This window comes from Clostridium sp. AM25-23AC, assembly GCF_003435125.1.
GTDB lineage: Bacteria > Bacillota > Clostridia > Lachnospirales > Lachnospiraceae > Pilosibacter > Pilosibacter fragilis.
On record NZ_QWGI01000009.1, the window covers coordinates 1 to 115,343 of the forward strand.

The window sequence follows — 115,343 nt, forward strand, 5'->3', positions numbered from 1 at the left end:
CTCATCACTGAAGTAACGAGAATGCGGTGCGTGTTTTTCAATTTCGTCTCGCATGACTTCCTTCATGATAAAGATGCACAAGGTTGACAACAGAATCTGTGATAAAGATCGCCAGGGCGATCGCGCCTGCCGTGTGAAGCGTCGAGATCAAGTAACGGGTTGAAAGTGTCTGGTCTCCCTGGATCAGGTAATATACTGTACGGTAGATTCCTGCTCCAGGCACAGACGGAAGGATTCCTGCGATGAGGAATACCGTCACCGGTGCTTTCATGATCCTGGCAAGAATATGACTCAGAAACGCTACCGCGAGGATCGAAAAGAATGCGGCCTGGAGTGTTGAATGAGTCAGATTATTGATTATTAAATATGCCCACCAGGCAAATCCGCCGGAAAAAGCCGCGTACGGAAGGAACTTTTTCGGAGTCTCCGTCAGAATGGAGAACATCGCGACCGCCCAGAACGCGCTGAATACCTGTATGATCATAAGAGTCCTCCTTCCATGCTGCGGGCTACAAGAAGTCCCGCACCAACTCCAAACGCAACTGCAAGTCCCACAACGATCGCTTCCAGAATTCTGGCGGATCCGGCTGCGTAGTCCCCGTTTAAGGTATCACGGATCGCCGTTGTAAACGTTACTCCCGGGACAAGCGGCATGACAGCGCTGACGATGATCGTATCTGAATTCAGTCCCGGATAAGAGTGGCAGATCGTCATGGCTGAAAACGCAAGCACAAACGCTCCAAACGCGTTAAAGCAGAAATCGTTGAATTTCAAGGTTTTTCCAATCCATACGGCTACTGCAAGACAGACACCAACTACCGCTGCCGCCAGAAAGTCTCCTAGGGAGCCGCCGAACATAGGCGCAAAGAACGCCGAAACACCAACATATCCCAGTCCCTGAGTCAGCCAGTCATACTGGACCGTCGTTGGTGCCTGGATCTCCTGCAGTTGTCTTAGCGCCTCCTCCACCGTGATCTTTCCCTCACAGAAATGGCGCGATACATCGTTTACCAGGCAGATCCGGTTGATGCTGGTGCATCTGGCCGCAACACGCTTGACGCGGGTCAGCGGTTCCTTATTTGGATCGCTCAGCGTGACAAAGATTCCCGTTCCATATACGATCGTTTCCGTCTGTTCGTACTCCGATCGTTTCAGCATATGATTCATGGTGTCTTCCACCCTGTAGATCTCCGCTCCGCTGACAAGCATGAGCTCACCCGCCAGCACCACAGCTTCCAGCAGTGTTTTTTCGTTCATTTATTACCCCTTTTTTAACCCCTTTTATTTTTATAACCGCTATATAACCCATTTGCTGCAAGATCCACTATTGTAAATCTTCTGCCAGGCATGGCAGCAGTTATAGTTTCAAGATTTTTTTGATCAGAACAGGCGGCTTCCGATCTGGAATACAAGAAATGCCGCCGACCAGGCAAGCACAAGCTGGAACATGACCATCCCCAGTGTCCATCTCCAGGACTGTGTTTCCCTCTTGATCGTTGCGATCGTCGCAATACACGGTGTATAGAGAAGGCAGAATACCATGAGCGCATAAGCGTTCACTGCTGTGAATCCTGTTCCCCCAAGGATTCCTAAGAGTTCCGCCATTCCAGCTGCCGAATTGATATTGCCGATCCCATAAAGAACAGACATACTCGAGACAACGACCTCCTTTGCGGAGATTCCGGAGATCAATGCTACCGCGATCTGCCAGCTTCCAAGACCAACCGGCTTTAGTACCGGCACAAGGATCTGTCCGAATTTTGCCGCAAAGCTGTCCGCCACATCAGAAATAAATCCCGCCGGTCCCACATTCATGACAAACCACAGGATGATCGATGCCAGGAAGATCGTTGTCCCCGCCTTTGTCAGGTAATCTTTAATTTTTTCCCAGACATAGATCGCCACAGTTCTGAGATTCGGAATCTTATATTCCGGAAGTTCGATCAGGAGAGCATTCTCTGTATTATTGTCTGTCATTCTATGTACGATAAGCGCGATGAGGATCGCCATGGCAACTCCCACCAGATAAAGGGAATATGCCACTAACATTGCCGATTTCGGGAAGAACATATCCGCCAGCAAAACATAGATCGTAAGTCTCGCTGAGCAGGACATAAACGGCGTGATAAGGATCGTCTTCAAGCGGTCTCTCTGATTCTCCAGCGCCCTGGTCGCCATGACCGCGGGAACTGTGCATCCAAATCCCAGCAGCATCGGCAGAAACGCACGGCCGGAAAGTCCGACCATCCCCATTGTCTCATTCATGACATAGGCGACTCTTGCCATGTATCCGCTGTCCTCCAGGAACGCAAGCGCAAGGAAAAGGATAAAGATGTTTGGAAGAAATGTCAGGATTCCACCAACTCCCGCCAACGCACCATCAACGACCAGGGAGATCACCCAGTCGGAAGCTCCCGCTGAATGAAGCCCGGACAAAACACCGAGCGACAGCAGTTCCAGTCCCTGTTCAAAGTATCCTTTCAGAAAATCCCCGACTGTGAATGTCAGGAAAAAGACTAATGCCATAATTCCAAAGAACGCTGGAATTCCCAGGATCGGATGAGTCAGGATCTTATCCACCTGATCTGTCATATGTGATTTTTCTTCTTTATTAAACAGACATTCCTTGATTACCGATTCCACGTAATCGTATTTTTCATTGATAATCTCTTTTTCGAAGCTTCTCGGCACGATCTGTTTCAGTTCGACCGGATGGTCCTTCAGGACTTCCTTGTCATATTCGAGCATCTTGATCGCATGCCAGCGCAGATTTGTGAGATCCGGATACTTCTCCCGCAGAAGGTCTTCTACCCGCTGGATCCGGTCCTCGATCTCCCTGTCATAGCGGACGATCACGCCCTGGGGACCTTCCTCATAATGATGTACCACAGCGTGCATCAGCACGTCAAGTCCTGTGCGCTTTCTCGCGGAGACTGGAACCACAGGGATCCCGCCAAGCATCTCAGGAAGTCTGTGAAGGTCAATCTCCATTCCACGCTCTTCGATGATATCCATCATATTGAGAGCCAGAATGACTGGTTTCTTTAATTCTAAAAGCTGCATCGTCAGATAAAGGTTCCTCTCCAGAGATGATGCATCTACAACGTTGACAATTACGTCCACGCCATCTTCCTCAATGCACCTTCTTGTGACGAGTTCCTCCATCGTATATGAAGTAAGGCTGTAGATTCCCGGCGTATCGATCACACGGATCTTCCGCCCTTTATAGCTCGTCTCTCCTTCCATCCGCTCGACTGTAACGCCGGGCCAGTTTGCGACCTTTAATTTTGCTCCCGTAAATGCATTGAACAGCGTAGTCTTTCCACAGTTCGGATTTCCTACAAAGCAGACAGTAATTGGTCTCTCCCCCGTGCTCATGATGCCGCCTCCTCTTTTACCTCAATTCCACCGGTAATTCTTCTTCCCAGTGCAAGGCGGGTTCCACGGACTTTGATGATCATGGTTCCGCTGTTTTTCTTATTCATCACAAGAAGAGGCGTATTCTCATTTACCCCCAGCGCCTCTAAACGCCGGTTAATTGCCTCATCCACATGGACTGACTTGACCAGATACGTCGCGCCAATATTTCCTTCATATAGTTTCATCCTGTGTCCATCCTTCACTATCATAATTGACAGAACCGACTCTGTCATCTGGAAATATTGTATTCTTGTTGAGAATAATTGTCAATAAGTGTATCCTGGCACATTCGTCCGCCTGGTACGGGCAGAAGTTACCAATTATCTTAATTTTTCTCCAGCTCCAGCAGCATCTGCTTCACTTCCTTCATCCGGTCACGCAGCTTTGCGGCCTCTTCGAAATTCAGTTCTGCTGCCGCCTGGCGCATCTTCTTTGTGAGTTCCTTTGCAAGCTTCTCCAGTTCCCTTGCGTCCATGGATTCCGGATCTTTCCTGAACTCTTCTTCGCCGGCACTGGCAGCCCTGGAGATTGCGATCAGATCACGGACCGCTTTCTTTATGGTCTGCGGAGTGATTCCGTGCTCCTCATTGTACTTCTGCTGGATCTCACGTCGGCGGTTCGTCTCGTCGATGGCGGCCCGCATGGAATCGGTAATGGAATCCGCATACATGATCACATGGCCTTCGGCGTTTCGCGCGGCACGTCCGATCGTCTGGATCAAGGATGTCTCCGAACGGAGGAATCCTTCCTTATCCGCATCCAGGATCGCCACAAGTGTGATCTCCGGGATATCGAGTCCCTCTCTGAGGAGGTTGATTCCCACAAGAACATCAAAGACATCCAGACGCATATCGCGGATGATCTCGGCGCGCTCCAATGTGTCGATATCCGAGTGCAGATATTTTACGCGGATCCCGGCTTCCCTGATATAATCCGTAAGGTCTTCCGCCATACGCTTTGTAAGCGTTGTGATCAGGACCTTGTTGTGTTTTTCTACTTCTTTATTGATCTCGCCCACAAGATCATCGATCTGTCCCTCCACTGGTCGCACGGAGATCTCCGGATCAAGAAGTCCTGTCGGACGGATGATCTGCTCCGCGCGGAGAAGTTCATGGTCCGCCTCGTAAGTGGACGGGGTTGCGGACACGAACATCATCTGATTGATATGGGTCTCAAACTCCTCAAAATTCAATGGGCGGTTATCCAGGGCAGACGGCAGGCGGAATCCATAATCCACCAGTGTCTTCTTTCTCGACCGGTCACCGAAATACATGCCGCGGACCTGCGGAAGCGTGATATGGGACTCGTCCACGATAATCAGGAAATCATCAGGGAAATAGTCGAGCAGCGTACACGGCGGCTGTCCCGGTGCAGATCCCACAAGATGACGGGAATAGTTCTCGATTCCCGAACAGAAGCCTGTCTCTCTCATCATCTCCACATCAAAATTTGTCCGTTCCGCGATTCTCTGTGCCTCCAGAAGCTTGTCCTCACTCTTAAAAAAGGTTACCTGTTCTTTCATTTCCGCAAGGATATTTTCCGTTGCCCGCATCATCTTTTCTTTCGGTACAACATAGTGGGACGCCGGGAAGATCGCCACATGTTCCAGCTGCGCTTTCACCTCTCCGGTCAGCGCCTCGATCTCCATGATCCTGTCCACCTCGTCCCCGAAGAACTCGATCCGGTACGCCTCGCTTCCAGAATAAGCCGGAAATACTTCCAGCACATCACCTCTTACCCGGAAGCTTCCGCGCTTGAAATCCATCTCATTTCTCGTATACTGGATATCGATCAGCTTATGGATCACCTCATCCCTGTCCTTCTCCATTCCCGGGCGCAGGGAGATCACCATGTTCTTATAATCGATCGGGCTTCCTAAGCCGTAAATACAGGACACGGAGGCCACGATAATCACATCATTCCGCTCCGACAGTGCCGCCGTCGCAGAGTGGCGCAGCTTATCGATCTCATCGTTGATCGCGGAATCCTTCTCAATATAGGTATCCGTAGACGGCACATACGCCTCCGGCTGATAGTAATCATAATAGGAGACAAAGTACTCCACCGCATTGTTCGGGAAAAACTCTTTCATCTCCGAATAAAGCTGCGCCGCCAGCGTCTTATTGTGAGCGATCACCAGCGTCGGCTTATTGAGCTGCTGGATCACATTCGCCATCGTAAACGTCTTACCGGATCCGGTCACGCCAAGCAGCGTCTCAAACTGATTCCCCTCTTTAAATCCCTTCACCAGCTGCTCGATCGCCTGCGGCTGATCTCCGGTGGGCTGGTATTCTGATACTAATTCAAAATGATCCATATGATTTCTCCTGACCTATCCATGATATTATTAGAAGCAGTGCAAAAATCCCGACGGCGAAGCCGATCTGGAATATCTCTCCGCCCCAGGCTATGAATGTACGGAATCGTTTCATTCTTAGTATATTACCTGTCCAGTATAGCATTCAAGCTAAAAAAAGTACAGAACAAACCGAATGTTTGTTCTGTACTGTATTTGCTGTCCGCATTCCTATCTCGCAAACCAATCCTTCATACACTGAAGCACCTGCACCAGCTCGTCCTCCTGGATCACATACGGCACCATTGCGTAGAGGTAGTTTAAGAACGGACGGCTGAACACACCTCTCTTGTAGGCATACTCCTGATATCCTTTTAATACGGCCGGATCGTAGACTTCGACGCAGACGCAGCCGCCCATGATCCGGACTTCACGGATCCTGGGGTCTGTGAAGCCCTTCATCTCACGGCGGGTCACAGCTTCGATCCTTTTGATCTTTTCCATGTAGTTCTGGGTCTCGAACAGTTCGATCGATGCCAGGGCCGCGCTGCACGCCAGCGCATTTCCCATGAATGTCGGTCCATGCATCAGGGCATGTTCCGGAACATCATCGTAGAAGCCCTCAAATACTTTCCGGTTTGCCACGGTGGCAGCATGACCGATATATCCGCCTGTCAGTGCCTTTCCGAGAACCAGAATATCCGGGAGGACCAGATCCGCCACGAAACGATTGCCGGTCCGGCCAAATCCAGTCGCCACCTCATCGAAGACCAGAAGAACACCGTACTGGTCACAAAGCTCTCTCGCCTTCTTTAAGAAGGAAACGTCATACATCCGCATGCCGCCCGCCCCCTGTAAAAGCGGTTCCACCAGCACACAGTTCAGTCTGTCATGATACTTTTCAAAGGCCTCTTCCAGGGCCGTGATCTCCGTCGGAATGTGGACCACATACGGGCTTGCCCCGTAAGCTTTCAGCACGAAATGGTAATCCTCATCGTCTCCCGCTTCCATCGTCTTAAAGGTGTCGCCGTGGTAGGCATGCTCCAGGGCCAGGATCATGGTCCGCTTCTCATCTCCCCGGTTCATATAATACTGCAGCGCCATTTTTAACGCCACTTCCACCGCCACACTGCCGGAATCGGAAAAGAAGCAGTAATCCAGATCCCCCGGCAGCCAGGACGCCAGTTTCTCTGACAGCTTTCTCGCCGGTTCGTGGGTCAGCCCGCCCAGCATGACATGGGAAAACTTCTCCACCTGGGAGATGATCGCCTGGTTGATCACCGGGTGCTTATATCCGTGGATCACGCTCCACCAGGATGAAACCGAATCGATCATCTTCTGATCTTTCGTATAGAGATATACCCCGTTCGCGTCCACGATCTCGTAGGGCGCCTTCATTGTTTTTAACTGTTCATATGGATACCAGATCATCGTTTTCTTCTCCTTCATCTTAACATGGACTCCCCGGTCCCTTTCCTGCCCCGCTGCTGCGGGTGGGATTCCCGGGAGTACGTCAGCACTTATCGCTTCCTATATAATCTCGGCATATTCACGGTCATTTTTCCGCAGTCTCATACAGCGCTTTCAAATCCTCCGCGTCCATGGAAAGCTCCGTGTCACCGTCCGCCACACAGGCAACCACAGGAACTCCTGTATAATACTCGCACATTTTCCGGTTGTCCTCATGGAGCACATCTCCCTGCTTATAGTGATTGAAAATGATCCCCTTCAACGGGATTCCCTGCTCTTTGAGGTAGTACGCGGTCAGCGCCACACCGTTGATCGTGCCGAGTCCCGCGTCCGCGATCATCAGACACCCAAGACCGCAGGCTTTGACTACCTCCGGCAGGCGGATATCCGTCTCATCAAAGCAGAGCGGACAGAGGATTCCACCGCTTCCCTCCATCGTCACGTACTCGTACTCCTCACAGACCTTCTGAAATCCCGCCAACACAGTCTCCATCTGGACCGGATTTCCCTCGATCCGTGATGCCAGGTGCGGGGAGACAGCTGTCTCGTAGACATATGGACACATTTCCTCAAGGGACTGGCGGATTCCGGACATGTTTTTTACCTGGAGCGCGTCCCCCGGGATCAGGCTGCCATCCGGCCGTCTCTCGTTGCCGCTCATGGCAGCCTTATAGTAAGCCGCGTCCGCACCGCTCTCTCTCAGTTTTTTCACGATCAATCCTGTCACATACGTTTTTCCGACATCCGTTCCCGTTCCTGTGATAAAAATATTTCTGCTCATTTCCTATCCCAGTCTCCCCTCTTTAATCATCGGGATCATCCGTTTCCCGATGACTGCCGCCAGAATGCACAGCGCTATATCTCCCGGAACCGCCAGTAAAAAGCAGTATAAAAATAATGGCCAGAGACCGATCGGCGTATTTATGACGAAATTGCTGATCGCATAATAGTAAACCATTCCAAATGCGTACACGATAAAGAGTCCGATGAAATTTGCCGCCAGCAGGCGTCTGTAACCAGGATGGCTCTTCTCATTCGCGATCCGTCCTGTCACGTAGGCTGCCACAGCGAATCCGATGATGTAACCAAAGCTCGGCTGAAAGATATAGCCCGGTCCGCCGCCCTGGGTGAAGATCGGAAGTCCCACAAGTCCCAGAACAATATAGACCACGACCGCCAGCGCCCCGTTCACAGGACCCAGCAGCAGCCCCGCCAGCATCGTAAATAAAAACTGAAGTGTAAACGGAACCACCGGAACAGGAACTTTGATAAATGCCCCTACCGCGATCAATGCCACAAACATTGCGCACAGCACAAGGTCTTTCGTTTTCATATGTTTCAAAATTATTTCCTCCTGAATTTTCTGGTTGCTCAAGAAATCTGAAGCATTTCCCTTTTCCTGTATATGCGCATCACTCTTCCGTTCTTTCCATACCTTCTGAAACAGCGGCTGCCGTCTTCAGAACCCGGGTGGTATTGCAAAGATGGACTTGTAGGAGCATAACATAGAATTTTCGCATTGTCAACCCATTGTGCTTGTATAGTTAACAATTGTTTGTACAAAAAAGACACCTCCAAAACCAAATGGTCTATTCGGTGTCTTTCCTCTGCATCATGATTACCTGCCCCACTCAAACGCGATCCGCGGCGTTCCGTCCGGGACATAGATAATTCCGCATCTCTCAAATCCCTGTTTTTCAAGCGCTCTCTGCATGACCTTGTTGTTTTCGTGGGTGTCGATCCGGATGTGGGATATCTTCGACTTGGCGAAGTCCATGATCCGGCCCAGGATGTTGTGGACCGTACCGTCGCTTGCGACGCGGTGGACGGCAGCGTACGGGGTGTCTGCCTTCCAGGCGCCCTTCTCGATCACAGCGTAGCATGGGTCAGCGCCGATGATGAAGGCGAAGGCGGCATGGATCACGCCGTTTTCTTCCAGAACATATAAATTTCCTGCCTCGATGTCCCCCGGGAGCAGATGCTCCGGGGCGTCCTCGCCGTCCCACTGGCTGAAGTTCCCATGGTCACGCATGAACTGGCGGGCAGCGGCGTAGATCCCGTGGATCCGTGGGAGATCGGCTGGGGATGCTTTTCTTACTGTAAAGTTATCTTCTGTCATAGATGTTCTCCTCTTTTACGGGTAAACTGATTGCTGTTCCCATTGTATCATAGTGTTTTTCACAAGACAATCTGTCTTTTCAGCTCCCCTGTTCCTCATACATCCGCACCAGATCCCCGATCAGCAGCACTCCCACCGGTCCCAGGATCAGCCCCGACAATCCAAACAACTTAAGTCCCACATACATGGATACCAGCGATCCCAGCGGCGAAAGCCCCACCTGCTTCCCCATCAGTCTCGCCTCTGAGATCTGACGCAGAAAGTAGCAGACCACATAGATGCCGAAGATCACCGCAGCCTTTTTCCACGCCTTCTGAAACAGCAGCGCGACTCCCCACGGAATCAGCACAGTCCCGGCCCCCAATACCGGCAGTGCGTCCAGGATCCCGATCCCGCAGCCAAACAAAAACGAATAGGGATTTCCGATCACTGCCAGTCCGAAGATACACACGGCACTTGTTAGGAACAGAATAAACGCCTGGGTCTTCAGCCACGCGCTCACCACGGATGCGATCCGCTCTCCCACTACGAGAAATTCCCGCCGGAATGCGGACCTGCTCCGCTTTTCCCTGATGTCATCCATCTCCTGCAGTGTCAGGAGTACTGCGACAAAATAGATAAAGAAAAGGACGATCCCGGCGACTGCCACGCGGAGCGCAGACACGGAGCGGTCCATGAGCACTGGCATCGTGGAGTTCTTAAACATCTGCCGGACCTCTTCCACTGCTCTCCCCGCAAGCTCCACCAGCGCGTCCGCCTTGAGCCCCATCTTCTGCTCCAGAAGGCGGCAGGTATCCGTAAGCCGCAGATCAAGGGCGGAAAGCCAGTCCGGAAATCTCCGGATAAAAAGCCCCGTCTGGCTCACCGCCATGCTGCCGCCCGCGTAGAGGAGTCCAAAAACAAGGCATGACATCACCAGAAGTTCGATCCCGCCGACAAGCGACACCGGCAGATGGTGCATCTCCCCACGAAACGGCACCGCAATGCGGTTCGAGAGGAACCTGACCGACGGACGCAGAAACAGAGCCGTCCCATACGCACATAAAAAGGGAACCACGAGGGGTAAAAGATAGCGGAACGCTCCGTATACCGCACCCGTGATTCCCAGAATCAGTAGAAATTTCTTCAGTTTTTTCTCAGGACTTACCATGGAATCACCCGTTTTCTGATTTGTACTTCCTTTGTACTGCTCATAGTATGGGCGGAAATTCCCGCGATATGCGCGCATCGGGACGATTCCATAATCTGTTTTTTTCCATGGTTCTTAGCAGGACATGATCATTTACAAGCCTCGACCTTTGAATCCAAAGATCTTCACCTCCACAGTTGCCAATGTCACAACCTGCAGCCGAAAACAGCCCAACCAGGATCAAACTTGAAACAACTGAAATGCCCCTCCGACCGGTTCTATCTCAAACGTCATTTCTTTCTTCGTCACCGGATGAAAAAAAGTCAGCGATGAAGCGCAGAGTGCGATCGACTCTCTTCCACTTCCCATATTTCCTGCTGTTCTGATACCCGGCATATTTCTATTTCCTGCTGCCTTCATGGTTCCCTGGTCTGCATTCTCTTTCTTATCAAGTTTGGCAGTCCCCACAGGCACTCCATATTTCATATCCCCATACAGCGGCGTCCCATGATGCGCCATCTGCACACGGATCTGGTGATGGCGTCCGGTCTTCAGCGAAATTCTCACCAGACTCAGTTCCGTTTCCGGCATTCCGGCTATTTTCCCGTCGATCGTCTTTAAGACTTCATAGGACAGCTCCGCCTTCTTCGCACCGGTTATCCCCTTATCCACAACCTGTGAATAATTCCCGTCCGGTGTTTTCACCATATAATCCACATAGTTATCCACCATATTCACAGGTCTTCCGTGGACAACTGCTGTGTAGATTTTTTTCATCTTATGGCTCTGAACCTGCTCACTTAAAGCCGCTGCCGCCCGTTTCGTTTTCGCGTACACCATCACGCCGGACACAGGCTTGTCCAGTCTGTGGATAACTCCCACATAAGGTTCCTTCCCCGGTGTGCATGATTTGTTGATAACCAGGTGTTTTTTCACCTCGCTGACCATATCCGGTGCGAACCGCTTCGCAGCCTGGGATTCCACGCCCGCAGGCTTTATGACCACCAGGATCTCGTCGTCCTCATATAATACTTTTAACATCAAAATATTTCCCCTTGCATATTTTTATCGTAAGTGGTATAGTATATTCAAACGCGATAAGTAGTTTCTAAAACTACGTGTCGCATTTTAAATATCCACTTTAACTTTGAAACCAGACCCTGCGTTCATTTGCTGCAATGATCTGAAATTTGTCCGCCACAACCTATTATCGCAGATCCATATCGGACTAATTCATTTCATACAGTCACGCACATTCTGATTTCCAATATTTTCCCTGTTCAACACAGGCTATCCCGCATGATTGGAGGAATGATTATGGAACTGAAAATAAAAGATCCCGGAAGCGCGCTGACTCACTTTATCGCCATGCTGACCGCAATGGTTGCCGCGACGCCGCTTTTAATCAAGGCCGCATCCGTCCCCGGAACCATGCACCTAAAGGCCCTGAGCGTCTTCATCGTCAGCATGATCCTGCTCTACGCCGCAAGCACGGTCTACCACACCTTCGACATTTCTGAGCATGTCAATAAGATCCTTCGGAAAATCGACCACATGATGATCTTCATCCTGATCGCCGGAACCTACACACCGGTGTGCCTGATCGTCCTCGGAAATAAGTCCGGCTACCGGATGCTGTCCCTTGTCTGGGGCATCGCCATCGTAGGCATCATCATCAATGCCCTCTGGATCAACTGCCCGAAGTGGTTCTCCTCCGTGATCTACATCGCGATGGGCTGGGTATGCATCATGGCGATCCGCCAGATCGTTGCCGCTCTCACACCTGCCGCTTTCACATGGCTTCTCGCCGGCGGCATCATCTATACCATCGGCGGTGTGATCTACGCGCTGAAACTGCCGATCTTCAACTCGAAGCATAAAAATTTCGGCTCCCACGAGATCTTCCATCTCTTCGTCATGGGCGGAAGCTTCTGCCATTACATGATGATGTACGGATATGTGGCTGCCGCGTAAAACCAACTTCATTTCCAGTATATCAGAAAAGCGGCCTGATCACAATTGATCCAGCCGCTTTCTCTCTTCTATCTCTTCCGTCTCTCCTCGTCCCTCTTCCGCTTCTCTTCAAGCAGTCTGTTGAACTCGGCCTCCGCGTCACCGCCTTCGGCAACGAGACGCTGTCTTCTCTTTTCGCGGCGAAGTGCTTCTGCTTCCGCCTCTTTCCTGTTGTTCTGGATCATGAACCAGATACCACCGCCGATCAGGGCTGCTGCCGCGAGGATTCCGATCACGATCAGGAGGATCTTCGCAGGGAATCCGGTCTTCACATCATTGCTGCCCGCCTGATTCGATGCGTTGTCCGCGTAACCTGCCGCCGTGGTCACATCTGCCTCGCCCATGGTCTCCGTCTCAGCCTCAGTGCTCTCGTCATCTGCTGACGGATCCGCGGCGTCTGTGCTCTCCTCGGACGTTTCTTCCGCTGCAGTGGTCTCGGCCCCTCCTGCTGCCTCAGCAGCCGCAAGTGCTTCCGCCCCCGCCTTCGTCATCAGGTACGCGGAGCCGATCTTTCTCTCATTGTAAATGTAGTTGAGCACTCCGACCGTTCCCTCCGGCGCTCCGTCCGGAACTGCGCCGAGACTTAATTCCGCGTCCGCGAATGTGGCGTCCTTCGGAAGTGTGATCTTCTTTCCTGTCTGGATCGCCAGGTCGGACGGCGCATAGCTTGTCCCGTTTACATCCACCTGGTCCTCTCCTGTGACATATCTCGTCTCATTCTCCGCGATATCCACATTCTGGAACCGGTTCAGGCCAAACTGCAGCAACGATTTTCCATCAATGAAATACTGTCTCGGACTTCCCTTTAAGATGACGGATACAACACGTCTTCCGTCCTTCTCACCGTATGTAACAAGCGTGTTTCCTGCTTTTAAGAGATATCCGGTCTTTCCTGCCACCGCCTCCGGGCAGTAATACTCGCTGGAAGTGTCCTCCGTGATCACGAGACGGTGCTCATTCCGCACACTGGCCCCGTCCGGGTTGTTCGTCGTCGGTCCCACCTTCCATGACTTCGCGGAACTGATCTCCAGAAGCTTCGGGTTACTGTAGGCCGCAGCCGCGATCTTCGTCATATCAAACGCTGTAACCACTTGGTCATCGTTGTTGAGGCCCGATGGGTTCGCGAAATGGCTCTCCGTGCATCCAAGCTCCGAGATCTTCGCGTTCATCATGTCAACAAAGTCCGGAATACTGCCTGCCACGTGTTCCGCCAGGGCGTTTGCCGCCTGGTTGACGGATGCAAGAAGCAGCGCGTAGAGGCAGTCCTCAACGGTCATAGTGTCTCCCGCCACGAGACTCAGCTTATTTCCGCTGTCCACCTCCACGGAGTTCATGGCCTTGTCCGAGTAAGTGACCGTGTCAGTGAGGTCCGCATGTTCCAGGACCACGAGGGCTGTGAGGATCTTTGTGATACTCGCCGGATAGTATTCCACATGGCTGTTCTGTCCGAAAAGCATCGTTCCGGTGTCCACGTCCATGACAGCTCCCGCCTCCGCCTCGATTCCCGTGTCGGATGGCCAGTCGGGTCTCGCGAAAGCCTGCATCGTTCCCAGCTGGGTAAACACGAGCACGCCGCAGAGCACCTTTGCCAGTTTCTTTTTAAAAGTATAAATCATAAATATTTTCTCCCTGTATTCCGTATCTGTTCGGTTTTCTCACAGATACTAGCAAAAATCCATTTCAAAAATCGATGCATTTCTGCCTTATATGTGATGTTTTCCTGCGGCCAGCGCAATAAACAATGCTCTGCCGCACGCTTACGGGGCTTTTCAGGAAATCGGCCTTTCAACCGGCCCATGGGCCACCAGTTCATCCTTCTGATTCCGGGAAAGCTGTTTTACCTTCGCTTCCCGGCTCATCGCCTCTTCCTTCGTCTCGAAAGTCTCATACCACACAAGCCGCACCGGCCGTCTGGACTTCGTGTACTTCGCCCCGCGCCCGGAATTGTGCGCCTTCACCCTTTTTTCCAGGTCATTCGTCCAGCCGCAGTAGAGTGTCCCGTCCGAACATTCCAGAAGATATGTATAGTTCATGTTTTCTCCATTTCACGGCGATACCGGCACCCGCCTGTATCCTGCCCCGACATTCCCTGCTCTCTGACACTTTACATGTTATGTAAACGGCAATGGGACCATGGAATCCATCACCGTTCTCCGAAAGCCTGAGCCCGCGGAATCTATATGAAAGCATCGGGATGCCTTAGATGTGATTTTCTGTGGTACTGTTATTTTATGCCGCAGTTTTCAGAACGTTACAGGAGCATTCTTCTGTTTCCGATTCTGGCATATTCCATAACATTCTGTCGCTCCTGACCAATGTCATTTTGCTGCGAGCAGAAAATCCCACTCATACCATTATATAAAATTTTCCCCGAATTGCAACCAGACATTCGGGGAAAATCACACATTGCCGCATTTTGCACTTGTTTTTTCAATAAAAAGCAGCACCGGACAACAGTCACACGCGGAACCAGCTCTATCCCTGCACCGTTTTCACTAAAATCAGCCTGTCGCCCGGCCGGATCGTGCTGTCTGACAGGTGGTTTAGCTCCATGATCCGTTCTACGCTTGTGTGGAACATCCTGGCGATCTTCCAGAGACTGTCCCCCGGCTTCACCACATATCCGATGATCCCCGGAATTTTTTTGAGCCGCTCCGTATCCAAAGGTTCCTCCGCCACGCTCAGGACCGTCTGCTCGCAGACAGGCTTTAACACCAGCACATCCGCCGTGATCTGAGCCTTCACCTCCACAGCGTCCCCGCCTGCCATGACAGCTGTAAGCCCGGAGATTCCCGGTTCAATCTCATATACCACATCCTGCGTCAGACCATCCGCGGCTGCCATCAGATGGAACGGCAGCACCTCCGACGCTGCCCCCACAGGTGCCTGGTCATCCGCCGTCAGGTATAAAAGCCGGATCTCCAGGACCCCGTCCATGTGGATTCCGTCCTCCTTGATCTGGACCTCATCGATCTTCACGTCCCCGTCGCTGTGGCATACCTGCAGGATCCGCTGCCTTCCGGTGAGCTGGACCTTCTCCTGGATCTTCGTCTTCACCTGGTTCCGCACTGCCAGCGTATCAAAGCACACCGTCCCTGTCTCCGGAACCGCCTCCCGGTCCAGGGCATAGAGGTCCCCGAGAAGCTCCACCTGCTCTTCCTCGTAGAGCCTGATGTCCAGTTCCATGACCGCGTCCACGGATATCTCCCGCATCTCGCCGTCGGAATCCGGCTGCAGTTCCATATCCCGGTGCACTAACTTCACCGTGATAAACGGGATCATGTCCTCCGCTGATTCTGTGAGCTCCACATTCCCGGAAAACGGCACAGTCTCCTCGAAACACTGCACCGGCATCTGCCCGCCGCCCGCAGAGTAGACTGCAAATACCAGAAGATCGCCGCTGATATGGATCTTCCCGTCGAGGGGCTTTGTCTCCACATCCTGAAGCCGCATATCCTGCCACAAAAGCGTCTCCGCGTCCGGGTCGTTTCCAGGGATCGTAAGGACTTCCCGCACCCGGAACGTGTCCCGCCGCCGAACGGCGATGGCAGCCACGGTCAGCGTCTTCTTCAATACCTCCACCTCACCGTCGAATTTCACGTCCGACGCCGTCTCCATGTCCCGGATCTCGTCCGCCTTGAGTTCCAGGGTCACTAACGCCTTGACATTCAGTTTTCTCGAGTTGATGAGACTCACATTCAGATCATCCAGCTCCCAGCCCGCCTGCACGTAGTCATTCTCCGCAAGCCCCGGCATATGTACGGTCTCCGTAAACGGGATGCTGCCGGCAAGAGCTGTGAGTTCTCCGCCGGGCCGCCGGTACAGGATCCGGAATTCCAGTTTTCCACTGATCTCCGCCTTCTCGCCGGGGTTCTTCACCGACTCGATTTTTACCTCCCCGTTCTCCATGATCAGTTCTTCCACATCATCCATAGAATCCGGCACATTGAAATCGTCATCCAGGGTCATCTGGGACGTGACGTTCCCCCTGCGACGGTTCATGTGGATATGTTTCTTCAAAAGTTCCATCATAAAAACGCCACCATACCTTTCCAAAGCCATGCTTTAGGAAATTGTATGATGGCAGTTATTATTTTATGCCCGTTGGTAACTATTCAGTACCTTCATAGTTACACGCAAAAATCCATTCCAGATCAGCTTCGCTGATGGGATTTTTGCCCTCCAGCCTATGTTTTCTTACGGTCAGCGCAGCAAGTGCGCAGACCTACTGAACAGTTGCGCCCGTTGTTACTTTCGGTCTGGCAGCCTGAGCTTCTTTTCGCTCAATGCAGCACCTCCGCAGGTCTGCTTAAAGGTCCTCCGGTTGTACTGCTGCTTAGATCTATTCTGCTACAGCTCCTCCTTCGCCTTTTCCAGCTCCTTCTCCAGCTCTTTCACCCGGCGCTCCAGCTCGTCGATGGTCTCCTGCATCTTGCAGATGTGTTCCGTGTTGATCTTCTTTGACGGGTCTTTCACCGGCACGCCGTCCTTTTTGACCTGTCTCGCGGGGATTCCGGCTGCGGTGCTGTTCTCCTCCAGGGGCTTTAAGAGGACCGCGTTCGCCGCGATCTGGCAGTTGTCACCCACCTCGAAGGCGCCGAGGATCTTCGCTCCGGCTCCGATGAGGACATTGTTTCCGATGGTCGGATGGCGTTTTCCCTTCTTTGTTCCGACACCGCCCAACGTCACGCCCTGGTAGATCGTGCAGTTATCCCCCACCACCGTGGTCTCGCCGATGACGATGCCGCAGCCGTGGTCGATGAGGATCCCATGTCCCAGGACCGCGCCCGGATGGATCTCGATCAGAGTGAAAAATCTGGCGATCTGGGAGATCAGACGACCGAGGAACCGCATATTGTGGGTCCAGAACCAGTGGGCGATCCGGTGCCAGATCAGGGCATGGACTCCCTGGTATAAAAGCAGGACCTCCAGCGCGCTTCTCGCCGCCGGATCTCTCTCCTGAACCGCCTTTACATCAAGCCAGATATCTTTCAACAACATGTTTTTCCTCTCCTCTGCCATCCCGTTGTAATCTTTTAAGACATATTTTCTCTGTCTATCATACGTATTCTGCCCATATTGTGTGTCCGAATTTCTTCACATCAGATCATTTTGGTCAATCGGTCACGTTCCACATCTGCCGTCAGGACATTTATGGCTGATTACATGTATTCTATCAGAAATGATTATCAAAGTAAAGCGTTAACTCAATACATCAGTGCAAAATATCGAGTCTGTCTTACCTATATAAAGTAATTTCCGATTACACAATATAAGGAAACGCATTTGTAAGCAAAACACGACAGTCAGGCTTTACTGAAATACCACCGGCTTATCCCGATACTCTGTCTTCACGATCAGCACCGGATACGAGTTCTCTGTCCCCCTCGCCTCACCAGCCTCCGGTCCCGTAAGTTCCGTGCGGATCACGATGGAATTATCCGTCTCATAGAGTTCCTTCACCGCCACGCTGTAGCCGCCGCCTTTCTGCGGACCCTCGCCGATGACGATATACATTTCCAGCCCGTCCGCGTATGTAAGCTTGAATGGTTTTTCCCGCTTTTTGTCGATCAGCTCCTTTAATGCCGCCGGGATATCCGCCTCCCCGGTGACTGTAAATTCCAGGTCTTCTCCCTGCTTCTCCTCAGAATTTCCGGACTGACATCCGGTAAATGCCGCAATCCCACCCAAGATCACCATCAGGACTCCCAGCACCGTAAGCACCTTTCTCGCGCGCCTTGGCAAACGTCTGAACATAAAATAAGATCCCCATCATGGATTTTGTTACAATCCTATTCCGGGGATCCCATTTATATGAGTTTCTTATTCGTAACTGTTCAGCAGATCTGCCCACTTGCTGCGCTGACCGTAAGAACACGTAAGCTGGAAAGCAAAAATCCCATCAGTCGCTGTCCGGTAAAAACTTGATCTTTACCATGATCTGCTTCGCAACCTGATTCTCTGCAAGCTCAATATCGTCTACATGAGTCGCGAAAGGCAGGTCGCCCTCGAATTCTTCCAGCTCTACGCTGATCCAGTTCTGGGCTGCATCTCTGGCGTTTTCGATAGCGTCCTCTAAATCGGCACCGTCCGCCTCACACATCTCCAGATCCGGAAAGAATGCGTGATAACCGGTTCCATCTTCTTTCTCTGTAAATACGGCAGGATATGTAAATGTCATAGTTTTCTCCTCTCCGATCTTTTTTTAATCAACATGAGCCGCAGGCTGCAAAGCAAACGCTGCAGGCTGCGGCCCATGTATTTATCGTAAGCAGCACCGTTCAGTCATGCAGTAACCAAAACTGGCACATAACCAGACTCTGACATGTCTTACTCGTTATCTTCCTTCTTCTCAGAACGCTCGCGTCTGTCGTCGCGGCGTCCGCCTCTTCTGTCATCGCGTCTCTCCGGGCGGTCGCTTCTCTCGCGTCTTTCCGGACGTGTTAACTTCTCAAGGTCTGCTGTCATATCTTCCGGTCTCATGGTCAGGTTGATCCTTCCCATGCGGTCTACCTCAACGACTCTTACCGTAACCTCATCGCCGATGTTGACAACATCCTCAACCTTAGCGACACGCTTGTCGGAAAGCTTGGAGATGTGAACCATACCATCCTTATTCGGAGCAAGCTCAACAAATGCGCCGAATTCCATGATGCGGACAACCTTACCTGTGTAGATCATGCCCGGCTCAACATCTGTCACGATGTTCTTGATCGTAGCGATGGCCTTGTCGATCATCTCCTGATCAGTACCGCAGACATTGACAGCACCGTCGTCTGTGATGTCGATCTTAACTCCTGTCTCCTCGATGATCTTATTGATCACTTTACCCTGCTTGCCGACTACATCGCCAATCTTAGCCGGATCGATGGTGATCTGTGTGATCTTCGGAGCGTACTTGGACAGAGTCTTTCTCGGCTCGCTGATAACCGGAGCCATAATGTTATCCATGATGTAAAGTCTTGCTTCACGGCAGCGTCTGATCGCCTCCTCGATGATCGGGCGTGTTAAACCGTGGATCTTGATATCCATCTGGATCGCAGTGATACCTTCGTGAGTACCGCCTACCTTGAAGTCCATGTCTCCGAAGAAGTCCTCAAGACCCTGGATATCGGTAAGAACGATGTAATCGTCGTCTGTCTCGCCTGTTACAAGACCGCAGGAGATACCGGCTACCATAGTCTTGATCGGAACACCTGCTGCCATAAGGGACAGGGTAGATGCACAGATGCTGGCCTGGGATGTGGAACCGTTGGACTCCATTGTCTCAGATACAGTACGGATCGCGTACGGGAACTCTTCCTCGCTCGGAAGTACCGGTACAAGGGCACGCTCAGCAAGAGCGCCATGACCGATTTCACGGCGTCCCGGTCCTCTGGACGGCTTTGTCTCACCTACGGAGAAGGACGGGAAGTTGTAATGGTGCATATATCTCTTTGTTGTCTCATTCTCATCAAGACCGTCAAGACGCTGTGCCTCGGAAAGCGGAGCAAGTGTGCATGCGTTTAAGATCTGAGTCTGTCCACGGGTGAACATACCGGAACCATGTACGCGCGGAAGGATATCGATCTCAGCAGCTAACGGACGGATCTCGTCGATGCGGCGGCCATCCGGGCGCTTGTGGTCTTTTAAGATCATCTTTCTTACGGTCTTCTTCTGATACTGGTAGACAGCCTGTCCGATAAGCGGAAGCCACTCTTCGTTTTCAGCAAATGCCTCTTCGAGACGCTCTGTGATCTGGCGGATGTTCTCCTCACGTTTCTGCTTCTCGTCTGTAAATACTGCCTCTTCCATCTCAGCCGGCGGAACGATCTCTTTGATCGCAGCGAACAGCTCATCCGGAATTGCGCAGCTCTCGTAAGTGTGCTTTTCTTTACCGCACTCAGCAACGATGCGGTCGATGAATTTAATGATCTCCTGGTTTACTTCGTGTGCCTTGAAGATCGCGTTGATCATGGTCTGCTCCGGAACTTCCTTTGCGCCAGCCTCGATCATGATAACCTTCTCTCTTGTGGACGCAACGGTAAGAGCAAGATCAGATACCTTCTTCTGAGCGGATGTCGGGTTGATAATGAACTCGCCGTCAATAAGACCTACCTGGGTCATTGCACACGGACCGTCGAACGGGATATCGGAAATGCATGTAGCGATCGCGGAACCGAGCATAGCTGTGAGCTCCGGGCTGCACTCCGGGTCAACGGACATAACAATGTTGTCAAGTGTTACGTCGTTTCTGTAGTCCTTCGGGAATAATGGACGCATCGGACGGTCGATAACACGGGAAGTAAGGGTCGCGTTCTCGGATGCCTTTCCCTCTCTCTTTGTGAATCCGCCCGGGATTTTTCCTACGGAGTATAATTTTTCTTCATATTCTACGCTTAACGGGAAGAAATCGATCCCGTCTCTCGGCTTGTCAGATGCAGTTGCGGTAGAAAGAACAACTGTATCGCCGTAGTGCATGAATGCTGCACCATTTGCCTGCTTTGCAACACGGCCTACCTCAACGGTAAGGGTACGTCCTGCAAGTTCCATGGAAAAACTCTTAAACATGGCTTCGTCTCCTTTTCTTAAATGTTGCGACAGAAGAAGCCGAAACTACTAAACTAAACATGATCCACGCATTGGTTAACACGCGAACCCGTAAGCTCCGGATCACTCATGCCTACTTTAGCGGTCTCGGAAGTTTCTTCCGTCTGTCAATTACAACAAAGGTGGAGTACACGAAATCATGCGCTCCACCCATAAGTCTGCTATTACTTTCTGATGCCTAACTTCTCAATAAGAGCACGGTATCCTTCAAGATCAGATTTCTTAAGGTATGCAAGAAGACCACGTCTCTGACCTACCATCATAAGAAGACCACGTCTGGAGTGATGATCTTTCGGGTTAACTTTTAAATGCTCTGTGAGCTCTGCGATTCTTGCTGTAAGAATTGCGATCTGAACCTCCGGTGAACCTGTGTCTCCCGGTTTTCTGCCGTACTCAGCGATAATAGCTGCTTTCTTTTCCTTTGAAATCATTGTGATTTCCTCCTTAAAATTCTTTAAACTTACCGATCACCAGGTCCCGGTTGGAGTTATCCGCTGACCGAGTGTCGGCGCTTTCACATACTCTGACAGTATAGCATACCTGTCTTTAAAAGTAAATATGTTTTTTCATAAAAAGCCCCAGAATCGTTACAGTTCAGCCATTACATCTTCTTGTTTTCATATTCATGAAAACAAGAAGCTTGGTGGTTCCACCATATGCTGATTTGGATGAAAAAGTGCTTATGCAAGCAAGCTTGCAACACACTTTCTCATTCAAACCAGCGCATGGCTGAACTGTAACCCAGAATCTTCCAGTTCAAAAAAGCAGTTCAAATCGTGTTTAAACGTCACGGAATTGAACTGCTTTTCTTTTAAACCGATTTTAAAATCCAGGTCCGACTTCCTGCTCTGTCATGCCTTCCGTCTCCTGCACGAATCCCGGTCCGAAGCTCTCGTTGTCCCCGCCCGCCGTAACTGCAGGTGTCGTCTCAGGTGCCGCGGTTGTCTCCGGCACGGACGGTCCCGCCGCGGTCGTTTCCGGCGCTGCCGTGGTCGCCGGTGCTGCCGTCGTCTCAGGTGCCGCGGCTGTCGGCACTGCCGTCGTAGCTGCCGTTGTCTCCGCCGTTCCGTCCTTCTTCGTTCCGCTGGTCTTGGAGCTCTCCGTGCCGTCTAAATGGTAGCACAGGACCGGATCTCCCGCGGAGATGTTCTCGTAGATGGTCTTCGCCACTGCCGGCGGCAGGTTGACGCAGCCGTGGGATCCGCCATTCTTGTAGATCGTTCCGCCAAATGTCTTTCTCCAATTCGCGTCATGCAGACCGATTCCGCCGTTAAACGGCATCCAGTAGGAAACAGGAGTCGCGTATCCCTGGCCTTTCAGGGTCGCATTTCTCTGCTTATACGTGATGGAATAAGCACCCGCCGGGGTACTCCAGCCCTTCGCAGCATTTCCGGACACGAAATCCGACTCCACAAGAAGCTTTCCATTCGCATAGAAGTAAAGATGCTGCGCCGTCAGGTTGATTTCCACGTATGTATTTCCATAATCATTTCCCGAATGGCTCGCGGCCTTCTGGGAATATTCCGGCTCTCTGGATGTCTGCTCCCCATTTTTGATGAGGCTCACGAGAGCTACCGTCTCCTTCGCCTGGTCGATCTTCCATCCGTAATTTCCGGTGGTAATGGTCACCGTCTTTCCGTAGGATGTCTTCAATGTCTTCGGCTTATACGCGGTGTTACAGGTGGATGCCAGGTTCTTGACATACTCCGCCGCCTTCGACTCGCTGACACTGACGCTCGTCCCGTTGACCGTGAGCCAGTTATGGATCTCATTTCCGTTCAGCGTCTCCGCTTTATCTCCAAACTTATATGTGATCTTCGCCCCCACATACTTGTTCATGGTCTCGCAGGCCGTCTTAAGTGCCTCGTCCTCGGAGGTCACCGAAGGAGCCAGATAACATCCCTGCTCCTCGAGGTCCACGCTCTCCGCCAGGGACATGATCGCAGTGGCGACCGCCTCTTTCACCTTGTCCTCCTGGAGCTCCGTTCCCTCATCCTCTTTTATGATCGAGTAAGAGCCTGTTGCGGAATCATAATCAGAGATCTTCGCGTCCTCCGGCTCTCTCATATTTTCCTCGTCCATGCAGGAGAGACCTTCTAATGCCTCATTCAGCATATCGTCGCTGTAGCGGAGCAGGGCATCCGTATTTACCTCATTCACCGCTTTTCCAAACCGGTATTTTCCCCAGTCCATCGGCTTCTGGGAGGCGATGGCCTTATCTAACGTATCATCAAACTCCGCGTAAAGTCCCACACTCTCCCCGGTGATGGACTCAGAGAGATCCTCGCGCCCATTGATGGTCAGCGTATATCCCTTTAACTGCTCCATGATGGCGTCTTCCACTTCCGATGCCGTCTTTCCCGTCACATCCATGCCGTCAACGATGGTTCCGGGCAGAAAACATGTCTTGTATTTTGAGGATTCATGCCAGTAGAGGCCGCCGCCAACGGCACCAACGAGAACGACCACGCCGCCGCACACAGCCGCGATCTTTACCGCCAGGTCCTTATTCATTCCGGTCCCACGGTTTTTCCCCCGTTTTCTCCCTTTCTGGGCCTTAAATTCCGCATATGTCATCGCCGGCTTCTGTTCCGGCGCCTGCTTTTCTTTTCCCACGCCTTCCGGCTTATTTTCTAACTCCAATTCTTCCTTCTCCATGTATAACTGTCCGTCAGATCCGCACTGCATGGGCAAAGCTTTTCCAGACAGTTACCTTCTCTTTTTAGATACGCCCGTCTCCCATCCTTTTGCGGGAAACGGATGATGTTCTTTTTTATGATACTTTTCTGAAATTTATGAATATTTACGCAAACTCCAGATACCGTCTCTGGCACTCCTTGATATCATGGTCCAGCTGTGCCTTCAGCGCGCCGATAGACTCAAACTTCATCTCCGGTCTCACAAAGTCGAGAAGCTCCACTTTCATCTCTTTTCCGTAGAGATCTCCCGCAAAATTATAGAGATAAGTCTCCACTCCCACCGGATTTTCCCCGGAGATCGTAGGCTTTGCCCCCACATTTGTCAGTCCGCCGTAAGTTTTTCCGTCCACGGTCACCCTCGTCACATAGACGCCGAACTTCGGCAGGTGTTTCACCGCCGGCGGGATCAGGTTCGCCGTCGGATATAATTTTGTGTGTCCGATGGCGTTTCCATGCTGCACCGTTCCGGTGACAAAGTAATAATACCCCAAAAGCTTGTTTGCCTTTATGATATTTCCGTCCGCCAGCATCTCACGGATGTAGGTGCTGCTGATGATCTTTCCTTCCTCGTCCCGCTCCTTGTCAACAACAAAATAGCGGTATCCGTACTCAGACGACAGGCGCTCCAGCATCGCGCAGTCCCCGGCTGCCTTGTATCCAAAGTGGCAGTCCGGACCGGAAACGATGACCCCGGCGTTCATGTGTCCCACCAGGATGTCGGAGACGAACTTCTCCGGTGCCATATGGCATACTTCCTCATCAAACGGGTATTCTACGATGTAGTCAACACCGGCTTTCTCCAAAAGCATCTCACGCTCCGGGTTCGTCATGATCATAGTCTGCATCTTTCCCTTTACCAGGGTTCCCGGAGGCGTCGCGAAGGTGAACACGGCGATCTTAAAGCCTTGTTCCTTCCATTTTAACATCTCATGCATCAGCTTCTGGTGTCCCCTGTGGAGACCGTCGAATTTACCGATGCTGACGACTGTCTTCTCTTTGATCTGAAACTCTCTGGTTTCCGCGATGTACTGCATGTCAATTTCCTCCCAGAAAGATTTTTTCCGGATAGTACATGTGTTTCCCTTCGTCGTACCTAAACACCCCGATAAAGGTTCCATCCGAATGATAAACCCGGAACATGTCCCCGCCCCTTATATCTTTTACCGCGCGGCTGCGGAACGGATTTCCGTTCTTTAAGAGCTTATCGAGCTCCTCCGTATCCGAGCGGATCTCCGGAAGCTCCTTGAAAACTTCCTCCACCGGAAGTACGGCCTCCGCCAACCGGTCTTCCTCTTTTAACTTCTGAAGCTCGTCCAGTGTCAGGCTCTCCGAGAGTTCAAACCGGCCCACCTTTGTCCGAAGCAGCTCCTTCATACAGCCGCCGACGGAGAGCTTCGCGCCGATATCATGGCACAAGGTTCGGATATAAGTTCCCTTTGAACAGGACACGGTCATCGTGACCTCCGGGAGCTCCATCTTCTCGATCTGGATATCGAAGATCTTAACCGGGCGCGCCTTCCGCTCCACGTTTTTCCCCTCTCTCGCAAGCTCATAGAGCTTCTTTCCATCGACCTTGAGTGCCGAGTACATCGGCGGAATCTGGGCGTAATCCCCGATAAAGGAGAGGACCGCGTCCTGCACTTCTTTTTCAGTGAGGCCCGATGTTTCTTTCGTCTCCAGCACCGTACCCGTCGTGTCCTCCGTGTCCGTCTCGGTTCCCAGAAGAAGAACAGCCCTGTATGTCTTGTCGTGGTCAGTCAGCATATCGCAGAGCTTTGTGCCTTTTCCGGCGCACACCGGAAGAACGCCTTCCGCCGCCGGATCGAGAGTCCCCGTATGACCGATCTTTCTCTGACCCAGGATCCCCCGCATTTTCGCCACCACATCGTGGGAGGTGAATCCTTTTTCTTTATATACGTTAATAATTCCGTCGTACATTCTTTCCTCCGGTGTTCGTTACTTGAGCTCTTCCCACTGCTCGCGGATCTTTCCGCTGATCTTCTCCACGATCTCCTGCGGCTCCCCCGTCATCGTGCAGCCTGCGGCCTTCACATGTCCGCCGCCGCCGAAGCTCAGGGCGATCCGGCTCACATCCACTGCGGAGTTCGTTCTGAGGCTCACCTTGTACTCGTCAGGATTTCCCGTCTGGTAGAGCAGAAACGCGATCTCGATGCCTTCAATGATCCGAAGCTGGTCCACGATTCCGTCCGTGGCCTTTACGGTGCAGCCATATTCCCTTAACTCATCCGTCGTGACAACCGTGTATACACAACGGTTATCCAGAATCCGGACACTTTCGAGAACAGCCCGGCCGTGAATCTTCGCCTGACCATATGTCTTCGCAAAAAAGCTGTCGTCGATGATCTTTGGGAAATCGATGCCCTTTTCCATTAAAAACCCGGCGATCTCCATGGTCTGTCTCGATGTGTTTGAGAACTTGAAGATACCGGTGTCATGAGCAATTCCCGTATACAGGCACTCTGCGACCGCTTTGCTGATCTTTCCCTTATCGAGAAGGCGGAACACCACCTCACTTGCGGAGCTTGCCCAGCTCTCGATCACGTTGACCCTGCACATTCCCTTGTTCGTGATGTGGTGGTCAACGCAGAATGTATCTTTTGCTGTCTCCCGGTACGGGGCGAAGACGCCCAGGCGTGGAACGTCGCTGGCATCCGATGTGATGCAAAGGTCAAATGTTTTTGTGTCGTCGTATTCTGTGTGTACATCCTCAAAACCGGAAAGAAAGGAAAATTTCACTCCCATTTTCTCCAGATACACCGAGACCTCAAGCCCCTCATAATTTTCCTTCAGATAATTATAGAGTCCCAGACAGGAACCGATACAGTCCCCGTCAGGATTTACATGGCCCAGGATCACAATGCTCTTCTTTCCTTCCAGCATCTCATCAAGAATTCCCAAAAGTTCCGCCTCCCTTAATGTGTATTGTAATATAAAAAACAGAAAAATCCGGCAGAATCCGCGTTACGCGTGTCCGACCGGATTCCTCTATATGATTTCAGTACGCTCCTGTCCGCGTATTTTCCACGCAGACCGGTTCCTTCGTTTAATTTTCGCTCTCAGTTCCGTCGTCTTCCTGCTCCTCCGGCATATCCTTTGTCACCTCATCGATGAGCTTGGACATGCGGACGCCGTACTCGATAGACTGGTCCAGCACGAAGAAGATCTGCGGAGTGTTCCGAAGATTTACTTTTTTCGCAAGCTGGGTTCTGATAAAGCCCTCCGCGCTCTTTAAACCGCGGATCGTATCTTTCGCCTGCTCCTCGTCCGCAAGGACGCTGATGTAGGCCTTACAGATCTTAAGGTCCGGTGTGACCGAGACCTGGACCACGCTTGTCATCGGATGAACACGCGGGTCCTTGAGCTCGGAGCGGATGATTTCGCTCAGAGCTTTCTGGACTTCGCCGTTGATCCGGATATTTTTTACACTGTTTTTTCTCATGATATTACCTCTTTTTTACGACTATCCCGGACATAGCCGCGAAACGAAACTCTCCGCGGCTATGCACAGACCTGACAGACAACTATCTCGGCACCTCTACCATGATATAAACTTCGATCATATCGTCTTCCTGAAGATCGTTGAAGCCCTCGAATACAAGACCGCACTCGTAGCCTGCGTTGACTTCCTTCACGTCGTCCTTGAAACGCTTTAAGGATGCAAGCGGTCCCTCGAAGATCTGCTCACCGTCTCTCGTGATGCGGGCCTTGCTTCCGCGGGTGATCTTACCGTCAAGCACATAGGAACCGGCGATGGTGCCGACTCCGGATGCCTTGAACGTCTGGCGGACAACCGCATGACCGGTTACCTGCTCCTCGTATACCGGATCCAGCATACCCTTCATGGCAGCCTCTACATCCTCGATCGCCTGATAGATGACGCGGTACAGACGCATGTCGACTTTCTCGCGGTCCGCGATGGACTTCGCCTGTGCGTCCGGACGAACGTTGAAACCGATGATGATCGCATTGGAAGCGGATGCAAGTGTAACGTCGGACTCGTTGATCGCGCCAACGCCGCCGTGGATGACTTTGACAACAACTTCCTCGTTGGAAAGTTTTACGAGACTCTGTTTTACAGCCTCTACAGAACCCTGTACATCGGCTTTTACGATGATCGGAAGTTCCTTGACATTTCCGGCCTTGATCTGTGAGAACAGGTCGTCTAAGGAGAGTTTTGCCTTTGTATCTTCGATAAGCTTATTCTTGCTCTCTGCGATGAATGTCTCTGCGAAGCTTCTTGCCTCTTTCTCGTTCTGGTGCGCGATGAATACCTCACCTGCGTTCGGAACATCGTTGAGTCCGAGGATCTCAACCGGAGTGGACGGGCCAGCCTCTTTGACACGGTTGCCCTTATCGTCCATCATGGCGCGGACTTTACCGTAGCAGCAGCCAGCGGCGATAGCGTCACCGACCTTTAAGGTACCTTTCTGTACAAGTATCGTTGCCACCGGTCCTCTTCCCTTATCAAGCTGCGCCTCGATCACGAGACCTCTTGCGCGGCGGTTCGGGTTTGCCTTTAACTCTTTTACCTCTGCTGTTAAGAGGATCATCTCGAGAAGTTCCGGAATTCCCTCTTTTGTATGTGCGGAAACCGGTACGAATACGGTGCTTCCGCCCCAGTCCTCAGGAATCAGCTCATACTCGGATAACTCCTGTTTTACTCTCTCTACGTTTGCGCTCGGCTTATCGATCTTGTTGACAGCAACGATGATCTCAACGCCTGCTGCCTTCGCGTGGTTGATGGCCTCAACGGTCTGCGGCATAACACCGTCGTCCGCTGCGACAACGAGGATCGCGATATCTGTTGCCTGGGCACCACGCATACGCATTGCCGTGAACGCTTCGTGACCAGGTGTATCCAGGAATGTGATCTTCTGTCCGTTGTATTCAACAACATAGGCACCGATGTGCTGTGTGATACCGCCTGCCTCTCTGGAGGTTACGTTTGTCTGGCGGATCGCGTCAAGAAGGGAAGTTTTACCGTGGTCAACATGACCCATTACGCAGATGACCGGCGGTCTCGGAACCATGTCCTTCTCGTCCTCTTCTTCCTCTTTTAAGAGTTCCTCGATGACGTTGACCTTCTTCTCCTTCTCGCAGAGAACATCATACTCCATAGCGATCTCTTCGGCTTTCTCGAAGTCGATCTCCTGGTTGATCGTAACGATGGTGCCCTGTAAGAAGAGCTTCTTAACGATTGCGGACGGCTGTAATTTCATCTTGTCCGCGAGTTCTTTGATCGTGATAACCTCCGGGATTACGATGGTCTTGATCTCCTCGACCTTCGCCTCCTCCTTCTTCGGCTGCGGCGGCATAACCGGAGCTTTTACGCCCTTCTGGCCCTTTCCTGCCTTGCCTTTCATCTCGATATCGCGGTCTTTCTTTGCGTCATGCTCTTTCTTGTAAGCGTTCTTGCTCTGCTTTGTGTTCTGCTGCTTCTGTGCAAGCGGTGTATCGAAGGACGGCTTCGGAATGCCCATGCCGCTTCTGTTTCCGCCCTGACGGTTGTCGTTTCTGCCCTGGTAACCGCCCTGACGATTGTTGTCACGGTTGCCCTGGTAGCCACCCTGGCGGTTTCCGTCTCTGTTGCCCTGGTAGCCGCCCTGGCGATTGTTATCTCTGTTACCCTGATAACCACCCTGGCGGTTTCCGTCTCTGTTGCCCTGATAGCCGCCCTGACGGTTGTTATCGCGGTTGCCCTGGTAGCCACCCTGGCGGTTTCCGTCTCGGTTGCCCTGATAGCCGCCCTGGCGGTTTCCGTCTCGGTTGCCCTGGTAGCCACTCTGGCGGTTTCCGTCTCGGTTACCCTGGTAGCCGCCCTGACGATTATTATCTCTGTTGCCCTGATAGCCGCCCTGGCGGTTATCTCTTCCGCTCTCACGGTTTCCGTCGCGTCCCGGGAACGGACGGCTCTCTCTGGACTGGAAGCCCTGGCGTCCTTCCGGACGGCTCTGGTTCGGAAGCGGACGGACATTCTCACGAAGATCCTGTGCCGGTGCCTCTGTCTTAACTGTCTCCGCCTTTTTCTCCGGTGCCGGTGCTGCTGAAGTCTCAGCTGCCTTTGCCGGTTCTGCCGGCGCGCTGTTTGTCGTCGGTCTCACCTGCATGCCGGAACCGTTGTTCGGTCTTGCCGGTCTCTGACCGCCCTGCTGGCGGTTTCCTGCCGGACGTTTCTGTGTGCTGTTCTGCGGACGGTAAACTGCCGCAATACGCTTCTTTGCCGGTGCTGCCGGCGCATTATTTTCTCCTTCAGCCGGAACTGCCGGCTTTGTGGAATTCTCCTGATTCTGATTCAATGTATCTGTTCCCTCTTTTTTCTTTCTTAAATCCTTTTCAAACTCACTCACGCTCGCCACCTCCAAAATAGTCCCTGCAAACCATCGCCAATGTACATGACCCGCCGCATGCAGGCATGCGCTCCTCATGTCCGCAGGACTACGCTTTTGCAGTAAAATGCTTCAACAACGCATTGGAAAAATTCTCGTCGATCACGGCCAGGGACGCTCTCATCTGCTTTCCCAGGATGTGTCCGAGCTCTTCCTTGCTTCCGAACTCAAAGTACGGGACCTTATAGTAAGTACACATGTTCCGGAACATTTTCTTTGTGTTGTCCGAAGATTCTTCCGATACGATCACCAGTCCGGCTTTTCCGGACTTTACCGCCTTCTCTGTGGAGAACTCGCCACTTCTTACCTTGCCGGCTTTCTCCGCCAGGCCCAACAGGCCCAGGACCTTATTTCTGTTCATCGATCTGTTCCATCTCCTTTTTCAGACTTTCGTAAACCTCTTTTGGAATTGCCATTTTAAAGGAGCGTTCCAGTCCCCGGCTCTTCACTGCCTTTTCAAAGCATGCCATGGATGGGCAGATATATGCGCCGCGTCCGTTTTTTCTTCCGGTCGCGTCAATGGAAATCACGTCGTCAGTACCTTTTAAGACACGGATCAGCTCCCGCTTGTTTTTCATTTCACCGCAGCCAATGCACTGTCTCTGCGGAACCTTCTTTACTGTACTCACTGTGGTCGTTCCCTTCTCTCCTATTCTTCTGTCTCAGCCTGTGCTTCGGAAGTTTCCTCTGCCGGAGCTTCGTCCTCTGCCGGCTCTACATCTTTCTCGTACTCGCCCTCAAAGCCTTCCTCGCCGAAATCCATATCGTCGAAGAGGCCAAGCTCTCTCGCCTGTGTCTCACTCTTGATATCGATCTTGTAGGTGGTAAGTCTTGCGGCAAGTCTTGCATTCTGTCCTTCTTTACCGATCGCTAAGGATAACTGGTAGTCCGGAACGATGACCTGTGCCTCTTTCTCGTCCTCATCCGCAACGACGGAGATCACCTTTGCCGGGCTTAACGCGTTCTCGATCAGGAACGCCGGGTTATCATCCCAGTTGATGATGTCGATCTTCTCGCCGCGGAGTTCATTTACGATCGCGTTGACTCTCGCTCCGTTTAAGCCGACACATGCACCTACCGGATCAACGTTCGGGTCTGTGGAGCTTACGGCGATCTTTGTTCTGGAACCTGCCTCACGGGCGATGGCGCGAATCTCAACGGTACCGTCGCGGACCTCTGCGATCTCAGCCTCAAACAGACGTCTTACGAGGTCCGGATGCGTTCTGGATACGGAGATTCTCGGTCCCTTCGGGCTGTCCTTAACTTCCAGGATATAAACCTTGATGCGCTCAGTTCTCTGGAATACTTCGCCCTTTACCTGCTCAGCTTCCGGAAGGATCGCATCGATCTTTCCGAGATCTACGCTGACATTGCGGCCGATATAACGCTGGACAATACCCGTAACGACCTCTTTCTCCTTGCACTGCCACTCGCTTAACTGGGACTTACGGCTCTCCTCGCGGATCTTCTGTAAGATCACGTTCTTCGCGTTCTGCGTCGCGATTCTGCCGAAATCATGGGAATCAATGGGGATCTGGACGATATCACCAAGGACATGTCTCGGAGCGATCATTCTTGCGTCAGCGAGGCTGATCTGTGTGATCGGGTCCTCCACAGTCTCAACGACCTCTTTTTCCATATATACAGAATAGTCGCAGCCATCCGGATCAATGATGACTTTCACATTGTCAGCTTTGCCGAAATGGTTCTTGCAGGCTGTGAGAAGTGAATTCTCAATTGCCTCCAGCAATGTGTCCTTACTGATGTTGTACTCTTTTTCGAGTATATTCATCGATTCCATCAGTTCCTTGTTCATTTTTTATCCTCCTTATTAAAAATCGAATGCCAGACGGATTAAGGCAATGTCTTTTCTATTAAATGTGCTCTCGGAACCGTCCTCATAGCGGATCGTTACGGTGTCCGCGTCATATGCCGTGAGAATTCCGGAGAAATCTTTCTGTCTCTCGATGGCGCGGTACAGCTTGATATCGACTGCTTCGCCGAGACTTCTCTTAAAGTCCTTCTCTTTCTTTAACGGTCTGCCGAGTCCCGGGGAGCTTACTTCCAGGATATAGCTGTCATCGATAAAGTCTTCTTTATCGAGCCAGTCGCTTAAGCGTCTCGATACCATCTCACAGTCATCCACTGTAAAGCCGCCCTCTTTGTCGATATAAGCTCTCAGATACCAGGTGCCCGCTTCCTTCACGTACTCCACGTCCACCAGTTCAAAATTATTCTCTTCCATGATCGGAATTAAAAATTTCTCGACCCTGGATTCATATTCATCTCTTCTTGCCATGGGTTTCCACCGCCTTTCTGCCGGAATATTCCGGTTATGCAAAACGAAAGAGTGGACTTTTTCGTCCACTCTTTTGACCGGTTACTTATGTTATCATCAAAATCATAGCATAGAACATCTGAAAAATCAAGGGGTTTGCTGGGAAAAGTGCCTGTTTGCGGGATTTCTGTGCAGTTTTCCGGGTGTTTTCTATGATTTTGGGGCAGTGACCAGCCCGACAGACCTGTCCATTTACGCAAATCATGCTGATCCTGGTGAATCCTGTGCCGGTGCCTCGTTGCATGGGATTCTGTTTTCTGATATACTATGTTTACGCTGCCGCCTTTTATTTTCTTTCAGGCGGCAGGTCACTTATTATATCTATATTACAGAAAGCAGACCTTATTGTATATGAAACGATTTGTTATCGGTATCCTCGCGCATGTCGACGCTGGAAAGACGACCATGTCCGAGGCAATTTTATATGAGACAGGAAAATTAAAGAAAATGGGGCGCGTAGACAACCGGGACGCGTTTCTCGATACGTTTGCACTGGAGCGCGCCCGGGGCATCACGATCTTTTCGAAACAGGCGGTCTTTCCGTTAGGCGATGCTTCCGTGACGCTCCTCGACACGCCGGGTCATGTGGACTTTTCGGCGGAGATGGAGCGGACACTGCAGGTGCTGGACTACGCGGTGCTCATCGTCAGCGGGGCTGATGGGGTGCAGGGACATACGGAGACGCTCTGGAGACTTTTAAGACGATACCGGATCCCGGTGTTTATCTTTGTGAATAAGATGGATCAGAAAGGGACGGATCGAGATGCGGTGCTGGCATCGCTGAAGGAGCGGCTGGATCATGGAGTCGTGGACTTCAGCGGGGTGATCGGGAATGAGGATGTGTTGACATTTTCAGTCTCTGCTGAACCGTTTTCGGCGGTCTGCAGAGATCCAGAAGAGGCAGCTGAGGAGATCGCCACCTGCGATGAAGTGCTTCTGGAAGCTTACCTCGCAGACGGTACTTTAAAGACAGACGATGTGCGGAAAGTCATCCATGACCGGAAACTCTTCCCGTGCTTTTTCGGCTCTGCGTTAAAACTTTCCGGCGTCCGGGAATTTCTGACCGCCCTCGGGGAGTTTGCGTCATGTCCGGACTACACGAAGGACTTCGGCGCGAAGGTGTTCAAGATCTCCCGCGATGAGGCAGGCGTCCGGATGACGCATCTGAAGGTCACGGGCGGAAGTTTGAAGATCCGCGATTCGCTGTCCCCTGATTCTGAGGAGAAGATCAACCAGATCCGGCTCTACTCCGGCTCAAAGTTTGAGGCATTGAAGGAAGCGGAACCTGGCATGGTGGTGGCCGTCACCGGAATCTCCGACACGAGGCCTGGACAGGTCTTCGGAACTGCCTCCGAGAGTGCTCTTCCGCTTTTAGAGCCGGTCCTCACCTACCGGATCCTGCTGCCCTTTGGAACAGACTCCCACACCATGCTCAAAAACATGCGCATGCTCGAGGAGGAAGACCCGCAGCTCCATATCGTCTGGAACGAGGCGCTTGGCGAAATCCAGGCACAGGTCATGGGCGATGTACAGATGGAGATCCTGAAAAGTCAGGTACAGGAACGATTCGGCGTGGAGATCGAATTTGGCGAAGGAAATATTGTATATAAGGAAACGATCGCTAAGATCGTTGAGGGCGTCGGTCATTTCGAACCGCTGCGCCACTACGCGGAAGTCCATCTTTTGATGGAACCGGGTGAGCCGGGAACCGGACTCGTCTTTGATACCAGCTGCAGCGAAGATATGCTGGATAAAAACTGGCAGAGACTGATCCTGACACATCTGGAGGAAAAGCGGTTCCGGGGAATCCTCACCGGTTCCGAGATCACCGATATGAAGATCACTCTGATTGCCGGGCGTGCCCACCAGAAGCACACAGAGGGCGGCGATTTCCGCCAGGCAACCTACCGCGCTGTCCGTCAGGGACTCTGCGAGGCGGGGTGTGTGCTCTTAGAACCCTACTACGCGTTCCGTCTGGAAGTCCCATCGGAAAACCTTGGGCGCGCCATGGCGGATCTTGACCGGATGCAGGGTGAATTTTCCTCGCCGGAACAGGATGGCTCCATGGCTCTTCTTACGGGAACCGCCCCGGTTTCCACCATGAGAAATTACCAGCGCGACGTGATCTCCTACACGAAAGGCCGCGGACGGCTGACCTTGAGTCTTTCCGGCTACGAACCGTGCCACAACGCCGAGGAGGTTATCGCGGCCTCCGGCTACGATTTCGATTCCGACCTCCAGGACCCTGCCGGATCTGTCTTCTGCTCCCACGGGGCAGGCTTCGTGGTGCCGTGGGATGAGGTGAAGCAGTATATGCATGTGGAGAGTCCGCTGGCAAAGCAGCTTGCGAAGGAACAGCAGGAACGGGAGCTTAAGGAAGCGAATGAACGGCTGCAGGCGATGGCAGCGGATGTAGCTGCGGGGAAAGTTCCGAGTGGAGCGGCTGGCGGCAGCGCTGCTGGCTCTGGTTTTTCTGGCAGTAAAAATTCTGGCTCTGGAGCTGGACCTGGTTCGAGCGGCTCTGCCGCTTCTGGTAACGGTATCGACTCTGGAGCTTCCGCGAATGGCACTGCCGGTTCTTCCTCCGACAGCCGCGGAAATGGAGGTTCTTCCCTTTCCTTCTATGATGATAAGGAACTCCAGGCCATCTTCACCCGTACATACGGCGAGCCGAAGCGGAAGCTTGCCTCCGACTACGACTCCCGCACCGTGATCCGTGCGAAGAACGCCAACCCGGTGAAGCCGGTGAAGGAAAAAGAGGAGCCGGAGGACGAGTATCTTCTCGTTGACGGCTACAACATCATCTTTGCCTGGGAGGAACTGAGCGATCTGGCGGCCGTGAGCATCGATGCCGCCCGCTATAAGCTTATGGACATCCTAAGCAACTACCAGGGATTCCGGAAAATATGTGTCATCGTCGTCTTCGATGCCTACAAGGTCCCCGGCGGTGTAGAGAAGGTCCAGAAATACCACAACATCAACGTCGTGTATACAAAAGAGGCGGAGACCGCCGACCAGTACATCGAAAAAGTCGCGATCCGCATCGGCAGACGATACCGCACCACAGTCGCTACCTCCGACGGCGTGATCCAGCTCATTATCCGAAGTCAGGGCTGTATCCTCTGGTCCGCGAGGGATTTCCGTGAGGAGATCGAACGTGTCGGAAAGCTGATCTCTGAGGAAAAGGGAAAGCACACCGGCAATGCAAAAAATTATCTGTTCGCGCATGCAGACGCGGAGACACAGAAGTATTTAGAGGCAGTACGACTGGGAAAAAATCCTGAAATGCCATAAAAGAATGTGCCTTGGCACATTCTCGCGCCTCGCGCGGTCGCTTGCGACAGTCTACATCTTCGCGCGAGTGCGCATCTTTGGCACGTCAGTGCCTTTTTCTGACCCCATTTCAGACATTTCTCACACTTTTTCCGTCCTATTTCCAGCCATTCTCTACATTTTCCGACCTGCCCTCAATCTCTCTCCCTTGAACCACCAACACGCAATCCAGCGAATTTTCGAAATTTTCGAAATAGAGCGCGATTTTAAACCTTCAGACTCAAGCACATAACTTCTCCTCGCTCCTGTCAACACACCGCGCTGATACGCAATCTTCCAAACCGCCAACGCACAGCGCCGGTGAGTCTTCGGGCACGGACGCTTTGTGCAGGGAGCCTGGCTTCCTCTTGGCTCGCAGGAGAATGCGTTGGAGGACAGGCGGCACTAGTCTGAGCGTCAGCGAGTTGTGCCGACTGTTCTCCGCCCTTAGCATTCTTCTGCAAGCTTAGAGGAACCGCTCCCGAACCCCTGCGTTCGCGCCCGAAGACTCACCGGCGCGTACCTCTAGCCAATCTATTTCCCACAAACCTCAAGGATCTCCCCGCAGATTTCTTCTGCCGTCTTCCCATCCGTAGCAACCTTCACATCAGCCGCCGCCTCATACTTCGGCCTGCGCTTCTCCATCAGCTCTTCAATATACCCAACATTCATATTCCCATTCAGTACCGGTCTCTCCGTACTGTCCTTCACACGCTCGTAGATCGTCCCCGGCTCTGCCGTGAGAAGCACGATCTTCCCAGACTCCTTCATAAGCCGCACATTCTCCTCCTTCAAAACAGCACCTCCCCCACAGGAGATCACCGCCGGCTCCACTCCCGCAAAGCTTTTGATCAGCTCCGTCTCCAGCTCCCTGAAATACGCTTCCCCCTTCTCCTCAAAAATATCCGCGATCGCCATTTCCTCATTCTCCACGATCATCTGATCCATCTCCACCTGCCTCGCCCCGGTCATCTCCGCCAGGCACTCCGCGTTCGTACTCTTCCCGCAGCCCATAAATCCGATCAGAAAAATATGTTCCTTCAATCCCGCCATAATCTAAATTCTCCTTTTCGTACTAATAGTCTCTCAAAATCTCTAACTGTTTTCTCCCACACCCAAAACACTTTTCCACTTTCATGCGTCATTTAGTGCAAGTATACCAGATTTTAACATACTCTGCAATCAAAGAACCTTCACATTCCTGATCTATTCCGCTTTTAGCCCTCTTTTTTAAATTTTTCTGCTTTTTACATTTTCACACTTTAAAATCATAAATTTTCTTTTGCATTTTCTTTCCTGCACTGTTATAATAAAGCGAGAAAAATCACTCCCCGGAGGTACACATAAAATGGAAAACACCACATCCGCAGCTTCACCGATCACCGGACACACCGGTCTTATCTGTCTGCTCGGCAGCCCCTGTGCCCACAGCGTCTCCCCGATGATGCACAACGCATCCTTTGAGGCTCTTGGGCTCGACTACCGCTACCTCGCATTTGATGTCAATGAGGAGACACTTCCCACCGCAGTTGCCGGTTTAAAGGTTCTCGGTGCCCGCGGCTTCAACCTGACCATGCCGGATAAAAATCTCATGGTCTCCCTCTGCGACGAACTCTCCACCGCTGCCCGGATCATCGGTGCTGTCAACACGGTCGTAAACGAAGATGGACGTCTCGTCGGCCATAACACCGACGGCATCGGTTACATGCAGTCCGTAAAAGATGCCGGTTACGATATCATCGGCAAAAAAATGACACTTCTGGGCGCAGGAGGCGCTGCCACCGCAATTCTGGTACAGGCTGCCCTCGACGGCTTAAAAGAGATCTCCGTCTTCGTGAGACCCACCAGCCGCTTCTACGACCGCCTGGTACATACCGTCGAGGAGCTCACTGAGATCACTGACTGCAGGATCAGGATCTGTGACTTCTCCGACGCGAATCTCTTAAAGAAAGAACTTGCGGACAGCGCTATCCTCACAAACGGGACCTCCGTCGGCATGGCTCCCCACGAGGATACCTGCCCGGTCCCGGAAAATCTGACTTTTCCGAAAGACCTCATCGTCTCCGATATCATCTACAATCCGCGTGAGACAAAGCTCCTCACCATGGCTAAAAATCAGGGCAACCCGTTCTTCAACGGATCCTATATGCTCCTCTACCAGGGTGCCGAGGCCTTCCGTCTCTGGACTGGAAAGGAGATGCCAGTGGAGAAGATCAAGAAGGAATTTTTCTCCGATCCTTTTTATTCAAAAAGCAACTTAGATCACTTACGCCGTGTCATTGCTGCTTTAAACGCCGGAAACGGTATTTCACATGAGTTAATCACTGACGAAAAATAAATACTCTACTTTTAAAGTTTCTATTTACACATGACCTCCAGAACCTGCCACCGACAGTTTTCTCTGGATGCATGGCATCAAAAAAGGAAAACGATCTGTCTGTGCAAACCATCAATACCACAAACAGATCGTTTTCCTTAATCAAATCTTTTATTTCAGGCTTTCATCATCTATCTTATGAACTGCCAGTTGTTTTATCTTCTACTTACTCTGTCCCGCAATAATCTCTTCCGCCATTCCAAACATCTCCTCAGCGCCGAGATCCTCACCAAACTTGAAGAGGCTGTAGCCCTGTCCGTCCATGTTCCACTCTACCGTGTAGGAAGTCATAACTTCGACCTTATCGCTGCCGTAAGCCAGGTTAAAATTGCCGTCTTCCTGGGCCTTTTTGTCCTCCTCGGTGAGCTCATAATCTGCCGGAACGAACTTGTTGGTCAGCTTGTAGAAACAGAGTTCTGTACCATCCTCGCATGTCCTCACCTCTGCCGGGGTGAGTTCTCCATCCATGCCGACTTCCGCGGAAAACGTGACATCCTCCATGCCGTCTTTTCCGTATGTGACGGAAAGCTGTGTTCCGTTTCCCAGTTTATTTCCATCTTTATCTTCCGTCTCATAGTTTACCGGCACAGCAGCCTTAAACGCGTACCCGTTGGAGAATTTCTCCGGGAAATCTACCATCGGTCCATTCTCCTTCTGAAGCTCCAGCGCCTGTTCATAGGTGTGGACTTCATCTCTTATATCGGTGCGGGATGTGATTCCCGCGATCTTTCCAATCGCGAACGCCGTCATGCTTCCAAATACACAGATCGCTGCAACTGCTGCTACCGCTTTTTTCATAAAACCTTTCTTCATATAATTTCCCTCTCTTTCTATCTTCTCATATACATTTCTCCGGATCCGCGCCTTCCGCACCGATTCGTCCGGAAGTTCGCCTGCACGGCTCTCAAACATGTTTTTCAGTCTCTTTTCTAAGATAGGATCGTCCATGTTTTTCCTCCTTCCTCCTGTGTGAGGATTTGCTTCAACTGTTCCTTCGCGTGGAACAGCCTGGATTTCACCGTTCCCTCAAACACTCCGCAGACCCTTGCGATCTCGCGGATCGGCATATCATTGTAATAGTACAGGATCAACACGGTCTTCTGCTTCGGCGGCAGCTTTTCCACCGCCTCGTAGAGGATCCGCTCCTCTTCCTTCATAATGCAGTTTTCCAGGACGGACCTTCCGGTGTCCGCCTGCCCGGATGCAGGTTCCTCCTCCGGCTGTTCTTTCCGCGACTTTCTGCTGATCTTCCACGCGGACCTTGTGAGTATCCTGTAAAACCATGTCTTAAAGGCTGCCGGATCCCGGAGCTTCTTTCTGTTTAAATAGCAGGCGGTGAATGTCTCCTGGACAATGTCCTCGCTGTCCGCCGCGTTCCCGGAGATCAGCCAGGCCGCCCTGAGCGCCGGCCTCTCATACTTCTCCATCAGCTCCCCGAAGGCATCCATGTCCCCGTTGATCATGCGTCTCACGATATTCTCTTCATCCATGTCCTGCCTCCTCTCTTTTTTGATGCATCTGTCTTATAGAGACAGGCAATTGGGGGAAAGTTCATTTTTATCGGAAATTTCTTTTCTTCTTTATTCTTCCAAATATATAACTTATTTTTCCACCAGACATATTTATTTTTGTTTTTCTATCTACACTGACTTCCATCGCGTCTACCGTCAACCATTTTCATAGAGCCGCAAAAAACAGGACAGCCACCCGCATCCACGCAGATGATCTGTCCTGTTTCGATTGATGCCTTAATATGATTTTTCGTACTAATACCTTAACTTGATCCTAGAAAGCTCCACATCCACCTCATATCCATGGCTGTGAAGATACTCCTTCATGCCCTCCCGCGCGAGGTCGATATGATTCTTCGGGGCAACGGTAATGCTGCGGATCGGAAGCTTTTTCTTTCCGCCGCTTAAGTCGATCGCGATATATCTTATTGTAAAAAAGGAGATGAACCTGAGGAAATCACGCAAGGTTCCGGTATGTCCGGACTGCCTCCTCCTCTGCCGCCTTCATGATCTCTTCCACGGAATTGCCCTCGATGTCAAGCCCCTCTGCGGTATAGCACACAGTCTTATTAATTCCGTAATATACCTTGCAGAGTTTCTCGACATACTCATATCCGAGATTCAGATCCCCGATGGAGCCACCGCTGGTGGTCACATAATGGAGACTGTCGGCATGGCACAGCCCACCCGGGATTCCCTTGGAAGAAAAGGTAAAGGTCAGCCCTGTCACACAGATCTGCTCCAGATAACATTTCATTCTCGCCGGGAAAGTAAAATCCCAGTACGGGGCCGCCACAAGGATCCGGTCTGCGGACGCAAACTGCTTTGCATAGTCAAACAGCGGTCCCTCATAAATTCCGGCCCTCGTGAGCTGTTCCCGTCCTGCACTCTCTTTTCCGGTAAAAAGCTTCAGATCTTCATCCTCCAGGCACAGGGTCTCGACCTCATATTCCTCGTTCTTGTTCATTTCCTTTAATAAAGCCTGCGCAAGTCTCTCCGTTCTTGAAATATCGCGGTTCACGCAGGCGTCAATGTACAATAATTTTTTCATACCTTTCTCTCCAGATATTTTTGATATTACATGTATCTATAAATTCAACAGTCTTCTCGAAAGCTCCAGAACATCCTCCGTATTCTTACTGTTAAAGATCTTCACCTCACCTCCGGACTCTTTCCCTGATAACAGTCCACACTCAGTCAGGCGCTTTCTCGTCTGCTTCGCGGTTCCGAATCCACCGTCATAGATCGCCACGCCGGGCAGATGTTTCTGGATCTCATCTTTTACTAACGGGTAATGTGTGCAACCGAGTACCACCGCGTCGATCTCTGATTTCTCGTAAGGCTCGAACTGTTTTTCCAGATACTCGTCCAGAACAGGTCCCTCTAACATTCCGCCCTCGATATACTCCACAAGTCCCGGGCACGGCATCTTGATGATATTCGCCTCATCCTCGTAGACATGCAGCATGGAATTAAATTTTGTCTGGGAGAGAGTCATCGGAGTCGCCATAACGACAACCTTTGAGTGCTCTTTCGCAAGCACCGCCGGCTTCAGCGCCGGTTCGATTCCAATCACCGGAATATCCTTCTTCTCATACTCCTCTCTCAATTCCCGGATCGCCACACTGGTTGCCGTGTTGCAGGCCACAACTATGGCTTTCGCCCCGCGTTCCAGTAAAAAATCCACATCCTTTTTTGTGAGGTCAATGACCTCCTCCGGGGTACGTGTGCCATAAGGGGCATTCGCGGAATCCCCGTAATATAAGAAAGCCTCCCCCGGCATCAGTTTCACTAATTCTCTCAAAACACTGATCCCGCCGAGTCCGGAATCCAAAACACCGATCGGTCGATTGTCTGTATTCATAATGTACACCTCATTGACTGCCGCAGAGATCCGCCGGATCTCATGCAGCATATTATATGAATCCTCGTGTTCTCAGGCTGTCATGTTTCATTTCCATGACCGCACATCTCTTTCCTGCATAACACCGGTTATTTCATCGAATTATTCTTTGTGATGATCTCTTATATCTTATCACACTTTCCCCGTTTTGAACATCCACAGACTTTCTCCGCTCTGTTTTTGTGCACTTTTTAAAATTTAGGCCTTGATTTTTTTTATTTTTGGTTAATCTGTTTCTCAAAACACTGCTATACTTACGCTGTAACAAGAAAGAAGCGGTAACTGTTCAGTACCTTCACAGTTACGCAAAAATCCATTCCGAATTGCCTGCGGCAATGGGATTTTTGCCTGCTGGCCAAAATTATGTTACGGTCAGCGCAGTAAATGCGCAGACCTATTGAACAGTTATTAGTCACAAACTTAACAAAACCCCTTTATACACTAAAGCTGAGGGCTGCTAAGCGAATCCGGCAGAACGAATACTGGTTCGTTTGCCGGGAATCAGATTTTTGGAGGAAAAGATAAATGACTACTTTAAAAGCTGAAAAAAGAAGCATGGATGTAAAGGCAAAGAGATTAAGACGTGAAGGATTTGTTACAGGTAATGTTTTCGGACATGCCATCGAAGGCTCCATTCCGGTAAAGATGAACTCTGTAGACGCAGAACGTCTTTTAAAGACCGAACATAAAGGCGGCCAGATCAATCTCGACATTGAGGGGCAGGTATATGATGTCCTGATCAAGGAAATTGACTACAATGCAATGACAAGAAAGATCGATGAGATTGATTTTCAGGCACTTGTAAGCGATGAAAAGGTTACTTCTACTGCTGAGATCGTAATCCTGAACCGTGAAGCTGTTGTCGGCGGCGTTCTTCAGGAAGACTTAAGCGAAGTTGCTTACAGAGCATTCCCGTCCGCACTTGTCGAGAAGACAACACTGGATGCTGCAGGCCTCAAGGTTGGTGACATCGTACATGTCAAGGATCTTGACATCGCAAAGAACAAAGACATCGACTTAAAGACTGATCCGGAGGCTGTTGTGCTCTCCGTCATCCCGGTTCACAACGTTGTTCCGGAAACTGAAGTTACAACTGCACCTGTTGCAGCTGCTGCTGAGGAAAAAGAGACCAAATAATCTCCGCGTCCATATATAGAAATGGATATAAAAATGGCGGTATCGCTTCAATGGTGAGCGATGCCGCCATTTTTACATCCGTAGGAAATGAACACTCCTTGTACTTCCCGCTGGAATCAAGTATAATAAAAACAATCAAAGACGCTTTTTCTGATGGGAGGAATTTGCATGGGAAGTTATCTGAATCCGGGGAATCTTTCATTCCGCGGTAGTCTCCGCTCTAAAATTTATATCGACAAAAGCGAACTGATCGCCAGAACCAATGAAGCGCTTTGTACCGAGCAGAAATATATCTGTGTAAGCCGTCCAAGAAGATTCGGAAAATCAATGGCCGCTAATATGCTCGCCGCATATTATGACCGGAGCGAGGATACAACGGAATTATTTCAAAATCTTGCTATCAGTAAAGACAGATCGTACAGGGAAAATCTGAACCAATATGATGTGATCAAAATCAATATGCAGGAATTTTTAAGTATGTCTGAAACAATGGAAGAAATGCTGGAGATGCTTAAAAATTATCTGATTTTGGATTTTAAGGAGACATTTCACGAAATACAGTTTCGTGATGAAAAGAATCTGATTCAGGTCATGAAAGACGTATTCCGTTATACCAAATGTCCTTTTGTGATCCTGATCGATGAGTGGGACTGCCTGTTCCGGGAGTACAAGCAGAATAAAGAGGCTCAGAAAAAATATTTAGATTTTCTGCGCGCATGGCTGAAGGATAAGGATTATGTGGCATTGGCCTACATGACCGGCATATTACCCATTAAAAAATATGGCTCCCATTCCGCATTAAATATGTTTACAGAATATTCCATGACCGATCCAGGCGATCTGGCCGGGTATTTCGGCTTCACTGAACAGGAAGTATCCAGACTCTGCGATACATACGATATGAATTTCGAGGAAGCGAAAACATGGTATGATGGATATCATCTGATCGCACATCGCCAGAATGGTGATGAACATTACTCTATTTACAGTCCTAAATCGGTTGTGGAAGCCATGCTGCGACACAAGTTGGGAACTTATTGGAATCAGACGGAAACATATGAAGCCTTAAAAATTTACATTCAGATGGATATGGACGGACTGCAGGACTCTGTTGTCAGAATGCTTGCAGGTGAAGCAGTACAAATCAATATAGGAACTTTCAGCAATGATATGACCACATTTGCCACTAAAGATGACGTCTTGACATTACTGATCCATCTCGGCTACCTGACATACAACAGCGTAGATGGAACCGTTGCCATTCCTAATAAAGAAGTCTCACAGGAATATGTGAATGCAATCAGCACCATGAACTGGCATGGCGTGATCGACTCCGTAGAATCGTCCCGTAAACTTTTAGAATCATTGTGGGCCATGGACGCCGACGCAGTTGCGGCAGGAGTTGACAAGGCTCACGATGAAATTTCGATTCTTCAGTACAACGATGAAAATTCTCTGAGCTGTACCATAAATCTTGCATTTTACTTTGCACGCGAATATTATACGATAATCCGTGAACTGCCTACAGGTAAGGGTTTTGCTGATATATGTCTGATTCCGAGAAAACTGCATTTAGATAAACCTGCGGTAGTGATCGAACTTAAATGGGATAAAAGCGCATCTGGAGCTTTAGACCAGATCAGAGAAAAACAGTATGGAAATGCATTGAAAGATTATCATGGTAGTATATTACTTGTTGGAATTAATTATAACAAAACAACGAAGAAACACGAATGCATGATCGAGACTATGCAGAAATAAATATAGTATCATGTGAACATCAGCAATATCTTTCAACTTAAAAGATCAAAAAAGTCGCTGAGTTGACAATTCTGTATTTCCCTGCTATACTGTCTTGCAGCTCATCGGAGGGCTTGTAAACGCATTTACAAAGCTGGATAAGATGCCGAAGGATCGTTCGGTATTTTATCCGGCTTTTTTATATAACTGGAAATTTTAGGTGGAAAATACTATGAAAAAGACAAATGATTTCACGGAAGGCAGCCAGATCATTCAGAGCGTCATGACGGTGATCACGAAAATCGCCATGGGCATCACGGTCCTTGTGGGGCAGAAAATCGGTGAAAAGCGTCCCCATGAGGCGGGCATCATTGGCAGCGGCATCGCAACCTCCGTGCTGGCGGGACTCTGCCTCAGCTATTTATTCTACACATACGTTCTGTACTTTGACGCACAAAATCACATCGGCGTCCCAACTTCGATCAAATTGCCATCCAAATCATAAAACCGGACCACCTTCTGTCCCCAACTATGTGTCATAAGGCGGTTCACATACTGGATATTGGGATATAACCGCTCCAATTTTTCAACAAATCTCTCTATGTTCTGTTCCTCAAAATAAAGCTCACACGAATTGCTTTCCGGAATAATAGTTTTCCCTAAAAAATCCTTCCATATCTTCTCCTCCTGCAGCACAAGCCCTTCCGTCAGGATTATATTTCCGTCATTATCAAGTACTATATCAAGTCCAAACAGATCATGATAAAACTTTTTCGATCTCTCAATATCCTTGACAACGATCAAAATATTCCTCAATCTCATTCTACTTCTCCTGCACCTCCTTGCCGCTCAAATGCTCGATCTCGATTTCAAACATCTGCACAGCCCTTCCCGCCTGCGCGATCTCCTCATCAGCCAGCTGTTCATTCGGATAATATTTCATCGCAAACCGTTTTAACATTTCCATTGCTTTCTCACTGCCATTTTCCATCAAATGACATCTCCCGAACACAACCGTACTCTGCATAAACGGTGCCCAGTCTTCCTCCCTGATCGTCTCATTTCCATAAACCGTAAAACATACCTTATCACATACCCGCAGTGCATCGACCTTATGCCCCGCGCGCGCACCATGAAAATAGATTTTCCGGTTCTCCCTGTCATAAAAATAATTGAGCGGGATCGCATACGGATATCCATCATCCCCATTCACCGCAAGAACACCTCTCCTGCTGTTTTGCAGAAGTTCCTCCGCCGCGCTATCCTCGATCTTATTTCTCTTTTTTCGAATCTCTCTAAACATAATTCTACACTCCTGATTCATAATATTACCAACCTCATCTTTTCCTTCTCCAAACACCGGCAAATTCTTCCAGATCCATTATATCTCACACGATTGGATTCGTCATCCTCTTCCTTCTCCAACGCGTTTTCCATACCCGGTCATCCTTCATATTTTATCAATATCTGTTTTTCACTTTGCCGCATACAAGCGCTCACACTGTAACGTGCACGTTTGACAACTGTACATTTTTCACATATGATTGACACGCAAATACTAATACGAAAAAGGGAATCTCACCATGTTTGAAAAACTAAAATATTTCTCCACGATCTTCTTCGGCACCTTCATCATCGCCGTGGGAGTCTATTTCTTCATGAACCCGAACCATATCATCAGCGGAAGTATCTCAGGACTCGCCGTGGTTCTCGTAAACTTTGTCCCGCTGTCCCTGTCCGCCATGACGCTGCTCTTAAACATCATCTGCATCATCCTGGCATTCCTCTTCGTGGATAAGACCTTCGGGACAAAGATCATCTTTATCTCCGTCCTGCTGCCGGCGCTTCTCTTTGTGTTCGAGATCCTGTTCCCAAATCCGGGTTCTCCCACAGGAAATATCGCCCTGGACGTGGTGGGAATGATCGTCGTGATCTGCTACGGACAGGCAGTCCTCTTTAACGCCAACGCCGCGTCCGGCGGTCTCGACATTATCGCGAAGATCATGAACAAGTACCTCCACATGGATCTCGGAAAGTCCATCATTATCGCCGGAATGGTGACCGTCGCAAGCTCCTATTTCGCCTACGACCTCCAGACCGTGATCATCGGCGCCCTGTCCACCTACTTCAGCGGCCTCGTCCTGGACTACTTTATCGACGAGTTCACCGGAAAGATCCGCGTCTGCGTGATCTCCGAGCACAACGATGATTTCAAGCGCTACGTCATCGAAACACTCCAGCGCGGAATCACCGTCTACACCGCAACCGGCGGCTACAGCGACACGCAGAAGGAAGAGATCCTTGCGATCCTCACCAAAAAGGAATATGGTCAGTTTATGGACTACGTCCAGGCAAAGGACCCCAACGCCTTCGTAACGATCTCCAACGTGAAGCGCGTGGTGGGAAGCTGGAATACGCCGAAGAGACGGACGTACTTCTAACACTTGAAAAAGCCGTCAGGCAGCGGCAGCTTTTTCAAGTGTATGACATCAAAAAAGCAGATCTGCAGCGGCAACATGTCATGTTACCTGCAGACCTGCTTTTCTTAATATTATACAAAATTCTGATTTTAGTTCAGGAAGTTCTCAATAATAACGCTCTCCGCCTCTTCCTCGGTAAGTCCCAGCGTCCGAAGCTTTAAGAGCTGCTCATCGTTGATCCTTCCGATCGCCGCCTCATGGATGATCGCCGCGTTTAAGTCGCGCGCACGGATCTCCGGAATGGATCCGATCTCGGCGTGGTCCATAATGATGGAGTCACACTGGATATGGGCCTGACATTTGTTGTTTCCGACCGCCTTCGGGTGGAAGGTCTGGACGGAATTGCCTTTTCCGACAGATCTTGAGATGATCTGGGCTGAGCTGTCCTCACCGTTTAAACGTACCTCGATGTTGGACTCCGCCGTCTGGTCTCCCTCGGTCATGAGGCGCTCCGTCACATACAATCTGGAGTTTTTATCCATCTCCACAAGCGTCTCGCGGACTGTGGAGTCAACGCCCTTGATCTGTGCCGTATCCAGAGTAAATACGGAATTTTCTCCGACATAGATATTCGTCACCGGATTCAGCACACGGCCGCCGGTTCCATTTCCATCTCCATAATGCTTTTCCTGATAACAGACGTTCGCATTCTTTCCAACATGAAAGGTATGGATCCCGTCATGTCTGCTCTCATTGCATCCGCTGTTGTGGATCCCGCAGCCCGCAACGATCGTAACGTCCGCGCCGTCTGCGATATAGAAATCATTGTATACAAGGTCTGTCATGCCGGAAACGCTGACGACCACCGGGATGTAAACTTTCTCGCCCTTTGTATCGCCATCAATATAGATATCGATGCCCGGCTTGTCCGTCTTCTTCTTGATCTTAATATGCTCACTGTCACCGTGGCAGATGGACGTTCCGTTCTGGCGCAGGTTGAAAGCGCCCTTCTGGGAAAATCCGTTGTCATTGATGACCTTCAGTACCTCTTCTACTACATGATCCAGCTCTACCATTACGCTCTCACCCCCGCATTTCCTGCACATGCATGACATTTATCAAGACCTTCTAAACACGGCAGGACATCTTCCTTCCGTCCTTCCGCCTTGATCTTCCCGTCATCGATCACCATGATCCGGTCTGCCATGCTGATGATCTTCTCCTGATGGGAGATGACGATCAGACTCTGTTTTTTCTCTTTGTGGATCTCCTCGAATTTCCGGATCAGCATGGAAAAACTCCAGAGATCGATCCCGGCTTCCGGCTCATCAAAAATACATAAGGTATGTTCCTTCGCAAGAACCGTCGCGATCTCGATCCGCTTCATCTCGCCTCCGGAAAGCGTTCCGTCGATCTGACGGCCTAAATATTCCTCCGCACAGAGTCCCACATCGGACAGAAGCCTGCAGCACTCCTGATCTGACATTTCTCTTCCTGCTGCCAGCGCAAGAAGTCTCTGCACCGTCATTCCCTTAAATCTCGGCGGCTGCTGGAATGCATAGCCGATCCCGGCGTTAGCCCGGTGGTTGATATCGTAATCCGTGATATCTTCCCCGTCTAAAAAGATCTTTCCGCTCTCCGCCTTCTCGATTCCGATCAGGACCTTCGCCAGTGTGGACTTTCCACCGCCGTTTGGTCCCGTGATCACCAGCATCTCCCCATCGTCCACCTGGAAAGAAATATGATCCAGAAGACATTTTTTCGCCCCGTTATCCTCCACATGGAGAATCAAATTTTCCGCTTTTAACACAATTTCACCTCTCTGTATCTATCAATGGGCTCAGACCCTGTCGGATAAAAGCCCATGTACATCGACACCATTCCTGCGTCTGTATCCAAATATAAACTGTATTTATCTGGTAGGAATAAGTGTATTATAACGCAAAACCGATAATTTCGCCATCAAATTATAAGATTCTCCGGTTGTTCCTTTTTTTATACATTCTTCTGCGTTCTGATTATACCTTCCATCGGTTCTATTCCAATTTTAGTCTCCCCGACAGTTCAAATTGCCTTTTTTCATATTCTATGATAGACTATCCCTTACACGCACAAATGTATTTGTGATAAAAACATGAGGAGAAATTAATTATGAATCGTAAACGAAGTTCGTTCTCCGGAAAGCTCGGTTTCGTCCTGTCGGCGGCGGGCGCGTCCGTAGGACTTGGAAACATCTGGCGTTTCCCCTATCTCGCAGCAAAGTATGGCGGGGGAATCTTTCTACTCGTCTATATCATTCTGGCACTGACCTTTGGCTACACGATGATCGTGGCGGAAACTGCTCTCGGCCGCATGACAAAAAAGAGTCCGGTGGGTGCCTATGAATCCTTTGGAAAATCAAAATGGCTGTCCTTCGGCGGCTGGATCAATGCTGTGATCCCGATCCTGATCGTCCCGTACTATTCTGTGATCGGCGGCTGGGTCATCAAATATCTGGCTGAATACCTTCTTGGACATGGACAGGCCCTTGCCACAGACGAATATTTCTCCGCGTTTATTTCCAACGGTCGTTCCACGGAGATCTGCTTTATTCTCTTCACCCTGTTTACAGTTGTTATCATTTACGCAGGTGTACGCAACGGGATCGAGCGTGTATCGAAGTTTATGATGCCGATCCTCGTGGTCCTTTCCCTGCTCATCGCGGGCTATTCCGTATCGAGACCGGGGGCTATGAGTGGTGTGAAATATCTGCTGGTACCAAACCTTGAGAACTTCTCATGGATGACGGTGGTATCCGCTATGGGACAGATGTTCTACTCCCTGTCCATCGCCATGGGAATCCTTATCACCTTCGGTTCCTACATGAAAAAAGATACTTCGATCGAAGATTCCACCCAGAATGTTGAGATCTTCGATACCGCGATCGCGATCATGGCCGGTCTCATGATCATCCCGGCCGTCTTCGCCTTCTCCGGCGGTGACCCGGATACCCTGCAGGCCGGTCCTGCGCTGATGTTCATCACGATCCCGAAGGTGTTCGCAAGCATGGGACTCGGAGCCGCAGTCGGCATCCTGTTTTTTGTCCTGGTCCTGTTCGCGGCTGTCACAAGTTCCATCGCCCTGACCGAGAGTGCCGTCTCCACTTTTGAGGATGAGCTGCACTGGAGCCGGAAAAAGGCGACGGTATTTATGGCTGTCATTATGCTCCTGCTCGGAACGCTCTCCTGTCTCGGCTATGGTCCACTGGCCGGTGTGACCGTGATCGGAATGCAGTTTCTTGACTTCTTCGATTTCCTGACAAACTCTGTTATGATGCCGATCGCGGCGATCGCGACCTGCCTTCTCGTATCGAGAGTCATCGGAGTTGCAAAGATCGAACAGGAGGTCACAAACGGCGGTCATCCGTTCCGCAGAAAAGTGATCTTCCAGTTTATGATCCAGTATCTCTGCCCGATCTTTGCGACTATCATACTGATCAGTTCTGTGGCGAACGCGTTTGGGTGGATCTCGATGTAACATCCACCCATCCTTTTGCTCCTGCAGCCCGCTCGAGCTCCGGGATCGTAAGTTTTACCGCACTGTGGTCATTTCCCGCAGCCGGGTACACCGTTGTGAACTGCTTCAGGCTGTCATCCAGATAGACCTCGATCCCCTCGTTGATCCCAAAGGGGCACACGCCACCCGGCGCATGGCCGATCCGCGCTTCTACCTGATCAAACGGGATCATCTTCGCCCTTACATGAAATGTATCTTTATATTTGTGGTTATCGACTTTTGCCGTCCCTTCCGTCAGGATCAGGACGGCTTTTTCACCCTGTAAAAAGGACATGGTCTTCGCAATCATTCCCGGCTTCACATCCAGTGCCTCCGCAGCCTCTGCCACTGTGGCCGTTGATTCTTTCAGCTCGATCACATGATCCAGAAATCCCTTCTGTTCCAGATCTGCTTTTGCTTTTTCAAGTGACATGATCCTATTTCTCCTTTGTTGATAATTCGCTGACTGGATTTTCGATCTCCGTAATATCAGCATCCAAATAACTTCGCAGTCTTCTCCATCCTCTCCGCGATCGGAACTCCAAACGGGCACCGTGCTTCGCACAAATGACATCCGATGCACTCCGACGCCTTATGTTCCAGAAGCTCATAGTGAGACTGCACTGTCGCCGGGATCTTCGGCTGCATGGTTGCCAGATCATAAAACTTGTTGATCATAGCAATATCCAGATTTGCGGCACACGGCTTGCAATGTCCGCAGTATGTACATTCGCCCCGGTAGGAATGGAACGGCGCATTCGCGATCACAGACGCATAGTCTTTCTCCGTCTCTGAGGCAGTCTCATATCCCACTGCCGCATCTACCTGCTCCTTTGTGTCATATCCACACATGATGGAGCAGACAGCCGGTCTCGTCAGCGCATAGTGAATACACTGGACCGGGGTAAGACAGACACCAAACGGAGATCTCTTCGCATCGAAAAGTCTTCCGCCCGCGAATCCCTTCATGACCGTGATCCCCACATCGTTCTCCTCACAGGCCTTATAGAGCATCGCCCGGTCCAGATCGATCCCCTTAAGTCCCGCGTCAAACTCCTCCGCAAACATCGTATCGATATCCTCACTCGCCGGCAGCATATCAAACGCCGGGTTGATACTGAAAAGGATCATCTCTATATATCCGGACTCAACCGCCTTCATAGCTACCTTCGGATTGTGGGAGCTCATGCCGATGTGCCGGATCACGCCTTTTTCTTTCAGCTCCATCACATAATCCAGATAATCAGAGTGCTGGATCTTCTCCCACTCTTCCTCAGAATCCACATAGTGGATCATTCCGAGATCGATATAGTCGGTCTGTAGTCTCTTTAAAAGGTCCTCAAAGGCCGGACGCACATATTTCATCTCCCGAGTGCGGAAATACTGTCCGTCCTTCCAGGTAGACCCGATGTGTCCCTGAATAAACCACTGATCCCGGTTCTCTTTAATTCCCTCGCCGATGATATTTCTCGATTTCGGATCCGCCATCCAGCAGTCCAGCATATTGATCCCTTTCTCTGACGCATACCGGATCAGCTCAATGCCCTCAGTTTCCGTATGCCGTTCCAGCCATTCCCCGCCAAATCCGATCTCACTCACCATGAGCCCTGTTTTTCCCAATCGTCTTGTCTTCATGTGTTCTCCTCCGATCATCTGTTGCCTCCGGCATTTCTCCCATCAGGATCCTACTGAAATGCCCCCGGTCCGTCGCTCTCCGACACGAATTTTGCGATCTTCACCGCTCCATTTCCATTCTTATCCACAGCATAGAACGTATACGTTCCTTTTTCCGTGATCTGGAACGCCGCCATATCCTTCTCATTCACCGTAAACGCCGTTTCTTCCACAGTCCCGTTCGCAAACTCCCCGGCTGTATGCTCGCCCTTTGCATAGAAGAGCTTATCAAGATCCCCGTCAATATCGAGGACGCGGACAGTCAGATACATTCCGCCATTCCGGTTCGAGGTCTGCATTTCCAGATATGGAGCCGTCCCGTTCTCCGGTCTCGTTCCACCGATCTGAAATCCCTTTCTCGATAGACTGCTGATATCATAGGAAAGGGCTGCGCCCACATTCAGCATACCGCCGGACACCGTCACGTCCTTGAGACTCTCCATCGGTGTCACCGTGGACATCAGGATCTCCTTCACATCCGCAACCCCGATCCCGTCAAAATACGAATAGATCATTGCCGCCGCCCCGGACACCATCGGTGCCGCCATGGACGTTCCGCTCATGTATCCATAGGTGTTTCCAGGGGTCGTACTTAAGATATAACTTCCCGGCGCCGCAAGATCCACAGTCGTTTTTCCATAGTTGGAGCTTGCGGACAGTGCCCCATCAAAGCTTAGATTCGCGACGGAAATAATATTGTCCAGGTCATACGCCGCCGGATAAAACGGGATCACGTCCGTATCAACGCCTTTTCCTGTCTTCGGATTTCCGTTTCCCGCCGCCACTACAAACAGCATACCGGAATTCTTCATCGCCTCATATAACGCCTTATCATCTGTCGTCGACGTCAGGCTCAGGTTGCAGATCACCGCACCGTTATCCTCCGCATATTTGATCGCTTTGATGACAGCCGCCGTACTTCCACCGCCGTCATTTCCCCCAAGAGCCTTTAACGCCATCACCCGAACCCGGGTTCCCGGAACGATTCCCGAGATTCCGATCCCGTTTCCTGTCCCGGCACTGATCGTCCCGGCCCCGTGGGTTCCGTGGCTGTCCTCATTCCCGATGAAGATCTGATTGTTATTATTGTAGAAATTCCACCCATAACAATCATCCACGTAGCCGTTTCCGTCATCGTCGATGCCGTTTCCCGGAATCTCATCGGTATTAACCCATAAAGTGTCCTTCAGATCTTCATGAGAAGCATCAATTCCCGTATCGATCATTGCGACGATGGTATCATGGCTTCCGTTCCCATATGTCTCCCATGCCTGTTTCAGGTTGATATCCACGCCGGAAACCGCCTGTCTCTTCTTTACCTCCACGAGAGTTCCAAGAAGCTCCGCATTCTCCGATGGCTGACCGAACGGATCCGAGTAGACCGGATACTTCGTAACCTCTTCCGATGTGAACGATCCATCGTTGAAGAACGCCCACTGCTCTGACGCGGACGGGTCATTCGTCTGAAGTTTTTCAGACGCATACGCCATAGACGGCTGTCCCGCTGCCGCGAGTATCACCGCCGCCATAAATCCCGCCGCATGTCTGCAGACCGCTTTTCTCTTTCCATAATCATTCTGATCCATAAAAATTCTCTTTTCTCTCTCCATTTCCAGCCCTGCAAAGCGGACATTCGCAATACGTTTCTGCTGTCTTCTGAGCTGTGTTCAAATCTGTATTTTATTTTACCAGATATTCTTGTCTTTTTCATGAATTATTTCTTTTAATTTGCTGATATAGAAAAATGGGCAGGATGACACTTTTTGTCACCCTGCCCACATTTATCCATATTTAGTTCTGCTGCTCCGGATTCTGCTCCGTCGGGGCCTCCAAAGCCTCAGCAGCCTGTACCGGCTGGCTCGCCGCGTCCTCCGCGAACTCGCCTCCCATACGGCTCTTCTCTTCTTTCTTTCCTTCCTCCGGCTCCGGGATTCCCTTCACCTGGCGGAAGATCTTCATGAACTCCTTGCCTGTGATCGTCTCTTTCTCGATCAGGAACGCGGCGATCTGATCCATCGCATCACGGTTTTCGGAGAGAAGACGCTTTGCCTCAGCATAGGCGTTCTTTAACATCTTCATGACTTCCGTATCGATCTCAGCCGCCGTAGCGTCACCGCAGTTTAAGACGGTGCGTCCTGTCAGATACTGGTTCTCCTGGGTCGCAAGCCCCATAAGACCGAACTTCTCAGACATACCATACTGGGTGACCATCGCTCTCGCGATCCTTGTCGCCTGCTCGATATCGTTCGCAGCACCTGTCGTCACCGTGTCAAACACGAGTTCCTCAGCCGCACGTCCGGCAAGGGAAACCACAAGCATTGCCTCAAGTTCTTTTTTCGTATTTAAATATTTTTCCTCTTCCGGAACCTGCATGACATATCCCAACGCTCCCATGGTACGCGGAACGATCGTGATCTTCTGGACCGGTTCAGCATCCTTCTGAAGCGCGGTGACAAGCGCGTGTCCAACCTCATGGTAGGAGACGATCCGGCGCTCCTCTTTGCTTAAGATCCGGTCTTTCTTCTCTTTTCCGACGAGAACAAGCTCCACAGCCTCAAAGAGGTCTTTCTGGGAGACAGCCTGGCGTCCGTTCTTGACTGCGTTGATAGCCGCCTCGTTCATCATGTTCGCGAGATCCGCGCCCACAGCACCGGAAGTCGCAAGGGCGATCTCCTCGAAGTCGACAGTCTCATCCAGGCGCACATCCTTGGAATGTACCTTTAAGATATTGACACGGCCCTTCAGGTCCGGCTTGTCAACAATCACACGTCTGTCAAAACGTCCCGGTCTCAAAAGTGCCGGATCCAGGATCTCCGGACGGTTCGTCGCGCCCAGGACGAGAAGTCCCTTAGAGGAATCAAATCCATCCATCTCGGAAAGCAGCTGGTTTAAGGTCTGCTCTCTCTCATCATTTCCTCCCATCCGGCTGTCACGGCTGCGTCCGATGGCATCGATCTCATCAATAAAAATGATACACGGTGCGGACTGCTGTGCCTGCTTGAAGAGGTCTCGGACACGAGACGCACCCACGCCGACAAACATCTCCACGAAATCAGAACCGGAAAGGGAATAGAACGGAACATGTGCCTCACCGGCTACCGCCTTCGCAAGCAGAGTCTTACCTGTTCCTGGAGGTCCCACAAGGAGCGCTCCTTTCGGCAGTTTTGCACCGATCTTTGAATATTTCTGCGGATTGTGCAGGAAATCGACGATCTCCACAAGGGATTCCTTCGCCTCGTCCTCGCCCGCTACGTCAGCAAACGTGACTCCCGTCTCCTTCTGGACGTAGACCTTGGCGTTGCTCTTTCCAACGCCCATCATTCCTCCGCCGCCCATCCGGCTGTACATCATATAGAGAAGTCCGATCATGAGCGCCGACGGGAGTACCCATCCCATCAGAAAGTTTAAAATACTCGCGCTCGTACTCGTATCTTCCGCCACCACATGGACCCCGTTGGCATCTAAAAGACGCTCTGCAAGATCAACATCCGGGATTCTTACCGTATAATACTGGATGAAGCGGGAAAGCTTCGTGGAAGAAGTCTTTGGCGTTAAGTAGATCCTGTTGTTGGAGATCTTCGCCGTATCGATCTCTCCCTCTTTTAAGTATTCCACAAATTCCTCATACCCGAGTTCCTGGGTCTGGTTTTTGCGGACCATGTTGTTCATAACGGTCACAGCGATCAGCGTGATCACTAGGATCAGGGCGAGCACCCCGATATTCTGTCCGCTTGGCCGCTTTCCGCCATTTCTGTTCTGATTGTTATTGTCCATTGATTTTCTCCACTTCTTTTGCGCATATATCACATTTGGGTATATTGACCCATGATTTTGTGATACCTAATCATTATAAGTTGAGTTTCCCCATAAGGCAATAAAAAAAGTATGAAATTTCTATGTTTACAAAAAATATCAGAAACGCTACAATACAACATGGATAGCAATTTTATCATTTAAAATATATCTGAAAGGATATTTATCATGAATACCGTCACACACCCGATTCCGCCTGTTTTTGACAGCGCCTCCAGGATTCTGATCCTCGGTTCCTTCCCGTCCGTCAAATCCAGGGAAGGACATTTTTTCTATCACCACCCGCAGAACCGTTTCTGGAAGACCCTGGCCGGAATTCTCGCGGTTCCGGTTCCAGGCAGTATTGATGAGAAAAAGGAATTTCTCCTCTCCCATCATATTGCCCTCTGGGATGTGATCGCATCCTGCTCCATCGAGGGTTCCAGCGACAGCTCCATCCGCGATGTCGTGCCCAACGATCTCTCCCGGATCCTGTCCACAGCCGACATCCGGGCGATCTTCTGCAACGGAAAGACATCCTGGAATTACTACAGAAAATATCAGGAATCCGCAACCGTCATCCCGGCAGTCTCCCTGCCGTCCACAAGTCCGGCGAATGCGGCGTGGACGCTGGAGAAATTGGAGGGCGCCTGGGGTATTATTACTGATTATCTTAAATAGATAGATATTAATTGTAACTATTCAGTACCTTCATAGTTACACGCAAAAATCCATTCCAGATCAGCTTCGCTGATGGGATTTTTGCCCTCCAGCCTATGTTTTCTTACGGTCAGCGCAGCAAGTGCGCAGACCTACTGAACAGTTACTATTAATTTTAACTACCCCAAGCGCTTTGTCATTGTTATGTAAAACACAGGTAGATTACTAAATTCTCCTGTTTTGAGACATTTTTATAATTTAGAAATCCTGCACTATATAATTTTTTTTGAATTACTTTCCTGTTTTATTTTCTTTTTTCGATGAAAACTATAATTCAGGAGGTGATTCCATGAAAAACTCATCAAAGAAACTGCTTACCAGCGCCGACTGGGACATCGACATCCAGGCCTGCTCCGCCACCGACTGTACCGGCCTGATCCCCGCCCTTCCGGAGACCGATGCGGAATTCGAGCACTATCAGGACCTCTACCACTACCTGCCGGATACCCCGGATCGGGCTGAATACAATTCCGACAAAGCAAGATCCTGAACCAGCGCTTTGATCCACATGATCCCTTGAAAGCATTTTGCCCGACCGCCAGTGCCTGAATACCGATCATCTGCAGGCATCTGGCTCATAAATCACCACGAAAGAAGTATGTAAAGTTATGTTAACCGAATCCATCTACCGATCATGCACCCTCTGTCCAAGGGAATGTCATGCCGACCGAACAACATCCACCGGCTTCTGCGGCGCCGGGCACGAGCTCCGCGCCGCCAGGGCCGCCCTGCATATGTGGGAAGAACCCTGCATCAGCGGCACCACCGGAAGCGGAACCGTCTTCTTCTCCGGCTGTACGTTACGCTGCGTCTTCTGCCAGAACTTCCAGCTGAGTCACGAAAACTACGGAAAAACCATCTCCGTCTCCCGTCTCGCCGATATCTTCCTGGAACTCCAGGAAAAAGGCGCCGCAAACATCAACCTCGTGACCGGGACCCAGTTCGCTCCATCTATCGTCCGCGCCCTGGATCTCGCGAAGCCGAAGCTTCAGATCCCTGTCGTCTTTAACTGCGGCGGCTACGAAAAGCTTGAAACGATCCGTGATCTCGCAGACTACGTCGATATCTGGCTTCCAGACCTCAAATACATGGACAGCGGTCTCGCCAAGAAATACTCCGCCGCCCCGGACTATTTCGAGAAAGCCTCCGACGCCATAAAAGAAATGATCCGCCTCACCGGCGGACTTTCCTGGAATAAAAGGAATCCATCAATGCTGGACCGCGGCGTCATCATCCGCCACATGGTCCTTCCGGGCGCAAAAGAGGACTCGATCCGCCTCCTGCACTGGATCAGGGAAAATCTCCCGGATCACCAGTACCTTATCAGCATCATGAGCCAGTATACGCCGTTCTACAGGAGCACCGAATATCCGGAGATCAACCGGCGGATCACCTCCTATGAGTACAACAAAGTCGTTGACACCGCGATTGACCTCGGTCTCACGGAAGGGTTTATGCAGGAAAGAAGCAGCGCGAAAGAAGAATATACGCCACCGTTTGACTGTGAAGGGCTTTAATACAGATTAATAAGCCTGCCCGGTTACAGACCTGCACCTGGTTCGTACAGACAGTTTGCTACTCTCCCCCAAAAGCAAGTGGCAGCAATTCTTTTCTGCGCATAAAAAGTGGGTACCGAATCAATTTTCTTGTTTCGATACCCACCTTAATGTTCTGCGTTATCCAATGGATCTTACCTCATTTTCATTAGATTTTTTTCTATATGAAGTTTTCCTTTTTCACTCCGCCGGCTTTTTCCGAAATCTTATCTTTCTTTTCGTTCTCATATCGATTATTGTATTTCTCTTTTTGATACTTTCTCGTCATATCTTGAAGGATTTCAAATAATCTTTTTTTCGATTAATTACCCGGTTTTGTGTTTTTCCTTTGTTCCGGATTTTTCAAATTTGAAAAATGGAACGAGACTTATGTGTTCGGTGGACTGTACCTCCTTTACTTAGATTTTTTAAGTACGAACCTTTTCGTCTTCTTTGCTTTGTTCTCTCTTTCTTTTTGTTGTCTTCATTATATTCGATATCTTCTCATTTGTCAATATGTTTTTAGAAAAAATATTTTTTATTTTATTGTTATTAGTTTATTGTTCTATTGTATATAATTATTCAAATAATTATATTATTTCGCAAAGGAAATTCACTCTCTTTTTCCATCCTTCTCCCATCCGCAATGACCTTTCTATATGGCTTCTACAGCTTTCTTCTTTCTCCGCACCCGCGAAACAGGACAGCAAAGGCGATGGAGATCCCAGCTATCATGAGAAACAGATCCGAATACACCCCAAAGGCCGCCGACACCTTCTCCCAGGAGTCCCCAGCGATCCTCCCGGCATAGACGAGGACCGTGTTCCACAGAAGACTTCCCGCCGCCGTAAAGACAAGAAACGGCACAAACGGCATCCTGGCAATCCCTGCAGGGATGGAGATCAGGCTGCGGACGATGGGGATCAGCCTGCACAGGAACACCGCCGATCTCCCGCGTTCCCTGAACCATCCTTTCGCGAGATCCACATCTTCCAGACGGAAGTGAAGCAGATGTCCGATCTGTCCGCAGAGCAGTTTCCGGAACACCTCATCCGGCAGAAACCGTCCCACGCTGTATAGAATGACAGCCCCCGCCAGCGATCCGGCAGTGGAAAACAGGATCACACCGACGGGCGTCATGTCCGTGCAGACCGTCATGACGCCCCCAAAGGTCAGGATCACCTCCGACGGGATCGGAGGAAAGAGATTTTCAACTAAAATAAGGAGGAACACAGCAAGATTGCCGTATTCCCCCATCAATTCCAGTACCAGCTCCCGCATACAGACACCCCCGCTTTACCATGGGTATAATATATGCAGCATCCAGTCTGTTTTATTCACTTTTCCCGAATCCATTCATCTGCAGATTCAGCTTTTATATTAACCGTTATACTTCTTACTCTGCTCCGCAATCAGCGCCGCATCGTCAAAGTAGTTGATCTTCATAGCCGCACGCATCTCCTTTAATGTCTGTGCAGCCACGCGCTCTGCCTTCTCGCTTCCGCTCTTTAAGATCTCGTATACAGCCGGGATGTCCTGCTCCCATCTCTTTCTTCTCTCGCGGATCGGACGGAGCTCCTCCTCAAGCACACGGTTCAAGAACTTCTTGACCTTTACATCGCCAAGTCCACCGCGTTTGTAGTGCTCTTTCACCTCGTCGAGGTTCTTGTAATCCGGCCAGAACTCTGCGAAGTATTCGTCCTTGCAGAATGCGTCCAGATATGTGAAGACGGTATTTCCCTCAACCTGTCCCGGATCGCTTACCTTTAAGTGGTTCGGATCTGTGTACATGGACATGACTTTCTTCCTTACGTCCTCCTCTGTATCGGAAAGGTAGATGCAGTTTCCTAAGGATTTGCTCATCTTTGCCTTTCCGTCGGTGCCCGGAAGACGGCGGCATGCGTCATTGCTCGGAAGAAGAATATCCGGCATAACAAGAGTATCTGTATTGTATACCGTATTGAATTTGTGAACGATCTCTCTTGTCTGCTCAACCATCGGCATCTGGTCCTCACCAGCCGGAACCACGTTTGCCTTGAAGGCTGTGATATCTGCTGCCTGGCTGATCGGGTAGGTGAAGAAGCCTACCGGGATGCTGGCCTCAAAATTTCTCATCTGGATCTCGCTCTTTACGGTTGGGTTTCTCTGTAATCTGGAAACCGTAACGATGTCCATATAGTAAGCGGTCATCTCGTAGAGCTCCGGCACCATGGACTGGATAAAGATCGTGGATTTTTCCGGATCAAGACCTGCAGACAGGTAATCGAGCGCAACCTCCAGAATATTCTGGCGGACCTTCTCCGGGTTATCCGCATTGTCTGTGAGCGCCTGGGAGTCAGCAATCATGATATAGATATCGCTATACTCTCCGGAATTCTGAAGCTCTACTCTTCTTCTAAGAGATCCTACATAATGTCCTACATGAAGACGACCTGTCGGACGGTCTCCTGTTAAAATAATCTTTCCCACAACAATATTCCTTTCTCTCCTGTGATGTCAGGTTTCTGTGATACCGGCGGCTCCACGACTGCAGTCCCATTTCGATCTCCAGAAATCCTGTCGGCTGACCCCAAGTTTCAGGCTACAGCCGGTGGATGAAAATTCCGCTTCGCAGTTTCGGTTCAAACCAGGTCGATTTCGGCGGCATCAGAAGCCCCGCGTCCGCAACAGACAGCAGTTCTTCCATCGATGTCGGATACATGGAAAAGGCGATCTTCATGTCCGCCTCACAGCGGCGCTCCAGTTCTTTCACGCCGCGGATCCCGCCCACAAAGTCGATGCGCTTATCCGTTCTCGAGTCTCCGATTCCAAGCACCGGAGCCAGGAATTTCTCCTGGAGCACGGACACGTCAAGTCCCTTCACCGGATCATCCGGTCGGACTCCCGCCTTTAATTTCAGATCATACCATGTTCCTCCGAGGTACATGCCGACCTCACCGCGTTCCTTCGGCTCCACAGCTTCCTTTAAAGGTCCGGAGACCTCAAAAAGCTTCGAAGCTTCCTTTAAGAGCTCCTCCTCCGAGTGTCCGTTCAGATCCCACACTACACGGTTATACGGCAGGATCGTCAGTTCATCCTCTGAGAACAGTACGGAGAGGAAGTAGTTGAACGGGGCGTCCTTCGGCGCGTCCGGGTGTTCCGCCCTGCGCTTTAAGGCAACCTTCACGGCAGAAGCCGCGCGGTGATGACCGTCTGCGATATATGTCGCCGGGAGCTTTTCAAATTCCTCCCGGATCTCTTTTATCATATCACCGGATCCGATTTTCCATACCCGGTGTCTGATTCCATCCTCTGAGATAAAATTATAAAGCGGATTCTCCTCTTTTGCAAGTGCAACCAGTTCTTTTAAGCGTTTTACCGGGCGATATGCGAGAAAAATCGGTCCGGACTGGGCGTCCATCACATCGATATGGCGGATCCGGTCCAGTTCCTTCTCCTCTCTCGTATTCTCGTGCTTCTTGATCACGCCGTTTACATAGTCATCTACGCTTGAGCATGCCACGATTCCTGTCTGGGGATGATCGTTCATCGTGAGTTCATAGAGATAGTAGGTCTCATTCGGATCTTCCACATAGTTTCCGTCCTTCACCCATTGTTCGAAAAGATCCTTTGCGTGGGCATAGACCTCCGGCGCGTACATGTCCGCCGTGTCCGGGAATCCCGTCTCCGGGCGGTCGATGGCGAGGAAGGAAAGCGGATGGGACTTCACCTCTCGCTTTGCCTCCTCCCTGTTGTATACATCATACGGAAGTGCCGCGATCTCTGCCGCATGTTCTGCTGCCGGGCGCACGCATGAAAACGGTCTCACTACTGCCATGCCTGTTACCTCCCCATATTATTTTATCCTGCCTCTATATTACACTCAATTCTCTATAAACGCAATTCATCCATGACGATTTTTCGTACATGGATGAATTACAATTACATTTCACAGCTGCCATCTTCTTATGCAGCCGTATTATTCTCTTTTCGACTATATTTTTTAGCCCTTGATCACGCGGACCTTATACATTCCGCTGATCTTTTCAAGGTGGGCAACCGCCTCCTCTTTCACCGGATTCTCCAGATCAAGAAGCGTGTACGCATACTTGTCGCGGCTCTTGTTCGTCATATTGGCGATGTTGATTCCCTCAGCAGCAAGGATCGACGTGATCTGACCGATCATGTTCGGAATATTCGCGTGGAGCAGGCCGATTCTTCCTGCCACCTGACAGATTCCCATGTCGCACGCCGGATAGTTTACAGAGTTCTTGATATTACCATTTTCTAAGTAATCCTTTAACTCATCCGCAGCCATCACCGCGCAGTTGTCCTCGGATTCCTCCGTGGATGCGCCAAGATGCGGTGTAGCGATCACGCCTTCCATTGCAGAAGTCTTCGCGTTCGGGAAGTCGGTGATGTATTTCTTCACCTTTCCGCACTTTAACGCCTCTGCCATATCATCATCATTTACAAGCAGGTCTCTCGCGTAGTTTAAGATCACGACGCCGTCCTTCATCTGGTCAAAAGCATCCTTGTTGATCATTTCCTTCGTGGAATCAAGAAGCGGCACATGGACTGTAATGTAATCACAGTCTTTGTAGATCGTGTTCACGTCCATGATATGTTTTACGGAGCGAGACAGCATCCATGCGGCGTTGACGGAGATAAACGGGTCATACCCGTAAACTTCCATTCCGAGAGCCGCGGCAGCGTTTGCGACCTCACAGCCGATCGCACCGAGACCGATGACGCCGAGCTTCTTGTCCTTGATCTCGTTTCCTGCAAAGGCCTTTTTGCTCTTCTCCATCTTCTTCGCAATGTCCTCTTCCCCGGCATGTTCCCTGCACCACCCGATACCACCGACAACGTCTCTGGATGTCAGGAACAGGCCTGCGAGAACAAGCTCCTTTACACCGTTCTTATTTGCGCCCGGTGTATTGAATACGACGATGCCTTTCTTCGCACATTCGTCGAGCGGGATATTGTTGACTCCGGCTCCGGCTCTGGCAATGGCCTGGAGTCCGGACGGGAATTCTGTCTCGTGGAGAGACGCGCTGCGGACCAGGATTCCTTCCGCGTCCTTAATATCATCTACAAGTTTATAGTCTCCTGTGAGGCGGTCTGTGCCATAGTGGGAGATCTGATTTAAACAACAAATATTTCTCATGATTTTTCCTCTGATATTTTCATCCGGCAGTCTTACGCGTCCGCGTGTTCCGCCTCAAATTTCTTCATAAATTCTACAAGCTTCACAACGCCCTCCTCCGGCATTGCGTTGTAGATGCTGGCTCTCATGCCGCCGACGGTACGGTGTCCTTTTAAGTTCACGAATCCGGCTGCCTCCGCCTCTTTTACGAACAGGGCATCCAGATCTTTATCACCTGTAACGAACGGCACATTCATGATGGAACGGTCCTCTTTGCGGACAGTTCCGTGGAAAAGCTTGCTCTCGTCCAAGTAATCATAGAGGAGCTTTGCCTTTCTCTCGTTTCTCTCCTTCATAGCTTCCAGTCCGCCCTGCTTCTTCAGCCATTTGAAGACCTTGCCACAGATATAGATTCCGTAACATGGCGGAGTGTTGTAGAGGGATCCGGCCTTCGCCTGGACATCGTAGCGCATGATCGTCGGTGTCTCCGGAAGAACATCCTCGCGGATCAGGTCCTCACGGATGATCACGATAACAACACCTGCCGGTCCGATATTTTTCTGGACGCCTCCGTAGATCACGCCGTATTTTGTGACATCCATCGGTTCTGAGAGGAAACATGAGGAGACATCAGAGACAAGTGTTTTTCCTTTTGTATTCGGGAGTGTGTGGAATTTTGTTCCGTAAATCGTATTGTTCTCGCAGATGTAGACATAGTCAGCATTCTCGTCGATCGGAAGATCGGAGCAGTCCGGAATATAGCTGAATGTCTTGTCTTCGCTGGATGCGATGGCATTTGCGGTTCCGTAAAGCTTTGCTTCCTTCCATGCTTTCTTTGCCCACTGGCCAGTGATGATGTAATCGCCGACACGGTTCTTGAACAGGTTCAACGGTACTGCAGCGAACTGCTGGTGAGCGCCGCCCTGTAAAAACAGGACTTTGTAGTTATCCGGAATCTTTAAGAGGTCTCGGATGTCCTGCTCTGCTGTCTGGATGATCTCCTCGAACGCTTTTGAGCGGTGGCTCATCTCCATAACGGACATTCCGGTACCGTTATAATCCAGCATCTCAGCTGCTGCCTCTTTCAATACTTCTTCCGGCAGCACAGCCGGTCCTGCGGAAAAGTTGTAAACTCTGCTCATAGTTTTATTCCCCTCTCTCTGATTGCTCTATGATCGGTCCTTTCAGGAATGACCACACATTCAGCCTTTGTCTCTCGATCCGGCGCCGCACTTTACTCTGTCTCTTCTCTACCAGTGTAACGCGACGCCTTAGGATGATTTGACATATATCCTAACACAAGTGCCCGGGCAAATCAATGATAAATTTTTGATTTGCCCCGAATTATGCAAACTTTTTTTCATTTTTGGTAATTTTTTTTAAAATATATGACTGCTGTAGGCAATTTCTTCCGGATTTCTATAAAAAGAATGTGCCTTGGCACATTCTCGCGCCTCGCACGGTCGCTTGCGACAATCTATATCTTCGCGCGAGTGTGCATCTTGGACACGTTAGTGCCTTTTTATGTAACAGGGAATTTCCTGTTACATAAAAAAGGCAGAACACATGAACTCATGTATTCTGCCAGTCTCGTTCTGCTTTATTTTATCAGATTCTATCACAGATCAGATTTCCCATCTCGGTGGTTCCGACCTGCTTTTTGCCCTCGTCCATGATATCGACGGTACGGTAGCCCTCTGCGAGGACCTTTCTGACCGCATCCTCGATAGCATCTGCTTCCTTGTCAAGGTCGAAGGAGAAGCGGAGCATCATAGCTGCGGAGAGGATCGTCGCGATCGGATTTGCGATGTCTTTTCCTGCGATATCCGGTGCGGAACCATGGCTCGGCTCGTAGAGACCAAATTTGCTCTCATTTAAGCTTGCGGAGGACAGCATACCGATGGAACCGGTGATCATGCTCGCCTCGTCGGATAAGATATCGCCAAACATGTTCTCTGTTAAGATCACATCGAACTGGCGCGGGTTCATAACGAGCTGCATTGCGCAGTTGTCGACCAGCATATTTTCAAGAGTGACTTCCGGGTAGTCCTTTGCGACTTCCGCAACAACTTTTCTCCAGAGTCTGGAGGAATCGAGAACGTTTGCCTTATCGACACTTGTTACTTTCTTCTTTCTCTTCATGGCGATCTCGAATGCCTTGATCGCTACGCGGCGGATCTCCTTCTCGCTGTAAACGAGAGTATCTGTCGCCTGCTCAACACCGTTTACGGTCTCTGTGTGGCGCTCACCGAAGTAAAGGCCTCCGGTCAGCTCGCGGACGATGACCATGTCGAAGCCGTCACCGATGATCTCCTGTTTTAACGGGCATGCGCCTGCAAGATCATTGTAGAGGTATGCCGGGCGGATATTTGCGAAGAGATTTAATCCTTTACGGATCGCAAGAAGTCCTGCCTCCGGTCTTAAGTTCGGGGCAACATCGTACCAGCGGGAGTTGCCGACATTTCCACCGACTGCACCGAGAAGAACAGCGTCACTCTTCTTTGCGGTCTCCAGCGCCTCGTCTGTCAGCGGCACACCGTAGGTGTCGATGGAGATTCCACCCATGAGGACCTCTTCATAGTTGAATTTATGACCGTATTTCTGACCTGTTTTATCTAAAACTTTCTTTGCTTCTCTCACGATTTCCGGACCGATTCCGTCACCGGAGATCGTTGCAATTCTATATTCCATGTCTTTTTCCTCCATATCCCGCCTGAAAATTCACGAAATGCTGCCGTCATTTCCATATTTTTCGGGTATTTTACTTTTCATATTTGTACCGGACTAATTCCTTTTCTGTCCGATTATCTCTTTGTAATCATACTCTAATTTTTCTTAATTTTCAACAAATTGGAGAAATTACTGGCATATATGTTTTCTATTATTTATATGAATCACAGTTATACTTTAGTGGGGTTCACTCTCACTGCTTCTCTTCATGATAAAAGGCACATCACCCGGAACCAATGTTTATTCCATGGCATGTGCCTTTTTCGTTACTGTTCACGCTTTGCGCAAACAGTAACTGATTTTGCCGATGCTTCGCATTCCGAATCGGCAAAATCCACTACCACCACTGTATTGTACGGAATTTTCAGTTCAGAAAATTCCTACCCTTGTACGGTAACCCTTTTTCTTCTCAGAATTTTTCTTACTCGTGATACATCTCCGGTCTTCTATCGCGGAAGAGTCCCCATGAGAATCTCTCGCGCTCCAGCTCATCCAGATCAAACTCCGCTGTGATCACGCCCTCGCTGTCGCGGTCCATGGACCGGATCACTTCGCCGGCACCGTCCGTGATGAAGGAGGAGCCATAAAATTTCAGGGCTGATTTCTGGTTTCCATTTGCCTCACATGGCGTTACCTCTTCCAGTCCCACACGGTTTGCCGCGATCACCGGCATCAGGTTCGACGCGGAATGTCCCTGCATACAGCGTCTCCAGTGGGGCATGCTGTCCACGGAGAGGATCGGCTCGCTGCCGATGGCTGTCGGGTAGAATAAGAGCTCTGCGCCCTTTACCGCCATAAATCTCGCGGTCTCCGGGAACCACTGGTCCCAGCAGATGCCCACGCCGATGGTGCCGTAGCGGGTCTTAAATGCCTTAAATCCCGTGTCGCCCGGTGTGAAGTAGAATTTTTCCTGATAATAGTGGTCATCCGGGATATGGGTCTTCCGGTAGATTCCAAGATTTGTTCCATCTGCGTCAAGGATCGCAACAGTGTTGAACAGGCGCTTTCCGTCCTTCTCGTAGAAGCTGATTGGAAGAACGACTTTGAGCTCCTCCGCCACCTTCGCGAAGTGTTTTACCGCGTCGTTCTCCTCCACCGGCTTTGCAAACTCATAGTATTCGTACTGGCGCTCCTGGCAGAAATACTGGCGCTCAAAGAGCTCCGGGAGCAGGATGATCTGGGCTCCGTCCGCTGCCGCTTTTCTCACGAGTCCCTCCGCGTTTGCGATATTCGCATTCACGTCTCTTGTGCAGCGCATCTGTACCGCTGCGACTTTTACTTTTCGCATTTTATATTTCCTCCTGTGGGGTATCCGTTTTATTGTCCCTATGTGCTGTCTATATTCCAGCTCTATATTGTTCTTTCACTTTTAATTTTTTGAATTGCTCCTCAGGTACAGCATCTATCCTGGTTCAATACACGTTTTCTGATTCTATTTTTTATCGTATTCTTTTCCTATCTTCCCTGCGGGACCTGCTGCGTGATACAGTGGATATTTCCGCCGCCGAGCAGAATATCCCGGGCCGGGATCGGGCAGATCTTTCTTTCCGGGAACACTTTTCCGAGGATCTCCACCGCCGTCTTATCATGCTCATCCCCAAACTGCGGCACGACTACCCCGCCGTTTGAAATATAGAAGTTAACATAACTTGCCGCCAGCCGTTCCCCGACTTCTCTCGTGTCCTCGCCGTCCTCAAACTCATAACCGCCGAGTTCTTCCTCCGTCACACAGATCAGTGTCTTTGGGATTGGAAGCTTGTGGACTTTGATTTTTCTTCCCATAGCATCCGTCTCATGTTCTAAAATATCCAGACAGCTCTTCGACATGGCATACTGGGGATCCTTCTCATCATCGGTCCAGCCTAAGACCACCTCGCCCGGGCGCACGAACGCGCAGATGTTGTCCACATGTTCATTCGTCTCGTCATTGTAGATTCCATGTTCCAGCCAGATCACCTTTTTAGCCCCGAGGTAAGCACAGAGCTTCTTTTCGATCTCGTCCTTTGTGAGCTTCGGATTTCTTCCTCCGCTCAGGAGGCACGCTGCCGTCACAAGAACCGTCCCCTCTCCGTCAGAATGGATCGAACCACCTTCCAGAACGAATGGGTGGGCCTCGTAGCAGTCATAGCCAAGCTCCCCACAGACTTTTTCCGCCACAAGATCGTCCTTCTCCCAGTGGGCATAAAGTCCATCCACGGTTCCTCCCCAGGCGTTGAACTCCCAGTCGATGCCACGAACCGCACCTTCCCCGTTCACCACAAAGGTCGGTGCCACATCCCGCGCCCAGGCATCGTCGGACTCCATGCGGATCACATGGATCTCGTGTCCCGGATTCCCGGCTAGCATCTCGCGGGCATTCTCCTCCACATCCGGCTCCGCCAGCATAAAGACCTCCTCGCTCTCCGCGATGGCCCATGCCACGCGCTTGAATGCCTCTCTCGCTTTTTTCGCGCCGTAGTTCCAGCTTCCCGGACGCTTCGGCCAGATCATGATGCAGCCTCTGTGAGGTTCAAATTCGCCCGGCATGCGGAATCCATCTGCTGCCGGTATCGTATGAAGTTTATTCATTCTATAATTCCTTTCCAGATTTATCTTCAGACTTATTCTCCCGCTCTTTTTACCGCCACTTTTTTATATAACCGCCTTTTTCCTGGTCACAAGGCGGAGAGCAGCCACAATCCATATTACACGGCGGCGGACAGTCACATCTTCCTCCCTGCTCACATGGAGGCGGGCAGGGACAAAACGGCGGCTTCGGCGGCGGTGGACACGGTTTCGGGGGCTTCGGCGGCTTTTCCTTCTTCTCCTCAACCCGGACCAGAATAATATCGTCTCCGATCTGACAGATATCCCCAAAGGGGATCACAAATTCTTTTTCCCGTCCCAAAAATCCGCAGACACAGCCCGGTCCCGGCACAATGATCGCCAGAATCCTGCCTGTACACGGATCAATGTCCAGATCCCCCACAAACCCCAGCCGTTTGCAGTCGCAGACATTGATCACTTCCCGCCTCTTTAACTCGCTCATCCGCATGGCATCATCTCCCGGACAGAAACATTTTATGTATCCCATCAACCACAGACCTGTTATTCGCGCAGGCTGCCGTCAACCAGTCATACTCTCTATTTATAGTCTATGTTCCATTTCTTGTCCCTGAGATAAATATCCAGCATTATTTTCACTTAATTGTAATTTTTCTGAAGCTTTACAACTCAATATTCTCCGGCAGTTTTCCCACTGCCTTCAAAATCTTCGCCGCATTTCTCCACAACATGTCTTCCTTTTCGCTGTCCGAAAAGCTGCTGTCCTTGATCCTCGCGATTGCGGCTTTCTGGCTTCCATAAGGAAAATCACAGCCGTAAAGCACCCGCTTTGTGCCGAATTTCCGGACGATCTCCTCGAACTCCCCGGCTTCCTCCAACTCCGCGCTCATGGCCGTATCGATAAACACATTTTCCGGCAGATTTTCAAGATCCTCATCGGGATTTTTCATCATGCAGAAGCTTCCCATATGCGCCATGATGATCGGGATATCCGGAGCAAATTTTAAGATCTTCCGGATTCCCGACGGGTAAAGGTCATAGGGGCGCACGATCCTTGCGGTCCCCATGTGGATCAGCACCGGAAATCCCAACTCATTGATCTTTCTCCACATCTCCTCATACTTTGGATCTTCCAGATGGACCTTCTGAAACGGCGGATGGAACTTGATCCCAGCCATCTCCATATCCTTCAGCTTTTCCAGCTCCTCGATCACATTCTCACAGTCCGGATGGAGTCCCCCGAATGGGATAATATTCTTTCTTGCCGCTTCCTTCGCGAACCGGTTCACCTCCCCCTGATTCTGTGGTTTCGATACCACCGGCAGGTTCACGGAGAGATCCACTCCCGCCTCCCGCATCCGCGCCAGCAGATTTTCCCGGATCGGAAGCTTCTTAAAATCATCATTTTCATGCCCGGTGACCTCCATGGCCCGTCTCGCCAGGGCGACCGGATAGATATGCGTATGAATGTCAATGATCCTGCAATTCATCTATTCTTCTCCAGTTCTTCCTCCATGCACCGTTTTCGGCAGCATGTTCCTGAATTTTTCTGCGGCTTTGGTTTTTATTTGCAATGAGTCACTTTTTCTTTACCATGCAGCGCTTTTTAAAAAACGAAATACCGTAGCAAAGAATCTGGTCATAGTCTTCCTCATACTCCTTTGCGTACATTCGATCATCAATTTGCCGCAAAGCTGTATCGCACGCACTCCCCAGATTTTCCAGAACCTTCGTATACTTTGCCTCAAAAATTGCAACACGGGCATTCATAGAATCGTAAATAACCACATCGCTCCGGCCTTCTCCGTGTTCCTTGTTGGAATCCACCATATATCCGGCGCCGGTGAAGATACCTGCAAGAAAAGCGTGGTAGAAGTCTTCCCGATAGTCATGGTAGCTGATCGTCCGCCGGAGCAGGGCATTCATTTCTTTGGTAATCCTCTCACTGTCACCGTTCCATACAGCGTCAAACAAAGCATTTCGATTCCACTTCTTCGTGCTGTCATCGAACCATTTAATAACTGTCGTTTCAAAAATCTCTTTGATTTCTGCATTCGGAATCATAAGAGCAGCCATGCCATCCGGCAGTTCGTCCTTGTAATCTCCCTTGCGCGCTTTGGTTAAGTAGCCCGTCAGATATAGTGTACTCCAAAGATTCTCTTCCGAAGAATGCAGATAATCATAGGTCAGGTTTTCATCTACACGCTGAACAATACAGCCGCCCGCCATCAAAGTTTCAAGCTTATTTGTAATCGTACCGCCTGCATACTCAATAAAGGAACGTATGATGGCATTGTCGCTGGTGTTTTTCCAATAGCTGACCGGTCTGGCTTTCGGATTTCGCTGCAGTTCCAACATATAATTCATAACATCCCACGGGCAGTAAACATCAAAATCACCGAAATGGTAGCCATCATACCATTTCCTGATATTGTCAGCCTGTTCCGTCAGACCGGTGTCATTCAGCAGCTGGTCAACCTCGCTCTGTACAAAACCAAAATACTCGTTCAAACGGGAATTTGTGATCGTATCCGACACAAAATTATTTGTTCCAGTAAAGATGCTCTCTTTTGCAATCTTCAGACACCCCGTAACAACCGCGAACCGAAGTGCCTGATTGTCCTTCAGTGCCTGCATCAAGCCTTTCATAACATCGAGCATTTCATCATAGTAACCGTTGTTGTTCGCTTTTGCTACGGGAACATCATACTCATCTATAAGAAGAATTACAGGCTTTTCATAATAGCTTTGCATCATCGTTGTCAAAAGCATAAGGCTGCTCTTAACTTCTTTTATCGAACCGCTGCCATGTGCGAGATGTGCAAACGCCGCTTTTTGGAAGTCCGTGGCATTTTTACCATCAAGCAAATAGAGATGTCTGTTGTACAAATCTGCAATCACCATTGTGAGCATATCGTATGCCCCAGTGAAATCCAGTCCATCTACCTGTCGAAACGAAACAAAAATTGTCGGATACTGGTTCATCCACGCATCGCACAATGCCTGGTTTTCTGTAATTTTCAGTCCCTCAAACAGTTTTCTGCTCTCCTTGCGGATGTCGAAGAAGCTTTCCAGCATGCTCATGCCCAATGTCTTGCCGAAGCGCCGGGGACGGGTAATAAGCGTTACTTTTATTCCCGTTCTGCTGAGCAGCTCTCCTATTAATTCCGATTTATCAATATAGTAATACTCATTTTTACGAATTTCTTCAAAATCCGAAACTCCAACAGGAATGTTCATTTCTTTCATCTCTGCTGCTCCTTTCGTGCAGCCATGCACAGATTTTTCATTGCTTCTATGCTACCATGAATCTCGTGTTTTTACAAGAAAAAGCTCTGCTTACTGCGGCTATTCCGGCTTCCGCTCATTCTGCGTAATTTGCTATAAGCCATAACAAAAAATGGCCCGGCTCCATTTCTGAAGCCGGACCGTGTGCGCTCTGCTGCGCTTATCTATTCATTTTCTCCCAATCATGACCTCTTTTAACAGCAAAGATCCACAATCACCTGTGCAAAGATCTTCGCACTCATTGTGAGCTCGTCAACCACCGCGAATTCGTCCGGGCCGTGCATGTGGTTCTCGGTCTCCGGAAGGGCAGCGCCGAAGGCAACACCGTTCTTTAAATTGTGGACATAGGTTCCGCCACCGATGGCGATACACTCGCCCTTTCTTCCGGAATATTTTTCATATGCGGAGAGCAGAGTCTTCACAAAATCAGAATCTGCCGGTACATGGTGCGGCGGCTTCATTTCTTCCGTATTGAAGGAGATTCCATCTGCTTCCATTTTTTTACGGATCACATCGATGGTGTTTTCCTTTGTGGCACAGATCGGACAACGGCTGTCAAATTCGCCCTCTAAGCTTTTCTCGGAAATATCCAGCATGCTGAATGCCAATGTCAATTCGCCGGACTCCTCATCGCTCATCTTGATCCCGAGAGCTTCTCCGTACCAGTCACCGTGCGGCATCAGGCGGTTTAACGCGTGGACTGCCTTTACCTGTCCGCATTCCGCCAACGGAAGACGCTCGATCAGGGATAAGAGTCCTGTCAGGGCATTCTTTCCTTTCCACGGTGCCATTGCATGGCCGTTTTCGCCAGCTGCAGCGATCTTCAGGCAGCCATCCTCAGAGGATACCGTAAACCGGATTCCAAGCTCCTCCTCCATGCTCTTTGCAAGAGCCTCTGTCTCATCTCCATCAAGACCCTCAAATAATGCCTCTGCCGCGCCCGGAACCACATTCGTCTTCGTTCCGCTGTGGAAGGATACCATCTTCGGAAGACGGTCAGACGGCTCGAACTCTGCCGTAAAATTACCTCCGATCCGGCCTTTCTCGATATTGATCACCGGGAAGGACGCATCCGGTGAGAAGGTCATCGGAGCTTCCTTTTCCACACTGTAGTAGTGGGTGATATCGGAGCTTCCGCACTCCTCGTCAGTGCCAAGGATCAGGCGGACGTTCTTTTTCATCGGGATTCCAAGTTCATTTACGGCACGCATCGCGTAGAGGGCAGCAATTGCCGGTCCCTTATCGTCCGCGGTTCCGCGGCCATAGATCTTTCCGTCTTTTACTACCGGCTCAAAAGGTTCTGTAACGGTCCAGCCGTCTCCGGCCGGAACAACGTCCAGATGAGCCAGAATATCGAGCTGTGCCTCCTTGTCATTCATGTCAACGGTTCCAACATAGTTGTCATAGTTGTTGATGGAAAAACCGTAGCATTCCGCAATATGCAGAGCTGCACGCAGTGCCTCGGAGCACCCTTCCCCATACGGTTTTCCGATACGGTAAGACCCCTTCACACTGTTGATCCGGCAAAGAGCTCCGATGTCCTCCAGCATTTCTTTCCTGTGCGCGTCAATATACCGGCTGATCTTCTCTTTATACATAATTTCCGCCTCCATATTTCTTTTGTTATAACCCATTTTACAGACAGGCGGGACCGTCTCATCCCGGGCGTTTCCGAGATCGTAAAGCCAGCCCCGCTTATACCATACTTATTCTGTGCGCCAGTTATTGGCTGCATGCCTGATCACAAACCCGCACTTACGCGCTTTATTGTCTGCTTCGCAGGCGTTTCGTTCGTTTACCTTATTTCATGAATCCTGCTAAGATCTCATTTACGATCTTGCCGTCTGCCTTCCCCTTTACGAGCGGCATCAGGGATTTCATGATCTTTCCTTTGTCCTTTGCGGTCGGGGCTTCGATTCCAAGCTCTGCGAGAACCTTTGCGATCGTCTCCCTGATCTGGTCCTCAGTCATATCAGCCGGAGCAAACTCCTCATATACGGCAAGTCTCTTCTTTGCCTCATCGATGATATCGGCGCGGTCTGCCGGAGCTGTCTCGATGGTCTCCTTGACCTGTTTGATCTCTTTCTTTACGATCGCGTTCTCCTCATCCTCGGTGAGCGGAGCTTCACGCTTGTCGATCTGCGCGTTCTTTAATGCGGAGAGAAGCATGGAAAGGGAATCCTTTCTCTCTTTATCCTTTGCTTTCATCGCCTCGACCATAGCTGCTCTTACAACATCGATCTTACTCATCTTATATTCCTCCTGTCTATGCAGTATTCCCAGTCAAAACAACTGGTTCCGCATGTTCCTGTGATGATATATTTTGTAAACTTGATTAGTTCTTTCCGAACTCACTGAGTTTCAAGTTCGGATTTCTCTCCTCGACCATGCCGACACTCCAGCTGTTGATGAATAACAATAACGGATTGCCCTTGAGGTCGCAGATGCGTTTCATATCGGATGTACCCTGGATCTTCGCCACATCCACTTCCTCCGGGTTCTCAACCCAGCGGATATACTCGAACGGAAGCTGTTCCAGACGGACATCGACATTGTACTCGTTCTTTAAGCGGTAAGTCAGGACCTCAAACTGCAGGACACCGACAACGCCGACGATGATCTCCTCCATACCGGTATTGAACTCCTGGAAGATCTGAATCGCACCTTCCTGAGCGATCTGGTTGACCCCCTTTAAGAACTGTTTTCTCTTCATGGTATCGATCTGGCGGACTCTCGCGAAATGCTCCGGTGCAAAGGTCGGGATACCCTCGAACTGGAACTTCTCGTTGGACGTACAGAGCGTGTCACCGATGGAGAAAATACCCGGATCGAAAACGCCGATGATATCTCCGGCATAAGCCTCGTCAATGATCTTACGGCTCTCAGCCATCAGCTGCTGCGGCTGGGTCAGACGGATCTTCTTACCGCCCTGAACATGGTTGACTTCCATTCCGGCCTCAAACTTACCGGAACAGATGCGCATGAAAGCGATACGGTCACGGTGCGCCTTATTCATATTCGCCTGAATCTTAAATACGAAGGCGGAGAAATCCGGTCTGAACGGATCGATCACACCGTCTGTCGTTCTTCGCGGAAGCGGAGAAGTCGTCATATTTAAGAAATGCTCCAGAAATGTCTCAACACCGAAGTTTGTAAGAGCAGATCCGAAGAATACCGGTGAAAGCTTTCCGGCACTTACAAGCTCCTGATCAAACTCATCGCTTGCCCCGTCGAGAAGCTCGATATCGTCCCTCAACTGAGCGTGGAAATCGGAACCGATGACGGAATCCACGTCTGTTCCCTCCACGTCGAAGGTCTCTGTGGCAACCTCCTTCTGTCCGCCCATGGCAGCCGTGAAGGTCGTGATCTTCTTTGTCTGGCGGTCATATACGCCCTTGAAGCTCTTTCCGCAGCCGATCGGCCAGTTGATCGGACATGTATGGATTCCGAGAACGTCCTCGATCTCGCTCATGAGTTCAAACGGGTCTCTCGCCTCGCGGTCCATCTTGTTTACGAAGGTAAAGATCGGGATATGGCGCATCACACAGACTTTGAACAGTTTGATGGTCTGCGCCTCGACACCCTTTGATCCGTCGATGACCATGACCGCGGAGTCCGCTGCCATCAGGGTACGGTAGGTATCCTCGGAGAAATCCTGGTGTCCGGGGGTATCAAGGATGTTGATGCAGTATCCCTCATAATTGAACTGGAGTACGGAAGATGTTACAGAAATACCTCTCTCCTTCTCGATCTCCATCCAATCGGAGACTGCGTGCTTTGTCGCTTTGCGTCCCTTTACGGTTCCGGCAAGGTTGATCGCACCTCCGTATAACAGGAATTTCTCAGTCAGTGTCGTTTTACCGGCATCCGGGTGGGAAATGATCGCGAATGTCCGTCGTCTCTTTATTTCATCATTTAATGAAGCCAAAAAATTTTCCTCCAAATCTATCTTAAAAATCTATATTTTTCCACTTAAATTTTTACCAGTATTTAAGGCTTTCGTCAAGAAGAAAGCCCTAAAATTCGTTATATTTATAGCAATCTATCGCTCGATCCCAAAGATCTCGTCTAAGATCGCCCCTGCAACCTCTTCCTTCGACATGATCGGGAGTTCGATCTCCCTGTTCTCGCGGATCATCGTCACCACGTTCGTGTCCGTTCCGAAACCGGCACCGGCAACCTTCAGATTGTTGGCAACGATCATATCGAGGTTCTTCTTCTTTAATTTTGCCCTGGAATTCTCCAGCATATGTTCCGTCTCCATAGAAAATCCGCAAAGAAACTGGCTGTCCTTTTTGTGCTCACCAAGCCACTTTAAGATATCATCGGTGCGCTCCAGTTCGATCGCCATATCCCCGTCTTTCTTCTTTGTCTTCTCGGTATTCACGAACTTCGGGCGGTAGTCAGCGACAGCCGCGGCCTTGATCACCGCGTCCATCTCATCACTGCGGCTTGTCACAGCCTCAAACATACCTTTAGCAGTAACCACCGGAACAAAGTTTACGAACATCGGCGGCTCCACCTCTGCCGGTCCGGAAACAAGAGTCACGTCAGCGCCGCGGAGAGCAGCCGTCTTCGCGATAGCATATCCCATCTTTCCGGTACTGTGGTTTGTAATATAGCGGACCGGGTCGATGGCCTCCCTCGTCGGGCCTGCGGTCACGAGGATCTTCTTTCCTTTTAAGTCTTTCTCGTACTGGACTTCCTTTAAGATATACTGGAGCAGCACCTCCGGCTCCGGCATCTTTCCCGCTCCGGTATCGCCGCAGGCGAGGTATCCGCTTGCCGGACTGATCACTTCCATTCCGTAGTGTTCGCAAATCTTTAAGTTATCCTGTGTGATCGGATTCTCGAACATTCTCGTATTCATCGCAGGGCTGATAATCTTCCTGCAGGTACAGGCGAGAACCGTGGTCGTCAGCATATCGTCCGCAAGGCCATGGGCCAGCTTCGCGATCACATTCGCGGAAGCCGGGGCAACGAGGACAACGTCCGCCGCCTTCGCAAGGGAAACATGTTCAACGGAAAACTCAAAGTTCCGGTCAAACGTATCCACCAGGCATTTATTTCCGGTCAGTGTCTCGAATGTAATCGGGTTAATGAAATTTGTCGCATTCCGGGTCATAAGCACATGGACATCTGCCTTCAATTTTTTCAGTGCGCTGGCGAGATATGCGATTTTATAGGCAGCGATACTGCCGCTCACGCATAAAAGTACGGTTTTTCCTGCTAACATTTGGAATCCTCCGTTGTAATTTTAGTCAATTTATGGTAAGATAATTCGAACTTTAAAATTATGAGGAACCTGTCTCACACGTTTCTCATATTCACGGTGAAGATTGACAAGTCCCGCAAATACGGAACCTTTGATCAACTGCACACGTAAAAACAGTATAACACGTTACTTAGATTTGTGGAAGGAGTTTTCTCAATGATTTTAGCGATCGACATGGGAAACAGTAATATCGTTGTCGGAGGTCTTGACGACAATAAAACATATTTTGAGGAGCGCATCACCACCGATGACCGGAAAACGAGTCTCGAATACGCGATCCTTTTAAAGAATATTCTGGAGATTCATAAAGTAAAGAAAAATGATATCGAAGGTTCCATTATGGCGTCCGTTGTCCCGCCACTGAACGCGCCGATCTCTTCCGCCGTAAAGAAGATCACCGGAAAGAAACCGTTTCTTGTCGGTTCCGGCATGAAGACAGGCTTAAACATCAAGATGGATAACCCTAAGACCGTCGGCGGTGACCGGATCGTGGCCGCTGTCGCTGCAAATGCCAAATACAAAGGACCGATCATCATCGCGGACATGGGAACCGCGACAACGCTCGATGTGGTGGACCACGATGGAAATTACATCGGCGGTGTGATTCTCCCCGGTGTAAAGGTTGCCTTAAACTCCCTCGTTTCCAATACAGCCCAGCTTCCGAGGATCAGCTTCGATGTTCCGAAACGCGCAATCGGAAAGAACACCATCGAATGTATGAGAAACGGTATCATGCTCGGCAATGCCGCAATGCTTGACGGTCTTATCGACCGCATGACCGCAGAGCTCGGCGAAGAAGCCACACTGATCGCAACCGGCGGCATGGCAAGATTTATCACCCCGCTTTGTACGCATAAGATTACATATGATCCGGATCTTCTGCTCCGCGGACTGATGATCCTGTACAGACAAAATACAGAAACAAAAGATGCGTAAAGCTTCACTGCCGAATGAAATTAACGTTCATTCGGCTTTTTTATTCAGAATTGTCCTCCCGACTGTTGCTGTCTATACATTTCGTTTGAAACGAAATATAAGCGAAATGCAGAGTTGTAATATTTCGTTTAATGGGATATACTTATGATAGAATTACGTTTGGAGGTGTTCAATGAACTATTTATCCAGCATGGAAGCGGCAAAAGTAATGGGAATCACAGTGCGCAGAGTCCAGCAGATGTGCAAGCAGGGCGAAATTTCCGGAGCTGTGAAAAAGGGACATTCCTGGCTGATTCCAGAAAATGCAGTTTGGCCAGATTCAGGCGAAAAGAAAAAGCCCTTGCCCATTGGGATTTCTGATTTCAAGACGGCGACCACAAGCTATTATTATGTAGATAAAACCTTGCTGATCCGTGATTTTCTGGATACGAAACCTATGGTATCGTTGTTTACCCGTCCGAGACGTTTCGGTAAAACATTGAATATGGATATGGTTCGGGTCTTTTTTGAAAAAACACAGGAGGACACCTCCATTTATTTCAAGGATAAGCAGATATGGCAGTGTGGTTCTGATTATACCCGGCATCAGGGAAAGTATCCGGTCATATTCCTGACATTTAAGGATGTAAAATGTCTGACATGGCAGGAGACATTTCAGAAGATCCGTAAGCTGATTTCACTGGAATTTATACGGCACAGTGAACTTGAGGAAAGTACTGCACTTGGAATCTATGAAAAAGAACAGTACCATCGCCTTGCCAGTGACAATGCGAATGAAGTAGACTGCCAGATGGGATTACAAATCTTATCTCTGTTGCTGCACAAGCATTATGGACAAGAATGTATTATCATTATTGATGAATACGATACACCGATCCAGCAGGGACATCATTGCAATTTTTATCCTGAAATCGTGAATTTCATGCGTAATTTCTTTTCCGGCGGCCTGAAGGATAATCCACATCTGGCTTTCGGCTTTCTCACAGGAATTCTCCGCGTGGCGAAAGAAAGCATTTTCAGCGGCATGAATAATTTGAAAACCAATTCGATTTTGGACGACAGTTACAGTGAATATTTCGGCTTTACAACTGAAGAAGTAACAGATATTCTGCACTACTATGGGAAAGAGGACAAATATCAGGAGATCTGCAGCTGGTATGACGGATACCGATTTGGTCATACAGAAATCTTTAATCCATGGTCTGTGATCAATTACATTACCGATCAGTGCTTCCCAAAGGCGTTCTGGCAGTCTACCGGCAGCAACGAAATCATTGGTGAGATTATCGCGACAGCTACACCCGAGATAACGGAAGGACTTCATAAACTGCTCTGCGGTGAAAAAATCACTACGTATATAGATACCAGCGTGATCTATCCGGAGATCCAGAATAATCCATACACGATTTATAGTTTTCTTCTTGTTGCGGGTTACTTAAAAGTTGCAGAAATTTATCCACAGAATGATGGAAATTTCATGTGTGATGTTGCAATTCCAAATAAAGAGATTGCCTGTGTTTATGAAAAAGAAATTTTGAATCGGACGAATCAGAACAGCGTCGCGATTTCTATCAATCAGGCGATATTCTCCGGAAATGCAAAAAAGCTTCAGTCTTTGCTGGAGAGTTTTATGCTGCAGAGTATTTCTTCTATGGATGGGGCAAATGAAAGTTTTTATCATGGCATGATGCTTGGATTATGTGCGATCCTTGGAAACAGGTACCAGATTCGTTCCAATCGAGAATCGGGGCTTGGCCGATTTGATATTCAACTGAATCCATTAGTAAAAGGAATTCCGGGATTCCTGTTTGAATTCAAACACACAAATGATGATCATGTGGATCTGGATGCGCTGGCAGACCGCGCCCTCCAACAAATAGATGTGAAAAAATATGACACGGAATTGCGGGATGCAGGTGTCCGGCCGATCATAAAAATCGGGATTGCTTTTCGTGGAAAAACAGCCGTTGTGAAACGCAAATAATGAGAAGGGGCTGCCGCACCAATTTTGGTATGCGGCAGCCCCGTTTTCTATAATCATGTTTCTATTTTATCCCAGTCTTCTCACAAATTCCTCATACCCAAAGGCTTTCACCACACTGCACTCCCCGTTCTCATCCATCCGCGCGATGGACGGCAGGCACATGCCGTTGAAGGTGTTGTTTTTTACCATGGAATAGATCGCCATGTCCTCGAAATAAAATCTGTCACCGATCCGGATCTCGTGGTCGAAGGAATAGTCACCGATCACGTCGCCCGCGAGGCAGGTCATAGAGGAGAGGCGGTAGGTGTACTGCTTTTCGTCCGCTTCGCCGGAGTCTTTTAACGGCGGACGGTATGGCATCTCCAGCACATCCGGCATGTGGCAGGCAGCGGAAGCGTCCAAGATCAGCGTCCTGATGCCGTTATCCACAATGTCCATGACTTCCGTCACGAGATATCCCGCGTTTAACGCCACGGCTTCCCCAGGTTCCACATAGACAATGACATCATATGTCTCCTGCATATGGCGGATGCAGCGCTCTAAACGGTCGATGTCGTAATCGTTTCTCGTGATATGATGTCCGCCGCCCATATTGAGCCATTTGATATTCGGAAGCTTCAGATACTTTCCGAATTTATCTTCCACAGCTTTCAGAGTTGTCTCCAGATCATCCGAGTTCTGCTCGCAGAGAGTATGGAAATGGATCCCGTCAAGCTTTTCCACGAGATCTTCCCGAAAATTTGCCAGGGTCACGCCGAGTCTGGATCCCGGCGCGCAGGGATCGTAGATCGCGTGGTCGCCCTGAGTGGAGCACTCCGGGTTTACGCGGATGCCGATGCTGACGCCTTTTTCCTTACAGAAGTCCGCGTATTTTTCAAGCTGGGAAAAGGAATTGAATACCAGATGTTCGCAGATATCGGTGAGTTCCCCGATCTCCGATTCCTTGAAGGCCGGAGCGAATACGTGATTTTCTTTTCCCATTTTTTCATATCCAAGCTTTGCCTCGAAAAGACCGCTGGCTGTGGTTCCGTCCAGATACTGCCCGATCAGTGGGTACTCAAAGAAGTTCGAGAATGCCTTCTGGGCAAGAAGGATCTTACAGCCGGTGTCGTCCTTGACCTTCTTTAAAATTTCCAGATTCTTCCGAAGCTTTTTTTCATCAATTACATAACATGGAGTTGGTAATTCATTAATCTTCATCTTGTTCTCCAATTACTGACTCGTTCCTGATACACATCTCAGCCCTACCAGAAAACGAAGTTCATTTTTCTACTGCCGTATCACAATACAGCAACACCCCTGACAACTCGTTCCTGCCAGAGGTGTTTTCTGTACTTGAACCTGTTCCACATTCCGCGCTTTTCCTGCATTCATCGCGAATATGCCAAACAGTCATTCATTTTCAAATTTTTATTTCACAATCTCCGGATTCTCATCCACAACCCACGGAAGTCCCCACTTGTTCAGTGCTTCCATATACGGATCCGGATCGAACTCCTCGACGTTGAATACGCCTGCGCCCTTCCAGGTTCCGTCAACGACCATCATGGAACCGATCATAGCCGGTACGCCTGTCGTGTAGGAGATGGCCTGGGAGCCGACTTCCTTGTAACACTCCTGATGGTCACATACGTTATAAATATAGATCGTCTTCTCTTTTCCGTCCTTCACACCGGTAAAGATACAGCCGATGTTTGTCTTTCCGACGGTTCTCGGACCTAAGGATGCCGGATCCGGAAGAAGAGCCTTTAAGAACTGGATCGGAACGATCTCCTGTCCGTTAAAGTTTACCGGGGAGGTGGAAAGCATTCCAACGTTCTCTAAGCATTTCATATGGGTCAGGTAGCTCTGGCCGAAGGTCATAAAGAAGCGGATGCGCTTTACGCCCGGAATGTTCTTTGCAAGGGATTCGATTTCCTCATGATGTAAAAGGTACATGTCCTTCTCGCCGACCTGCGGGAAGTTGTACTCGCGCTTGATCTCCATCGGTTTTGTCTCTACCCAGTGGCCGTTCTCCCAGTAGGAGCCGTTTGCGGATACCTCACGAAGGTTGATCTCCGGGTTGAAGTTTGTAGCGAACGGGTAGCCATGGTCGCCGCCGTTGCAGTCTAAGATGTCGATGGTGTGGATCTCATCGAAATAGTGCTTTAACGCATACGCGGAGAAGACGCTTGTGACGCCCGGGTCAAAACCTGTTCCTAAGAGTGCCATAAGTCCAGCCTCTTTGAATTTCTCCTGATATGCCCACTGCCAGGAATAATCGAAGTATGCGGTGAAGCCCTCTTCCTTGCAGCGTTTCTCATAGATCGCGCGCCAGGTCGGATCGTCGGTGTCCTCCGGCTCGTAGTTTGCGGTATCGATATAGTTCACGCCGGCCTTTAAGCATGCGTCCATGATCGTCAGGTCCTGATACGGGAGTGCAACGTTTAACACTGCATCCGGCTTATAGCTTTCCATTAAAGCCACCAGCTCGTCCACGTTGTCAGCATCCACTTTCGCGGTCGTGATCTTCGTCTTTGTCGTTCCCTGAAGTTTCTCCTTTAAAGCATCGCACTTGGATACGGTACGGCTTGCGATCATAATTTCTGTGAATACATCACTGTTCTGACAGCACTTGTGGATCGCTACGGACGCAACACCTCCGCAGCCGATGATCATTAATCTGCTCATGTTTATTTTTCCTCCTCTTTTAAAAGATCCTCAACATACTTCGGCAGCATGAATGCTCCCATGTGAAGATGTGTCGTGTAATACCAGGTTTCGATATTTAATGCATCCCATTCCCGGGGCTTGAAATCCTTGATGGGATGATATTTCTTTGAAGCGAAGCCGAAGAGCCAGTATCCGGACGGACAGGTTGGAATATGTGCCTGATACACACGGCTGATCGGGAAGGAGCGGAACGCCTTTCGGTGCATACTGCGGCAGGCCAGCTCGTCCTCATCGTAGAATGGGCTTCCGTGCTGGTAGACCATGATCCCATCTTCCTTTAAGGCGCTGTAACAGCTACCGTAGAATTCCTTCGTGAACAATCCCTCAGTATGACCGAAGGGGTCTGTGGAATCGTTGATGATAAGGTCATACTTTGCCTTCTTGTTTCTTAAAAATCTCAGACCGTCATCATAGTGGACCTCGACACGCGGATCATCTAAGGCACAGGCCACCTCCGGGAAAAATTTTCTTGAAACCTCCACAAACATCTCATCCGTCTCCACGACATCGATATGTTCCACGCAGTCATACTGCAAAAGTTCTTTCGCGACACCGCCGTCGCCGCCGCCGATGATCAGTACGTCCTTCACGCACGGGTGGACTGCCATCGGCACATGGGTCACCATCTCATCATAAATAAACTCGTCCTTCTCGGAGAATACGATCTCCCCGTCCAGAGAGATAAATTTTCCAAATTCCTCGGAATCGAACACGTCGATCCGCTGATATTCACTCTCCCCGGAAAACAGCTGCTTTTCGATCTTGATGGACAGCTTGACGTTTCCGGTGTGCAGTTCTGAAAACCAGAATTCCATATCTTGTGACTCCTTGTATCGTATTGGCCAAAGCCTGTATGCAGGCAGACAGCCTGTTTTCCTACAGTCAGGTCCTGCGCCTTGAAAAATTCATGCTATATGTTTGCCAGCACCATCAGATGGTCCACCGCCGGATCCTCTGTTCCCTGCATGGAGCATCCTTTTTTCTTCGCATACAGGATATACTGGACCACGTCGTCCGTGATCATCTCCCCCGGTGCCAGGATCGGGATTCCCGGCGGATAACACATCACAAACTCCGCACAGACTCTTCCTGAAGACGCTTCCACCGGAACGGAGACCTTCTCGGAGTAGAACGCTTTCTGCGGGGACATCACAACCTTTGGAGAAATGTACTCGCCAGAGAGCAGTCCGGAGCTGTCTTTTTTGTAGAGACGCTCGATATCATCCAGAGCACCAACAAGGCGCTCGATGTCCTGGATACGATCTCCGATGGAGATGTAAGCCAGAATGTTGCTGATATCTCCGAATTCAATCTGGATATCATACTCGTCGCGCAGAAGATCATAGACCTCGATTCCCGCAAGTCCGATGTCTCTTGTATATACGGAGAGCTTCGTCACATCGTAATCGAAAATGCTGTCACCGTTCACCAGTTCTTTTCCATAAGCATAATAGCCGCCGATGGAGTTGATCTCCCGTCTCGCGTATTCTGCCATCTCAACGACCTTCGCGAAGGATTCCTCACCGCGGAGAGCCAGATTTCGTCTTGAGATATCAAGACTGGAAAGAAGCAGGTAGGATGCGCTTGTGGTCTGGGTCAGGTTGATGATCTGGCGCACATAATCGGTGTTCACTCCCTTATTTAAAAGAAGAAGCGAACTCTGGGTCAGGCTTCCGCCGGACTTGTGCATAGATACTGCCGCCATATCAGCTCCCGCTGCCATTGCGGAGATCGGAAGATTCTTTCCGAAATACAGGTGGGTTCCATGGGCTTCGTCTGCGAGGACCTTCATGCCCCTCGAATGGGCAAGCTGTACGATCGTTTTTATATCAGAGCAGATGCCGTAATAGGTCGGGTTGTTGACGAACACCGCAACCGCGTCCGGATTGTCCTCGATGGCCTGTTTTACTTTTTCGACCTGCATTCCCAGCGAAATACCGAGTTTCTGGTTCATCTCCGGATTTACGTAGATCGGGATTCCGCCGCAGAGCACCAGAGCGTTGATGACGCTCTTATGTACGTTTCGCGGCAGGATGATCTTATCTCCGGCTTTTACCACCGAGAGGATCATGCTCTGGACCGCCGATGTCGTTCCGCCTACCATCAGATAGGCGCTGGCCGCTCCGAATGCCTCCGCCGCAAGTTCTTCCGCCTCACGGATCACGGAGACCGGATGACAGAGGTTGTCAAGCGGCTTCATGGAGTTTACGTCCAAAGATACACATTTTTCGCCTAAAAGCTGTACCAGTTCCGGATTTCCGCGTCCTCTCTTATGTCCCGGTACATCAAACGGGACAACTCTCTTCTTTTTAAATTCCTCGAGCGCTTCATAGATCGGGGCTTTCTTTTGTCTCTCTCTGTCCATGGTTTTGTTCCTCACGCATTTTATTGATTGCGCATCATCTGAATAATAAAAAAAGCAGATGACGCCAAAACCATCATCTGCTCAAAACGATTCTATTCCATTGGGGTCTGGGGCGCGTCACTCCGCTCCCGTCTGCCTCTGAGCTTTATCGTTTTTTCTTCCAAGTCTGCAATCGCAAATATATTGTCCCTGCACTTATTGACCGATTCACAAGATGATGTGTTTTTCAAACACTGATTATAAAGTAATCAACTTATAAATTTGAGCTTTTAACTCAATCAATAATGTGGGCTTAACCCCACGCGGCGCTTGACCCGCCTGTCCGATGGGCTTAACTTCCGTAGTCTGTTCTGCGGGAGTGGTCATTACATACATTTGCATGAAAACGATAAATGTCTCTTCACACTATTTCTATCATACATGAAAAAACATAGAACTGTCAAGTAAAAATTTCGTTACGTGTTTGACAAAGCAAATAGAAATCCGGAAGGATTCCAAAGCCTGCGGATCCCTTCCGGATTATTCTATAGTTCGTACAAGAGCATCGCTCTGCGAGAATGCACCATGATTCTTACGGGAATACGCCAGCTTCTCTTACCGGAATCACGCGCCAAGTCTCACGGAGGTTCGGCTTGAAACTCGCTTTACTGCTTGTTTCTTCCGTCCCAGACACCGTTTTTATCTACATAGTATCCGTCCGGTGTCCTTTGTCCGGCGTACATAATCCCTCTCTTTCCATCGGAAATCGGGTTAAAATAGTACCAGACTCCATTGAGAAGCATCCAGCCGGTCTGCATGCCGTGTTCCGGATCCATATAGAACCAGCCGCCGTAATTCTCATCTCTTAACCAGCCTGTCTTGGCATAACCCGTTTCATCAAAGGCCCACCAATTTCCGTTGATCTGCTCCCAGCTATGCGAAATATCACCGGAATCACGTACGCTTCCCTTCGGGTAGGTATTATCTGCAAAGCGTAACCACCAGCCATGCTCATCCAGCATCCAATGGCTCTTTCCGTCATTGACAAAGCTGTTTGTTTCTCCTGTGATAATTCCTGTTATACTGTCGATCGTTCCTTTGACTGAATCGTGGCTGACTGCACCGCTGCCGGAGGTTTTATCCTTACCGGAGGACGGGTTTTGGTGTCTCGGTCTTTCCGGCTCATCCGAATCATCGGAATCATCCGTTCTGTTCGATTCGTTCGGCTTGCCTGTTTCGCCTGGTTTTCCCGTTTCTCCCGGCTTGCCTGCTTCACCCGGCTTTCCTGTTTCGCCCGGCTTTTCCGTTTCACCCGGCTTTTCCGTTTCGCCCGGCTTTTCCGTTTCGCCCGGTTTTTCCGTTTCGCCCGGTTTTTCCGTTTCGCCCGGCTTATCTTCCGTTGCTGTCACTTCTGCCGTACCGGTCATCGCTGCGATCTCATAACGAGCGGATGCCCATTCATTCGGTGTAAATACCACCTCGTAGCTATGGGTGCCTGCCTGTGCCGTCTGGGCTGGATCCTTCCAGGCAAAGCTTCCGTATTCGGTGCTTCCTCCTGATAAGGCAGAGTCACTCAGAGGACTTCCCGCCTTCACCGACGCTGCCGCCGGCCAGGTGATCTGCGGTGCAGCCAACTTTCCGATCGCGAAGGTATACGCAGCCGGAGCAGGCGTGTTGTATTTGGCCGCCCAATCATGATTAGTGTCAAAATCAAACTCGGCGGTCATCCGGTGCGTTCCTACGGATGCGATTCCCGGCTTCGTCAGGTTGAGGACCGCAGTTCCAGCTTCCCCTACAGGGATCGTATCAGGATTCTGAATTCCATTATCATAGAAGCGGATCATACCCTGCGGCTTGTCACCATACGCTCCCTTAATACCTGCAATGATATCAAAATCATCCTCGTAGGTTCCAAGGATCCCTTCCGACTGCTGCGCTCCGGTACTCCGGTTCACAGCCGTTAAGGTAAGGATGAGTGTTCCTTTTTTAACGGTTATCGTTCCCTCTGCCGGCGTGCTTGTGCCAAGGTAATTCGTTCCGTCTGCCATGGTGATGCTTACCTTTGCAGAACCGACACCTTTGATGGTCACCTGTCCCTGTGCGTCCACGGTGAGAACCGTTTTATCAGAGCTTTCATACTTCAAAGCTCCATCTCCCGCTTTATTCACACCTGTCAAGGAAAAGCTGTCGTCTCCATAGGTTTTTTCTCCAATCCATGCTTGCGGATCGATTGAAACCGAACCCTGTATCGGACGGATCGTTCCGTTCGTCTGAGCCGGATATACCACACGGTAATTCTGCAGATTCACCGTGCCCGTGCTGCCATCTGCCTCAATTACTGCCTTTGAAGAATCAACGGTTACCGTCTTACCTGTTCCGGCATTGGCATCTTCAAATCTTCCCTTCAGGCCACTGATCCTGTATCTCTGACCCGAAGCTCCTATCTCTACCGTCGCCTCTAATGCGATATCGGTACTTCCATCATAGGGCTTTTCAATGGGTGTCTTAAGAACTGCGGTCAACTCTTTCGGAGATATCTCCGGAATCACGCTTCTTTTCAAGCTATTTCCATACTGCCCTTCTGACGCTCCATCCGGGATAAATTCTACCTGATATGCAGTTGTTCCCTTTACCTCCGGATAAATGGATGAAGCGAGCGTTCCTTTCTGATCCTTACTGAAGCTCCATGTTCCAGAAACCGGTGATCTACTATAATTAACAACCTGAAATCCTTCTGCCAGTTGTACCGAAATCTGATCAAGTGTCTGTCCATAGGTTCCCGTCGTTTCAAAGGATACTTTACCGGCGGGACCGTCGATCAGTAATGCATCCGGTGTTGTCACCGACAAGCGTTCAGCCGGCTTCGATGCAAAGCTACTGTCTGTTGCTTTCACACGAAGGGTTATATAATAGGTGTTAGCCGGAGTCAGACCATTAAACCGATTACTAAACTGAGTCCCTGGCTGCCACTGAAGCTCACCATCCGCAGATTTTGAAATTCCGTACTCACAACCGGAAACGGGCTGTCCCTTTACCCTGATAGAGTAGCTGTCTTTCGTTACATCTGTTCCCTGTATCGGATCCGGTTTTTTCGGTCTTACCGGAAGCTTTATCCCGGCTGCTTCGCCTGCTGCTTCGGAACCTGCGGCCGCCTTTCGCACATACAGAGTAATCTCGGTCGCACTCTCCAGCTGTTTATCCAGAATTCCCGTCAGAGACACCTCGCCGCCTGCCGGAATCTTTGTCCAAGTTTCAACCATCATAGATTGCGCATATTCGAGATCATACAAAGCCATATTTTTCAGGACTTCCCTTTGATAATCAATATAGGTCTCTTTACGCTCCAATACATTCTCATCCTTACCTGCCTCAACCTTTCCGGTAAATTCCACACCGCCAAAGGTGGCTTTCACTGCCTCCGATGCCGGAAGATACATATAAATCTTTCCGTTGGAATCTGTCCGGACATCCTTAAAGCCGTAGGAGCTTCCTTCAATACCTGCTTTTTCAACCAGTGTATTATTCTCATAGATACCGGTCAGATCCGCTGTGGTGAAATAAACCGGCTTACCATTCCCATCTTTTGCTGTATTCTTCTGCCACTTTTCGCCTGCCTTCTCCCAGCCATAAATGATCGGTCGCGGTATATTTCTATCCGCCCCTATCAAACAGATCGTTCCACCTGTAATCGTCACATCGGTTGGTGCCTGTGTAGACTCATACCCCTTTCCAATATGAGCAGCATTCCTACCGCTTTCATTATTTTTCTTCACTAAGCATATGGTGCCGCCGTCAATCAGTACACTCGATGAACTGTCTCTACCGCTTCCGATGCAGGCACCATCATAAGAATAGGCTGTAATCATTCCACCATGAATCTCAATCTTTGCAATTATCGCTGAGCTTCCAGGGACATATCCAAAACCGCTTCCAATTCCGGCACCACTCCACGAGCTTGCATTCACCGTTCCGCCTTCTATCACGATTTTACCGGTTCTTTCCTCATTCCTAAAAGCACCTCCTGTTCCGATTCCGGCACCACCACTACTTTTTGCAGTTACATTTCCTCCGCTAATCCATATTTCTTCTACACTTTTTCCTACCGAAGCACCAATAGCCGCTCCTTTAGAAGCGGAAGTTGCACTTACAGTTCCCCCCTTGATGTGAATGATTCCTGCATCCTGCTCTCCATTTCCTCCAATTGCTGCACCACTCCTGGTTACATTTGTATTATTGAGCACCTCTATGGAGCCCTGCTGCCCCAGTTCATTGTCAATCGTAAGCTTTGCACCTTTCGCCACGCTGATGCCGGCAGGTGAAGAAGATTTCTCTGATTTATTAATCGAAATCTTGTTTTTCCCTTCCAGATAGGTGATCACCTGGGACTCTCCGTTTATCTGAATCGGTGCGATAGCCTCTGCCGGTGTAATCGTAAGGTTCTTTAATACGAGCTTTAGTTCCCTGGAAGCTGGGATATCCACGGAGAGATGATACTTCTCTACATTATTCCCAGATGAAGTGATCCGATAGCATTTATCATAGGACTGGTCTATTAACCTTGCTGTAACCACCTGGCCGGAACCATCTGTTTTAGAATATAATATTGTCAGCTTACCATCTTCCTCGGAAAAAGATATATTTCCAAGGAACAGATCCAGCTCTCCCTCCAGCGCCTCTGCCTCATTTAATACAGTAATATCCGTTCCTGCATCCCCTGCCTTTACCGTTTCGTTGTCCAGAGTAAAGCTTCCATCGGAGCTGCCTAATTCTGTGATGCCTGTATTTATCACAAACCGGTAATTTCCGGCCGGAAGATATGCCAGAGCATATGCATGATTGCCTGCTTCTGCATCGATTGTCAGCTTCCCGTCAAAGGCAAACTGGCCTTTGTCCTGCTTTAATTCCACCGGAGCTTCTAAGGCTCCAGCCAGCCGTCCGGCTGTCAGGGATACCCTCTCTGCCGCCCGCACCTTGGATGAGTAGAAGTGGAACCGGACAGGATACAAGGGTTCTCCGATGGTAAGGGAAAGATTCTTTTCCTCCTTTGACTCCATCGAGAGGGATCCTGTTACTGTAAAGCTATTCGTATTTTCTCCTTCCCCTCCTTCTTCCTTTACCTGAACCGATACCGGAACCACTCCGGACAGAGGCGTATACCAGCTGACTTTATCGGTCTTTATCTGATAACCGGAAGCTTTTTTAGATGAATAGGTTACTACATCCGGTGCAGTGCCGCCTTCGCTTGCTTCTTCCCCCAGTCGAACCGTCAGTGTATAATTCTTATCATTCTTCAAACGGTCATCATGGATGGTCAGATCCATTGTCTTCTGGTAAGCGGCTTTTCCCAGCGTGACGGAGATGGCTTCATCCTTTCCTTTGTTTAGAACAACCCTTCCATCCATCGTCTTACCTTCCCCGCCACCGGAAGGCTTCAGCTCTACAACCATCTGCATATTTCCAGAATGGCCTATCCACTGGGTTATATCCGGTATCGTTCCCCTGAATCCGGAGACGGTCATTTCTGCCTTTGTCTGATAAACCGGAGAGTCTTTTCCTGTATCATTTTCCCGATACAGGGATATGTCAGCCTGATAGGTTCCATCTGGTAGCTGGTTATCATATACGGTGATCCGGAATGTTTTCTTTCCGTAGGTACAGTCTCCCCGGGGCTCAATTTTGCTTTCAAGTGGCAGCTCTAACTGCACCTCCTCGGAAATAGTGACACTGCCGCCTTTCATGCTATTTCCAGACAAAGGCTTTAACACTCCATAACCAATATTTCCGCCCGTTACCTCCACAGATCCACTTAATATCCGGATATCGCCACAGGATAATTGTAAACCATCCACTCCATTCCATCCGGTGCCGATGGCAGCTCCCGGATATCCTAATTCGCCATTATTATAAGAAGATACGGCTATATTGGGAGCTTCGCCTTCCGTCCCGCCGATCACGATGGTGTCTACACCTCCACCAGCTCCGCCTCCGATTCCGGCTCCTGTCTCCCTTCCTCCTGCTGCGGTTATCCTTCCGCCCAGTATTTCAATGGTTCCGCCGATTCCATACAGACCGGTTCCGATTCCGGCTCCTCCATGATAACGCGTCGATTGGGAAACCTGATAAGCTCCACCTTCAGCTACAATGCTTCCACCCTTGATTATAATCGTTCCTGTCCCATAGTTCTTATCTGCACCTTCGTAACCTGTTGTTCCGGGTTTTCCTCCGATACCGGCGGCCCCATAGGCACCTCCCACTGCCTTCAGACTTCCGGTACTCTGCTCCGTAATAACCAGCGTTGCATCTTTTCCCACCTCAATTCCGGCTCCATCATCCAGTCCCACAAGTGTATTGGTTCCTTCTAAGGTCAGATTCAGCCGGGCATTGCCTTTCAGGTAAATACCGGCCAGATTCCATCCTCTGGCCCCATCAGATTTGATCGTTACATCTTTAATCGTCAGATCGACCGTAACATTATCAATTATGATACCGCCCTTGATGTCTGTATAAGTCGACTCCGGCCGGGTGCTCGGGCAATAGGAGCCGGTAATGGTTTTTCCATTAAACCGATCTTTGTTAGTGCTATTAATGAGCAGATGCTTATTATTCAGGTTATATTCCACGCCTGCCAGAGTCATCAGCTGCATCTCTCCTACGAGAACGCAGATTTCCGGAAGCTCTGCCTCCTCTCCCAGTGAATATTCCTCCGGCAAAACCGGTGTATAGACATAGGCACTGCCGTTGTAGTCCTGGTTTGCCTCATGATAGCCTGCCCAGGTCTTATAGGATGTTTCAATAGGTTCTCCATCCTCGTCAAATTCTTCAAAATAGTCCTGTGGGGAGATCCCGCCATGAAATTCCGGGTAGTCGCTCTCACCAATATCCAGCTTCCAGGTCACGCCAAAGATCCTGCTGATATTCTCATCTGCTTCCGCTTCTGAACGTTCTTTTTCATCATCAGCTTCCGCATCTATCTGCAGTTTCCCTTCTGCTTTTGGAGCATCCTCTAAAGTTTCCTGCTTCATCCGAACCTCCAGAGTATCCGGAAGAACGATATCGCTTTCTTTGGCACCCAGAGACAGCTTCTGCACCGCAATAGCCTCATCCAGCCCCAGGAACGCTTCTATCTTTGCCCCTGTTGCTGTGCCGTTTGGTGCTCCGTTTGTTCCGGCCTCGGTTCCTGCTATTGCTCCGTTTGCCCCTGCTTCTGCTTTGTTTGCACCTGACTCTGCTCCCGCTTCTGCTTTGCCTGTATCTGCATCTGCCCCTGCTTCTGCTTTGCCTGTATCTGCATCTGCTCCTGCTTCTGCTTTGCTTGTACCTGACTCGCCACGGTTATCTTTTATTTCCGCATTCGATGGAGAAGCATTCGACGGAGAGGCTTTTAATACAGATTCTTTTGACGTAGATTCTTTTTCTGCCGTTTCCGCAGTATCATCTGCTCCCGTTTCAGCCCCGATCCGCTGCAGCGAACCGGCCGCCAATGCCTGCGGCTGCCATTCACATGTATTCCATATTAATATAGCTGACAATGCAGCTGCTAAAATTCGTTTCGATTTTTTTCTCATACCATTTTCCTCCCACTGAGACAAATTTGCTATTACTACCACCAAAAAGAGGTGGAAGTCTTCTCGACTGAGATAAACATCAAGTTCCCGTAATATTTACATTTTTCGTATAATCTTCTATACTAATAGTATATCAATTACGTGTTTTTCTGAAAACCACCTCGACGCAAATGGTCAAACCTCGACCTAATTGGTTCAGAAGCATCGTGGTGAAGGGAGTGCTGCAATTATGATGCATATTGCCATTGTGGAAGATTTCGTTTTCGATCAGAAGCATCTGATTAATTTAATACAGAAGAATTTCGAGAAATATGGAGAAATGGCTGATTTTACCTGCTATGAGAGCGGTGAATCATTCTTAGAGGCTTTCCGCCCCGGTCTTTTCAACGCCGTATTTATGGATATCATGCTTGCAAAAAACGGCCTGAACGGGCTTGAAACAGCCGAAAAGCTTCGAGCTGTTGCCGCGCGGATCCCTCTTATCTTTGTGAGCAATGAGCGGGACTATTCCCTTGAAGGATACCGGGTACATCCGCTTGACTATCTCTTAAAGCCGGTGGATGCGGACACACTGGCCTGGTGTCTCGATGAGATCCGCACTTTTCGGGCCGAACCGGCTTATATCGAGATTCAGGCTGTCCTTGGACAGGGGCAGTCATCCTGCCAGCGGATTCTTCTGGATGATTTTTTATACGCAGAAACGCAGAATCACCGCCTGATCATCCACACGTTAAAGGGGGATGTTGCCACGCGCCTCTCCTTTTCGGATCTAATGGCGCTGCTGCCGAAAGGCGGACGTTTTTATATGAGCGGCCGCAGTCTCCTCCTCAATTTTTCACAGGTGATCTCTGTGGAGGAGGATGGCTCTGTCCGTCTGAAAAACGGTTCCTGCCTTTTCTGCAGCCGACGAAAGAAAAAAGAGACAAAGGAAGCATTTATGGCATACCTGTTTACCTGTATGCGGAAGGGAATGATTTCATAAGGGAGATTTGGAGCATGCGATTCTCCACCTACTGCCCATTCTTCGAATACATCACTTTCGCACTGATCCCTCTGATCTTTCCAAGCTTCCCGGAAAGCGCGCTGATCCGGTCGGCCGGAGCGTCTACGATAACGCTGATGATGTTCACATGTTTCTTTTCATATGGAAGTCCCATTCTTCCGATAATATAGGGGCTGTAATCGTGAAGGATCTGGTTGACCTCCCCCACAGCCTCTTTATTTTCTACAATGATTCCCACAACTGCGATTCTTGTTTCCTGTTCCATAACATTCTCCTTTTGTCCTGCCGAAAATATTTCTTTTATCTTAATGTCAGAGGATTCTTTATGTCAAGTATACGCTGTGAAATTGTTCTTATATAAAAAATGTGTCTTGGCATATTCTCGCGCCTCACGCGGTCGCTTACGACAGTCTGCATCTTCGCGCGAATGCGCATCTTTGGCACGTCAGTGCCTTTTTATGTAACAGGAAATTCCCCGGAATTTCCTGTTACATAAAAATAGTCCCGACATACAGACTTTTCTGTCCATATTGCCGGGACTGTTTTTATTTTCGCATGATCTTATCGCGCTAAAGTTCTCTTACTCTCTTACTAACAGAGATTTACCAGTCATCTCTTTCGGCTGTTCCATTCCCATAAGCTCAATCAGGGTCGGAGCGATATCTGCAAGGCAGCCGCCCTCTCTGAGGCCGCAGCCCTCGCCCGCGTTTACAAGAATGAACGGAACCGGGTTTGTTGTGTGAGCGGTCCACGGCTCTCCTGTCTTGTAGTCGATCAGCTGCTCTGCGTTTCCGTGGTCAGCACAGATGAACATCACGCCATCAACCTCTTTGATTGCCTCAACTGCTTTTCCAACGCACTCGTCGACAGCCTCGATGGCCTTGACCGCCGCGTTCTCAACGCCTGTGTGGCCTACCATATCCGGATTTGCAAAGTTTACGATGATAACATCATATTTTCCGGAGCGGATCGCGTCTGTCAGCTTCTCACAAACGGCCGGTGCGCTCATCTCCGGCTGAAGGTCATAGGTTGCGACCTTCGGGGACTTCACAAGGATACGGTCCTCACCCGGATTCGGCTCCTCAACGCCGCCGTTGAAGAAGAAGGTAACATGGGCATATTTCTCTGTCTCAGCAATTCTCGCCTGAGTCTTCCCGTGGGCAGCAAGGAACTCACCGAAAGTATTCTTGATCGTCTCTTTCTTGAATGCGACAAGTTTGTTCGGAATCGTCTCATCGTAATCAACAAAGCATACATATGTGGTCTTGATCCTCTTCGCTCTCGCAAATCCTGTAAACTCGTCATCACAGAATGCGCGGGTCATCTCTCTTGCGCGGTCCGGACGGAAATTGAAGAAGATCACGGAATCGTTGTCCCTGATCGTTCCGATCGCATTTCCATCTTCCCCTGTCACGACAGCCGGAACAACGAACTCATCCGTCTTTCCGTCATCGTAGGACGCCTGAATCAGTTCCGTCGCGGATGTTCCCTTATTGCCCTCACCCGCTGTCAGTGCCTTATACGCAAGCTCCACACGATCCCAGCGGTTGTCACGGTCCATCGCGTAATAACGTCCCATAACAGATGCCACCTTGCCGACACCGAGCTCTTTCATCTTCTCCTCTAACGCTGCGACGAAATCCTTTCCGGATGCCGGCGGAGTGTCACGGCCGTCTAAGAAGCAGTGAACGAATACCTTGTCGAGTCCGTTTCTCTTTGCGAGCTCTAAGAGTCCGTAAACATGGGTGATATGGCTGTGTACGCCGCCGTCGGATAAGAGTCCGAACAGGTGAAGCGCGGAGTTATTCTTCTTGCAGTTCTCAACAGTTGCAAGGAACTCTTCGTTCTTGAAGAAATCGCCGTCCTGGATAGACTTTGTGATTCTTGTCAGTTCCTGGTAAACAATGCGGCCTGCGCCCATGTTCAGGTGTCCGACCTCAGAGTTTCCCATCTGTCCGTCCGGAAGTCCGACAGCAAGTCCGCTGGCCTGACCCTCCACAAACGGGCACTCCTTCATTAAGCGGTCCATCACCGGTTTCTTCGCCTCATATACCGCATTTCCTTCATGTGTTTTATTCAGTCCGTAACCATCGAGGATCATTAACACTACTGGCTTTTTGCTCATGATTTTTTCTCCTTTATTGCGTGACTGCAGGATTATTTCACTTCTGAATCATTGCCTGCGTTCTTTTAATAAATGCAATCATATTTCTGCGCCTGAAGCGGAATTTTCCCGCCCATGACTTTTATATTTATACTATCATCGCAGAAACATCTATATTTTATACCAATCACATCATTCCTGCAACCATTTCAAAGAAGAAATCGTTATAAATTTATCATTCATTATCGCTCTTTTTCACAATATTGACATCGCTCAGAAAGATGGTATTCCTTTATCATATACTGAAGCTTTCTTTTCGAGATTCCCAGATACTGGGCAGTCTGTTCCCTGTGTCCTCTGCAGACCTCCAGAGCATGCATAACTTCATCCTTTGTCATCAACTGCTTTGTATAGCTGCGGCATACCGAGATCTGAGTAGGCGTATCCGGAAGTGCCTCTCTCTCCAGTGTCCCAGCATGGCTCTCCAATATTTCCGGCGGAATACAATTGATTTCCTTGACCGCCTTTGGTGTCATGACGACGATCCTTTCCGCGAAATTGCGGATTTCCCTGACATTTCCAGGCCAGTCATAATTCTTCAGCGTTTCCAGCACTTGCTCTGAAAGGTTTTTCTGCAAATTATACTTGATGCAGAAATGATGAAGGAAATGCAGACAAAGCGGAACGATGTCCTCTTGCCTCTCCCTCACTGGCGGGATCGTCAGCGGAATCACCTGAAGACGGTAATATAAGTCTTCCCGGAATGTCCCATCGTGAACCATTTCTGTTAGGTTCCTGTTTGTCGCTGCAATCAAGCGGAAATCAACTTTTTTTGTTTTTGTGGAACCGACCCTCTGAATCGATTTTTCTTCCAGAGTTCTGAGAATTTTTCCCTGAATACTGAGCGGCAGGGAGTTGATCTCATCCAGAAATAACGTACCTCCATCGGCCGCTTCCACCAGCCCCATTTTGCCTTCCTTGTTTGCGCCGGTAAAAGATCCTTTTTCATATCCAAACAATTCCGATTCGATCAGATTTTCCGAAAATGCCGCACAGTTTACTGTGATCATCGGCTTTTCTCTCCGATCACTTCTCTGATGGATGTAATTTGCGAGAATCTCTTTTCCGCTTCCTGACTCTCCGTAGAGGAGCACGGTGGAATCCAGGGATGCCACATTATCTGCCACTTCAAGGAGCGCGCGGAATGAACTGCTCTTAGCTACAATATCAGCGCCTTCCACCAGCTCTTTTCCGCTTCCGAAGCTGACGATCTGATTCTGGCGCAGGAGTGCCTGGTATAAGTTTTCAAAACTCTCCACATCCTGGAGTGCCATGATCACATATTTTATTTTTCCATTTTCATCAAAAATCGGTGTTCCCGTCACAACCCGGAGCCTTCTTTTACTATCCACATGGTCCTTATTTTTATAGTACTGCAACCGGCTGACCCTGTGGTTCTTCTTCTTTACAAGGTCAAACACACAGACATCGAGAATATTCAGGAAGTCATGCACATTCATTTTCAAGAATTCCAGCATAGGAATATTCCGCCAATTTACAAGTTCCGTATTTACAAACAAATAATTGCCTTCAGCATCAAATAATGCGATGCCAATATCAAGATTATTCAAGATTTCTAAGTATGGAAAGCTGTGCGGCGTCATATTTTCTCTCATAAGTATCTCCTCCACCAAAGAGTATACCATATTGCAACTTTAGGCACAAGCTATGCACGAGTTGCATTTTTTCTCATCTTTCTTTTATACTGCCTAAAATTGCAAAAAAGGAAGGCATCCCGTTTCCAGTAATGCCTTCCTTCTGTTTCATTGGACGATACACGTTCAGGTTCAGAACAGTTCCGCAAACGCCTGTACTCTTGTCAGGAGCTGCTCATAGTTTGTGTTCAGCGGATCGATCTCGATCGCCAGACACGGATATCCGGCCTTTCTCAGGTCACGCTCAAAGTACGGCTGATCATACTCTTCCGGATCACAGAATTTCATCATGCAGCTGATCACACCATCTGCTTTCTTTTCCCGGCACATATCGATCAGCATCTGTCCTCTCGGCTTTCCTTCCTCATGGATCAGGCTGCATCCATACCGTCCCATCCACTGCTTTGCAAGGCGCTTTAATCCGCCTCCTCCATTGGACGGGGTGTCGGTACGATACTGCTGGCTTTCCTGTACCAGATCATCTGCCACAATTGCAATGTTGTTCTTTTCCAGGATATCGAGGATTTCGTCAGGCTCACAGGAAATTCCCGTGAGGACTACTTTTCTTCCAGTAAACTCATGGACCGGAAGCTTCTTCAATTCTTCATTGATCTCTTTTATGATCTGGGTGTGCTCGCCCTTTTCATAGAACCAGGCACTCTTCATGACCGCATGGCGCACCTTCGGCGTAATAATATCCAGATGATCTGCCGCAAGATCGGCAAATTCCCGCATTGCCGCGTTGTGTGCATTGTAGACCTGTATGGTTTCCTGAAGACAGCGCTCCTTCATCATCTCTCCCGTAACGGTCGCCAGAATCACAAGGACCTGCTCATACTCACTGATCAGATATTCCAGGGCTGCCGGTGACTTTCTGTTCTGCGGATACACGATCGGCGCCATCGGAATTTTCTTTACTCCGAACCTCCAGTTCTGCGTCATGCAGCGGAGCGTATCGCAGAGCGCCGGGATGATCACCACAGACATTCCGTCATATGTACCGTTTAATCCATACTCCATGTTTGCCTGCATGACCGGACATGCAAACGGAGGCAGATAGCTCTTTGCAAGCTGGATATCTGCACGTCCTCCAAAAAGTCCCATGGGGATCATTCCAGACGCATGTACCAGCTCCTCCGGTGTGTATGGCTCAAAACATCCAACAATCTTTTTTCCTTCCTTCAGATACCGGTCCATCTGAGCCCGAGGATTCCGGCATGCTTCCTGTAAAAGTTCAATATTTTTTTTCAGATCAGCCATCTGCTTCCACCCCTTTCTTCTGGCTCATAACTTCAACCAGTCCCTGGATTCGTGTCTCAAACTGAGCTTCACTGAAGTTTCTGTAGTCCGCCTGGTCTCCGTCAAAGGAAGTAAACGGAACTCCCGCTAATTTTGAAAGCTGTCTCTGAACCTCCATCATCTGGCAGTCCATAACCTTACAGCTCCTGTTTACATGATAGATCGTTCCCTCGCAGCCGAAGCGTTTCAGCGCTTCTAAACGTCTGTCGAGCATCGTAGTCGCGTTGTCACCGTTTGTGGAGGCAAAGCAGTAAGCTCTCGCCATTCCGTCCAGATCCTCATACTCGATGGCCCACGCCTTACCGTAACTGGAGGCAACCATGTTGATTCCATGTTTTTTCAGTGTCCTGAGGTTATGACTCAGGTACGGCCAACAGGCAATTCCGTCCCAGGATACGCGGAATTTTTCTTCCACCGGGAATGTGGAAGTTCCATTTTTAATGTGTTCCTCGATCTCATCATTCAGCTGCTGCAGGATCGCTGTCGTCGATTCTTTTCCGCGGTTGCAGACCATACAGGCCATATAGTTGAACAGTTCGAATCCGCTTAAGGGGGAGGGCTTCCGATCCAGCAGGTTGTTGGCACGTTCCCACAGATAACTGTTCTTCTGACTGATCTTCATGATCTTCTGGAACCGCTCCTCATCCCATTTCTTCCCGGTAAATTTGCAAAGGTCCTCGATCAGCTGATCGATCTGGGCGCGCACATAGCGCACTCTCGTCTCTGTCACATAATCGTATGGATTATAACAGGTATCGATAAAAAAGATCGGGATGTTCATCTGCTTGGACAGATTCTCGTACCATTTTGTCAACTGGTTACAGATATTGTTTGTCAGAAGCAGAAAATCCGGTTTTACCATTTTTCCGCCGTCCGGAAGCTCGATTTCACTCTCGCCGTTCAAAACAGCCGCATAGGCGAGATTAACTTTTGCGTATGCGCACAGATCATTGGAATACCCGAGCTCACCCTCGCACTCCTGCAGGAACGGGTCAGCCTGATGTCTGGCCGCAATTCCCGCCGCATGGTTTTCCGGATAGAGAACATTTAATCCCAGTGTCTCTGCGATCTCCTGGGGGAAGATTGACGCGGACCAGCCCACCGGCTCGCCTTTTTCCTTGGCGAGTCTGGCGTTTTCAAACATGGCTGCCGTCTGTTCTCCCATCATGATCATGCTTTTTGCCTTTGGTCTCTTTGGTTTCGGGGCAGGAGCCGCAGCTGCTGCCTCGTTTACAGTCGTCTCACTCATAGTTTTTCTCCTTTTCGAATCTGCGTGTTATCTGATATCTTTTCCTTCATACATTTTCTGGATCTTATCATCAGAATATCCAAGCTCTTCCAGGATCTCCTTCGTGTCGCTTCCCACATTCCTTGACTCCCTGCATGGGATCTTAGCCGGATCGATGGATGCAAAATGTACCGGACCGTTCGTAAATACCGTCTTTGTTCCATCCTGATATTCATGGAAATAAGTGTAATGGTTTGCCTGTACCTGCTCATCATACGGAACATCCTTAAAGTGATAGCAGATCTCATGCGGCAGATCATGGTCGTTTAAGATCTTGTGCCAGTATTCCACGGTCTGTTCCTTGAACACTTCATCGAGGATCTTGGTGAGGTCTGCTTTATTTGCATAATAGGCGTTCTGAGTTGAAAATCTCGGATCTTCTGCGAGTTCCGGATGACCGATGCAGCCGCAGAACTCCGGGAACCGTCTGTAATCCACGATCGCCAGATAGATCCACTCGCCGTCTTTACCCTGATATGTATTGCTGCATGCATGTGCGCAGTTGTACCTGTCTCTCGGGTACTCTCTTCCGTTGAAACCATTTAAAATACCGCAGGTGAAAATATAGGTTCCCATCTGAAGAAGCGACACATCGACCTTGTCGCCGACTCCGGTCTTTGTTCTCTTAAATAATGCTGCCGCGATTCCTCCGGCAAGAGAGATCGCAACACTGTGATCTCCCACCCCGGCAACCGTCATGATCGGCGGTCCTCCTGCCGGTGCAAAGTCTCTTAAAAATCCTGTTCTCGCACAGAACGCGGTATAATCGTATCCTGGGCGGTTCTTCTCAGCACCTTCACTGCCATATCCGAGAACAGACGCGTGTACCAGTTTCGGAAACTGATCCTTCAGCTGATCATAGGTCAGACCCATCTGTTCCAGCGCCTGGACCCTGTAGTTGGTCAGGAATACATCGGCTGTCGCAAGAAGCTTCATCATTGCCTCTTTTCCTTCCGGCGTACGCATATTGAACGCGACAAAGCGCTTATTGATGTTCTGCATATCAAAGTTGGGATTCGCATGTTCTGTATACGGGGAAAGCGAGGTTCCATACTGCTTTCTCCACGGATCTCCATTCATGGATTCTACTTTAATTACATCGGCCCCCCACTCTGCCAGGAGTCTCGCTGTCATCGGGCCGGCCAACATTGTCGATAACTCTACTACTTTAATTCCCTCTAACGGTTTCATATCTGCTATTCCTCCAGTCTCTATTTTTATTTCAGGGGCTTAACAGCCTTTAAATTCTGCCTTTCTCTTTTCCAGGAATGCCTGGGTCCCTTCTTTTCTGTCCTCGGTTCCAAAGGCAACTGTCTGGGCGATGCGCTCGAAAAGAAGACCCGTATTAATATCGGTATCCATTCCCACGTTGATCGCCATCTTTGCAAGTCTCGTCGCCACAGGTCCTTTCTTCATGATCTGTTCCGCCATGGCTTTCGCGGCTTCCATCAGTTCTTCTCTCGTGTCCCCTGTCACCTGGTTCACAAGTCCGATCAGCTTCGCCTCCTCGGCAGTGATGATCCTGCCCGTGTAGATCAGTTCTTTTGCTCTTCCGACTCCCACGAGTCTCGCAAGTCTCTGTGTGCCTCCGGCTCCCGGAATAATACTCAGACTCGTCTCCGGCTGTCCGAATTTTGATCTTCCAGTCGCGATCCGGATATCGCACGCCATCGCCAGCTCACATCCACCGCCAAGCGCATATCCGTTGATCGCACATATTACCGGTTTATAGAGGTCTTCCAATGCTTTTAATGCAATTGTCGAAGTTCCCATCAGCATCTTCAGAGTCGGTCTGTCATGAATCTCCTGGATATCCGCACCGCTTGCAAGAGCCTTGTCCCCGGCTCCGCTGATAATGATGACCTGAACACTGTCATCATTCCCGGCAGCCTCAACAGCAGTCTGAATATCTTTCCACATTTCCGGGGAAAGAGCATTTCTCACTTCCGGTCTGTTTAATGTCAGATAAAGGATCCCATCTTTTACTTCATATAAGATATTTTTAAATTCCATCGTACCGCTTCTCCCTTCTTAGACTCTGTATTCGATCATCATATGCACAATTTTAACAATCAGCATTTGTAATATTTCTTGAGCAACAATTATGCCACAGATAAAATCTGATCTTTTTTCCATGAGTTGGTGCAATTTGCGTGCACTTTTTGTTTTTATTTTATCTGTTTGCACTTTTTGCACTTATTTGCACTTTTATTTTTGTCTTTTCAAGCCTTTTTCAATGTTTTACATCTTGGCACGCTTATTGCTGTTTAATTTAGGGCAGATTGCACACACACACTTGAGCATTTCTTCCAACCGGTCGATTTTGCTCATTACGCAAGGAGGATTCTATATGGAAACTGTTTATATTGTAGGTGCTGTCCGCACCGCAATCGGAAAATACGGCGGTTCCCTGAAAACCGTTCCGGCACACACGCTGGCAGCTGAAGTTATGAAAGAAGCTGTAAAGCGGGCCGGGATCCAGCCGGATATCATTGATGAAGTCATCCTCGGCGAAGTCCGTCAGAGCACAGAGGCATCAAATATTGCACGATCTGCTCTTCTCGAAGCCGGTTTCCCGGAGACGATTCCAGGCTTCACAGTCAACAGGCTCTGTGCCTCTTCCATGCAGGCAGTGAATTCCGGATGCCAGGAGATCTGGCTCGGCGAAGCCGACTGCATCGTTGCAGGCGGAACTGAGAATATGAGCCGTGCTCCGATCTATCTTCGCGGCACCCGCTGGGGCGGCAACAAGAACACACTGGTTGATTCCAACATTGAAGCCGGAACGACGGCCCAGCCATATTCCGTATATGGAAGCGGGCTCAGCATGTCAAAGACAGCTGAAAATGTCGCTGAACGTTTTCACATTTCAAAGGAAGAACAGGATGCCTTCGCAGTAGAAAGCCAGCACCGGGCTGCCGAGGCGATCGCTGCCGGATATTTTAAAGAAGAGATCCTTCCGATCGAAGTAAAGGAAAAGAAATCCAGTTTTATCTTCGATACCGATGAATTTGTAAAGCCGACAACTACCATGGAAGTACTTGCAAAGCTGAAACCGATCGTAAAACCTGACGGAACCGTAACTGCCGGAAATGCATGCGGTCTCAATGACGGTGCCGCCTGTCTCGTTCTTATGAGTGAGAAAAAGGTTAAAGAAACCGGCGTGAAGCCGCTCGCAAAGATCGTCGATGTCACAGCAGCTGCTCTTGATCCTGAGATCATGGGATACGGACCTGTCGTTTCAACAAAGAAGATCCTTGAACGGAATAACTGGAGTATTGCAGATCTCGACCTTGTTGAATTAAACGAGGCATTCGCAGCTCAGGCTGTTGCATGTATCCGTGATCTGGAACTCGATCCATTAAAAGTAAATATCAACGGCGGTGCTATTGCACTTGGACATCCGCTGGGATGCACCGGTGCCCGCCTGATCGTCACTCTGATCCATAACTTAAAGAGGACCGGAGGAAGAAAAGGACTTGCCACTCTCTGTATCGGAGGCGGACAGTCCATGGCAACTCTCATCGAGTTGTGCTGATCATGCCGAATCTTTTTCAATACAGAATGGATGCCTGTTTTGAAAATATCAGAAAGGAAAAGGTAACATTATGAATTCACAGGATTTAAAAACGATCGCTGTCATTGGGGCCGGAGCTATGGGACAGCAGATCGCAATGAATACAGCGATCAACGGCAGGAAGCTTGGATACAACGTGATCCTCTGTGACAGTTTTGAAAAGGCTGTTGAGAAAGCTTCTGCCTGGGCCGATACCTATCTGAAGGGTCGCGTTGAAAAAGGGCGTCTCACCGCCGAGGAAGCCGATTTTGTAAAACAGCATCTTACTATCACAAGCGATGTTGACGGTGCCGCAGCGAAAGCAGATTTTATCATCGAAGCGATCATTGAGGATCTGAAAGTTAAACGTGAACTTTTCCAGAGAATCAGCCGGATCTGCAAACCAGATGCGATTCTCTCCACAAACAGTTCAAACATTGTAAGTTCCAAACTTGCTGATGTGACTGAAAATCCTTCCAGACTTCTGAATGTCCATTATTTCAATCCGGCACTCGTCATGAAGCTTGTGGAACTTGTAAAGGGACCGCACACTTCCGATGAAACGATCGAAATTGCGAAGGCATTCGCAGTGAACACTGGAAAAAGCCCGATCGTCATTCAGAAAGAGATTCCTGGATTCGTCGCAAACAGGATCAATGCAGCTGTCACTCACGAGGCTCTCTCCCTTCTCGAAAAGGGAATCGCAACGGTTGAAGATATTGATACTGCCTGTGAGAAAGGTTTGAACTATCCGATGGGACCGTTTAAATTAATGGATCTGACCGGAATCGATGTTTACTATTATGTTCGATGTGACCGCTATGCGGAGTCCCATGATCCGTTCGATGCACCTCATCCTCTCGCTGTTGAGAAATTTAAAAAGGGAGAATTTGGTAGAAAAACCGGAAAAGGATGGTATGATTATACAGATACGAAAAAATAAGAATCGAGGAAATGCTTATGAAATTTGTATTGACACAACCACTTGACGAAGCCGCAATGAAGGTCCTAAAGGAAGCTGGTGCCGACGTTTATATTGCCAATTCTCCGGATCTTCCTTCCTATATTGATAAGATCCAGGAAGCCGATGCCCTGGTCATCCGTGTCGGACAGTGTACCGCAGAAGTGATCGATGCCTGCCCGAATTTAAAGGTGATCGGAATCACCGGTGTCGGATATGACCGTGTTGACGTTGCACATGCCTCAGGCAAAAAGCTCCCGGTGGTCTTCACTCCAGGTGCAAACAGTCTCTCCGTTGCCGAACACACCGTCGCACTGATGTTTGCAGCGGCGAAAAATCTTTCCGAATCTGATGAGGAATTGCGAAAAGGGAACTGGAAGATCCGCGATGCCGGAAAAGCCATTGAGCTTTCCGGTAAGAAAGTTGGAATCATCGGTGTCGGTGCGATCGGTGCCAAGGTTGCAGCGATCTGCAAGGGAATCGGCATGGAGACCGCAGGGTTCAGTCATTCAAAGAACCGCGCAAAGGTGGAAGCTGCCGGATGTGAATACTATGAAAATATGGATGATCTCTTAAGAGACTGCGATTTTATCACGATCCACAATCCGCTGACACCGGAGACAACCAATATGATCTCCTCGAGAGAACTTCATCTTATGAAAAAGAGCGCGATCCTCATCAACACGAGCCGCGGTCCGATCGTAAATGAGAAGGACCTGGCAGATGCGCTGAACAACGATGTGATCGCAGCAGCCGGAATCGACGTATTCAGCGAGGAACCTGCTGTTCTCGATAATCCGGTCTTCCATTGTAAGAACACGATCGTAACGCCGCATCTTGCAGCTCTCACAAAAGAGGCGAAGGCAAGAATGCATGTTAACAGTGTCAAAGGATGTCTGGCGATCTTAAACGGAACTGAATGGCCGGATGTTGTCGACAAGAGCGTTTACAAGAAATAAATCATCCCATTACGATAGAAAGCGAGGATCTGTGTATGAATAAAAATTACGATTTAGCTGTTGGTGCAAAACGTCTTGAAAAAGTAACCCCTTCCCTGATCCGTACGATCCTTGACCGTGCTTCCGTTCTCCGTTCCGAGGGAAAGCCGGTAATTCCGTTCAGTGCAGGTGAGCCGGACTTCAACACTCCGTCCGATATCAAGGAAGCAGCGATCCGCGCGATCACAAACAATCAGAGTAAATATACTTCCAACCGCGGATATCCGGCTTTAAGAAAAGTTCTTCACGACTATATCAAACGTGAGACAACCGTCGATTATGATCCGGAGACAGAGATTCTTGTCACAAGCAGTGCCGCTGAGGCTCTCAACAATGCGATCATGACTTTCGTCGATGAAGGCGATGATGTTATTGTTTTCACTCCGTCCTTCGTCTCCTATAAATGTCTCGTCAATATGTGCGGCGGCAACTTTGTTGACATTCCGTTGGACGGTGCAAAAGGATATCAGCTGGATATTGAGGCTGTAAAGAAAGCGATCACGGATAAGACAAAAATGGTGATCATCAACAACCCGTGCAACCCGACCGGTGCTGTTTTCGATTATGATTCACTGAAAGAGCTCTGTGAACTTGCTGTTGAGCACAACTTCCTGATCCTCTCCGATGAGATCTACAGCCGTCTGGTATACGACGGAGCAACCTTCTACTCCATTGCTTCCTTCCCGGGAATGAAGGACCACAGCATTATCATCAGTGGATTCTCGAAAACCTTTGCAATGACTGGCTGGCGTATCGGATATCTTTCTACAGCAAAGAAATTTGCGGACAAAATCCTTCGTACCCATCAGTATTCCACAACCTGCTCTCCGACTTTCATCCAGGTAGCCCTCTCCGAGGCAATGGACACCAAGCGTACCAGAAAAGAAGTTGTTGAGATGCACGATGCATTTGCAAAACGCAGACAGATGTTCATGGATGGTCTTGATGAGATTCCGGGACTTTCCTACAGCAAACCGTACGGCGCATTCTACATCATGGTAGACGTATCCGGTCTCGGTATGACGAGTTCCGAATTCTCCCAGAAATTGCTGGAAGAGAAATATGTTGCAACTGTTCCGGCTATCGGCCTTGGCGAAACCACCGGTAAATATGTTCGTATCTCCTACGCAACATCCGATGAAAATATTAAAGAAGGCCTTCGCCGGATAAAGGAGATGGTTTCTGAGCTTAAGAAATAATGTTGCCCACAGGATCTTTTCTTTGCCGGATCCTGCAAGACCATGACCACCCATGGTAAAACAGCCATGGATGGTTCCCCTGTTTCACACATTTACATATGGAGGGATATACATGGAGAAAAAGACTGAGAACATTCGTATTTCATTGACTGATTCCATTATTTTGATGCTCGTCATCATTGCAGAGATCGTCTTCTGCGTAAGAGGCGGCCTGAATCTGGCTGTTCCGCTTCTTCTGACCTGGCTCATTATTTTCCTGTACTGTAAGATCCGCAAGCTTCCATGGGATGTCGTTGAAGGATACGCTTTACAGGGTGTTCGTGATGGATTCCAATCTGTCTGCATCGTTGCAGCTGTCGGCTGTCTGATCGGAACATGGATCCTCGGCGGAACGATTCCTACCATGATCTATTATGGACTGAAACTCATCAACCCGAACATTTTCCTTCCGTGCACATTAATCCTCTGCTCTATCCTGTCGGTATTCACAGGAACTTCCTATGGTTCCGCAGCATCCGCAGGACTTGCCTGCATGGGAATTGGTCTTTCCATGGGATTTCCTCCGGGACTGGTTGCCGGTGCAGTTATCTCCGGTGCTCTTTTCGGTGATAAGATGTCCCCGTTCTCTGATACTACAAACCTTGCACCTGCGATGGCAGGCGGCACACTTTTCGGGCATATCCGTTCCATGTGCTATACCACTCTTCCGGGCTGGCTGATCTGTCTCGTGATCTTTGGTATCGCAGGTGCCCGCTATTCCGTTGCAGACTATGATCCGACTACAGTTATCGAATACATGGGCGGTCTTGCTGATAACTTCAACATCGGCATTATTCCGCTGATCCCGATCGTTCTTGTTATCGTGATGCTGCTCTTCAAGATCCCGGCACTTCCGACGATCCTCATCGGCGCGCTTCTCGGAGCCGGTTCCGCTATGATCTCCCAGGGCGCAGGAATTCTCGACTGCATCAAAGTCATGCACAAAGGATTCTCCATTGACTCCGGCATCTTCCTTGTCGATAAGCTTTTAAACCGCGGCGGACTTTCCAGCATGTACGATATCATGATGATCATGATCTTTGCCATGGGACTTGGCGGCATGCTTGACCGTATGGGCGTACTCATGAATCTGATCGGTGGACTTGTGAAACGGATCCATACAGTATTCCACCTCGTACTCAGTACAATGCTCGTATCCTATATCTCCGGTGCGATCGGATGTACAATGTCCATGGCACACGTTGTAACAGGTAAACTCTTTGCTCCGATCTACAAAAAAGAAGGCGTTGATCCGAATGTCCTTTCCAGAACCATGGAGGACTGCGGTACCTTAGGCGGAACATTGATGCCGTGGCATACAAACGCGGTATACTTTACAGGAACTCTCGGAGTCCTCTACTCCCAGTATATCCCTTGGGTTCTCTTATGCTACATCGTTCCGATCCTGTCCCTGATCGCAGCAGCTACCGGATACGGTATCTGGTATGTTGATCCGGAAACAGGAAAACGGATCCCGAAAGATCAGGCACCGATCAACAAAAAATCATAACTTCTTTCAGGTCTCAACGGCGAGGAGCTTCTTTGCTTCCCGCCGTTTTTTCAAAGGAGGTATCACGTATTTATGGATCGAATGGATTTAAACTGCTATAACAGCCGTCTTGAGATCAATCTGAGCCGGATTGGGCGCAACATTGATAAAATAAGAGCTTACACCGGTGGGCTGGGGCTGATCCCTGTCGTAAAAAGCAACGCTTACGGCTACGGAACTGCCGCCGTCGCGAATTTCCTTGTCCACCGCTGCGGGATCCGTTTTCTGGCCGTTGCCCGTCTCTTTGAGGCATGCCAGATCCAGGATTCCGGCTGTCCGGACTGCGGGATCTTAATTCTTGGCCCCGTTCCTGCTTTCCAGATCCCCACGATCGTCAAACGTAAGATCGAAATTCCGCTCTTCCGCGTCGAAGACGCAAAACGCCTCAGCGAAGAGGCAAAAAAGCAGGGACTGGCTTCCGTGAAAGCCCACATTAAGATCGAGACCGGCATGAACCGGATCGGTGCACGGCCTGGGAAAGAACTTTCTGACCTTCTCTCCTGTATAAAAGGACTCGGTAATATTGAAATCGACGGTGTTTTCACACACTTCGCAACGGCAGATCAGGCGAATGAAGGAAAAGGGAATGATTTTACAAGAGAACAGTTTTCCCGTTTCCTTGAGGGGCTTTCCCAGATCAGGGAAGCCGGGATCACTCCGCATTATGTACACTGCTGCAACACAGGGGCGACCGCATGGTTAAAAGAAGCCTATTCCGTCTGCACCCATGTACGGACCGGAAGCCTCTATCTCGGCTACTCCTCCATCCAGAATGACTGGAATCCCATCGGCGTCGAGGAGTCCGGAAGCTGGAAGACCATGATCGTAAATATCCGGGAGATCGTCCCCGGGGAAAGCGTCGGTTATGGGCGTACTTTTATGCCGGATCACCCCGCAAAGGTCGCTGTCATCGGTATCGGATACGGTGACGGATATACCCGCAGTTTTGCCGTAAGCGGCGCTCCCGCGCTCATAAACGGAGTCCGCTGCCGTTTTGTCGGGACCTGTATGGATATGAGCTTTCTCGACGTGACCGATGTGGATTGCAAGATCGGCGATGAGGTGACACTCTTCGGTGAGGACGGAAAAGGAAACCGGATCAGCGGACTGGAGATCGGTCACCTGATGGGTGAAACAAGACTTGCCATGTTCTCCCACATCACGGAAAGAGCCGCGCGGACCTACTCCCTCGATGACGGAAAAACATATCTCAGCGAAGAGGATTACTTTCAGGCGATTCAGAAGCAGCTTTAAGCTTCAAGGAGGTTATTTATGAAATATAATTTTACAGACTGCACCCCAAGAAACGATGTCGGTTCAGGAAAATGGAATGAGATGAAAAACTATACGATCCACAAACCGGAGGAAGTCATTCCTTTCTCTGTCGCCGATATGGAATTTCAGATTGCGCCGGAGATCCGTGATGGTCTAAAGACTTATATCGATACTTATGTTCCGGGTTACGCAAATCCGACAAAAACATACTTCGAATCCGTGTGCAGATGGCAGAAGGATCACCATGGATGGGAGATCCAGCCTGACTGGATCATGAGCACCCCGGGCGTTGTGAATGCCTTTCATAATGCGGTTCAGTTTCTGACAGAACCTGGGGACGGTATTCTCCTTCTTACCCCGACCTACTACCCGATGTACAATGCGGTCACCGCCAACGGACGCATCATCATGGGAAGTTCCCTCACCCTGAAAACCGATCATTACGAGATCGACTTTGAAGATTTTGAGAGAAATGCCGCCGATCCCCACACAAAACTCTTTATCCTTTGCAATCCGCAGAACCCGACCAGCCGTGTATTCACCCGCGAAGAACTGGAGCGGATGGGAGATATCTGCATGAAGCACCATGTATTCGTCTGCTCCGACGAGATCCACGGCGATCTGATCATGCCTGGTCATGTCCATATTCCATTTGCCTCCATCAAGCAGGAGTTCGCAGACCATTCCATGACCTGTACCGCAGCCAGCAAGACATTCAACCTTGCCGGATTCCAGACATCTGCCATTATCATCAAGGATCCTGAGATCCGCGCAGCGTTCCTGAAACACCAGAAAACCACCGAGATCAATCCGAAATGCAATATTCTCGGCTACGAGGCCACCAGACTCGCCTACACCTTCGGAGAAGAATGGTATCAGGAGATGCTTTCCGTGATCGAGACAAACTATAAGCTGATCACCGATTTCTGCCGGAAAGAGCTTCCAAAGATCCAGATCATCAACCTGGAAGGTACTTATCTCCTCTGGATGGATTTCCGAAAATACGGAATTGAAGGAAAAGAGCTCGCTGAGCTGTTGAAATCAAAGGCAAATCTCTTTTTCGATGACGGCTATATTTTTGGCAGTGAGGGTGAAGGTTTCGAGCGCTGGAATCTCGCCGCCCCGACAAGACTTGTTGAAGCCGGCTTAAAGAGACTGAAAGATACAATGGAATCCTTATAATTTTACACTTCACAGACTTTGCATATAAAAGGAGGAACCGCCCATGATCGATTTTAAACAGGAAGCACAGGATATCTCTAAAGAACTTGTTGAATTTCGCCGGAATTTTCATATGCACCCCGAAGCAAGCAGGACAGAATTTCACACTGCTGAAACAGTCGCTGCCCTGCTGGAATCTCTTGGAATCGAAGTAAACCGTGATTACGCCGGGGATCTCCCGAGTGTTGTCGGTCTTTTGAAGGGCGGTCATGATGGTCCGACCGTTGCGCTGCGCGCCGATATGGATGCGTTAAGGCTTCAGGAGATGAATACCTTCTCCTATCGGTCCCAGAACGACGGTGTCATGCACGCCTGCGGCCATGATGCCCACACTGCATCCCTGATGGGCGCTGTCATTTTGCTGGCCCGCCACCGCGATCAGATGCACGGAAATGTAAAATTCATATTTGAACCTGCAGAGGAGGACATCGGCGGCGGCCGTTTTATGGTTCCGAACGGCGTTCTGGAGAATCCCCATGTGGACGCGATCTTCGGGCTTCATGTGGAAAACGCCTACCCGGTGGGATCCATCGGTGTGTGCAGCGGAGAGATGATGGCTGCCTCTGACCGCCTCATTATCAAGATCAAAGGCCGGACCGCACACGGCGCTTACCCGCACCTCGGAATCGATGCCATGATGATCGCCGCGCACTTTCTCGTAGCTGTCCAGACCATGATGGCAAGAGAAAAAGATACATTCAGCCACGCGATCATCACCTTCGGTCAGATCAAAGGCGGAACAGCCCGAAATATTATCTGTGATGAAGTGGAGATAAACGGTATCTGCCGCACGTTCAACCCCGAGACCCGTGAAATGCTGAACCGCAGAATTGATGAGATCTTAAAGGGAATCACTATGACCTTCGGCGGAACTTATGAATTCGAACGCCAGAGAAGTCATCCGGCACTGATCTGTGACCCGGATATGGCAGAACATGTAAGAGAGACCGCCGATATGATCCTCGGTTCCGGTCATGTGATCGATCTGCCCCACGGCAGTCTCGGCTGCGAATCCTTCGCATATTTCGCAGAAGCCAGAAAAGGTGCATTCTTCTGGATGGGAACCGGAAATAAAGAGGCAGGCATTGATAAGCCTCTTCACTCCTCCAGCTTTGATATTGATGAACGTGCTCTTCCACTTGCATCCGCCATGCATGCGGCTCTCGCCTGGAATTATCTTGAAAAACACTCTCAGTCATAAAAAGGAGGTACTGCATGATAAGAACCATCTCCATCCCGTACTACACCTCTTCCATGGATCTGCACGTGGAAGAAAAAAATCTGAAAACAGTCATCACGGCAAAGACAGAGGACTACGTTCCGGAGAAATCCCCGAAGGAACTCATCGAGGATGCCCTGGAACATCCCATCGGCACCCCGAAGCTCTCCGAACTTGCAAAAGGGAAAAATAAAGTCGTTCTTGTCACCAGCGATCACACCAGGGCTGTCCCCAGCAGACTGACGCTGCCGATCCTTTTAAAGGAAATCCGCAAAGGAAATCCTGATGCAGACATCATCATCCTGATCGCCACCGGACTCCATCGGGAGACGACCGAGGAGGAACAGCGCCGCATGTTCGGGGATGATATTGTCGATCACGAAAAAATATCTGTAAACCATGCATTCCAGAATGAGGAATTTGCGTTTGTCCGTGAACTTCCATCCGGCGCAGAGCTCTGGGTAAACCGTCTGGCACTCGGGTGTGATCTGCTCGTTACGGAAGGTTTCATTGAGCCGCACTTCTTTGCCGGATTTTCAGGCGGACGAAAAAGTATTCTTCCCGGCATCTGCAACGCTGCGACTGTAAATGAGAATCACTCCTACAAGGCGATTTCCAGCCCGTTTTCCACAACCGGTGTCCTGGAACACAACCCGATCCACGAAGATATGGTATGTGCTGCCAGAGCCGTCAATGTACAGTTCATCCTGAATGTAGCGCTGAACGCCGAGAAGCAGGTGATTGCCGCATTTGCCGGAGATCTGGAACAGGCCCACGAAAAAGGTGTTTCCTTCGTGCGCAGTCTCGCCCAGTGCCCCTGCACCACCGGCGATATCGTCATCACCTCAAACGGCGGCTACCCGTTGGATCAGAATCTTTATCAGAGTCCGAAGGCTGTGGCAACCGCTGAAGCGTGCTGCAGGGAGGGCGGAGTCATCATCATGTGTGCCTCCTGCATCGACGGTATGGGCGGAACCCATTTTGAGAAGCTGATCGTCAAAGGTTCCGTGGAGGAAATAGATGAATATTTATCAAAAATTCCTCCAAAAGAGACCATTCCAGAACAATGGTGTGCCCAGATCTACTCCCGTATCCTGAAAAAACATACCGTCATTCTCGTCACCACTTACCTCGATCACGACCTGGTGCGGAAAGCAAATATGATCCCGGCTTCCAGCCCCGATGAAGCGCTGCAGAAAGCTTACGATCTTGTCGGAAAAGATGCCAGCGTCGTTGTGATTCCTGACGGAGTCGCTGTTCTCGCAGTAAAGGAGGGACAGGCATGAGCGGAAACCTCGCATTAAAGATCGATGATCTGGACAATGTCGCTACAATTTTTGCAAACGGCATGAAAAAGGGAATGTCCGTTGAGATCCATGATAAGAAAGGACATTCCGAAACCATCACTCTTCTCGACGATATCCCCTATGGTCACAAGATTGCTCTCTGTGATCTGGCCCCGGGCGATCTCATCATGAAATACGGAGAGTGTATCGGAACTGCCAGCCACCCGATCAAAAAAGGGAATTATGTACACGTACACAATCTCGACGCACGCCGCGGCAGAGGCGATCTGTAAGGAGGTCCGTATGAGTTATACATTTAAAGGCTACCGGCGCAAAAACGGCGGGGTCGGTTCCAGAAATCTTGTTGCCGTAATTCCCAGCGTGATCTGTGCCAATGACGTCGCGCAGGCGATCGTCCGCCAGGTACAGGGAACTATCGGATATTTCCACCACCAAGGATGCTGCCAGCTTCCTCTCGACCTGAAACGCGTCACAGATGTCCTCTCCAATCTCGGACAGAGCGCCAATATCGGCGCTGCCCTGATCGTCAGCCTCGGGTGCGAGGGAACTGACCACGAACGCATTGTCCGGGAGATTGCAGCTTCCGGAAAACCAGTGGAGATCATCCGGATCCAGGAGCTCGGAGGAACCTCCCGGGCGATCCAGGCCGGTATCGATGCCGCCCAGAAGCTCGTCATGGAGATCTCCGGTCTTCAGCGGGAAACAGTTGATGCTTCCGAAATTATCATGTCCATCAAGTGCGGCGCTTCCGACACGACCTCCGGTCTCGCTTCAAACGCCGTGATCGGATATGTTGCGGACAAGCTTGTGGATCTCGGAGGAACCGTGATCTTCGGGGAAACGACCGAGTTCCTCGGCGGCGAGCACATTCTGGCAAACCGTGCCGTCGGCGGTCCTGACGGACCTATCGGTCAGAAGATCTATGAGATCGTAAACAGAATGGAAAACAGGGCAAAGGCCGTGGGAGAAGACATGCGAGGCGGACAGCCTACACCCGGAAATATTGAAGGCGGACTTTCCAGCATTGAGGAAAAAAGCCTGGGCGCTATCGTAAAATCCGGTCATCGGCCGATTCAGGGAGTTCTGGAATACTGCGACCGGATTGACGGCCGAAAAGGCCTCTGGATCAAAGATGCCCCGGGAAGAGAACCCGAGATTCTCACAGGAATGGCCTGCACCGGTGCACAAGTTATGATGTTCTCCACTGGACGCGGAGCTCCACAGGGATTTCCGTCCATGCCGGTCATAAAGATCTGCGGAAATCCCAATACCTATGAACGGATGCAGCATGACATGGATCTCAATGCCGGACGGATCATTCTCGGCGAAAAGAGTATTGAGGAAGTCGGTGAGGAGGCGTTTGATCTTCTCCTGAAGGTTCTTTCCGGGCAGATGACAAAGAATGAGGCCCTCTGCTATTTCGGCTCTATGGACATCTTCTGCCTCGGACCCGTGATCTGAGTTCCAAAATTTTTACTTCGGCATCACTCTCTCATCCTGGGATATCCCTCATTCCAAGATACAGAGTTTTGCAAATATATTTCCTTATCTGACCCCAATTTTTTATCTGGCTGGAGGTGATATGCAGCATTTACCTGTAACCATACATATTTTCACAAATACCAGAAAAGGAGAGTATCACTATGGCAAACAACACATCTACAACTACTGAAACCCGCTCCTCCGGATTCCTCGGTGCTGTTGAGCGCCTCGGAAACAAAATCCCCCACCCTGTCTATCTTTTCATCTGTCTCTAGGTCATCGCCCTGGCTGCGTCCTGCATCCTGGGAACGATGGGCGTATCCGTTATCAACCCCACAAACGGAGAGACCGTCACCGTTATCAATATGATGACTTCCGCAGCATGGGCTGATTTTCTGAAAGACATGGGTAAGACCTGGATGACATTTGCTCCTATGCTCACTGTTCCGATCTGTACTCTCGGTATGGCTGTCGCTACCCACAGCGG

Annotated in this window: 97 protein-coding genes (1 of these 97 running past the window's edge); 27 read left to right on the top strand and 70 right to left on the bottom strand. The window is 49.8% G+C overall.

Going from position 1 to position 115,343, the window contains the following annotated elements; translation table 11 throughout:
- Positions 1 to 37: 37 nt before the first annotated feature.
- From DW677_RS07060 to DW677_RS07110, 11 genes are all read right to left on the bottom strand, one after another.
- On the bottom strand, positions 38 to 484 hold the full coding sequence (locus tag DW677_RS07060; RefSeq protein WP_117470780.1) for a threonine/serine exporter family protein: 447 nt from the start codon (positions 482 to 484) through the stop codon (positions 38 to 40).
- Complete coding sequence (locus tag DW677_RS07065; protein ID WP_117470779.1) at positions 481 to 1,257, bottom strand: threonine/serine exporter family protein; 777 nt, start codon at positions 1,255 to 1,257, stop codon at positions 481 to 483. Before DW677_RS07065 ends, DW677_RS07060 begins: the two co-directional genes overlap by 4 nt.
- 123 nt (positions 1,258 to 1,380) lie before the next feature.
- The gene (gene feoB, locus DW677_RS07070; protein WP_117566750.1) at positions 1,381 to 3,378 is read right to left on the bottom strand and encodes a ferrous iron transport protein B; all 1,998 of its coding nucleotides are present in this window, start codon (positions 3,376 to 3,378) and stop codon (positions 1,381 to 1,383) included.
- Entirely contained in the window at positions 3,375 to 3,605 is a 231-nt protein-coding gene (locus DW677_RS07075) for a FeoA family protein (RefSeq protein WP_117470777.1), read from the bottom strand. The genes feoB and DW677_RS07075 overlap by 4 nt, the downstream gene beginning before the upstream one ends.
- Positions 3,606 to 3,745: 140 nt before the next feature.
- A complete protein-coding gene (gene uvrB, locus DW677_RS07080) occupies positions 3,746 to 5,737 on the bottom strand; it encodes an excinuclease ABC subunit UvrB (protein ID WP_117472078.1) in 1,992 nt (663 codons plus the stop codon).
- A 210-nt stretch (positions 5,738 to 5,947) separates the two neighbouring features.
- Positions 5,948 to 7,147, bottom strand: a complete 1,200-nt coding sequence (gene bioA / locus DW677_RS07085; protein WP_117470805.1) for an adenosylmethionine--8-amino-7-oxononanoate transaminase — start codon at positions 7,145 to 7,147, stop codon at positions 5,948 to 5,950.
- A 124-nt stretch (positions 7,148 to 7,271) separates the two neighbouring features.
- The gene (bioD, locus tag DW677_RS07090; RefSeq protein WP_015553611.1) at positions 7,272 to 7,967 is read right to left on the bottom strand and encodes a dethiobiotin synthase; all 696 of its coding nucleotides are present in this window, start codon (positions 7,965 to 7,967) and stop codon (positions 7,272 to 7,274) included.
- A gap of 3 nt (positions 7,968 to 7,970) precedes the next feature.
- Positions 7,971 to 8,519, bottom strand: coding sequence for a biotin transporter BioY (locus DW677_RS07095; protein WP_117484658.1), 549 nt, complete (start codon positions 8,517 to 8,519; stop codon positions 7,971 to 7,973).
- 285 nt (positions 8,520 to 8,804) lie between these two features.
- Complete coding sequence (locus DW677_RS07100; RefSeq protein ID WP_117566751.1) at positions 8,805 to 9,305, bottom strand: N-acetyltransferase; 501 nt, start codon at positions 9,303 to 9,305, stop codon at positions 8,805 to 8,807.
- Between the two features lie 79 nt (positions 9,306 to 9,384).
- Entirely contained in the window at positions 9,385 to 10,533 is a 1,149-nt protein-coding gene (locus DW677_RS07105; protein ID WP_117566752.1) for an AI-2E family transporter, read from the bottom strand.
- 141 nt (positions 10,534 to 10,674) lie between these two features.
- A complete protein-coding gene (locus tag DW677_RS07110; protein WP_021904872.1) occupies positions 10,675 to 11,475 on the bottom strand; it encodes an RluA family pseudouridine synthase in 801 nt (266 codons plus the stop codon).
- A 276-nt stretch (positions 11,476 to 11,751) separates the two neighbouring features.
- On the opposite strand from DW677_RS07110, the gene DW677_RS07115 reads away from it, so the two are divergent.
- Entirely contained in the window at positions 11,752 to 12,408 is a 657-nt protein-coding gene (locus DW677_RS07115) for a hemolysin III family protein (RefSeq protein ID WP_117470767.1), read from the top strand.
- Between the two features lie 68 nt (positions 12,409 to 12,476).
- Here DW677_RS07115 and DW677_RS07120 read toward each other — a convergent pair whose 3' ends face one another.
- The 18 genes from DW677_RS07120 to rimP form a co-directional block, all read right to left on the bottom strand.
- Positions 12,477 to 14,063, bottom strand: a complete 1,587-nt coding sequence (locus tag DW677_RS07120) for a serine hydrolase (protein WP_117566753.1) — start codon at positions 14,061 to 14,063, stop codon at positions 12,477 to 12,479.
- Positions 14,064 to 14,216: 153 nt separating this feature from the next.
- Positions 14,217 to 14,480 carry a GIY-YIG nuclease family protein gene (locus tag DW677_RS07125; RefSeq protein WP_117566754.1) on the bottom strand — a complete coding sequence of 88 codons (264 nt, stop codon included), beginning with the start codon at positions 14,478 to 14,480 and terminating at the stop codon, positions 14,217 to 14,219.
- A 442-nt stretch (positions 14,481 to 14,922) separates the two neighbouring features.
- The gene (locus tag DW677_RS07130; RefSeq protein WP_117503498.1) at positions 14,923 to 16,479 is read right to left on the bottom strand and encodes an SPOCS domain-containing protein; all 1,557 of its coding nucleotides are present in this window, start codon (positions 16,477 to 16,479) and stop codon (positions 14,923 to 14,925) included.
- A 318-nt stretch (positions 16,480 to 16,797) separates the two neighbouring features.
- A complete protein-coding gene (gene cysE / locus DW677_RS07135) occupies positions 16,798 to 17,469 on the bottom strand; it encodes a serine O-acetyltransferase (RefSeq protein ID WP_181967987.1) in 672 nt (223 codons plus the stop codon).
- A 291-nt stretch (positions 17,470 to 17,760) separates the two neighbouring features.
- Positions 17,761 to 18,204: a protease complex subunit PrcB family protein gene (locus DW677_RS07140; RefSeq protein ID WP_015553620.1), complete on the bottom strand. Its 444-nt coding sequence runs from the start codon at positions 18,202 to 18,204 to the stop codon at positions 17,761 to 17,763.
- Positions 18,205 to 18,349: 145 nt separating this feature from the next.
- Positions 18,350 to 18,628: a type II toxin-antitoxin system HicB family antitoxin gene (locus DW677_RS07145; protein WP_015553621.1), complete on the bottom strand. Its 279-nt coding sequence runs from the start codon at positions 18,626 to 18,628 to the stop codon at positions 18,350 to 18,352.
- A gap of 149 nt (positions 18,629 to 18,777) precedes the next feature.
- Positions 18,778 to 20,997, bottom strand: coding sequence for a polyribonucleotide nucleotidyltransferase (locus tag DW677_RS07150; protein WP_117566755.1), 2,220 nt, complete (start codon positions 20,995 to 20,997; stop codon positions 18,778 to 18,780).
- A 203-nt stretch (positions 20,998 to 21,200) separates the two neighbouring features.
- Positions 21,201 to 21,467 (bottom strand): 30S ribosomal protein S15, encoded by a 267-nt coding sequence (gene rpsO, locus DW677_RS07155; protein WP_117552104.1) that lies wholly within the window; start codon positions 21,465 to 21,467, stop codon positions 21,201 to 21,203.
- Positions 21,468 to 21,858: 391 nt separating this feature from the next.
- Positions 21,859 to 23,694, bottom strand: a complete 1,836-nt coding sequence (locus tag DW677_RS07160) for a L,D-transpeptidase family protein (RefSeq protein WP_207658981.1) — start codon at positions 23,692 to 23,694, stop codon at positions 21,859 to 21,861.
- 145 nt (positions 23,695 to 23,839) lie between these two features.
- On the bottom strand, positions 23,840 to 24,769 hold the full coding sequence (locus DW677_RS07165; protein ID WP_117470762.1) for a bifunctional riboflavin kinase/FAD synthetase: 930 nt from the start codon (positions 24,767 to 24,769) through the stop codon (positions 23,840 to 23,842).
- Position 24,770: 1 nt separating this feature from the next.
- Entirely contained in the window at positions 24,771 to 25,673 is a 903-nt protein-coding gene (gene truB / locus DW677_RS07170) for a tRNA pseudouridine(55) synthase TruB (RefSeq protein WP_117566757.1), read from the bottom strand.
- An 18-nt stretch (positions 25,674 to 25,691) separates the two neighbouring features.
- Positions 25,692 to 26,654 (bottom strand): bifunctional oligoribonuclease/PAP phosphatase NrnA, encoded by a 963-nt coding sequence (locus tag DW677_RS07175; RefSeq protein WP_181968321.1) that lies wholly within the window; start codon positions 26,652 to 26,654, stop codon positions 25,692 to 25,694.
- Between the two features lie 145 nt (positions 26,655 to 26,799).
- The gene (gene rbfA / locus DW677_RS07180) at positions 26,800 to 27,195 is read right to left on the bottom strand and encodes a 30S ribosome-binding factor RbfA (protein WP_021904670.1); all 396 of its coding nucleotides are present in this window, start codon (positions 27,193 to 27,195) and stop codon (positions 26,800 to 26,802) included.
- Between the two features lie 82 nt (positions 27,196 to 27,277).
- Positions 27,278 to 30,103 (bottom strand): translation initiation factor IF-2, encoded by a 2,826-nt coding sequence (infB, locus tag DW677_RS07185; RefSeq protein WP_242992122.1) that lies wholly within the window; start codon positions 30,101 to 30,103, stop codon positions 27,278 to 27,280.
- A gap of 88 nt (positions 30,104 to 30,191) precedes the next feature.
- Positions 30,192 to 30,503: a ribosomal L7Ae/L30e/S12e/Gadd45 family protein gene (locus DW677_RS07190; RefSeq protein ID WP_015553628.1), complete on the bottom strand. Its 312-nt coding sequence runs from the start codon at positions 30,501 to 30,503 to the stop codon at positions 30,192 to 30,194.
- A complete protein-coding gene (locus tag DW677_RS07195; protein ID WP_117470801.1) occupies positions 30,490 to 30,720 on the bottom strand; it encodes a YlxR family protein in 231 nt (76 codons plus the stop codon). Before DW677_RS07195 ends, DW677_RS07190 begins: the two co-directional genes overlap by 14 nt.
- A 71-nt stretch (positions 30,721 to 30,791) precedes the next feature.
- Positions 30,792 to 31,958 (bottom strand): transcription termination factor NusA, encoded by a 1,167-nt coding sequence (gene nusA / locus DW677_RS07200; RefSeq protein ID WP_021904667.1) that lies wholly within the window; start codon positions 31,956 to 31,958, stop codon positions 30,792 to 30,794.
- Positions 31,959 to 31,973: 15 nt separating this feature from the next.
- The gene (rimP, locus tag DW677_RS07205; protein WP_021904666.1) at positions 31,974 to 32,441 is read right to left on the bottom strand and encodes a ribosome maturation factor RimP; all 468 of its coding nucleotides are present in this window, start codon (positions 32,439 to 32,441) and stop codon (positions 31,974 to 31,976) included.
- A 390-nt stretch (positions 32,442 to 32,831) separates the two neighbouring features.
- Between rimP and DW677_RS07210 the strand changes: the two genes are divergently transcribed.
- Positions 32,832 to 35,774: a TetM/TetW/TetO/TetS family tetracycline resistance ribosomal protection protein gene (locus DW677_RS07210; RefSeq protein WP_117566759.1), complete on the top strand. Its 2,943-nt coding sequence runs from the start codon at positions 32,832 to 32,834 to the stop codon at positions 35,772 to 35,774.
- A gap of 552 nt (positions 35,775 to 36,326) precedes the next feature.
- Here the strand turns inward: DW677_RS07210 and DW677_RS07215 are convergent.
- Positions 36,327 to 36,845 carry a shikimate kinase gene (locus DW677_RS07215; protein ID WP_117566760.1) on the bottom strand — a complete coding sequence of 173 codons (519 nt, stop codon included), beginning with the start codon at positions 36,843 to 36,845 and terminating at the stop codon, positions 36,327 to 36,329.
- A gap of 295 nt (positions 36,846 to 37,140) precedes the next feature.
- Between DW677_RS07215 and aroE the strand changes: the two genes are divergently transcribed.
- Complete coding sequence (aroE, locus tag DW677_RS07220) at positions 37,141 to 38,130, top strand: shikimate dehydrogenase (RefSeq protein ID WP_117484383.1); 990 nt, start codon at positions 37,141 to 37,143, stop codon at positions 38,128 to 38,130.
- A gap of 201 nt (positions 38,131 to 38,331) precedes the next feature.
- On the opposite strand, the gene DW677_RS07225 is transcribed toward aroE, so the two are convergent.
- The 5 genes from DW677_RS07225 to murI all read right to left on the bottom strand — a co-directional run bounded on the left by DW677_RS07225 (position 38,332) and on the right by murI (position 41,544).
- A complete protein-coding gene (locus DW677_RS07225) occupies positions 38,332 to 39,117 on the bottom strand; it encodes a hypothetical protein (protein ID WP_015553636.1) in 786 nt (261 codons plus the stop codon).
- The gene (locus DW677_RS07230) at positions 39,099 to 39,659 is read right to left on the bottom strand and encodes an RNA polymerase sigma factor (RefSeq protein ID WP_015553637.1); all 561 of its coding nucleotides are present in this window, start codon (positions 39,657 to 39,659) and stop codon (positions 39,099 to 39,101) included. Before DW677_RS07230 ends, DW677_RS07225 begins: the two co-directional genes overlap by 19 nt.
- A gap of 276 nt (positions 39,660 to 39,935) precedes the next feature.
- On the bottom strand, positions 39,936 to 40,145 hold the full coding sequence (locus DW677_RS07235; protein ID WP_117513655.1) for a hypothetical protein: 210 nt from the start codon (positions 40,143 to 40,145) through the stop codon (positions 39,936 to 39,938).
- Positions 40,138 to 40,731: an NAD(P)H-dependent oxidoreductase gene (locus tag DW677_RS07240; RefSeq protein ID WP_117513657.1), complete on the bottom strand. Its 594-nt coding sequence runs from the start codon at positions 40,729 to 40,731 to the stop codon at positions 40,138 to 40,140. Before DW677_RS07240 ends, DW677_RS07235 begins: the two co-directional genes overlap by 8 nt.
- A gap of 36 nt (positions 40,732 to 40,767) precedes the next feature.
- The gene (murI, locus tag DW677_RS07245; RefSeq protein ID WP_117484387.1) at positions 40,768 to 41,544 is read right to left on the bottom strand and encodes a glutamate racemase; all 777 of its coding nucleotides are present in this window, start codon (positions 41,542 to 41,544) and stop codon (positions 40,768 to 40,770) included.
- A gap of 564 nt (positions 41,545 to 42,108) precedes the next feature.
- On the opposite strand from murI, the gene DW677_RS07250 reads away from it, so the two are divergent.
- The 3 genes from DW677_RS07250 (at position 42,109) to DW677_RS07260 (ending at position 44,965) form a co-directional block, all read left to right on the top strand.
- On the top strand, positions 42,109 to 42,720 hold the full coding sequence (locus tag DW677_RS07250; RefSeq protein WP_117566761.1) for a 50S ribosomal protein L25: 612 nt from the start codon (positions 42,109 to 42,111) through the stop codon (positions 42,718 to 42,720).
- Positions 42,721 to 42,888: 168 nt separating this feature from the next.
- A complete protein-coding gene (locus DW677_RS07255) occupies positions 42,889 to 44,481 on the top strand; it encodes an AAA family ATPase (protein WP_117513661.1) in 1,593 nt (530 codons plus the stop codon).
- Between the two features lie 211 nt (positions 44,482 to 44,692).
- Positions 44,693 to 44,965 (top strand): hypothetical protein, encoded by a 273-nt coding sequence (locus DW677_RS07260; protein WP_117566762.1) that lies wholly within the window; start codon positions 44,693 to 44,695, stop codon positions 44,963 to 44,965.
- Here the strand turns inward: DW677_RS07260 and DW677_RS07265 are convergent.
- Positions 44,920 to 45,282, bottom strand: a complete 363-nt coding sequence (locus DW677_RS07265; protein ID WP_117470748.1) for a VOC family protein — start codon at positions 45,280 to 45,282, stop codon at positions 44,920 to 44,922. The two genes, DW677_RS07260 and DW677_RS07265, sit on opposite strands and share 46 nt — an antisense overlap.
- Position 45,283: 1 nt before the next feature.
- A complete protein-coding gene (locus DW677_RS07270) occupies positions 45,284 to 45,763 on the bottom strand; it encodes a pyridoxamine 5'-phosphate oxidase family protein (protein WP_015553643.1) in 480 nt (159 codons plus the stop codon).
- Positions 45,764 to 46,043: 280 nt separating this feature from the next.
- Here DW677_RS07270 and DW677_RS07275 point away from each other — a divergent pair, with 280 nt between their 5' ends.
- Entirely contained in the window at positions 46,044 to 46,901 is an 858-nt protein-coding gene (locus DW677_RS07275) for a YitT family protein (protein ID WP_117470747.1), read from the top strand.
- 128 nt (positions 46,902 to 47,029) lie between these two features.
- Here DW677_RS07275 and DW677_RS07280 read toward each other — a convergent pair whose 3' ends face one another.
- Positions 47,030 to 47,956, bottom strand: a complete 927-nt coding sequence (locus DW677_RS07280; protein WP_117566763.1) for a SufD family Fe-S cluster assembly protein — start codon at positions 47,954 to 47,956, stop codon at positions 47,030 to 47,032.
- On the bottom strand, positions 47,956 to 48,690 hold the full coding sequence (locus DW677_RS07285; protein WP_117566764.1) for an ATP-binding cassette domain-containing protein: 735 nt from the start codon (positions 48,688 to 48,690) through the stop codon (positions 47,956 to 47,958). The genes DW677_RS07280 and DW677_RS07285 overlap by 1 nt, the downstream gene beginning before the upstream one ends.
- Positions 48,691 to 49,031: 341 nt before the next feature.
- Here DW677_RS07285 and DW677_RS07290 point away from each other — a divergent pair, with 341 nt between their 5' ends.
- A complete protein-coding gene (locus DW677_RS07290; protein WP_117566765.1) occupies positions 49,032 to 50,396 on the top strand; it encodes a sodium-dependent transporter in 1,365 nt (454 codons plus the stop codon).
- Here DW677_RS07290 and DW677_RS07295 read toward each other — a convergent pair.
- The 4 genes from DW677_RS07295 to ftsH form a co-directional block, all read right to left on the bottom strand.
- The gene (locus tag DW677_RS07295; protein WP_117566766.1) at positions 50,356 to 50,847 is read right to left on the bottom strand and encodes a YbaK/EbsC family protein; all 492 of its coding nucleotides are present in this window, start codon (positions 50,845 to 50,847) and stop codon (positions 50,356 to 50,358) included. The genes DW677_RS07290 and DW677_RS07295 overlap by 41 nt on opposite strands.
- Positions 50,848 to 50,903: 56 nt before the next feature.
- Positions 50,904 to 52,067, bottom strand: coding sequence for an aldo/keto reductase (locus DW677_RS07300; RefSeq protein WP_347473070.1), 1,164 nt, complete (start codon positions 52,065 to 52,067; stop codon positions 50,904 to 50,906).
- A 32-nt stretch (positions 52,068 to 52,099) separates the two neighbouring features.
- Positions 52,100 to 53,674: a S8 family peptidase gene (locus DW677_RS07305; RefSeq protein WP_242992123.1), complete on the bottom strand. Its 1,575-nt coding sequence runs from the start codon at positions 53,672 to 53,674 to the stop codon at positions 52,100 to 52,102.
- Positions 53,675 to 53,879: 205 nt separating this feature from the next.
- Complete coding sequence (gene ftsH / locus DW677_RS07310; protein WP_015553649.1) at positions 53,880 to 55,862, bottom strand: ATP-dependent zinc metalloprotease FtsH; 1,983 nt, start codon at positions 55,860 to 55,862, stop codon at positions 53,880 to 53,882.
- Between the two features lie 207 nt (positions 55,863 to 56,069).
- Between ftsH and DW677_RS07315 the strand changes: the two genes are divergently transcribed.
- The 3 genes from DW677_RS07315 (at position 56,070) to DW677_RS07325 (ending at position 58,117) form a co-directional block, all read left to right on the top strand.
- On the top strand, positions 56,070 to 56,561 hold the full coding sequence (locus DW677_RS07315) for a DNA-deoxyinosine glycosylase (RefSeq protein WP_117566768.1): 492 nt from the start codon (positions 56,070 to 56,072) through the stop codon (positions 56,559 to 56,561).
- A 328-nt stretch (positions 56,562 to 56,889) separates the two neighbouring features.
- A complete protein-coding gene (locus tag DW677_RS07320) occupies positions 56,890 to 57,090 on the top strand; it encodes a hypothetical protein (RefSeq protein ID WP_015553651.1) in 201 nt (66 codons plus the stop codon).
- Positions 57,091 to 57,208: 118 nt separating this feature from the next.
- Positions 57,209 to 58,117: a radical SAM protein gene (locus DW677_RS07325; protein ID WP_117566769.1), complete on the top strand. Its 909-nt coding sequence runs from the start codon at positions 57,209 to 57,211 to the stop codon at positions 58,115 to 58,117.
- Positions 58,118 to 58,801: 684 nt separating this feature from the next.
- On the opposite strand, the gene DW677_RS07330 is transcribed toward DW677_RS07325, so the two are convergent.
- From DW677_RS07330 to coaBC, 15 genes are all read right to left on the bottom strand, one after another.
- A complete protein-coding gene (locus DW677_RS07330) occupies positions 58,802 to 59,416 on the bottom strand; it encodes a DedA family protein (RefSeq protein ID WP_117484372.1) in 615 nt (204 codons plus the stop codon).
- Between the two features lie 99 nt (positions 59,417 to 59,515).
- Entirely contained in the window at positions 59,516 to 60,604 is a 1,089-nt protein-coding gene (trpS, locus tag DW677_RS07335; RefSeq protein WP_117566770.1) for a tryptophan--tRNA ligase, read from the bottom strand.
- A gap of 112 nt (positions 60,605 to 60,716) precedes the next feature.
- On the bottom strand, positions 60,717 to 61,952 hold the full coding sequence (locus DW677_RS07340) for a DUF1015 family protein (protein ID WP_117566771.1): 1,236 nt from the start codon (positions 61,950 to 61,952) through the stop codon (positions 60,717 to 60,719).
- Between the two features lie 165 nt (positions 61,953 to 62,117).
- Complete coding sequence (locus DW677_RS07345) at positions 62,118 to 63,284, bottom strand: phosphoglycerate dehydrogenase (RefSeq protein ID WP_117566772.1); 1,167 nt, start codon at positions 63,282 to 63,284, stop codon at positions 62,118 to 62,120.
- Between the two features lie 32 nt (positions 63,285 to 63,316).
- Positions 63,317 to 64,405, bottom strand: coding sequence for a 3-phosphoserine/phosphohydroxythreonine transaminase (serC, locus tag DW677_RS07350; RefSeq protein WP_117566773.1), 1,089 nt, complete (start codon positions 64,403 to 64,405; stop codon positions 63,317 to 63,319).
- Positions 64,406 to 64,871: 466 nt separating this feature from the next.
- Positions 64,872 to 65,954 carry a 3-isopropylmalate dehydrogenase gene (gene leuB / locus DW677_RS07355; RefSeq protein ID WP_117470390.1) on the bottom strand — a complete coding sequence of 361 codons (1,083 nt, stop codon included), beginning with the start codon at positions 65,952 to 65,954 and terminating at the stop codon, positions 64,872 to 64,874.
- A 460-nt stretch (positions 65,955 to 66,414) separates the two neighbouring features.
- Entirely contained in the window at positions 66,415 to 67,281 is an 867-nt protein-coding gene (gene aguB, locus DW677_RS07360; RefSeq protein WP_117566774.1) for an N-carbamoylputrescine amidase, read from the bottom strand.
- A gap of 167 nt (positions 67,282 to 67,448) precedes the next feature.
- Positions 67,449 to 68,561, bottom strand: coding sequence for an agmatine deiminase (gene aguA, locus DW677_RS07365; RefSeq protein ID WP_117566775.1), 1,113 nt, complete (start codon positions 68,559 to 68,561; stop codon positions 67,449 to 67,451).
- A gap of 49 nt (positions 68,562 to 68,610) precedes the next feature.
- Positions 68,611 to 69,027 (bottom strand): YlmC/YmxH family sporulation protein, encoded by a 417-nt coding sequence (locus tag DW677_RS19170; RefSeq protein WP_117566776.1) that lies wholly within the window; start codon positions 69,025 to 69,027, stop codon positions 68,611 to 68,613.
- A gap of 172 nt (positions 69,028 to 69,199) precedes the next feature.
- A complete protein-coding gene (locus tag DW677_RS07375; RefSeq protein WP_117566777.1) occupies positions 69,200 to 70,027 on the bottom strand; it encodes an amidohydrolase family protein in 828 nt (275 codons plus the stop codon).
- Positions 70,028 to 70,115: 88 nt separating this feature from the next.
- Positions 70,116 to 71,786: an AAA family ATPase gene (locus DW677_RS07380; protein ID WP_117566778.1), complete on the bottom strand. Its 1,671-nt coding sequence runs from the start codon at positions 71,784 to 71,786 to the stop codon at positions 70,116 to 70,118.
- A gap of 233 nt (positions 71,787 to 72,019) precedes the next feature.
- A complete protein-coding gene (gene pepV / locus DW677_RS07385; protein WP_117566779.1) occupies positions 72,020 to 73,423 on the bottom strand; it encodes a dipeptidase PepV in 1,404 nt (467 codons plus the stop codon).
- 202 nt (positions 73,424 to 73,625) lie between these two features.
- Complete coding sequence (locus DW677_RS07390) at positions 73,626 to 74,075, bottom strand: GatB/YqeY domain-containing protein (RefSeq protein WP_117566780.1); 450 nt, start codon at positions 74,073 to 74,075, stop codon at positions 73,626 to 73,628.
- Between the two features lie 85 nt (positions 74,076 to 74,160).
- Positions 74,161 to 75,753, bottom strand: coding sequence for a peptide chain release factor 3 (locus DW677_RS07395; protein ID WP_117566781.1), 1,593 nt, complete (start codon positions 75,751 to 75,753; stop codon positions 74,161 to 74,163).
- Positions 75,754 to 75,867: 114 nt separating this feature from the next.
- On the bottom strand, positions 75,868 to 77,061 hold the full coding sequence (gene coaBC, locus DW677_RS07400) for a bifunctional phosphopantothenoylcysteine decarboxylase/phosphopantothenate--cysteine ligase CoaBC (protein ID WP_117566782.1): 1,194 nt from the start codon (positions 77,059 to 77,061) through the stop codon (positions 75,868 to 75,870).
- Positions 77,062 to 77,256: 195 nt separating this feature from the next.
- Here coaBC and DW677_RS07405 point away from each other — a divergent pair, with 195 nt between their 5' ends.
- Both DW677_RS07405 and DW677_RS07410 read left to right on the top strand, forming a co-directional pair.
- Positions 77,257 to 78,036: a type III pantothenate kinase gene (locus tag DW677_RS07405; RefSeq protein WP_117566783.1), complete on the top strand. Its 780-nt coding sequence runs from the start codon at positions 77,257 to 77,259 to the stop codon at positions 78,034 to 78,036.
- A 172-nt stretch (positions 78,037 to 78,208) separates the two neighbouring features.
- Complete coding sequence (locus tag DW677_RS07410) at positions 78,209 to 80,020, top strand: AAA family ATPase (RefSeq protein ID WP_117566784.1); 1,812 nt, start codon at positions 78,209 to 78,211, stop codon at positions 80,018 to 80,020.
- A 66-nt stretch (positions 80,021 to 80,086) separates the two neighbouring features.
- Here the strand turns inward: DW677_RS07410 and nspC are convergent, their stop codons facing one another.
- The 5 genes from nspC to DW677_RS07435 form a co-directional block, all read right to left on the bottom strand.
- Positions 80,087 to 81,220: a carboxynorspermidine decarboxylase gene (gene nspC, locus DW677_RS07415; protein WP_117566785.1), complete on the bottom strand. Its 1,134-nt coding sequence runs from the start codon at positions 81,218 to 81,220 to the stop codon at positions 80,087 to 80,089.
- Between the two features lie 210 nt (positions 81,221 to 81,430).
- On the bottom strand, positions 81,431 to 82,690 hold the full coding sequence (locus tag DW677_RS07420) for a saccharopine dehydrogenase family protein (RefSeq protein WP_015553675.1): 1,260 nt from the start codon (positions 82,688 to 82,690) through the stop codon (positions 81,431 to 81,433).
- A gap of 2 nt (positions 82,691 to 82,692) precedes the next feature.
- On the bottom strand, positions 82,693 to 83,547 hold the full coding sequence (gene speE, locus DW677_RS07425; protein WP_015553676.1) for a polyamine aminopropyltransferase: 855 nt from the start codon (positions 83,545 to 83,547) through the stop codon (positions 82,693 to 82,695).
- Positions 83,548 to 83,642: 95 nt separating this feature from the next.
- Complete coding sequence (locus DW677_RS07430; RefSeq protein ID WP_117566786.1) at positions 83,643 to 85,097, bottom strand: aminotransferase class V-fold PLP-dependent enzyme; 1,455 nt, start codon at positions 85,095 to 85,097, stop codon at positions 83,643 to 83,645.
- 644 nt (positions 85,098 to 85,741) lie between these two features.
- A complete protein-coding gene (locus DW677_RS07435; protein ID WP_117566787.1) occupies positions 85,742 to 92,641 on the bottom strand; it encodes a YDG domain-containing protein in 6,900 nt (2,299 codons plus the stop codon).
- A gap of 229 nt (positions 92,642 to 92,870) precedes the next feature.
- Here DW677_RS07435 and DW677_RS07440 point away from each other — a divergent pair, with 229 nt between their 5' ends.
- The gene (locus DW677_RS07440; protein WP_117566788.1) at positions 92,871 to 93,623 is read left to right on the top strand and encodes a LytTR family DNA-binding domain-containing protein; all 753 of its coding nucleotides are present in this window, start codon (positions 92,871 to 92,873) and stop codon (positions 93,621 to 93,623) included.
- Between the two features lie 28 nt (positions 93,624 to 93,651).
- On the opposite strand, the gene DW677_RS07445 is transcribed toward DW677_RS07440, so the two are convergent.
- The 7 genes from DW677_RS07445 to DW677_RS07475 all read right to left on the bottom strand — a co-directional run bounded on the left by DW677_RS07445 (position 93,652) and on the right by DW677_RS07475 (position 102,063).
- A complete protein-coding gene (locus DW677_RS07445) occupies positions 93,652 to 93,909 on the bottom strand; it encodes a TM1266 family iron-only hydrogenase system putative regulator (protein ID WP_117470367.1) in 258 nt (85 codons plus the stop codon).
- A gap of 315 nt (positions 93,910 to 94,224) precedes the next feature.
- Positions 94,225 to 95,769 (bottom strand): 2,3-bisphosphoglycerate-independent phosphoglycerate mutase, encoded by a 1,545-nt coding sequence (gpmI, locus tag DW677_RS07450; protein WP_117566789.1) that lies wholly within the window; start codon positions 95,767 to 95,769, stop codon positions 94,225 to 94,227.
- A 221-nt stretch (positions 95,770 to 95,990) separates the two neighbouring features.
- A complete protein-coding gene (locus DW677_RS07455) occupies positions 95,991 to 97,424 on the bottom strand; it encodes a sigma 54-interacting transcriptional regulator (protein ID WP_117472476.1) in 1,434 nt (477 codons plus the stop codon).
- 171 nt (positions 97,425 to 97,595) lie between these two features.
- Entirely contained in the window at positions 97,596 to 98,723 is a 1,128-nt protein-coding gene (locus DW677_RS07460) for a 2-hydroxyacyl-CoA dehydratase family protein (protein WP_117470364.1), read from the bottom strand.
- Positions 98,716 to 100,011, bottom strand: coding sequence for a 2-hydroxyacyl-CoA dehydratase family protein (locus tag DW677_RS07465; RefSeq protein WP_015553692.1), 1,296 nt, complete (start codon positions 100,009 to 100,011; stop codon positions 98,716 to 98,718). The genes DW677_RS07460 and DW677_RS07465 overlap by 8 nt, the downstream gene beginning before the upstream one ends.
- 27 nt (positions 100,012 to 100,038) lie before the next feature.
- On the bottom strand, positions 100,039 to 101,241 hold the full coding sequence (locus tag DW677_RS07470; protein WP_015553693.1) for a CoA transferase: 1,203 nt from the start codon (positions 101,239 to 101,241) through the stop codon (positions 100,039 to 100,041).
- 39 nt (positions 101,242 to 101,280) lie between these two features.
- The gene (locus tag DW677_RS07475) at positions 101,281 to 102,063 is read right to left on the bottom strand and encodes an enoyl-CoA hydratase-related protein (protein ID WP_015553694.1); all 783 of its coding nucleotides are present in this window, start codon (positions 102,061 to 102,063) and stop codon (positions 101,281 to 101,283) included.
- A 337-nt stretch (positions 102,064 to 102,400) separates the two neighbouring features.
- On the opposite strand from DW677_RS07475, the gene DW677_RS07480 reads away from it, so the two are divergent.
- From DW677_RS07480 to DW677_RS07540, 13 genes are all read left to right on the top strand, one after another.
- On the top strand, positions 102,401 to 103,588 hold the full coding sequence (locus DW677_RS07480; RefSeq protein WP_015553695.1) for a thiolase family protein: 1,188 nt from the start codon (positions 102,401 to 102,403) through the stop codon (positions 103,586 to 103,588).
- Between the two features lie 70 nt (positions 103,589 to 103,658).
- Positions 103,659 to 104,549 carry a 3-hydroxyacyl-CoA dehydrogenase family protein gene (locus DW677_RS07485; protein WP_015553696.1) on the top strand — a complete coding sequence of 297 codons (891 nt, stop codon included), beginning with the start codon at positions 103,659 to 103,661 and terminating at the stop codon, positions 104,547 to 104,549.
- A 17-nt stretch (positions 104,550 to 104,566) separates the two neighbouring features.
- The gene (locus DW677_RS07490) at positions 104,567 to 105,526 is read left to right on the top strand and encodes a hydroxyacid dehydrogenase (RefSeq protein ID WP_117470363.1); all 960 of its coding nucleotides are present in this window, start codon (positions 104,567 to 104,569) and stop codon (positions 105,524 to 105,526) included.
- A 35-nt stretch (positions 105,527 to 105,561) separates the two neighbouring features.
- Positions 105,562 to 106,764, top strand: coding sequence for a pyridoxal phosphate-dependent aminotransferase (locus tag DW677_RS07495; protein WP_117470362.1), 1,203 nt, complete (start codon positions 105,562 to 105,564; stop codon positions 106,762 to 106,764).
- 112 nt (positions 106,765 to 106,876) lie between these two features.
- Positions 106,877 to 108,313: a Na+/H+ antiporter NhaC gene (gene nhaC, locus DW677_RS07500; protein ID WP_015553699.1), complete on the top strand. Its 1,437-nt coding sequence runs from the start codon at positions 106,877 to 106,879 to the stop codon at positions 108,311 to 108,313.
- A 72-nt stretch (positions 108,314 to 108,385) separates the two neighbouring features.
- The gene (gene alr / locus DW677_RS07505; RefSeq protein WP_117566790.1) at positions 108,386 to 109,606 is read left to right on the top strand and encodes an alanine racemase; all 1,221 of its coding nucleotides are present in this window, start codon (positions 108,386 to 108,388) and stop codon (positions 109,604 to 109,606) included.
- Between the two features lie 18 nt (positions 109,607 to 109,624).
- Positions 109,625 to 110,809, top strand: a complete 1,185-nt coding sequence (locus tag DW677_RS07510) for a MalY/PatB family protein (RefSeq protein ID WP_117470359.1) — start codon at positions 109,625 to 109,627, stop codon at positions 110,807 to 110,809.
- 43 nt (positions 110,810 to 110,852) lie between these two features.
- Positions 110,853 to 112,049: a M20 family metallopeptidase gene (locus DW677_RS07515; protein WP_117566791.1), complete on the top strand. Its 1,197-nt coding sequence runs from the start codon at positions 110,853 to 110,855 to the stop codon at positions 112,047 to 112,049.
- A 14-nt stretch (positions 112,050 to 112,063) separates the two neighbouring features.
- Positions 112,064 to 113,353: a nickel-dependent lactate racemase gene (gene larA, locus DW677_RS07520; protein ID WP_015553703.1), complete on the top strand. Its 1,290-nt coding sequence runs from the start codon at positions 112,064 to 112,066 to the stop codon at positions 113,351 to 113,353.
- Positions 113,350 to 113,646: a UxaA family hydrolase gene (locus DW677_RS07525; protein ID WP_117470356.1), complete on the top strand. Its 297-nt coding sequence runs from the start codon at positions 113,350 to 113,352 to the stop codon at positions 113,644 to 113,646. The genes larA and DW677_RS07525 overlap by 4 nt, the downstream gene beginning before the upstream one ends.
- Positions 113,647 to 113,656: 10 nt before the next feature.
- Positions 113,657 to 114,835, top strand: coding sequence for a UxaA family hydrolase (locus DW677_RS07530; protein WP_015553704.1), 1,179 nt, complete (start codon positions 113,657 to 113,659; stop codon positions 114,833 to 114,835).
- 182 nt (positions 114,836 to 115,017) lie between these two features.
- Positions 115,018 to 115,131, top strand: a complete 114-nt coding sequence (locus tag DW677_RS07535) for an AbgT family transporter (protein WP_015553705.1) — start codon at positions 115,018 to 115,020, stop codon at positions 115,129 to 115,131.
- A 9-nt stretch (positions 115,132 to 115,140) separates the two neighbouring features.
- Positions 115,141 to 115,343, top strand: partial view of an AbgT family transporter gene (locus tag DW677_RS07540; protein ID WP_278286992.1) — the 5' portion only. It continues 1,213 nt past the right edge of the window; 203 of the gene's 1,416 nt are visible here — the first part of the coding sequence; its start codon is at positions 115,141 to 115,143; the stop codon falls past the right edge of the window.

Excerpts from the sequence above, each read along its gene's own strand:
- DW677_RS07060 (WP_117470780.1), bottom strand. The coding sequence starts at position 484 with ATGATCATACAGGTATTCAGCGCGTTCTGGGCGGTCGCGATGTTCTCC.
- DW677_RS07065 (WP_117470779.1), bottom strand. The coding sequence starts at position 1,257 with ATGAACGAAAAAACACTGCTGGAAGCTGTGGTGCTGGCGGGTGAGCTC.
- feoB (WP_117566750.1), bottom strand. The coding sequence starts at position 3,378 with ATGAGCACGGGGGAGAGACCAATTACTGTCTGCTTTGTAGGAAATCCG.
- DW677_RS07075 (WP_117470777.1), bottom strand. The coding sequence starts at position 3,605 with ATGAAACTATATGAAGGAAATATTGGCGCGACGTATCTGGTCAAGTCA.
- uvrB (WP_117472078.1), bottom strand. The coding sequence starts at position 5,737 with ATGGATCATTTTGAATTAGTATCAGAATACCAGCCCACCGGAGATCAG.
- bioA (WP_117470805.1), bottom strand. The coding sequence starts at position 7,147 with ATGATCTGGTATCCATATGAACAGTTAAAAACAATGAAGGCGCCCTAC.
- bioD (WP_015553611.1), bottom strand. The coding sequence starts at position 7,967 with ATGAGCAGAAATATTTTTATCACAGGAACGGGAACGGATGTCGGAAAA.
- DW677_RS07095 (WP_117484658.1), bottom strand. The coding sequence starts at position 8,519 with ATGAAAACGAAAGACCTTGTGCTGTGCGCAATGTTTGTGGCATTGATC.
- DW677_RS07100 (WP_117566751.1), bottom strand. The coding sequence starts at position 9,305 with ATGACAGAAGATAACTTTACAGTAAGAAAAGCATCCCCAGCCGATCTC.
- DW677_RS07105 (WP_117566752.1), bottom strand. The coding sequence starts at position 10,533 with ATGCGCGCATATCGCGGGAATTTCCGCCCATACTATGAGCAGTACAAA.
- DW677_RS07110 (WP_021904872.1), bottom strand. The coding sequence starts at position 11,475 with ATGTTAAAAGTATTATATGAGGACGACGAGATCCTGGTGGTCATAAAG.
- DW677_RS07115 (WP_117470767.1), top strand. The coding sequence starts at position 11,752 with ATGGAACTGAAAATAAAAGATCCCGGAAGCGCGCTGACTCACTTTATC.
- DW677_RS07120 (WP_117566753.1), bottom strand. The coding sequence starts at position 14,063 with ATGATTTATACTTTTAAAAAGAAACTGGCAAAGGTGCTCTGCGGCGTG.
- DW677_RS07125 (WP_117566754.1), bottom strand. The coding sequence starts at position 14,480 with ATGAACTATACATATCTTCTGGAATGTTCGGACGGGACACTCTACTGC.
- DW677_RS07130 (WP_117503498.1), bottom strand. The coding sequence starts at position 16,479 with ATGATGGAACTTTTGAAGAAACATATCCACATGAACCGTCGCAGGGGG.
- cysE (WP_181967987.1), bottom strand. The coding sequence starts at position 17,469 with ATGGCAGAGGAGAGGAAAAACATGTTGTTGAAAGATATCTGGCTTGAT.
- DW677_RS07140 (WP_015553620.1), bottom strand. The coding sequence starts at position 18,204 with ATGTTCAGACGTTTGCCAAGGCGCGCGAGAAAGGTGCTTACGGTGCTG.
- DW677_RS07145 (WP_015553621.1), bottom strand. The coding sequence starts at position 18,628 with ATGACATTTACATATCCTGCCGTATTTACAGAGAAAGAAGATGGAACC.
- DW677_RS07150 (WP_117566755.1), bottom strand. The coding sequence starts at position 20,997 with ATGTTTAAGAGTTTTTCCATGGAACTTGCAGGACGTACCCTTACCGTT.
- rpsO (WP_117552104.1), bottom strand. The coding sequence starts at position 21,467 with ATGATTTCAAAGGAAAAGAAAGCAGCTATTATCGCTGAGTACGGCAGA.
- DW677_RS07160 (WP_207658981.1), bottom strand. The coding sequence starts at position 23,694 with ATGGAGAAGGAAGAATTGGAGTTAGAAAATAAGCCGGAAGGCGTGGGA.
- DW677_RS07165 (WP_117470762.1), bottom strand. The coding sequence starts at position 24,769 with ATGCAGTACATCGCGGAAACCAGAGAGTTTCAGATCAAAGAGAAGACA.
- truB (WP_117566757.1), bottom strand. The coding sequence starts at position 25,673 with ATGTACGACGGAATTATTAACGTATATAAAGAAAAAGGATTCACCTCC.
- rbfA (WP_021904670.1), bottom strand. The coding sequence starts at position 27,195 with ATGAGAAAAAACAGTGTAAAAAATATCCGGATCAACGGCGAAGTCCAG.
- DW677_RS07190 (WP_015553628.1), bottom strand. The coding sequence starts at position 30,503 with ATGAACAGAAATAAGGTCCTGGGCCTGTTGGGCCTGGCGGAGAAAGCC.
- DW677_RS07195 (WP_117470801.1), bottom strand. The coding sequence starts at position 30,720 with ATGAAAAACAAGCGGGAGCTGATCCGTGTCTTAAAAGGTACTGACGAC.
- nusA (WP_021904667.1), bottom strand. The coding sequence starts at position 31,958 with ATGAACAAGGAACTGATGGAATCGATGAATATACTCGAAAAAGAGTAC.
- rimP (WP_021904666.1), bottom strand. The coding sequence starts at position 32,441 with ATGGCAAGAAGAGATGAATATGAATCCAGGGTCGAGAAATTTTTAATT.
- DW677_RS07210 (WP_117566759.1), top strand. The coding sequence starts at position 32,832 with ATGAAACGATTTGTTATCGGTATCCTCGCGCATGTCGACGCTGGAAAG.
- DW677_RS07215 (WP_117566760.1), bottom strand. The coding sequence starts at position 36,845 with ATGGCGGGATTGAAGGAACATATTTTTCTGATCGGATTTATGGGCTGC.
- aroE (WP_117484383.1), top strand. The coding sequence starts at position 37,141 with ATGGAAAACACCACATCCGCAGCTTCACCGATCACCGGACACACCGGT.
- DW677_RS07225 (WP_015553636.1), bottom strand. The coding sequence starts at position 39,117 with ATGGACGATCCTATCTTAGAAAAGAGACTGAAAAACATGTTTGAGAGC.
- DW677_RS07230 (WP_015553637.1), bottom strand. The coding sequence starts at position 39,659 with ATGGATGAAGAGAATATCGTGAGACGCATGATCAACGGGGACATGGAT.
- DW677_RS07240 (WP_117513657.1), bottom strand. The coding sequence starts at position 40,731 with ATGAAAAAATTATTGTACATTGACGCCTGCGTGAACCGCGATATTTCA.
- murI (WP_117484387.1), bottom strand. The coding sequence starts at position 41,544 with ATGAATACAGACAATCGACCGATCGGTGTTTTGGATTCCGGACTCGGC.
- DW677_RS07250 (WP_117566761.1), top strand. The coding sequence starts at position 42,109 with ATGACTACTTTAAAAGCTGAAAAAAGAAGCATGGATGTAAAGGCAAAG.
- DW677_RS07255 (WP_117513661.1), top strand. The coding sequence starts at position 42,889 with ATGGGAAGTTATCTGAATCCGGGGAATCTTTCATTCCGCGGTAGTCTC.
- DW677_RS07260 (WP_117566762.1), top strand. The coding sequence starts at position 44,693 with ATGAAAAAGACAAATGATTTCACGGAAGGCAGCCAGATCATTCAGAGC.
- DW677_RS07265 (WP_117470748.1), bottom strand. The coding sequence starts at position 45,282 with ATGAGATTGAGGAATATTTTGATCGTTGTCAAGGATATTGAGAGATCG.
- DW677_RS07270 (WP_015553643.1), bottom strand. The coding sequence starts at position 45,763 with ATGTTTAGAGAGATTCGAAAAAAGAGAAATAAGATCGAGGATAGCGCG.
- DW677_RS07275 (WP_117470747.1), top strand. The coding sequence starts at position 46,044 with ATGTTTGAAAAACTAAAATATTTCTCCACGATCTTCTTCGGCACCTTC.
- DW677_RS07280 (WP_117566763.1), bottom strand. The coding sequence starts at position 47,956 with ATGGTAGAGCTGGATCATGTAGTAGAAGAGGTACTGAAGGTCATCAAT.
- DW677_RS07290 (WP_117566765.1), top strand. The coding sequence starts at position 49,032 with ATGAATCGTAAACGAAGTTCGTTCTCCGGAAAGCTCGGTTTCGTCCTG.
- DW677_RS07295 (WP_117566766.1), bottom strand. The coding sequence starts at position 50,847 with ATGTCACTTGAAAAAGCAAAAGCAGATCTGGAACAGAAGGGATTTCTG.
- DW677_RS07300 (WP_347473070.1), bottom strand. The coding sequence starts at position 52,067 with ATGATCGGAGGAGAACACATGAAGACAAGACGATTGGGAAAAACAGGG.
- DW677_RS07305 (WP_242992123.1), bottom strand. The coding sequence starts at position 53,674 with ATGGATCAGAATGATTATGGAAAGAGAAAAGCGGTCTGCAGACATGCG.
- ftsH (WP_015553649.1), bottom strand. The coding sequence starts at position 55,862 with ATGGACAATAACAATCAGAACAGAAATGGCGGAAAGCGGCCAAGCGGA.
- DW677_RS07315 (WP_117566768.1), top strand. The coding sequence starts at position 56,070 with ATGAATACCGTCACACACCCGATTCCGCCTGTTTTTGACAGCGCCTCC.
- DW677_RS07320 (WP_015553651.1), top strand. The coding sequence starts at position 56,890 with ATGAAAAACTCATCAAAGAAACTGCTTACCAGCGCCGACTGGGACATC.
- DW677_RS07325 (WP_117566769.1), top strand. The coding sequence starts at position 57,209 with ATGTTAACCGAATCCATCTACCGATCATGCACCCTCTGTCCAAGGGAA.
- DW677_RS07330 (WP_117484372.1), bottom strand. The coding sequence starts at position 59,416 with ATGCGGGAGCTGGTACTGGAATTGATGGGGGAATACGGCAATCTTGCT.
- DW677_RS07340 (WP_117566771.1), bottom strand. The coding sequence starts at position 61,952 with ATGGCAGTAGTGAGACCGTTTTCATGCGTGCGCCCGGCAGCAGAACAT.
- DW677_RS07345 (WP_117566772.1), bottom strand. The coding sequence starts at position 63,284 with ATGAGAAATATTTGTTGTTTAAATCAGATCTCCCACTATGGCACAGAC.
- serC (WP_117566773.1), bottom strand. The coding sequence starts at position 64,405 with ATGAGCAGAGTTTACAACTTTTCCGCAGGACCGGCTGTGCTGCCGGAA.
- leuB (WP_117470390.1), bottom strand. The coding sequence starts at position 65,954 with ATGGAATATAGAATTGCAACGATCTCCGGTGACGGAATCGGTCCGGAA.
- aguB (WP_117566774.1), bottom strand. The coding sequence starts at position 67,281 with ATGCGAAAAGTAAAAGTCGCAGCGGTACAGATGCGCTGCACAAGAGAC.
- aguA (WP_117566775.1), bottom strand. The coding sequence starts at position 68,561 with ATGAATAAACTTCATACGATACCGGCAGCAGATGGATTCCGCATGCCG.
- DW677_RS19170 (WP_117566776.1), bottom strand. The coding sequence starts at position 69,027 with ATGCGGATGAGCGAGTTAAAGAGGCGGGAAGTGATCAATGTCTGCGAC.
- DW677_RS07375 (WP_117566777.1), bottom strand. The coding sequence starts at position 70,027 with ATGAATTGCAGGATCATTGACATTCATACGCATATCTATCCGGTCGCC.
- DW677_RS07380 (WP_117566778.1), bottom strand. The coding sequence starts at position 71,786 with ATGAAAGAAATGAACATTCCTGTTGGAGTTTCGGATTTTGAAGAAATT.
- pepV (WP_117566779.1), bottom strand. The coding sequence starts at position 73,423 with ATGTATAAAGAGAAGATCAGCCGGTATATTGACGCGCACAGGAAAGAA.
- DW677_RS07390 (WP_117566780.1), bottom strand. The coding sequence starts at position 74,075 with ATGAGTAAGATCGATGTTGTAAGAGCAGCTATGGTCGAGGCGATGAAA.
- coaBC (WP_117566782.1), bottom strand. The coding sequence starts at position 77,061 with ATGTTAGCAGGAAAAACCGTACTTTTATGCGTGAGCGGCAGTATCGCT.
- DW677_RS07405 (WP_117566783.1), top strand. The coding sequence starts at position 77,257 with ATGATTTTAGCGATCGACATGGGAAACAGTAATATCGTTGTCGGAGGT.
- DW677_RS07410 (WP_117566784.1), top strand. The coding sequence starts at position 78,209 with ATGAACTATTTATCCAGCATGGAAGCGGCAAAAGTAATGGGAATCACA.
- nspC (WP_117566785.1), bottom strand. The coding sequence starts at position 81,220 with ATGAAGATTAATGAATTACCAACTCCATGTTATGTAATTGATGAAAAA.
- DW677_RS07420 (WP_015553675.1), bottom strand. The coding sequence starts at position 82,690 with ATGAGCAGATTAATGATCATCGGCTGCGGAGGTGTTGCGTCCGTAGCG.
- speE (WP_015553676.1), bottom strand. The coding sequence starts at position 83,547 with ATGGAATTCTGGTTTTCAGAACTGCACACCGGAAACGTCAAGCTGTCC.
- DW677_RS07430 (WP_117566786.1), bottom strand. The coding sequence starts at position 85,097 with ATGGACAGAGAGAGACAAAAGAAAGCCCCGATCTATGAAGCGCTCGAG.
- DW677_RS07435 (WP_117566787.1), bottom strand. The coding sequence starts at position 92,641 with ATGAGAAAAAAATCGAAACGAATTTTAGCAGCTGCATTGTCAGCTATA.
- DW677_RS07440 (WP_117566788.1), top strand. The coding sequence starts at position 92,871 with ATGATGCATATTGCCATTGTGGAAGATTTCGTTTTCGATCAGAAGCAT.
- DW677_RS07445 (WP_117470367.1), bottom strand. The coding sequence starts at position 93,909 with ATGGAACAGGAAACAAGAATCGCAGTTGTGGGAATCATTGTAGAAAAT.
- gpmI (WP_117566789.1), bottom strand. The coding sequence starts at position 95,769 with ATGAGCAAAAAGCCAGTAGTGTTAATGATCCTCGATGGTTACGGACTG.
- DW677_RS07455 (WP_117472476.1), bottom strand. The coding sequence starts at position 97,424 with ATGAGAGAAAATATGACGCCGCACAGCTTTCCATACTTAGAAATCTTG.
- DW677_RS07460 (WP_117470364.1), bottom strand. The coding sequence starts at position 98,723 with ATGGCTGATCTGAAAAAAAATATTGAACTTTTACAGGAAGCATGCCGG.
- DW677_RS07465 (WP_015553692.1), bottom strand. The coding sequence starts at position 100,011 with ATGAGTGAGACGACTGTAAACGAGGCAGCAGCTGCGGCTCCTGCCCCG.
- DW677_RS07470 (WP_015553693.1), bottom strand. The coding sequence starts at position 101,241 with ATGAAACCGTTAGAGGGAATTAAAGTAGTAGAGTTATCGACAATGTTG.
- DW677_RS07475 (WP_015553694.1), bottom strand. The coding sequence starts at position 102,063 with ATGGAATTTAAAAATATCTTATATGAAGTAAAAGATGGGATCCTTTAT.
- DW677_RS07480 (WP_015553695.1), top strand. The coding sequence starts at position 102,401 with ATGGAAACTGTTTATATTGTAGGTGCTGTCCGCACCGCAATCGGAAAA.
- DW677_RS07485 (WP_015553696.1), top strand. The coding sequence starts at position 103,659 with ATGAATTCACAGGATTTAAAAACGATCGCTGTCATTGGGGCCGGAGCT.
- DW677_RS07490 (WP_117470363.1), top strand. The coding sequence starts at position 104,567 with ATGAAATTTGTATTGACACAACCACTTGACGAAGCCGCAATGAAGGTC.
- DW677_RS07495 (WP_117470362.1), top strand. The coding sequence starts at position 105,562 with ATGAATAAAAATTACGATTTAGCTGTTGGTGCAAAACGTCTTGAAAAA.
- nhaC (WP_015553699.1), top strand. The coding sequence starts at position 106,877 with ATGGAGAAAAAGACTGAGAACATTCGTATTTCATTGACTGATTCCATT.
- alr (WP_117566790.1), top strand. The coding sequence starts at position 108,386 with ATGGATCGAATGGATTTAAACTGCTATAACAGCCGTCTTGAGATCAAT.
- DW677_RS07510 (WP_117470359.1), top strand. The coding sequence starts at position 109,625 with ATGAAATATAATTTTACAGACTGCACCCCAAGAAACGATGTCGGTTCA.
- DW677_RS07515 (WP_117566791.1), top strand. The coding sequence starts at position 110,853 with ATGATCGATTTTAAACAGGAAGCACAGGATATCTCTAAAGAACTTGTT.
- larA (WP_015553703.1), top strand. The coding sequence starts at position 112,064 with ATGATAAGAACCATCTCCATCCCGTACTACACCTCTTCCATGGATCTG.
- DW677_RS07525 (WP_117470356.1), top strand. The coding sequence starts at position 113,350 with ATGAGCGGAAACCTCGCATTAAAGATCGATGATCTGGACAATGTCGCT.
- DW677_RS07530 (WP_015553704.1), top strand. The coding sequence starts at position 113,657 with ATGAGTTATACATTTAAAGGCTACCGGCGCAAAAACGGCGGGGTCGGT.
- DW677_RS07535 (WP_015553705.1), top strand. The coding sequence starts at position 115,018 with ATGGCAAACAACACATCTACAACTACTGAAACCCGCTCCTCCGGATTC.